Source organism: Micromonospora chaiyaphumensis (assembly GCF_900091435.1).
Classification (GTDB): domain Bacteria; phylum Actinomycetota; class Actinomycetes; order Mycobacteriales; family Micromonosporaceae; genus Micromonospora; species Micromonospora chaiyaphumensis.
The window spans coordinates 113363-226545 of sequence record NZ_FMCS01000002.1 but is presented as its reverse complement, the minus strand read 5'-3'; the positions used below and the strand labels follow the sequence as shown (position 1 = coordinate 226545).

Here is a 113183-nt window from a genome sequence, read left to right as displayed (position 1 = left end):
CCGGGCCGGAGTCAGCGGCGCGGGGCGCGGCGCGGGGTGGGCTGCAGCTTGGCCAGTTCGGCGTCGAGGTCGGCGCCCAGTGCGCGGCCCAGGCCGGCGTCCGCCGCCGCGGGGCGGACCTGTTGTGGCGCGTAGTCGCCCGCCCGGCGCTCGCCGAGCGGCGGCTCGGTCTCCTCCAGCTCGCTGACCGACTCGGCCAGCTCGGCCACCGGGTCCATCTCGCCCACGTTGTCCCACTCGTCGCGCGGAATGGCGTGCCAGGTCTCCTGGGCGTGCTTCGGCACCGGCTGGAACACGAACGTCCGGTAGGACCAGAAGCGGAACAGGGTGGCCAGCAGGACGCCGCCGGTCTTCGCCACGTTCAACGCGAGCAGGCTGTGTACGCCGAGGCCGTACTTCGCCAGCGCCAGGACGCCCAGTTCGATGACGAGACCGGCGCCGTTGAAAAGGAAGAACAGGGCGTATTCGCGCCGAAGCGCCGCCTTCGGTCGATCCCGGTACGTCCAGTGCCGGTTCATCAGATACGACGTGATCGTCGCGACGATGGTCGCGATGACGGTCGCCTTGAGCTGGCCGTCGCGGAAAACCGTGAGTGCCAGCGCATTGAACACCGCGTAATTGATGACGGTGTTGATGCCGCCGACGATGCCGAATTTGAGCGCCTCGTGGATGAACTTCTGCCAGCGCTCGGGCAGCAGACGGACAAGAGGCATGCGGAACACCTTAAGACAGTGGGCAGGGCCGGCTGGGCCCGGCAGGACGGGATGGGCGGTGGGTCACGCCCCGGACTCTCGGTCGCGGCTCGTCGCCGGAACGGGGGGAGTTCCCGCCTCGACGAAAACGAACCGTCGGTACGACCAGAACCGGAACAGCGTCCCCAGGCCGGTGCCGACGATGAAACTGGCGATGTTGTCGGCCAGCGGGGTCTGGAACACCTCGGGCCACACTGCGCCGAGCCCGTAGCGGCTGATCGCGAGACAGGCCACCGCGATGCCCAGGCCCACCCCGTTGAAGAAGAAGAACAGCGCGTACTCGCGGGCGGGGTGGGAGCGCTGGCGGTGCCGCCAGGTCCAGAACCGGTTGCCGAGGAACGCCAGGGTGGCCGCGATGACGGTGGAGATGGTCTTGGCCGCCACCGGCGGCATGTGCCGCACGCTCGCGAGGTAGTTGAAGAGAGCGAAGTCGACGAGGAAGGCGAAGCCGCCGACGGTGGCGAACTTGCTCATCTCCCGGACCAGGTGACCGAAACGGTCGATCAGGGCACCGATCAGACCTCGACGGGTCTGCGGAGCCCCCGGTTGTTCCCCGGTCATCGTCGCGGCCACCCGCCGAGAGTACCGGGTGCGCGCTGCGGGGACGGGCCGCAACGGCGAGTCGGCGGCGGCGGCCGGCCGTTTGCGGTGTCCGTGAGCGGAGCGTAACCGAGCGTGGCGGAATTGTGGAGCAGATCACGGAATCGTCGTTCGTGTTAAGCCGGACCGCTTCGGCGCATCCGGCACCCTCGCGGGGTTGCTCGCGTACCGCGCCGTCGAAGGTTCTCCGCAAGATTTGCGTGAAACTGCGCGCGAAAGCGGGTAAGAGATCGCGATGCCGCAGCGTGGCCGTACCTTGTGCAGTTCTTCACAACCAGTCCCACTGACTGGGGAGGTAGCCCGGTTTACGCTGAGCCCAATCCCAGGTTTCCACGAAGGCGACGCACCGGCTCGCCAGTACTCGTGCATCCCATACATCGGTCAGCGTCGACCACAAGGAGATGTGACATGGTTGCTCCGGCTACTGTTCGGGGTATCGATCAGGCCCCGACGTCCCACCCCAAACTGCTCGCCTGGGTACGTGAGGTCGCGGAACTGACCACCCCCGACCGGGTGGTCTGGGTGGACGGGTCCGATGAGGAGTGGCGCCGCCTCACCGACGAGCTCGTCGAAAAGGGCACCCTGATCCGGCTGAACCCCGAGAAGAAGCCCAACTCGTTCTACGCGCGGACGGACCCGACGGACGTCGCGCGGGTCGAGGAGCGCACCTTCATCTGCTCCGTCGACGAGGCGGACGCCGGCCCCACCAACAACTGGATGGCGCCGGCCGAGATGAAGCGGACGATGACGGAGCTGTACCGCGGGTGCATGCGCGGGCGCACCATGTACGTCATCCCGTTCTGCATGGGGCCGGTCGAGGCGGAGAGCCCGATGTTCGGCGTCGAGATCACCGACAGCCCGTACGTGGTCGCCTCGATGCGCATCATGACCCGGATGGGCGAGAAGATCCTCGAGGCGATGGGCGACGACGCCGACTTCGTGCACGCGCTGCACTCGATCGGCGCTCCGCTGGAGCCGGGCCAGCAGGACGTGGCCTGGCCGTGCAACGACACCAAGTACATCTCGCACTTCCCGGAGACCCGCGAGATCTGGTCCTTCGGTTCCGGCTACGGCGGCAACTCGCTGCTCGGCAAGAAGTGCTACTCGCTGCGGATCGCCAGCGTCATGGGCCGCGACGAGGGCTGGCTCGCCGAGCACATGCTGATCCTCAAGATCACCTCGCCCGAGGGCAAGGTCTACCACATCGCGGGCGCGTTCCCGTCCGCCTGCGGCAAGACCAACCTGGCCATGCTGGAGCCGACCATCCCGGGCTGGAAGGTCGAGACCATCGGCGACGACATCGCCTGGATGCGGTTCGGCCCGGACGGCCGCCTCTACGCGATCAACCCGGAGTACGGGCTCTTCGGCGTCGCGCCCGGCACCGACTGGAAGACCAACGCCAACGCCATGCGGACGCTGGACCGCGGCAACTCCGTCTTCACCAACGTGGCCCTCACCGACGACGGCGACATCTGGTGGGAGGGCATGGGTGAGCCGCCGGCGCACCTGATCGACTGGAAGGGCAACGACTGGACGCCGGAGAGCGACAGCCTCTCCTCGCACGCGAACAGCCGGTTCTGCACCCCGATCACGCAGTGCCCGATCCTGGCCGACGACTACTACGACCCCAACGGCGTGCCGATCGACGCGATCCTGTTCGGCGGCCGGCGCCGGGACACCGTCCCGCTGGTCACCGAGGCCCGCGACTGGGTGCACGGCGTTTACATGGGCGCCACGCTCTCCTCGGAGACCACGGCCGCCGCCTCCGGCGCCGTCGGCGTGGTGCGCCGCGACCCGATGGCCATGCTGCCGTTCATCGGCTACCACGCCGGCGACTACTTCCGGCACTGGATCGAGATGGGCAAGGGGGCCGACGGCGACGAGGCCAAGCTGCCGAAGATCTACTACGTCAACTGGTTCCGCAAGGACGCCGAGGGCAACTTCCTCTGGCCGGGCTTCGGCGAGAACTCCCGGGTGCTCAAGTGGGTCATCGAGCGCCTGGAGGGTCGGGCCGAGGCGGTCGAGACCCCGATCGGCATGGTCCCGGCCCAGGACGCGCTCGACGTCGAGGGCCTGGACATGACCCCGGAGGACGTCCGGATCGCCCTCAAGGTCGACCCGGAGGAGTGGCGCAACGAGCTGCCGCTGGTCACCGAGTGGTTCGAGAAGTTCGGTGACAAGCTCCCCGGCGTCCTCTGGGCCGAACTGGACGCGCTGCGCGCCCGGCTCGACGCGGAGCCGCAGAAGTAGAGGTGTGACGGAAGCCCGCGCCGGGCAACACCGGATGCCATGAGGACGGCCGCCGAACCTGTCGAGGTCCGGCGGCCGTCCGCCGTCCGGGCGCTGACCACCCTGCTCGCCGTCACGGCGGCGGCCACCATCGTGGTCGAGCTGCTCAACTACTGGTACGCCCCGGAGCAGGAGTTCGGGCTGGCCGTCCGCACCGGCTGGGCCATGCTGCGGTCGCTGGGCTTCCTGGTGCTGATCGGGCACGTCAAGCGCGGCCGGGCGGTGGCGAAGCCGTTCGGCCTGATCCTGTCGGTGACCACGGTCTTCGCGGTGGGGCGGCTCGTCGTACCCCGGGCGGGGGTGCCACCGCTGCCCGGCCTGCTCGGCTTCGCGGTGCTCACGGCGCTCTGCGTCGCGGTGGTGGTGCTGCTCTACCGCTCCGAGGCGGTCGGCGGGCACCTGGTCCGGCACCGCAAGGGCCTGGTCGTCGAGGGCGGGGTGATCTCCTGGCGGGAGGTGGTCCCGAAGCGCCCGCCGGTCACCGGCTGGCTGCTCACCGCGCGGGTCGCCGCGTTCACCTACAGCCCGCTGATGCTGGTCCCGGCCCTGGTCGCGACGGGTTCCATCCTGGACGGGCGGATCAGCGCGCTGCCGGCCGTGCTGTTCTGGTTCGCCGCCGGCATCGCGGTCAGCTACGCCGTGCTCCTCTGCACCGCCTTCCTCATGCGCGACCGTCCCTGGGCCCGCAGGTTCCTGGTCGTCATCACCCTGACCACCCTCGCGCTGGACCTCCCCCTCTGCTGGTGGCTCCTGGGCGTGGACGGCCTGATCCGAGACGGCGCCCCCCTGGTGACGGCCGCCCTCCTGACCCTGTACTCCCTCCACCGCGCCGGTCACGCGCCCACCCCGCCGCCCGCCCCGTCCTCGGCGCGTTGATCAAGAAGTTTGCGTCAAATCCCGACCGTTGCCTGACGCAAACCTCTTGATCAACCCGACGAGTCGGGCCGTGCGGCGTGCGGGACGGGCCGGGGCTCGCCTCGTCTGGGTGATCATGAGGTTGGCGGCGGTGTTGATCTCCGTTGGTGCCGCCAACCTCATGATCAACGGGACTGCGTGGGGCGCGGCGGGCTGAGGTGGGGCGCACGGCGGGTCAGGATGGGGGTGTGTGGGACGTCATCGTCGTCGGGGCGGGGCCGGCCGGGGCCGCGGCGGCGCTCGGGGCGCGGCGGGCCGGCGCCCAGCGCGTGCTGCTGCTCGACCGGTACGAGTTTCCGCGGGACAAGGCGTGCGGGGACGGCATCGCGGCGCACGCGCTGGACGTCCTCGCCGAGCTGGGGGTGACCGGGGCGGTCGACGGGTACGCGCCGCTGCCCGCGCTGCGCCTGGTCGGCCCCGGTGGCGGCACGGTGGCCCGGGCGCTGCCCCGGCCCGCGTACACGGTGCCCCGGCAGGTGTTCGACGCCCGGCTGGTGGCGGCGGCGACTGCGGCCGGGGCCGAGCTGCGCCGGCACACCGTACGCACCGTGGAGGTGCGCGAGGACCGGGTGGTGCTCGACGGGGACCTGGCCGCCCGGGCGGTGGTGGGAGCGGACGGGGCCGGCTCGGTGCTGCGCCGGGTACTCGGCCACCCGGTGAACCCGGACCGGCACCTCGCGCTCGCCATCCGGGGCTACGCGCCGGCCCGCCCCGGCCCGCCCGAACAGCTCATCGTCACGTCGTCGCCGCGCTGGCCGGCGTACGCCTGGTCCTTCCCGATCGGCGACGGCCGGGCGAACGTCGGGTACGGCGAGGTGCTGCGCGGTGAGCCACTGACCCGCGCCCACCTGCTGGAGCGGCTGGCCGCCCTACTCCCCGGCACCGATCCGGCGGCGGTGACCGACCTGCGGGCGCACCACCTGCCGCTCTCCACCCACCGGCCGGCGCCCGGGCGGGGCCGGCTGGTGCTGGCCGGCGACGCGCTTTCGTTGATCAACCCGTTCACCGGCGAGGGCATCTTCTACGCGCTGCGCTCCGGTGCCCTGGCCGGCGCCGCCGCGGCCGACGCCCCGGCCGTCGCGGCCCGCCGGTACGCCGACGCGCTGCGCCACCGGCTCGGCACCCACCTGCGGCACAGCTCGGTGGCGGCCTGGCTGGCCCGGCGCCGGTGGGTGGTGGACGCGGCGGTGCGCGCCGCCCGCCGCGACGAGCGGGTCTACCGGACCGTGGTGGAGCTGGGACTCGGTGACGGACGTCTCGACGCCCGCACCCTGGCCAGGATCGGCGCCGGCCTGGCGACGGCATCGGCGCGCCGAGCCGCGCCCTGAACGCCGTCCGATGCGCCACCGAGACACTCATCTTCCGCGCGGGTCGCTACCCTGCAAGGTGATGACTCTGCGGAAACTCCTCTACTCCGTGTACGAGCGCCGGCTCACCGCGAAGCTCGCGGGCAAGCCGGTGCCCCGGCACGTCGGCGTGATGTGCGACGGCAACCGCAGATGGGCCCGGGAGATGGGCTTCGTCGACCCGAACGACGGCCACCGGATGGGCGCCGAGCGGATCAAGGAGCTGCTGCGCTGGTGCGACGCAGCCGGTGTCGGGCACGTCACGCTCTGGCTGCTCTCCACCGACAACCTGGCCCGGCCGGCCGCCGAGCTGGACCCGCTGCTCCAGATCATCGAGGACCTCACCACCGAGCTGGCCGAGGAGGGCAACCCCTGGCGGCTGCGGATGGTCGGCGCCCTCGACGTGCTGCCGGCGCACCACGCCGCCGCGCTCAAGGCGGCCGAGGAGCGCACCCGGCAGCGCAGCGGGGGCGCTCAGGTCAACATCGCCGTCGGCTACGGCGGCCGGCGCGAGATCGCCGACGCGGTCCGCTCGCTGCTGCTGGAGCACGCCGCGACCGGCGGCACGATCGAGGAGCTGGCCAACTCGATCGATGTCGACCACATCTCCGAGCACCTCTACACCAAGGGGCTGCCCGACCCGGATCTGATCATCCGGACCAGCGGCGAGCAGCGTCTCTCCGGCTTCATGCTCTGGCAGAGCGCCCACTCGGAGTTCTACTTCTGCGAGCTCAACTGGCCCGACTTCCGCCGGGTCGACTTCCTCCGCGCCCTGCGCTCCTACGCCACCCGCCAGCGCCGCTACGGCGCCTGAGGGCGCCCCCGGCCGGCCCGCCGGCCTCAGCGCAGGTGGGGAAGCGCCTCGGTGAGGAAGTCGCCGAGGGCGGCGGGGGAGTCCAGCGTGAGGTCGGCGGCGTCGGCGACCTCGTGACCGGTCTCCGGGTTCGCCACGGCGACGCAGACGCCCAGGAACTGCGGGTCGGCGGCGGCCCGGGCGCGCAGCGCCGAGAAGGCCTTGATGTCGGAGACGTCGTCGCCGAAGTACCAGGCGCCGCTGGCGTCCCGGACCACCTCGCCGATGACCATGCCCTTGTCGCGGTCGACCGGGGGCTTCAGCTCCAGCACCATGCGCCCGGCCTGGCAGCGCAGCCCCAGCGCCTCGGCCCGGGCCCGGCCCCACTCCTGCACGAGGTCGCCGAGCTGCGGCGCGGTGCGCCAGTGCAGCGCGACGGAGAGCCGCTTGAACTCCACGAGGGCGCCGGGCGGCAGTTCGGCGCGGGCCTGCTCGGCCAGGTCGGCCATGGTGGGCACCCAGGGTAGGGCGGCCGGCTCGGTGACCGTCTCGCCGCCGGAGTGGCTGTGCTCCAGGCCGTAGAGGCCGTAGAGGTCGATGCCGGCGAGCCCGCCGAGGTGGTCGCGGAGGAATTCCACCGGGCGCGCCGAGACGATGGCGATCCGGCGTACGCGGGGGGCGAGCGCCTCCAGCGCGGCGAGCACCTTCGGCGCGGGCTGGACCGCGGTGGGGTCGTCGTCGACCGGCGCGAGGGTGCCGTCGAAGTCGAAGAAGAGCACCACGTCGCCCGCGCGGGCGGCGGTGGCACGCCACGCGTGCTCGGCGTCCAACGGGGTTTTCGGCTGCTGGTTGCCCAGATTCAACGGCGGCACGCGCGACAGCGTACCCCGGTCGCGGCGGCGTATTCGTGGCCGAGATGTGACGTCGGAACGGCGCGGAATCTCAGCGTTCGGCGGCTCCCCGTCCCCGGCGCCCGAACGGCACCACGGCCGCTTCCTGCCCGTGGCTGAGCAGGTAGCCCTCCACGAAGCCGGTGTTCCGGTCGCCGGTGTGCGTCTCGATCTCGTTGAGCCGCGCCACCAGGAACTCGGTGAGCGCGCTGACCCGGTCGTTGAGCCGGTCGTGCAGCTCGGCGACGACGGCGAGGACCACCGCGGTGCCGGCCGTGATGAGCGCGAACAGGTTGACGACCACGGGAAGCTGCCCGCCGTCCAGTACGCCGACCACCACGTTGCCGGTCACGCACGATGTCACCGACACCACCGCGACCACGACTGCCAACCATTTCAGGGTCATGGACAGACCCCTCCTTCTGTCCCGCAGGGCTGGGTTCGGCTGTGTCCCGTCCCCCCGCCGATGACGAGCCCTTAGCAGTACAAACGTGGACGCTAGCCGGTCCGATCCGGCCCCGAGGCGAAACAATCGGGTCTGACCTTCCATTCTTTCGCCATCTGAGGAACTACCCGGCTTGTTTACCTCTATTTGGGGCATCGACCGGGAGGGTTGGGCGATAAGCGAGATAACGAATGGTTTCCCGGATGTGGAACTTCTCCGCGTCGGAGACGTCCGGGTCGACCAGCCGGCGCAGCAGGGCCTCGACGTCCGGGTCCATGGGCGGCGGGGTGGGGGTGGCGCGAGGGGCGGCCGCCCGGTCCCAGCCGAGGGCGGCGAACGCCACCGCCGGGTTGATCCCCAGCCCTTCGCAGAAGGCGACCACCCGCTCGGCCTCGGGGTCGCTGGCCCAGTCACCCCGGACCCAGCGGTTGATGGTCTGCCGGGAGACGCCGGTGCGCCGGGAGACCTCGGTGCCGCTCCAGGCGCGCATGGCACGCGCGTCCTCCAGGGCGCGGCGGACGAAGGTGGCGAAGGCGATCTTCCGTGCGTTCGCGGTCTCGGTCACCCCGTGACGGTACGGCCAGTCGGTCTCCTCGCCGCCGCCCGGCACGCTGCTGTCACGCCGACGTGACGGCGGTCCACCGTTCCCGGTAAACGATCCAGAGCTGTTTCTGAGGGGTGTCACCCGGGCAGAATAGATGGACGCCAGTACGGCGGTAAACAGACGAAAAGCTGATACTGTCACGCTCATGAGACAACTTACGGTGTGTCACGTGCCTGAGACGACGAGTGCTCACATGCGTCACTCCGCGGGTGTCGAGGGGGTCTCGTGACCGAGCTCGCGACCCGTGCGCAGGCCTTCGGCCTGATCGCCGAGGGGGTGACCGCCGGCCTGAGCGCCCCCTGGCGCCTCTACCTGGCGCGGGGCTGCCGCTACCTCTCCCTCAGTGTCGGGGACCGCGACGAGTGGGACGCCTGGCGGACCCACCTCGGCTGTCCCGAGCTGAGCGTCCGGGTCTACGAGGCCGGCGGCGAGATCCGCCGGGCCTCGGTCGCCGAGGTGATCGTCGACGGCTGCCGGATCAGCGTCGAGCTGGTCGAGGAGGTCAGCACCGCCGACCTGGAGCGGCTGCTGGTCGTCGACCCGCTCCCCGGGGCGGACGAGCGATGAGCCCCTTTCTCGCCGTCGTGCTGGTCCTCGTGCTCGGCTCGACCTGCTATGCGGCGGGCCGGCTGCACGGCCAGCTCAGCTACCGGATCGGCTACCGGTTCGGCTACCGCCAGGGTTACTTCGACGGGGACCGGGGCGCCTGGCACCGGCGCCGTCGGGACGCCCAGGCCGCGATCGCCTCGGCACTGGTCGGTCCGGCCCCGGCCGCGGTGACCACCACCACGACCGGGCGCACGAGGCCGTTCGCGGGTACGGCCGTCCCCGCCGCGGTCACCGCCCGCACCGCCTCCGGCCCGGCGCTGCGGGCCACTGCCACCGCCACCGCCCAGCTCGGTGGGCTGGCCGCCCGGCAGGGCACCACGTACACCGGCTCCTCGTTCGGCGCGGCCGGCGGCGGGCCGCGGACCGGGACCCTGGTCCGGCGGCAGGGCTGAGGTCCGCCCCAGACGCGGTGTGCCGTCCGCGGCGGACGCGCACCGTCGGAGCCGCCCGTCAGACCGGTGACGGTGGCTCCGCCGGCCGGGATGCGCGCAGGGGGCATGCATCCCGGCCGGTTCCGCCGTCGTTCATCTCCCGGTCGGGTGTGATCCACTCGCACCACTAGCCGACCGGGCCTCCGGCGATTAGCGTCTAGGCATGGCACGGGGTTTTCCCGGGCCGGCCGGACAGCCCGGACCTGCGACCTCGCGCACGGGGCCCGCATCCGACCCCGTGTCCCACCGGGCACCGGAAGAGGCGGAACTCGGGTGGCCGGGTGCCCATCCGCGGAGCAGGCCTGTGACCACTCGCCGTACCCCCGCCGGTGCCGACCAGAACCCGGCCGCGACCGCCACGACCCGCCGGACCACCCGCAGCCGCCGCACGGCCGCCGCGCCCGCCGGCGCCGAGGAGCCCCGACCAGCCGGCCAGGCCTTCGTCCTGGACACCTCGGTCCTCCTCTCCGACCCGGCGGCTTTCCACCGCTTCGCAGAGCACGAGGTGGTGCTGCCGCTGGTGGTGATTTCCGAACTGGAGGGCAAGCGCCACCATCCCGAGCTGGGCTGGTTCGCCCGGCAGTCGTTGCGCATGCTGGACGAGCTGCGGGTGCGGCACGGCCGGCTCGACCGGCCGGTGCCCGCCAACGACCAGGGCGGCACCCTCCGGGTGGAGCTGAACCACACCGACGACGGGGTGCTGCCGCCCGGGTTCCGGAACGAGTCGAACGACGCCCGGATCCTCTCGGTGGCGCTCAACCTCGCCGCCGAGGGCCGCGAGGTCACGCTCGTCAGCAAGGACATGCCGCTGCGGGTGAAGGCGGCCTCGGTCGGCCTGCGGGCCGACGAGTACCGGCACGGTCAGGCCAGCGACCCGACCTGGACCGGAATGGCCGAGCTGGAGCTGGCCGAGGAGGAGATCGGCCGGCTCTACGCGGGGGAGGCGCTCGACCTCGACGTGGCCGCCGGCCTGCCCTGCCACACCGGCCTCGTGCTGCACTCGGCGCGGGGCTCGGCGCTCGGCCGGGTGCTGCCCGACAAGACCGTCCGGCTGGTGCGGGGCGACCGGGAGGCGTTCGGCGTGCACGGCCGCTCGGCGGAGCAGCGGGTGGCCCTCGACCTGCTCCTGGACGAGTCGATCGGCATCGTCTCGCTGGGCGGCCGGGCCGGCACGGGCAAGTCCGCGCTGGCCCTCTGCGCCGGCCTGGAGGCGGTGATGGAGCGCCGCCGGCACAAGAAGGTCGTCGTGTTCCGCCCGTTGTACGCGGTCGGCGGCCAGGAACTGGGCTACCTGCCCGGGTCCGAGTCGGAGAAGATGTCGCCCTGGGCGCAGGCCGTCTTCGACACCCTCGGCTCGGTGGTGCACGAGAACGTGCTGGAGGAGGTCACCTCGCGGGGCCTGCTGGAGGTCCTGCCGCTCACCCACATCCGCGGCCGGAGCCTGCACGACGCCTTCGTCATCGTCGACGAGGCGCAGTCGCTGGAGCGCGGTGTCCTGCTGACCGTGCTGTCCCGGATCGGCCAGGGGTCGCGGGTGGTGCTCACCCACGACGTGGCCCAGCGGGACAATCTGCGGGTCGGCCGGCACGACGGGGTGACCGCGGTGATCGAGGCGCTGAAGGGTCATCAGCTCTTCGCGCACGTCACTCTCAGCCGTTCGGAGCGTTCGCCCATCGCCGCGATGGTCACCGATCTGCTGGAGGACATTCCGCTCTGAGGCTGACCTTTGCCCTATTTTGCGGGCATTCTTTGTGTGGCGCAGATCACAATCGGCCTCCTTGGTTTCCCATCGGCCTCACTGTGCGCAATGGTGTCCAACGAGCGCCTCAGCACCACCAAGATCGTTGAGCATCGTTCGCCACGACCCGGCGGGAGAGCCACGAACACCGGTGCGTCGGCTGCGACCGCGAGGGTCGGGGCGCTCACGGCACCGCCACGGCCGCTCCCAGGGCCGGGCGTCGCGCCGTGTCCTTGCCCCCGACGAAGGGACACTTCGTGAGTCGGCTGTGGAGCCGGTTCGGCGCCCGTACGGCCGCTGTCGCACTGCTCTCCGTGGGCGTTGCGGGCGGCTTCTATCTGGGCGAAGACCGACAGACCCAGCAACAGGGCCTGACCGCGCAGGTCGGCCTGGAGGTCGACCGGACGGAGTACGCGTACCAGCGCGACCGCCAGGCCGACCACCGCCTGGTGTCGGCCAAGCAGCGGGCCGCCGAGTACCAGGCGAAGCTGCGCGCCGCTGCGGCGGCCAAGGAGGCCGCCGAGCGGGCCAAGGAGGCCGAGGCGGCGGCCGCGTCCCGCAAGAAGGAGCGGGAGGCCGCGGAGAAGGCGGCGGCCAAGCCGTACGACGGGCCGATCCCGGCCTCCTGCGAGGAGTTCAGCGGCAACCGCAAGATCGGTTGCGCGATCATGCTCGACGAGGGCTTCGGCATCGACCAGTTCCCCTGTCTGGACAAGCTCTGGACGAAGGAGAGCGGCTGGAACCACAAGGCCTACAACGAGGGGTCCGGCGCGTACGGGATCCCGCAGGCCCTGCCGGGCAGCAAGATGGGCTCGGTGGCCGACGACTGGAAGACCAACCCGGCCACCCAGATCAAGTGGGGCCTCGGCTACATCGAGGGCCGTTACGACGACCCGTGCGGTGCCTGGGCGCACTCGCAGAGCTCCGGCTGGTACTGATCGGACACCGACGGCGGGGCGTGCGGAGATTCGCACGCCCCGCCGTCGTCGTGTCACCGCTCGGGTGGCGGTACGCCGCGATTGCTGATAGCACTTGACGGGTGACCTGGCGAGACGGCCCGACGGGCGGCGACCCCCACCGGTTCGGCACCGAGGCGTTCTACGCCTCGCTCGGCCGGGCCTTCGTCGCCATGTGCGCGGTCGTGCCGGTGCTGTTCCTCATCGAGGCCGTCGACGTGGGCCTGCGCGCCGACCTCGACGTCACCGCGGGCATCATCCCGCACCGCATCCAGGGGCTCGACGGCGTCTTCTTCTCGCCGTTCCTGCACGCCGGCTGGAACCACCTCTACAGCAACAGCATCCCGCTGATCCTGCTCGGCACCTTCGTGCTGGCCGCCGGCACCCGCCGGTTCCTCTGGTCCACGCTGGTGATCATTCTGGTCAGCGGCCTGGGTGTCTGGTTCACCGGCTCGCCCAACTCGGTGGTGGTGGGTGCGAGTGGCGTGATCTTCGGCTACCTCGGCATCCTGCTCACCCGCGGCATCGTCGAGCGCAGCTGGTGGAACTTCGCCGTCGTGCTGCTCGTCGGCCTGCTCTACGGCTGGCAACTGCTCGGCATCCTGCCCACCGACGAGCGCATCTCCTGGCAGGGGCACCTGTTCGGGCTGCTCGGCGGGGCCGTCGCGGCGGTGCTGTTCCGCCGCCGGACGGACGTGGGGCAGCGGGACCCGCTCGGGTCACCCCCGGTCACGCTGTCCTGACGGCACGTCCATCCGCCGGCGGGACGTGCTTGCCCGCGGCCACCGCCCCGCCTACCGTCGAGATCAGCACGCGTTGATCCCCTGGCGAAGTGACGGGACGGTACGCCATGCGCGAGGTCGATGTCGCCGTGATCGGGGCCGGCCCCGCCGGGCTGTTCGCCGCCTACTACGCCGGGTTCCGCGGGCTCTCCGTGGCCGTGATCGACGCGCTGCCCGAGCCGGGTGGCCAGGTCACCGCCATGTACCCGGAGAAGCTCATCCTCGACGTCGCCGGGTTCCCCGCCATCAAGGGGCGGGAGCTGGTGGCCAACCTCGTCGCCCAGGCCGCGCCCTTCCGCCCGGAGTACCTGCTCGGGGTGCGGGCGGAGAAGCTGTCGTACCTGGACGGGCGGCCGGTGCTCGGGCTGGCCGGCGGTGACCAGCTGCGCTGCGGCGCGGTGCTGGTGACCGGCGGGCTGGGCAGCTTCACGCCCCGGCCGCTGCCGGTGGCGGACAGCTTCGTGGGCGCCGGGATCGTCTACTTCGTACCGCAGCCGACCGAGCTGACCGGCCGCGACGTGCTCATCGTGGGCGGCGGCGACTCGGCGTTCGACTGGGCCGTGACGCTGGCCCCGATCGCCCGCTCGGTGACCCTCGTGCACCGGCGCGACCGGTTCCGCGCGCACGCCTCGACCGTCGACCGGGTGCGCGCGCTGCCGGTGCGGATCGTGGTCAACGCCGAGGTGAGCCGGCTGCACGGGGAGGACCGGGTCACCGGCGCCGAGCTGACCGTGCGCGGCGGCGCGGTGGAGACCCTGCCGGTGGACACCGTGGTCGCCGCGCTCGGGTTCACCGCCGACCTGGGTCCGCTCGCCGAGTGGGGGCTGAACCTGGACCGGCGGCACATCGTGGTCGACAGCGCCATGGCCACGAACCTGCCCCGGGTCTTCGCGGCCGGCGACATCACCGACTACCCGGGCAAGGTCCGGCTGATCGCCACCGGCTTCGGCGAGGCGGCCACCGCGATCAACAACGCCGCGGTCGTCATCGACCCGAGCGCGCACCTCTTCCCGGGCCACTCCTCCGACGGCACCTGACCGGCGGCCCTGCCGGGGCTCAGGCGGGCAGGCCGATCAGGTCGGCCATCAGCCCGGTCTGGTGGTCGAAGTACTCGTCGCGATGCGGCAGCATCCGGTTGATCCGGCCGAACAGCTCGAAGCTGATCAACCCGAAGAGCTGGGTCCAGCCGGCCATGGCGCGGGCCAGCAGCGCGGGCGGCAGGTCCACCTCGATCAGGGCGGCCAGTTCGGCCACGTCCGACCGCAGCGGTTCGGGCAGTTCCTCGCCGGACGGGTGGAGCCGGCCGCCGGCCACCCCGTCGCGGAGGATGCCGACCAGGGTCATCGGGGGACGCTGGGCCGGCGCCACGGTGTCGTCGGGTGCCGCGTAGCCGGGGACGGGGCTGCCGTAGAGCAGGGCGTACTCGGCGGGATGGGCCAGCGCCCAGGCCCGGGCGGCCCGGCACACGGCGTGCCAGCGCCCGCGCAGGTCCGCCCGGTCGGCGCCGGCGTCGGCCGCCTCCACCGCGTCGCCGAGCGCCTCGTACCCCTCGAGGATCAGTGCGGTGAGCAGGTCGTCGCGGCTGGGGAAGTAGCGGTAGATCGCCGAGGAGACCATGCCCATGTCGCGGGCGACCGCCCGGAGTGAGAGGTTCGCGCCGTCGGTGGCCAGGTGGCGGCGGGCGACCGCCTTGATCTCGTCGATCATGCCGGCGCGGACCCGGGCGCGGAGCGAGGGAGCGACCATGCCCCCACTCTGCCACGGAAGAGAGCGCCAATCAAAACCGAGAGCGCTGCTCTTGACGGATCGGCCCTGCGTGGGTCATGCTCTGCTGCGAGAGCGGTGCTCTCAGATCGGATCTCTGCTTCGAAGGGTGGCCCTCATGGCCCTGCACGTGATCGTCGGCGCCGGACCCGTCGGCACCGCCACCGCCCGCCTCCTCGCCGAGCGCGGCGACCGGGTGCGGGTGGTGACCCGCCGCGGCACCGGCCCGGCGCACCCCGCCGTCGAGCGGATCGCCGCCGACGCCGCCGACGCGGACCGGCTGACCGCGCTGACGGAGGGCGCGGTGGCGCTGCACAACTGCGCCAACCCGGCGTACCACCGGTGGCCGCTGGACTGGCCGCCGCTGGCCGCCTCGCTGCTCACCGCCGCCGAGCGGACCGGCGCGGTCCTCGCCACGGTCGGCAACCTCTACGGGTACGGCCCCGTCGACGGCCCCATGACCGAGGCGACCCCGCTCGCCTCGACGGGCACGAAGGGTCGGGTCCGCAACCGGATGTGGGCCGACGCGCTGGCCGCGCACCGGGCCGGCCGGGCCCGGATCACCGAGGTGCGCGGCTCCGACTACCTCGGCGCCGACGGGACCTCGCTGGCCATGATGGTGCTGCCCCGGGTACTCGCCGGGCAGCGGGTGTTCCTGCCGGTCGACTGGGACGCCCCGCACACCTGGACGTACATTCCGGACGTCGCCCGTACCCTGGTCGCCGCCGCGACCGACGAGCGGGCCTGGGGGCGGGCCTGGCACGTGCCCAGCGCACCCGCCGTCTCGATGCGGGACCTCGCCGGACGCGCCGCGGCCCTGGTCGGCGCGCCCGCGCCGCGACTGACCCGGATGCCGTACCCGGTGCTCTGGCTCGGCGGGCTGGCCAACCCGTTCGTCCGGGAACTGCGGGAGACGGCCTACCAGTTCGACCGCCCGTACGTGCTGGACTCGACCGCCGCGACCGCCACCCTCGGCGTCGAGGCCACGCCGCTGGACCGGGCCGTCAAGGAGACGGTGGCGGCGCTGCGGGGTTGACCGGCCGCGGCGGCGGCCCGAGCGCGGCGACCAGCACCGCGACCAGGGTCAGCGCCGCACCCAGCAGGGTGGTCGGCGTGGGGTGCGAGGCGGCGGTGGGCAGCAGCAGGTCCAGCAGGACGGCGCCGACGACCTGCCCGGCGATGGTGGCCAGGCCGAGCAGCAGCACCCCGGTGAACCGGACGATGGCGGCGGCCAGCGCGATGAACACGATGCCGATGGGGCCGCCCAGGTAGAGCCACGGTTCGGCCGGGAAGCCGCCGGCCGGGCGGCCCCGGACCGTGACCTCCACCGCGAGGGTGGCGAGCAGCGCCGCCGTGCCCACGGTGAAGTTGACCAGCGTGGCGGTCAGGGCGCTGCCGGTGGCCCCCCGGACCCGGCCGTTCACCGCCTGCTGCCAGGCGATGCCCACCCCGGCCGCCAGCGGCAGCAGGGCCAGCGCCAGGGCGCCCGGGTCGCCGAGCCGGTCGCCCACCGCCAGCAGCACGGCCACCACCGTCAGCAGCGCGCCGACCAGCCGGTTCGGGGTGACCGGCTGCCGCCCGGTCGGGCCGATCCCGGCCCGGTCGACGAGCAGGCTGCTGCCGGACTGCCCGGCCACCACGGCGACGGTGAACACCGCCACGCCGAGGGTGCCGATGGTCAGGCCCTGGGTGGCGACCAGGAAGGCGCCGCAGACCCCGCCGAGGCACTGCCACGGCCGCAGCGAGCCGTCCCGCAGCGCGGCCCGCAGGGCGGCCAGGCCCCGCCGGCCGCCGGGGGAGGCGGGGACCAGCACGAGCAGCACCAGCAAGCCCAGGCCGAACGAGACCACCGCGGCGGCGATCCCGTCGGCCAGCCGTACGCCGAGCTCGCCGTTGATCCGGGACTGGACGGCCACCGCGACCCCCGAGGCGGTGGCCAGCCCGGTGCCGGCGATCCGCCGCGTGGTCGGCAGTGTCGGGGTCGCCGCCGTCCCGGTCGCGGTCACTCCTGCTCGGCCAGGGGGCGCCCGTCGAAGTCGACCGCCGAGTAGAGGGCGAGCTTCTCCAGCCGGTGGTAGGAGTCGATCACCCGGATCGTGCCGCTCTTGGAGCGCATGACGATCGACTGGGTGTAGGCCCCGCCCGCCCGGTAGCGCACCCCGCGCAGCAGGTCACCCGAGGTGACGCCGGTAGCCACGAAGAAGCAGTTGTCGCCCGTGACCAGGTCGTCGGTGAACAGCACCCGGTCCAGGTCGTGCCCGGCGGCCAGCGCCTTCTCCCGCTCCTGCTCGTCCTTGGGCCAGAGCTTGGCCTGCATCATGCCGCCCATGCACTTCAGGGCGCAGGCTGCCGTGATGCCCTCCGGGGTGCCGCCGATGCCCATGAGCACGTCGACGTCGGACTCGCCCCGGGCCGCCGCGATGGCGCCGGCGATGTCGCCGTCGGAGATGAACCGGATGCCCGCCCCGGTCCGCCGGATCTGCTTCACCAGGTCGTCGTGGCGCGACCGGTCCAGCACGCAGACCGTCACCTCGGCGGGGTCGGTGCCCTTGACCTTGGCGATCCGGCGGATGTTCTCGGCCACCCCGGCGTTGATGTCGACCACGTCGGCGTACATCGGGCCGACCGCGAGCTTCTCCATGTAGAAGACGGCGCTCGGGTCGAACATCGCGCCCCGCTCGGCGACCGCGAGCACGGCCAGCGCGTTCGGCATGCCCTTGCTCATGAGCGTGGTGCCGTCGATCGGGTCGACCGCCACGTCCACCTCGGGCCCGGTCCCGTCGCCGACCTCCTCGCCGTTGAAGAGCATCGGGGCGTTGTCCTTCTCGCCCTCGCCGATCACCACGACACCGCGCATCGGGATCGAGTTGATGAGCTTGCGCATGGCGTCGACGGCGGCTCCGTCGCCGCCCTCCTTGTCGCCCCGGCCGACCCAGCGGCCGGCGGCCATGGCCGCGGCCTCGGTCACCCGGACCAGGTCGAGGGCGAGGTTACGGTCGAGATCCTGGGGCGTCCGCGTCCTGGTGGTTGTCATGACGGCTTCCTCCTCGCGACGTTGCGGGGTGGACCGGCGGGATGCGGCCGTCGCCGCCGCCGGTTTTGTCGCTGATCCTCACACGATCTCAGGTTCGACGCCGGAGCGGGGCGGAGGAGGCCAGGATCACGTCACCCGGACGGCTGCGAGAATGGCGGGGTGGAACCCGCACAGCCTGCCGACCGCACACCGACCGACGCCACTCCGCCCGACGGCCAGCCGCCGGTGCGCCCGGCCGCCGGGGCCACCCCGCCGGCCGCGGAACCGGCCCTCGTCGAGTCGACCGGCATCACGCCGCCGGCCGACGCCGGGGAGCAGCCCGCGCCGCCCCCGCGGAAGGAGAAGGCCCGGTCCGAGCGGTCACCCAAGGACATGGCGCTGTCGTTGCTGGTCCTGCTGGTCCCGATCGCCCTGCTGCTCGCCTTCTACCGGGGCTTCCTCGGCGGTGACGAGCCGGTCACCGTCGACCCGGCGCCCGCCGTCGAGCAGGCCCGCGCGGCCAACGCCTTCCCGGTCGCCGAGCCGCAGGGGTTGGGCTCCGACTGGCGTACGGTCAGCGCCCGCTACCAGACCGACGCGGGCGTCGGGACGCTGCGCATCGGCTACGTGACCCCGGAGGGCCGGGGCGCGCAGCTGGTGGAGAGCAACGCGCCGGCGGAGAAGCTGCTGCCGGCCGAGCTGAGCGGTGGCCAGCCGCAGGGCCCGGCCGACCTGCCCGGCGGCACGAGCTGGCAGCGGTACACGGCCCGGGGCAACGAGCAGGCCCTCGTCCTGCTCGAGCCGAACCGCACCGTGATCGTGGTGGGCGACGCCGGTGAGGCGGAGCTGCGCGAGCTGGCCACCGCGCTGCGCTGACCGCTCCCGCACCGGACAGGGATTGCGGAACACCGCTTCAGGGAACAGAAGGGGGCACGAGCCCGCCGGAGCCGACCACACCGGCCGGACCGGGCTCGTGCGCCGGAGCCGGCGTCCGGGCTGCGGCGCCCCGACTCCGGCACCTCCGTGGGCCGGACGACCCACCTGGAGAGGTTGACGTGAAGATTCGACGCTTCAGCGCCACCGCGTTCGCCGCGGCGCTGCTCATCCCCGGCCTGGCCGCGTGCAACGACAACGGGACCGCCGGCGTAGGGGCCTCCGCGACCCCGGCCGCCTCGGGCAGCATCGCTCCGAGCGGCACGCCCGCCGGCGACGCCAAGCAGGCCCTTCTCGACTCCACCAACGCGATCCGCGAGGGGAACTTCCGGTTCAGCATGTCCGGCGCGGGCTCCACCGCCGAGGGGCAGGTGCACGAGCCCACCCAGAGCGCCGAGATGCGGATGACGATCGGCGACCCGTCGTCGGACCTCATGATGAAGCTGGACCTGGTCCACTACAAGCCGGACAGCTGGGTCAAGCTGGAGCTGGGCGGCAAGGCCGCCGCCAGCGTGCCCGGGCTGAAGAACCTCAACCTCGGCAAGTACCAGCACCTCGACCAGACCCGGATCCAGGGCAACCGGGCGCTCGGCTTCGACTTCGACAAGCTCGACCCGGCCGGCAGCGCGGTGCTGACCCAGGGTGTCACCGAGGTCCGGCAGACCGGCGAGGGCGCGTACGCGGGCACCGTCGACGTGTCGAAGGCGGCCGAGGCGGGCTCGCTCGACCCGGCGGTGATCACCGCGCTCGGCGCGCAGGCCCAGTCGGTGCCCTTCACCGCCAAGGTCGACCCGCAGGGCCGGCTCAGCGAACTGGTGCTCCAGATCCCGGCCGCCGGGCAGAGCGCCGCGCAGGACGTGAAGATCACCTACACGGACTACGGCAACGCTGCCGCCGCGCAGAAGCCCCCGGCCGACCAGGTCGTCGAGGCGCCCGCGGAGTTCTACAACCTGTTCAAGTGACCGGGCCGGCGGGGCGGCTCCGGCCGTCCCGCCGCTCAGTCCTCGGTGCGCTGCCGGGCGGCGTCGATGCGCTCCCGGGCGCCGTCGAGCCAGCGCTGGCAGATCCCGGCGAGCTGCTCGCCGCGCTCCCAGAGCGCCAGCGACTCCTCCAGCGAGGTGCCGCCCGCCTCCAGCCGCTCGACCACCGAGGCCAGCTCGGCGCGGGCCTGCTCGTAGCTGAGCCGCTCGTCCTTCGTCGTGTCAGTCATCGGGTCCCATTTCATCAGCCGTCCACGGTGGCGGTCAGCTCGCCCTCGGCGAGGCGGACCCGCAGCGGGTCACCCTTGGCCACCTCGGACGCGGCGCGGACCACGTGCCCGTCGCCGCGCTGGACGATGGCGTAGCCCCGGTCGAGGGTGGCCGCGGGGGAGAGGGCGCGCAGCCGCGCCAGGGTGTGCCGCAGGTCGTCGCCGGCGGCGCCGAGCCGGTGGTCCAGGCAGCGGCCGGCCCGGTCGCGCAGCGCCGCGACGTCGGTGGCCCGCTGGTCGACCATCACCTGCGGGCGGGCCAGCACCGGCCGGGACCGCAGCAGGTCGAGCCGGTGCCGCTCCCGGTCGACCAGGTTGCGCACCGCCCGCTCCAGCCGGGACCGGGCCTGGCCGATGAGGCGGACCTCCTCGGCCAGGTCGGGCACGATGCGCTTGGCCGCGTCGGTCGGCGTGGAGGCGCGTACGTCGGCGACGTAGTCGAGCAGCGGCGTGTCGGTCTCGTGGCCGATCGCGCTGACCACCGGCGTGCGGCAGGCGAAGACCGCCCGGCACAGCGCCTCGTCGGAGAAGGGCAGCAGGTCCTCGATGCCGCCGCCGCCCCGGGCGATGATGATCACATCGACCGTCGGATCGGCGTCGAGCACCTTGAGTGCGCCCACGATGTCGGGCACGGCGCTCGGCCCCTGCACCGCCACGTTGACCGTGCGGAACTCGACGGCCGGCCAGCGGCGGCGGGCGTTGGTCAGCACGTCGCGCTCGGCGGCCGAGGCCCGGCCGGTGATCAGCCCGATCCGGCCGGGCAGGAACGGCGGCCGGCGCTTGCGGGCCCGGTCGAAGAGCCCCTCGGCGGCCAGCAGCTTCTTGAGCTTCTCCAGCCGGGCCAGCAGCTCGCCGAGCCCGACCTGGCGGATCTCGTCGGCGCGCAGGCTGAGCGTGCCCCGGGCGGCGTAGAACTCGGGCTTGGCGTGCAGGACCACCCGGGCGCCCTCGGCCAGCTCCGGCGCGCCCGCGTCGAGCACGTCGCGGTTGGTGGTGACGGTCAGGCTGAGATCCGCCGACGGGTCACGCAACGTCAGGAAGACGGTGCTCGCTCCGGGCCGGCGGCTGATCTGCGCGACCTGCCCGTCGACCCACACCCACCCCAGCCGGGCGATCCAGGCCCCGATCTTCTGGCTCACCACCCGGACCGGCCACGGCTCCTCGGACGTGCTCCGTTCCCCCTCGCTCACCCGCCCACCCTAAGCCCCACCCCCGACGCCACCCGCGTCGATCATGAGGTTGACGGCGATGTCGATCTCCGTAACCGCCGCCAACCTCATGATCGACGCCTCGGGCGGGGCGGCCAGAGGGGTCGCAGCCGCAGTCGGCGGAAATCGGGGCACGTACGATGGTCGGGTGACTGACGCTGAGACGACTCCCCGGACCGGCAAGCGCGTGCTCCTGGCCAAGCCCCGCGGCTACTGCGCGGGCGTGGACCGGGCGGTGCAGACCGTCGAGGAGGCGCTCAAGCTCTACGGCGCGCCGATCTACGTCCGCAAGCAGATCGTGCACAACAAGCACGTGGTGCAGACGCTGGAGGCCAAGGGCGCGATCTTCGTGGAGGAGAACGAGGAGGTGCCGGAGGGCGCCACCGTCATCTTCTCCGCGCACGGCGTGGCGCCCGAGGTCTACGAGCAGGCCCGGACCCGCTCGCTCAAGGCCATCGACGCGACCTGCCCGCTGGTCACGAAGGTGCACCAGGAGGCCCGGCGGTTCGCCGCCGAGGACTACGACATCCTGCTGATCGGCCACGAGGGGCACGAGGAGGTCGTCGGCACCGCCGGTGAGGCACCCGCGCACATCCAGCTGGTCGACGGCCCGGACGGCGTCGACAAGGTCACCGTGCGGGACCCGAACAAGGTCGTCTGGCTCTCCCAGACCACCCTCTCGGTCGACGAGACCCTGGAGACCGTGGCCCGGCTCAAGCAGCGGCTGCCGCTGCTCCAGTCGCCGCCCAGCGACGACATCTGCTACGCCACCTCCAACCGGCAGCACGTGGTGAAGGAGATCGCCCCGGACTGCGACGTGGTGATCGTGGTGGGCTCGCGGAACTCCTCCAACTCGGTCCGCCTCGTCGAGGTGGCGCTGGACGCCGGCGCCCGGGCGGGGCACCTGGTCGACTTCGCGCACGAGATCGACGACGCCTGGTTGGAGGGCGCCCGCACCGTGGGGCTCACCTCCGGCGCCAGCGTCCCGGACGAGCTGGTCCAGCAGGTGCTCGCGCATCTCGCCGAGCGCGGCTTCGCCGACGTCGAGGAGGTCACGACCGCCAACGAGCGGCTGACCTTCTCGCTGCCGCAGGAGCTCAAGCGGGACCTGAAGGCCGCCGCGGCCCGCGGCTGACCGGCCGGAACGAAACCCGTGCCGGCCGCGTCCAACCCGTCATGAAGACTCCTCGGACGGTTCTCGTCGCCCTGCTGGCCGGCGCGGCGCTGACCGCCTGCGCCGGTCCGGGCAGCGAGCCCGCCGGCCCCAGCCCGACGGGAGCCGCCCCGGTGACCAGCCAGCCCGACCCCGCACCCAGCGTGAGCCCGAGCCACCCCGACCCCACCTGGAAGGGCGGCCCGTCGAAGCCGCCCGGCCCGGGCGCCACCACCCTGAGCGGGACGATCCGCGCCGGTGTCGAGCCGAACTGCCTGCTGCTCGACGACAACCTGCTGATCGGCGGCCCGCGCGACCTGCTCAAGCCCGGCACCCGGGTCGAGGTCACCGGCCGCTCGGAGCCGGGCATGGTGACCACCTGCCAGCAGGGCACCCCGTTCGTCGTCGAATCCGCCCGCCGCGCCTGACGCGAGCAGGGCGCCGGAACGGCAGGAGCCCCGCCCCCGGGTTGGGGGCGGGGCTCCTGAATTCAGCGGGTCAGTTGACCGCACCGACCTCCACCGAGCCGCGGCCGACGACCGCGCCCTCGACGGTGGTGACGGCGAGGTCACCGTAGAGCTCCCGCCCGGCGGCCGGGGTGGCGTTGGCGGTCACCGTGCCGGTCAGGGTGGCGGTGGCGCCGTTGGCCAGGGCCAGCGGGGTGCTGGGGGCGGAGAGCGAACCCAGCGCCGGGGCGGCGAACGAGTCGCGGTAGTCGTACGCGGTGGTCGGGTCGCTCACCGCGTAGCCGTCGATGACGACCCGGTAGGTGCCGGCGGCCGGGTTGGTCAGGGTGACCGCCTCCTCCGAGTCACCGTCGGCCGACTGGCCCACCCGGGTCGCGCCGAGGAAGACCGACAGGTCCAGGTCGGCGCTCAGGTCGGACGGGTTGCCGATCCGGGCGGTGAACGAGGTGGCGCCCGCCGGGACGTCCACCGTGTATTCCTGGCGAGCGCCCTCGGCGATGCTCGGCCGCTCGGCGTGCACGCTGGCGAGCGGGCCGCCGACGCCGGTCACCTGGACCGGGCCGAAGGCGTTGGTCAGGCTCCAGCTCACCTCGGTCGGGGTGCCGGCGGTCACCGACGGCAGCTCGACCACGGCCGGCTCGACCGTGACGCCCTGCACCCGCGCCTGGAGCTGGAACGGGTTGTCCAGCGCCGGCGAGGTGCGCCGCGCCTCCACCTCGATCTCCCAGACGCCCGGGATCGGGTTCTGGTAGTCCCGCTCCTGCGGCTTGCAGGCGGCGGCGTCGGAGAAGTTGGTGTAGCAGGCGGTGCTCGCGGTGCTCTCGACCGGCACGCCGTACGGGTTGATGGCGATGAACCGGGTCTGCGAACCGGTGGCGATGCCGGAGAGGTTGACCTGCAGCGCGCCCGCGCCCTCCGGAACCGTCACGAAGTACGAGGTGAAGCTGTTCCGCTCGACCGAGCCGCCGGTGGCGAACGAGTAGGCCGGTGCGGAGACCGCGGTCGAGGCGACCACGACGGTGGCGACCTCGAAGTCGACCACGGAGGTGGCCGGATCGTCGACGGTCATGATGGCGCCGTGCGCGCCGGCGGTCAGCGGCTTGGCCTTCACCTTGACGGTGACGGTCTTGTTGAGCGGCAGCCACACGACCGCCGGGGCCGAGAAGGTGCCGTCGTTGCCGCGGAACGCGACGGTGTGCTTGAGGCCCTTGTTCGGGCCGCTGGTGCGGGTCAGCTTGACCTCGTAGTAGCGGCTCTCCTTGACCTTCTGCCCGCCGTCGCCGGCCGCGCAGCGGTTGTAGATGCCGGTGCCCACGTTCGGGTTCGGCTCGAACTGGCCGGAGTCCTTGTTGTACTTCGTGAGGTTGCCCGACAGCTCGGTGCAGACCGGCGCCGCGGAGGTGTAGGTCCGGGTCTGCACGCCCGCGGCGAGCAGGTTCCACGCGCCCGGCACGTTGAACATGCCGTAGCCCTGCGCGTACGTCGGGACGCCCGCGATCGGCTTGGCGGAGGTGTAGATGGCCCGGCGCAGCGCGGCCGGGGTGACGCCCTTGTCGGAGGCCTTGGCCGCCGAGAGCAGCAGTGCGGCGGCGCCGGTGGCCTGCGGCGAGGCCATCGAGGTGCCGTTCAACATCTGGTAGCCCGGGGGCAGCGGGTAGCCGGCCTCGGGGACCGGGTTGCCGGGCTGCCAGGTCGGCGCCGTGGAGATGGCCGAGCCGGGGGCGGTCACGTTGGGCTTGAAGCCGCCGTCCTCACGCGGGCCGCGGGAGGAGAAGTTGAACAGCGCGTTCTCCTTGCGGACCACGGAGCCGTAGTTGGCCAGCCAGGTGTCCTTGCTGACGTTCGCGGCGACGCTGACCACGTTGCTGGCGACGGAGGGGTCGCCGACGGTGTTCAGGCCCGGGCCGGAGTTGCCGGCCGAGATGAACATCTGCACGCCGTAGGTGTCGATCAGCGTGTCGTAGAGGTTGGCGCGGGCGTTGGAGCCGTCGTTGAGCGCCGGCAGGCCACCGATCGACATGTTGACCACGTCGACCTTGCGGTTGACCACGAGGTCGACCATGCCGGTGGTGAGCGCCGCGGCGGTGCAGCCGCCGCCCCACGAGCAGGCCCGGGCGGAGACCAGCTTGGCACCGGGGGCGGCGCCGTCGAAGGCGCTGTTGCCCAGCATGTCGTTGGCGGCGGTGATGCCGGCGACGTGGGTGCCGTGGGTGGCCTCGATGATGCCGATGTTCACGTAGTCGACCAGGCCGGGGCCGCCGGCCGGGGTGGTGTCGACGTCCTCGCGGTATTCCACGACGAACGGCATCTGGTCGCGTACCGCGGTGGCCGGGTTGTCGGTGCCGAAGTGGCCGACCTGGAACTTCTCCTTGTACGGCCGCATCACCTCGTCATCGGTGAAGTCGCGGTTCTGGTTGACGTCCACCCGGATGTCGTGGTTCACGGGGTTGTAGAGGATGCCCCACGAGTCGGTGGTGTCGCCGTCCCGGTTGACGTCACCAGCCGGGTCGCTGCCGGCCGTGATCGACTCGCGGAAGGTGTTGAAGCGGTAGGTGCCGGCGGGAGCGGTCCAGGTGACGGCGGAGGCGCCGGTGCCGGTCGTGAAGGACGGGCCCGCGACCTCGGTGATCATCGAACGCCAGGTGGCGTCCTCCAGCGGGTCCGTCGCGGTGACCCAGTCGACGATCTTGCGCTCGCCGGTGGTGGTCTTCTGCAGCGCCGGCTGGTCCAGGTCGATCCCGGAGTCCATGATGCCGATGGTGACGCCGCGGCCGTCCCACGTCGGGTGCGCGGCCTTGAAGGCCTCCGCGCCGGTCTCGTTCGTGGGCATGTACGGGTTGACCGCACCGGTGTCGGCGCCCGGGCCGGCCAGGGTCGCGCCCTGCGCGGCGGCCTTCGCGCCGGAGGGGGCGGCCTCGGGGGCCGGGTCGGGAAGCTTGATGGTCTCGTCGAGGTCGACGGCGGAGACGCCGGGGAGCGTCGCGGCCTTGAGGACCTTCGCGGTGGGGACCTTGGCCAGCACGTAGCCGACCTGGTCGTAACGCTGGCTGACCGTGGCGCCCAGGCTGGCCAGCCCGTCGGCGACCTTCTTGGCGGAGCCCTTCTTGGCGGCGATGATCAGGGTGACGGTCGGGGCGTGCTTCGCCTCCGCCTCGTCCAGCAGCTTGGCGTCGTGGGCGCCCAGGGTCTCGGCGGCGGTCGGCTGCGAGGCGTCGGGGGCGGCGGAGGGGGCTGCGCTCGCGGTCGCGGCGCCACCCCCCACGGTCATGGCGCCGGCCGCCAGGACCGAGGCGAAGAGCGCGGCGGAGGTACGCCGACTCCGGTTGCGGGGTTGACTCACGTTCTCTTCCTCCAGAGAACAGGGCCCTTCAGAAGACAGGGCACGCGTGACAGCGATCCTTCGGCCTGGCCCTGTCGGTGTCACTACTCCGAAGTAGGTTGTGACCACTCCGTGACTCCGATCGGCCGACGTCGTCACGTCCGAAGTGTCAACCGTCGATGGCTGCCGGCCGTTCGGCCGATGTGGACGGCCCGTCCACCAGCTCCGGTGCCTGCGGCTGGCGCGGCGCCAGCTCGATCTGCGCCGGGGCGGCCAGCTCCTGGTCGGAGACGCCCAGCTCGGCCAGCTTGCGGGCGCTGACCAGCACCCGTGCCTCCAGCGAGCCGACCGCCCGGTTGTAGGCGGTCACCGCGCCGCTCAGCGCGCCACCGAGCTTGCCGACGTGATCGCCCAGGGTGGACAGCCGCCCGTAGAGCTCGCGGGCCAGCGAGTGCACGGTGGCCGCGTTGCGGGCCAGCGCCTCCTGCCGCCACGAGTAGGCCACCGTGCGCAGCAGCGCCACGAGGGTGGCCGGCGTGGCCAGCACCACGTTGCGGGCGAAGGCGTGCTCCAGCAGCGACGGGTCGCGCTGCAACGCCACGTCGAGGAACGGGTCGGCCGGCACGAACAGCACCACGAACTCCGGGGTCTGGTCGAACGCCGCCCAGTAGGTCTTGGCGGCCAGCCCGTCGACGTGCGCCCGCAGGTGCCGTGCGTGCGCGTCGAGGTGGGTGTCACGCCCCCGCTCGTCGCGGGCCTCCATGGCGGTCAGGTAGGCCTCGAAGGGCGCCTTGGCGTCGACCACCACGGTGCGGCCGCCGTGCAGCCGGACCACCAGGTCGGGGCGGACCCCCTGGTGGTCGGTGGCGGCGGTGACCTGCTCGTTGAAGTCGCAGTGCTCCAGCATGCCGGCCGCCTCGACGATCCGCCGGAGCTGGTGCTCGCCCCAGCGGCCGCGCACCTGCGGGGCGCGCAGCGCCGCCACGAGCTGCTTGGTCTCGGTGCGCAGCTCACCCGAGACCGCGCTCATCGACCGCACCTGTTCGCGCAGCTCGGCGTAGGCGTCGACCCGGTCGCGCTCCAGCTCCGCGACCCGCTGCTCGTAGCGGCGGAGGGTGTCGTGCAGCGGTGCCACCGCCCGGGCCACCGCCTCCTGGGACTGCGCGGTCGCCTCGTAGCTGAGCGCCCGCATGGACTGCTCCAGCCGCCCCTCGCCCTCGCGGGTGGCGGCCAGGGTCGCCTCCAGCCGGGCGATCTCGGTCGCCGAGCGGGACCGGGCGGCCAGCCACCCTACGGCGCCGCCCGCGGCGAGGCAGAGCACCACCACGGCCAGCGTCGAGAAGCTCATGCCGAAGAGCTTGCCAAACGGGTACGACGTGCGCCCGCTGGGTACGTTCGAGGTCATGGAGGTTGCCCTGTGGGTGGTCCTGATCCTGATGCTCGGAGGTGCCCTGGTGTTCTGGCGGTGGGGAAGCAGGTCCCGGCGGGCCACCGAGCTGGCCGACGCGCGCGCTGAGGCGCAGCGCTGGTACGAGCGGCTCGGCGGGCAGCTCATGAACCTGCACGGCGACGCCCCCGCGGTCCGCCAGGCGCTGGCCGACGCGGGCGAGCGCTACAACGCGGCCGGCTCCCAGCTCGAGCAGGCGGGCACCACGCACCAGTTCGCGCTGGCCCGGGAGACCGCGCTGGAGGGGCTGGCGTACATCCGGGCGGCCCGCACCGCCATGGGCATCGACCCGGGCCCGGAGCTGCCGCCGCTGGCCGCCGCGCGCGGCGCGGGGATGCTCACCAAGGAGCGCGAGGTCAACGTGCAGGGCCAGACCTACCGGGCCGGCCCCCAGCCGGGAAACGGGACGCCCTACTACTACCCGGGCGGAAACTGGCAGGGCCGCCCGGTGCCGGCCGGCTGGTACTCGACGCCGTGGTGGAAGACCGCGCTGGGCACCGGGGCCGGCGTGCTCGGCGGCATCCTGATCGCCGACGCGCTCTTCTCGCCCGCCTTCGCCGACCCGGGCTACGGCTACGAGGCCGGCTACCAGGAGGGCTTCAACGACGGCCAGGACCAGGGCGGCGACCAGGGTCAGGACTTCGGTGACCAGGGTCAGGACTTCGGTGACCAGGGTCAGGACTTCTCCGGCCAGGGTGACTACGCGGCCGGTGATTTCGGCGGCGGCGACTTCGGTGGGGGCGACTTCGGCGGCGGCGACTGGTAGCCCGCCCGGGAGGACGGAGGCCCCGGTCGGCGGGACCGGGGCCTTCCTCGTCGCCCGGGGTCAGCCGGTGTTGCGCATGCCGGCGGCGATGCCGTTGACCGTGGTCAGCAGCGCCCGCTCCAGCGCCGTACCGTCGTTGGGTGCCCGGCGCCCGCCCGGCGCGGTGGCCACCGCCCGGCCCGCGGCCCCGGAGTCCCGGTACTGCCGCAGCAGCGCCACCTGGAGGTGGTGCAGCGGCTCCAGGTAGGTGTCCCGCACCGCGAGAGTGCGCTGGAGCACGGGCGAATTCTCCAGCAGCGCCGGCGAGGCGGTGACCGCCAGCACCTCCTGCTTGGTCAGCTCGTACTCCTGCTCGATCTTCTCGAAGATCGGGTGCAGCTTCTTGGGGACCAGGGTCTCCACGTAGCGCCGGGCGATGGTCAGGTCGGTCTTGGTCAGCATCATCTCGACGTTCGACAGGAACGTCCGGAAGAAGTGCCAGTTCCGGTTCATCTCGGCGAGCACGTCCTCCAGCCCGGCCGCCCGCGCGGCGGCCAGCCCGGAGCCCACGCCGAACCAGCCGGGCACGATCTGCCGGGTCTGCGTCCAGCCGAACACCCACGGGATGGCCCGCAGGCCGGCCAGCCCGGCGCCGGTGTTCGGCCGTTTCGCCGGCCGGGAGCCGATGTTGAGCGCGCCGAGCAGCTCGGTCGGGGTGGAGGCCCAGAAGTAGGCGGGCAGGTCCGGGTCCTCGACCAGCGACCGGTAGGACCGGAAGGCCGACTCGGAGACCACGTCCATGGTGGCGTCCCAGCGTTCCAGCATCTCGGCCGGCTGCCGGGGCGCGGTGTGCAGCAGCGTCGCCTGGAGCACCGCCGCCACGGTCAGCTCCAGGTTCTCCCGGGCCAGCGCGGGCAGCGTGTACTTGTCGGAGATGACCTCGCCCTGCTCCGTCACCTTGATCGCGCCGTCGAGGGTGCCGTAGGGCTGGGCCAGGATGGCCTCGTGGGTGGGGCCGCCGCCGCGGCCGACCGTGCCGCCCCGGCCGTGGAAGAGCCGCAGGTGTACGCCGTGCCGCGCGGCCACGTCCCGCAGCGCGCGCTGGGCGCGGTGGATGGACCACTGGCTCGTGGTGATGCCCGCCTCCTTGTTCGAGTCGGAGTAGCCCAGCATCACCTCCTGCACGTCGCCGCGGGCCGCCACGAGCGCCCGGTAGGCCGGCAGGGACAGCAGCTCGTCGAGGATCTCGCCGCCGGCGTTCAGCTCGGTCGGGGTCTCCAGCAGCGGCACGATCCCGATCCGGGCCCGGCCGCTGTGCACGTCGACCAGGCCGGCCTCGCGGGCCAGCACGACCGCGGCGAGCACGTCGTCGACGCCGAGGGTCATCGAGATGATGTACGACTCGATCACCTCGGTGCCGAACCGGTCCTGCGCCTCGCGGATCGCCCCGAACACGTCGAACGTCTTCTGCGCCGACTCGGTGAGCGGGCTGTCCTGCGTGGAGAGCGGCCGGCGGCCGGCCAGCTCGTCGGCGAGCAGCTTGGTGCGCTCCAGCCGGGTCAGCGACGGGTAGTCGGACACCTCGCCGACCGCCGCGTAGAGCTGGGTGAGCACCTCGTGGTGCTTCTCGGCGTGCTCGCGCACGTCCATGGTGGCCAGGTGCAGCCCGAACGCGGACACCGTGCGGATGGTCGAGGCCAGCCGGCCCACGGCGGTGAGCTGCCCGGAGTTGCGGGCCAGCGAGGCGCGCAGCAGCTCCAGGTCGGAGATCAGCTCGGCCGAGCCGCGGTAGTCCCGCCCCGGCACGTGCGGGGTGCCGGTGCGCAGCCGCTCCCGGGTGTTGGCCAGCTTGGCCTTCACGCACCGCGCCTTGAGCCGGTAGGGCTCCTCGGCGTTGACCCGGCGGAACCGGGGCGCCACCTCGGGCAGCGCGTCCAGGTCGGCCGCGAGGCTGGCGGACAGGTCGAGGGAGACCGCGCGCAGCCGGCGGGAGACGCTGACCTCGTTGATCAGCTGGTCCATGGCCTTCTCGGTGGCCTCGATGCCGTGCTCGTGCTGGATGCGCAGCACGTCGCGGGTGACCGTCGGGGTGACGAACGGGTTGCCGTCCCGGTCGCCGCCGATCCAGGTGCCGAAGGTCAGCGGGCGGGCGGTCGGTGAGGTCTCCACGCCGAGCGTGCGCAGCGTGTCGGCGAGGTCGTCGAGCACCTGCGGGGCGGCCTCGGCGTGCAGGTCGCGCAGGTAGTAGATGGCGTTGCGGGCCTCGTCGGTCGGGTCCGGCCGGTCCAGCCGCAGCTCGTCGGTCTGCCACATGAGGTCGAGCAGCTCGGCCAGGCGCCGGTTGGCCGGCCCCTCGTCGCTGGCGCCGTAGAGGATCGCGTTGGCCGTCTCGGCGTCCAGCTCGTCGGCGACCGCGCGCAGCTTGGACAGGATGGACCGGCGGGCCGCCTCGGTGGGGTGGGCGGTGAAGACCGGGCGTACGGCGAGCCGGCGGGCCGCGGCGGCGATCTCCTCGGCCGGCACCCCGCGCTCGGCGATCATCTTGGCCGCCTGGTCCAGCCAGCCGCCGTGTGTGGCCCGCCGGCGGCGCAGGTCGCGGGCCCGGTGCACCTGCTCGGTGATGTTGGCCAGGTGGAAGTAGGTGGAGAAGGCCCGGGCCAGCTTGGTGCCGGTGGTGACGTCGAGCCCGGCGAGGCGCTGGGCGGCGGCCGGCGGGTCGGAGCGGACCTGGGCCCGGATCTCCTCGACCAGGTCGAGCAGGGGCCGGCCTTCCTGCCGGGCGAGGGTCTGCCCGAGCAGCGTGCCGAGGCGGCGGATGTCGGCCCGGAGAGCGGCGTCGGGGCCGTCGTGGTCGTGCTGGTCGGTCACGGTGCGCTCCTTACGCGAGTACGAAGGACAGCGCTGTCCGACTCCCTGGATGGTATCCGCGCGAGCCCCGGCGCACGGAGGGGGACCGCGTGACGATCTGCACTCTGGGACGGGCCGGCCGGCTCAGCCATGAGCGGTCGGCGCGTCGGGGGTGCGGGTGCGGGCCGCGCGCCGGTGCGCCCGGAAGATCGTCGCGGTGAGCAGGCCGACGACACCGAGCAGGGCCCAGAGGGTGAGCCCGGACAGCGTCCAGCCCGTCGAGCGGCGGTCGAAGTAGACCGCCGACTTGATCAGGTCGGTGGTGAGGCCGGGCAGGTTCCACCGATGCATGCCGCGCATCCAGTCCGGCAGGAACTCCGGGGCGTAGATGCCGCCCGAGCCGGGGTTGCCGAGCACGACCAGCAGCAGGATCACGAGACCCGTGCCGAGCAGCCCGAGCCACGCCTGCACGGCGCTGGCGATCATCGCGGCGGCGAAGACGGCCAGCGCCCCGGCCGCCGCGACCGCCGGGATGTCGTGGTGCCAGACGTCGAGCACCGGGCCGACGACGGTGGCGCCAACGATGCCCAGCACGACCGAGTAGACCGCCAGAGCGGCGATCCGCAGCCCCGCCCGGGGCAGGCTCACCGGGGCGGTGCCGGTGCGCAGGCCCAGCGCGGTCGAGGCCAGGTAGCCGCCGAGCACGAGGCCGACCGCCAGGTAGAAGGGGACCAGTCCGCGCGGGTCGGTCGGCTCCACGGGCACCTCGTCGGTGACCTGGATCGGCAGGTTCGCCTGCTGGGCGGCCTGGCCGAGCACCTGGGTCACCAGCTCGGTGGCGGCCGGGGCCGAGGCGCTGGCGGTGGCCAGGTGCAGGCCGTTGTCCGGACCGGAGGTGAGCACCCCGTACACCTCGCGGGTGGTCAGGCCGTCGTCGGCGGCGGCCGGGTCGTCGTACTCGATGGGTTCGATCTTGTCGGTGCGCTGGCGGACGGCGGCCAGCACGGCCTGGGCGCGCTGGTCGCCGAGGACGACCCCGACGGGCACGTCGTGGGGCCGGGGCTGGTGCAGCGCGCCGACGTAGGCGGCGATGAACGCGGTGGCCAGGGCGAGCGTGCCGAGCAGCAGCGCCGCCGTGCGGGGCAGCCAGTCGCGTACCGGGAGCGCCTCGTCCACACGCTCAGCCTATTGCCCGGATATGCCCGGCTCAGGCGGTTTTCCTCCGGCGGAAATCGCTGGCGCGCCCCGATAGCTTCGGATCATGTCGCTGCCCAGCTACCCCTCGAAGCCGAAGCCGGGCGACCGGGTCGCCGTCGTCTCGCCCTCCGCCGGCCTGCCCGGCCTCTTCCCGCACGTCTACGAGCTGGGCCTGCGCCGGCTCCGCAAGGAGTTCGGGCTGGAGCCGGTGGAGTATCCGACCACCCGGCAGATGGGGGCCGACCCACGGGACCGGGCGCGCGACCTGACCGCCGCCTTCGCCGACCCGAGCGTCACCGCGGTGCTCGCCACGGTCGGGGGCGACGACCTGGTCACGGTCACCCCGTTCCTGGACGACGCGGTGCTGCGCGCCAACCCGAAGCCCTACTACGGCTACTCGGACAACACCAACGTCCTCAATCACCTCTACCGGCTGGGGATCGTCGCCTACCACGGCGGGTCGGTGCTCGTGCACCTCGGCCGGTCCGGCGCGCCGCACCCGCTGACCTTCGACTCGCTGCGGGCGGCGCTGTTCACCTCCGGCTGGTACGAGCTGACCCCGGCGCCCGAGTGGGGCGACGAGCCCCGCGACTGGCGCGATCCGGCGACGCTCGCCGACGAGCCGGTGATGTTCCCCGGCGAGGGCTGGCGCTGGCACGGCCTGGCCCGGGTGGTGCAGGGCCGGACCTGGGGCGGCAACCTGGAGATCCTCCACTGGCTGATGGCGACCGACCGGGTCCCCTCGGCGGCCGGGCTCGCCGGCTCGGTGCTGATCGTCGAGACCTCCGAGGAACTGCCCGACGCGCAGGAGGTCTTCCGGATCGTGCGCAACATGGGCGAGCGCGGGCTGCTCGCCGCCTTCCCGGCGATCGTGGTCGGCCGGCCCAAGGCGTGGGACTTCGGCCGGCCGCACACGCTGGACGAGCGGCGGGCCTGGGGCGAGGCGCAGCGGGAGGCGATCCTGAAGGCCGTTAGGCCGTACGCCGACGATCCGGTGGTGGTCTTCGACGTCGACCTCGGCCACACCGACCCGCAGCTGATCATCCCGTACGGCGGCGAGATCCGGATCGACGCGGTGGAACGCCGGATCGCGGTCCGCTACTGAAGCGGTCTCAGTCGATCGCCGCGAAGGCGCGGACCGGGAAGGTGCCCATGCCGGCCACTCGCGGTGGGGCGGCCGTGAAGCGGAAGCCCTCCGGGGGGAGGTCGGCCAGGTTGGTCAGGTGTTCCACGATCGGGATGCCGGCGGCGAGCAGGGCGCTGTGGGCCGGGCGTTCGCCGGCCGCCGCCGGGGTCATGTCGTCGATGTTGACCGAGTCGATGCCGACCAGCGTCGCTCCCGCCTCGACCAGCCAGTCCGCGCCGTCGGCGGTCAGGTAGGGCGCGTCGGGGCCGGCGTACCGGTCGGTGCCGAAGTGCGTGTCCCAGCCGGTGTGCAGCAGCACGGCCCGGCCGGCCACCTCGTAGGGGGCCAGCATGAGCCGGTCCACCGCGCGGGTGCCGGCCGGCACCCGGACCAGCACGCCGGGCAGGTCGGCGAGGCGGTCCAGGGGTACGCCGGTCAGGTCCGGGCCGTCCGCCCAGCGGTGCGCCGGCGCGTCCACGTAGGTGCCGGTGTTGGCGATCATGTCGATCCGGGCCACGTGGAACTCGACGCCCGGCGCGTACCGCTCGCGGGACGCCTCGCGGGTCAGCCAGTCGGTGATCCGGGGCGGCTGCCAGCCGGGCAGGGTGACCATGCCGTCGGTGATCACGTGGCTGAGCTCGACCAGGCGCCGCCCGCCGGGTGCCGGTGCGGCCACCCCGCGGCCGCCCTTGTGCGGCTCCGCCACCACGGTCCGGTTGGTGATCCGCACCTCGCCGACCATCAGCAGCCCGAGGTGCCGGACGAGGAGCGCGGCCAGCTCGTCGTCGGTGATCTCCGGCCCGGGGATGTCCAGCCGGAACCCGTCGGTCCGCAGCCCGCCACCGTTCGCGAAGATCACCTCGGCGTCGAACACCGCCCGGTACTCACCCGTCATGCGCCCCACCGCACCATGCCGGGCCGGAACCCGTCAAGATCGGTCTCGCGCGCCCCGGCTGCGGCCCGGAATGTCCGTGGCGCGGGATAGTCTCGAACGGTGCCACCCCCCGTCCGTGCCGGACGCGGGGTCGTCGCCGTGCGCCGACCTCCTGGAAGTGATCACAGATGCTCACCGGACTGTTCTCCGCCGCCCTGGCCGACCCCGGGCTGGCCCGGGCGCGTGACCTGGCGCGCTCCGGTGCCGCCCAGGTCGACGGCCTCGACCTCACGGCCCCCGCCGCGCTCCGCCCGTTCGCCGTCGCCGCGGTGGCCGCCGACGAGCCGGCCGGCGGCGCGGGCCGTCCCGTGCTCGCCGTGACGGCCACCACCCGCGAGGCCGACGACCTGGCCTCCGCGCTGGGCAGCCTGCTGCCGCCGGAGCAGGTGGCGGTCTTCCCGTCGTGGGAGACGCTGCCGCACGAGCGGCTCTCGCCCCGCTCCGACACCGTCGGGCGGCGGCTGGCCGTGCTGCGCCGGCTGGCCCACCCCGGCTCGGCCGACGCGCACGGGCGCACCGGCCCGCTGCGGGTCGTCGTGGCACCGGTCCGCTCCCTGCTCCAGCCGCAGCTCAAGGGGCTCGGCGACCTGGAGCCGGTGCAGCTCGCCGCCGGCGACGAGGCGGACCTGGAGGCGGTCGCCCGCCGGCTCACCGACATGGCGTACGCCCGGGTCGACCTGGTCACCAAGCGCGGCGAGTTCGCCGTGCGCGGCGGCATCCTGGACGTCTTCCCGCCCACCGACGAGCACCCGTCCCGGGTGGAGTTCTGGGGCGACGAGGTGGAGGAGATCCGCACCTTCGCCGTCGCCGACCAGCGCACCATCGAGGGCGTACCGCAGCTCTGGGCGCCGCCCTGCCGCGAGCTGCTGCTCACCCCGTCCGTGCGGGAGCGGGCCGCCGCGCTCGCCCAGGAGCACCCCGAGCTGGCCGAAATCCTCGACAAGCTGGCCGAGGGCATCCCGGTCGAGGGCATGGAGTCCCTCGCCCCGGCGCTGATCGGCGCCGACTCGATGGAGCTGCTGGTCGACTGCATGCCGGCCGGCACCCACGTGCTGCTCTGCGACCCGGAGCGGATCCGCACCCGCGCGCACGACCTGGTGCGTACCTCCGAGGAGTTCCTCCAGGCCAGCTGGGCCGCGGCCGCCGTCGGCGGCCAGGCCCCGGTGGACCTCGGCGCCGCCGCCTTCCGGACCCTGGCCGACGTCCGCACGGCGGCCCGCGCCCTGCGCCAGCCCTGGTGGACGCTGGCCCCGTTCGGCCTCGTGGAGGCCGACGCCGCGCCCGCCCGCCAGCCCTGGGAGGACGAGCCGACCGAGGTCGACGTCACCCCCGACGACGCCATCGCGGTGACCCTGGCCGCCCAGCCCGCCCCGCTCTACCACGGCGAGACCGCCCGGGTCGTCGACGACCTCAAGCGCTGGGCCGGCGAGGGCTGGTCGATCGCCCTGGTCTTCGAGGGCCACGGCCCCGCCCAGCGGGCCGTCGAGGTGCTCCGCGACGCCGGCCTCGGCGCCCGGCTCACCGAGGAGGTGCCGGCCGCGCCCGCCCCCGGCGACCTGCTGGTCTCCTGCGGCTGCCTGACCGCCGGCTTCGTCGACGAGGCGTCCCGGTTCGTGCTGCTGACCGGCAACGACGTCACCGGCGGCCGGGGCACCTCGACGCGGGACATGCGCAAGATGCCGAGCCGGCGGCGCAACACCATCGACCCGCTGGAGCTCAAGGCCGGCGACCACGTGGTGCACGAGCAGCACGGCATCGGCCGCTACGTCGAACTGGTGCAGCGCACGGTCAACGGCGCGAGCCGGGAATACCTGGTCATCGAGTACGCGCCGAGCAAGCGCGGCCAGCCCGGCGACCGCCTCTTCGTCCCCACCGACCAGCTCGACCAGCTCTCCCGCTACGTCGGCGGGGAGCAGCCCACGCTGCACAAGATGGGCGGCTCGGACTGGCAGAAGTCCAAGGCCCGGGCCCGCAAGGCGGTCCGCGAGATCGCCGCGCAGCTCATCCAGCTCTACGCCGCCCGCAAGGCGTCGAAGGGGCACTCGTTCGGCCCGGACACCCCGTGGCAGCGCGAGCTGGAGGACGCCTTCCCCTGGCAGGAGACACCCGACCAGCTCGCCGCCATCGAGGAGGTCAAGCGGGACATGGAGCAGACCGTCCCGATGGACCGGCTGATCTGCGGCGACGTCGGCTACGGCAAGACCGAGATCGCCGTCCGGGCGGCGTTCAAGGCGGTGCAGGACGGCAAGCAGGTCGCCGTGCTGGTGCCGACCACCCTGCTGGTGCAGCAGCACTACAACACGTTCGCGGAGCGGATGAGCCAGTTCCCGATCACCATCCGGCAGCTGTCCCGGTTCCAGACGCCGAAGGAGACCGAGCGGACGCTGGAGATGGTCGCCGACGGCACCGTCGACGTCGTCATCGGCACCCACCGGCTGCTCCAGTCGGCCACCCGGTTCAAGCAGCTCGGCCTGGTCGTCATCGACGAGGAGCAGCGCTTCGGCGTCGAGCACAAGGAGCACCTGAAGACGCTGCGCGCCTCGGTCGACGTGCTGGCCATGTCGGCCACCCCGATCCCGCGCACCCTGGAGATGGCGATCACCGGCATTCGGGAGATGTCCACCATCGCCACCCCGCCGGAGGAGCGGCACCCGGTGCTGACCTTCGTGGGGGCGTACGACGACCGGCAGGTGGCCGCCTCGATCCACCGCGAGCTGCTCCGCGACGGGCAGGTCTTCTACCTGCACAACCGGGTCGAGTCGATCGACAAGGCGGCCCGCCGGATCCGCGAGCTGGTGCCCGAGGCCCGGGTCGCGGTGGCGCACGGCCAGATGGGCGAGGAGGCGCTCGAGAAGGTGATGGTCGGCTTCTGGGAGAAGGAGTTCGACGTCCTCGTCTGCACCACGATCGTCGAGTCCGGCATCGACATCCCGAACGCCAACACCCTCATCGTCGAGCGGGCCGACCTGCTCGGCCTGGCCCAGCTGCACCAGATCCGCGGCCGGGTGGGCCGGGGCCGCGAGCGGGCGTACGCGTACTTCCTCTACCCGTCGGACAAGCCGCTCACCGAGAACGCGCACGAGCGGCTGGCCACCATCGCCCAGCACACCGAGCTGGGCGCCGGCATGTACGTGGCCATGAAGGACCTGGAGATCCGGGGCGCCGGCAACCTGCTCGGCGGCGAGCAGTCCGGGCACATCGAGGGCGTGGGCTTCGACCTCTACGTCCGGATGGTCGGCGAGGCGGTCTCCGCGTTCAAGGGTGAGCACGCGGAGGAGGAGACCGAGGTCAAGATCGACCTCCCGATCGACGCGCACCTGCCGCACGACTACGTCGGCGTGGAGCGGCTGCGCCTGGAGATGTACCGCAAGCTGGCCGAGGCCCGCGACGAGGAGCGGCTGCGCGAGGTGGTCGCCGAGATGACCGACCGCTACGGCGAGCCGCCCGCGCCGGTGCAGAACCTGGTCGCGGTGGCCCGGTTCCGGCTGCTGGCCCGGCGCTACGGCCTCACCGACGTGTCGATGCAGGGCAAGCACATCCGGTTCGGCCCGCTGCCGCTGCCCGACTCGAAGCAGCTCCGGCTCAAGCGCTACCACCCGGACTCGGTCTACAAGCAGGCGCTCGACCAGGTCAGCGTGCCGCGGCCGAGCACCCGCCGGGTCGGCGGCGAGCCGCTGCGCGACCAGGCGCTGCTGGAGTGGTGCGCCCAGCTGCTCTCCGACGTGCTGGGCGAGCCGGCCGCGGCGCAGCCGGCCGGGGCGGGGGCGCGGTGAGGTGGGCGGCGTCACAGCCGGGCGCCGGCCGTGAGAGAGTGACCCGCATGCGTGCTCGCCGTCTTGTCGCCGTCGCCACCGTGGCGGTCGGCCTCGTCGCCCTCACCGGTTGCCGTACCGAGCCCGGGGTCGCCGCCTACATCGGCGATCACCGGGTCACCGAGGATCAGGTCACCTCGATCCTCGACGAGCTGCGGGACGGGCTCTCCGCCTCGCCGGCCACGGCCGGGCAGGCCGACGCCCTCCTGCCGGGCCGGGACCAGGTGGTGGCCACCCTGGTGCTGCGGGACGTCTGCCGGGAGCTCTCGGCCGACAAGGGCTACCAGCCGCAGGGCCAGGTCAGCGCGGCGCAGGTCGCCCAGCAGACGGGCATGCCGGCCGACGCCGTCTACCCGCAGCGGGTAGCCGAGTTCTCCACCTGCATGTCCGGGGTTCCGGCCGGCGAGCAGGTCGCCCCCACCCAGGCGGAGCTGGCCGCGGTGATCGCGGCGGGCCGCTCCACCGGCGACATCCCGGCCAACGTGACCGACGAGGAGGCCGCGACTCAGCTCGACGGTGACCAGCTCCGGTCCGCGCTGGCCACCCGCAAGGTGCTCGCCGACGCCATCGGCGGCTACGACGTCTCGGTGAACCCGCGTTACCGCCCGCTGCTCTTCCCGCTGCTCAGCTTCAAGGGCGGCCCGGCGGTCTCCGTGCCGCTGGGCGAGGCCGGCTCCGCGGTCACGGAGATCTCCACCCCGGAGCCCGAGTCGACCGAGCCGGGCTCGGCCGAGCCGAGCGCGTCGGTGGCGCCCTGAGCATGACCGCGCGCATCGTCCTGCTGGTCACCTCGCCCCGGCTGCCGGCCGGCCTGCTGACCGCGCCCGCCTGGGACGCCGTCCGTTCCGCGCCGGTGCTGGCCGGCGCCGAGAGCGAGCTGGCCCGGGCGGTCCGGTCGACGGGCGCCGAGGTCACGGTGCTGACCGAGGGAGCCACGCAGGCGTTGCTCGAGGCGGCGGCCGCGCACGGCAGCGCGGTGTGGCTGGCCGGCCCGGCCGGCGACGAGGCGCTGGCCCGCGAGCTGGGGCTGCGGCTGGCCCGCCAGCCCGGCCTGGCCGAGCTGGAGCTGATGTACGGCTCCTGGGACCCGCCGGGGGCCCGGCTGCTCGACGCCGTCGAGGTGATGGACCGGCTCGCCTCGCCCGGCGGTGACCCGTGGAAGCGGGCGCAGACCCACCGCAGCCTGGCCGGCTTCCTGCTCGAGGAGTGCTACGAGGCGTACGACGCGATCAGCGCCGACGACACCGACGCGCTCCGCGAGGAGCTGGGCGACGTGCTGCTCCAGGTGCTGCTGCACGCCCGGCTGGCCGAGGACCTGCCGGAGGGCAAGAGCTGGACGGTCGACGACGTGGCCGGCGGCCTGGTCGACAAGATGGTCCGCCGCAACCCGCACGTCTTCTCGGGCGAGCAGGCCGGCACCATCGAGGAGATCGAGGCGAACTGGGAGCGGATCAAGCGGGCCGAGAAGACCCGCGAGTCGGTGCTGGACGGCATCGCCCTGAGCCAGCCCGCGCTCGCCCTGGCCGCGAAGATCCTGGACCGCGCCGGCCGGGTCGGCCTGGCCGTCCCGCCCCCGCTGGCCGAGTCGCAGGTCGACCCCGAGGCACGTCTCGGCGCCGGCCTGCTGGCCACGGTCGCCGCCGCACGGCAGGCCGGCATCGACCCCGAGGCGGCCCTCCGCCGCGCCACCCTGGCGTACGCGGAGGCCGTGCGCGCCGCCGAACGCGCCGCCGAGTCGAGTTGATCAAGAAGTTGGCGTCAGCCGCGGCGGTTTTCACGACGCGAACTTCTTGATCAACGCAGGCGGCGGCCGTCGGTGGTGGTCGGTAGGGTTTCCGGCATGGAAGCGTTTGTGCCGCTTGCCGAGCGGATCGTCGAGGCCTTGCTGGAGAGCCGGCCCGGGCTGGCCACCTCGGCCGGGGACCACCGGTACGACGACCGGCTGCCCGACCTCTCCGCCGACGCCCTCGCCGCTGACCAGGCGATGCTCAAGGACGCGGCCGACGCGCTCTCCGAGATCGACCCGGACTCGCTCGACGTCGAGGAGCGGGTCGACCACGCACTGCTCAGCAGCATGGTCGACCGGGGGCTGTTCGAGGCCACCGAGATCCGCAGCCACGAGTGGGACCCGCTGCGGCACAACCCCGGCCCGCTGCTGCACGCCCTCATGGCCCGCCCGTACGCGCCGGTCGAAGAACGGCTGACCCACCTGGCCGGGCGGCTGGCGGCCGTACCCGACGCCCTGGCGACCGCGCGCGCGACGCTGCGCGACATGCCGCGGATCCACGCCGAGACGGCGGTGGGGCAGTTCACCGGCACGGCGGCGCTGATTCGCGACGAGGTGCCCGGGCTGCTCGCCGAGGCGCCCGCGCTGCACGACCGGGTCGAGCCGGCGGCCACCGCGGCGATCGCCGCGCTGGAGGAGTTCGTGGCCTGGCTGCGCATCGGCCTGGCCGCCGACGCCGGCCCGGGGCGCGACCCCCGGCTGGGCCGGCGCCGCTGGGAGGCGCGGCTCTGGCACACCCTCGACACCGAGCTGGGCGCCGCCGAGGTCCAGCGGCGCGCCTGGGCCAACCTCGACCGGGTCACCGACGAGATCCGCGCGGCGGCCGTCGAGCTGGTCGGCGGCCCGGCCGACGACGAGACCGTACGCCGGGCGCTGGACCTGCTCGCCGCCGAGCACCCGGACGACGCCACCATCGTCGAGCTCGCCTCGGTCACGCTCGACGAGGCCAGCGACTTCGTCCGGGCCCACGACCTGGTCAGCCTCGTCGACGACCCGTGCGTGATCCAGGAGATGCCGGAGTTCGCCCGTGGGGTGGCGGTGGCCTACTGCGACTCGCCCGGCCCGCTGGAGACGGCCGACGTGCCGACCTTCTACTGCATCGCGCCCACCCCGGCGGACTGGCCGGCGCAGCGGGTCGAGTCGTTCTACCGGGAATACAACGACCACATGATCCGCAACCTGACCGTGCACGAGGCGATGCCCGGCCACTTCCTCCAGCTCGCCCACGCCCGCCGGTACGCCGGTCCGACCCGGGTCCGCGCGCTCACCGAGTCCGGGGTGTTCATCGAGGGCTGGGCGGTCTACACCGAGGAGCTGATGGCCGGGCTGGGCTTCGGTGGCCTGCCGGTCCGGCTCCAGCAGCTCAAGATGCAGCTCCGGATGACCATCAACGCGCTGCTCGACCAGCTCGTGCACTGCGAGGACCTGCCCGAGTCGGAGGCCATGGCGCTGATGACCGGGCGCGGCTTCCAGGAGGAGGGCGAGGCGGCCGGCAAGTGGCGGCGGGCGCTGCTCACCTCCACCCAGCTCTCCACCTACTTCGTCGGCTACAGCGAGATGGCCGACATCGCCCGCGCCCGGCCGGCCGGGGTGTCGGTGCGCGACTGGCACGACGCCATGCTGGCGCACGACTGCCCGCCGCCGCGGCACCTGCGGACCCTGCTGGGGGTGTGACCTCAGCGCGACCCGCGGGCGGCGACCGCGTCGACCAGCCAGCGCGACAGGGAGTACGCCGGGGGCAGCTCCGCCGGCAGCGCGTCCACCGGGAACCAGCGCGCCTCGGTCAGCTCCCTCGGGTCCACCACCGGCTCGGCCGCCGGGTCGCTGACGGTGGCCGTGAAGCCGGCGAGCAGGGTGCCCGGGCCGGACATCGCCCACGGCTGGCTGTCCACGTAGGTGGGTCGCGCGATGGTGAGGCGGACCTCCTCGGCGACCTCCCGGTGGGCGGCCGCCTCCAGCGACTCGCCCGCCTCGACGAAGCCGGCGACCAGCGCCCACAGCCCGGTCGGCCCGTAGGCGTGCCGGACCAGCAGCAGCTCCTCGGGGCCGCCGGCCGGGCCGGGGCGGGTGATCGCCACCAGCACCGCGACGGACAGCGGCAGGAACACGGTCAGCCCGCAGGCGGGGCAGCGCCGCGCGGTCTCGCCCGGCACGTCGGCCAGCTCGGTGCGGCACGCCCCGCACCACCGGTGCGTCCGCCGCCAGGTGATCACGGCGAGCGCCCGCCCGGCCAGGTCCGCCGGTGCCGCGGGCAGCTCGGCGGCGAGGCCCCGCCAGCCGCGCCAGCGGCCGGGCAGCGCCTCGGGGTCGGCCGTTTCCGCCGCCCAGGCCGGCACCCCGTCCAGCGTGCCGACCGGCACCCAGTCGAGCCCGGCGGGCAGCTCGGCGATCCGGGGGAACCGCCCGTCCAGGTCGGTCAGCAGCCTGCGCCCGGCCACCGGCAGGGCCAGGTCGTCCGGGTGCGGCGGCCGGCCGTGGTCGGCGGCGGGACGGAAGCCGGCCGTTTCCGCCGGCGAGCCGATGTCGCGGGATCCCGGGCCGCCGGGGCTCACGACGTGGCCGTGCGACGGTCGACGACGCCCGCGCCGGCCGGCACGTCGAACGCCGCGGACTCGACCGTGTCGGTGTAGCGGCTCAGGGTGACCTCGGCCGGCTTGCCGTCGAGGGTGCCGGTGAAGCTGCCCAGCACGCCTTCGCTGGTCACGCAGGCGCCGAAGCGGTCGCCGGCCCGGGTGACGTTCACGCAGGTGGCGTGGTGCCCGGCCAGCGTGGTGTCGCTCTGTTCGATGGTCGCCTCGGGGTCGAGCGCCGCCTCGGTGAGCAGCCGGATCACCGCCGGCGGGGTGACCAGCCCGTGCTTGCGCGCCTCGCCGTAGACGATCACCGAGGGCCGGCCGGCGGTCAGCACCGGCGGCGACACCGTGCACGAGGTGCGCCCGGCCGCGCTGGTGCAGCGGGTCACCGCCTCCTGGGTCACCGTGATCTTGCCGTCCGGCCACGTGTACGAGGAGCGCAGCGGCTCCTCGGTCTGCGCGATCGACGCGGTCCGCCCGCCGCTGAGCTGGTAGTCAGCGGCCCAGGTCCGCTCCAGCGCCCGGTCCATCCGGGCGGTCAGGTCGTTGACCAGGTCGGCCCGGCCGAGGGCGACCCCGGTGTCGTCGAGGGCCTGGCAGCCGGTGACCGAGAGCGACGCGATGGCCGAGGCGGCGAGCACGCGGAGAGTCGTCGAGGCGGCGGGCATGCCGCCCAGCCTTGTCGATCGACGCAACCTCTCGCAAACCCGTTGTCGGTTGAGGCCGGAGAATCCGGGAATGTCCGTGTCACCCTCCGTCGCGGGCGGCATTCACGTGAGGATCCGCGTGGGACAAGTTTCCTCGCGTTCAGTCACCGGGTGCCGCCCCGACGCAGGTACGCACGGGCGGGGACCGATACGCTGCGTTCAACACCTGCCTCAGCCGCACCGTCGCGGCCCATACCGGACCGGAACACACAAACGAGGAGCGACTCAGTGGCAACCATCGAGGGAATCGTCGCCCGGGAGATCCTGGACTCGCGGGGCAACCCGACGGTCGAGGTCGAGGTCGGGCTCGACGACGGCACGGTCGCCCGCGCCGCGGTGCCGTCCGGCGCCTCCACCGGCGCCTTCGAGGCGGTCGAGCTGCGCGACGGTGACAAGGACCGCTACCAGGGCAAGGGTGTCGAGAAGGCCGTCGCCAACATCGAGGACAAGATCGTCGACCAGCTCATCGGCTACGAGGCCAGCGAGCAGCGGATCATCGACCAGAAGATGATCGACATCGACGGCTCGGACAACAAGGGCGAGCTGGGCGCCAACGCCATCCTCGGCGTCTCGCTGGCCGTCGCGAAGGCCGCCGCCGGCAGCGCCGAGCTGAGCCTCTTCCGCTACCTGGGCGGGCCGAACGCGCACCTGCTCCCGGTGCCGATGATGAACATCCTCAACGGTGGCGCGCACGCCGACTCGAACGTCGACATCCAGGAGTTCATGATCGCGCCGATCGGCGCGCCCACCTTCCGCGACGCGCTCCGCTCCGGCGCCGAGGTCTACCACGCGCTGAAGTCGGTGCTGAAGAAGAAGGACCTGTCGACCGGCCTCGGCGACGAGGGCGGCTTCGCGCCGAACCTGCCGACCAACGCCGCCGCACTCGACCTGATCGCCGAGGCCGTCGAGAAGGCCGGCTACCGGCTCGGCACCGACATCGTCTTCGCCCTCGACGTGGCCGCCACCGAGTTCTTCGACAACGGCACCTACACCTTCGAGGGCACCGCGAAGACCGCCGAGGACATGAGCAACTACTACACCAAGCTCGTCGGCGACTACCCGATCGTGTCCATCGAGGACCCGCTCTCCGAGGACGACTGGAGCGGCTGGGCCACCCTCACGGCGGCGCTCGGCGACCGGATCCAGATCGTCGGCGACGACCTGTTCGTCACCAACCCGCAGCGCATCGCCCGGGGCATCACCGAGCGGGCCGCCAACGCCGTGCTCGTGAAGGTGAACCAGATCGGCTCGCTGACCGAGACCCTGGACGCGGTCGACCTGGCCCACCGGGCCGGCTTCAAGTGCATGATGAGCCACCGCTCGGGCGAGACCGAGGACACCACCATCGCCGACCTGGCCGTCGCCACCGGCTGCGGCCAGATCAAGACCGGCGCCCCGGCCCGCTCCGACCGGGTCGCGAAGTACAACCAGCTCCTGCGGATCGAGGAGGAGCTGGCCGACGCGGCGCGGTACGCCGGTGCCGGCGCGTTCCCGCGCTACCGTTCGGCCTGAGCCGAGAGCTCCGGGGGAGGGGTGTGACGATGCAGCAGCGCCGCACACCGGGTGGCCAGCGGCCCGCCCGTCGGCCGGGTCAGGCCGGCCGGCCGGGCGGGGCCCGGGTCCGGTCGTCGGTGCGTGACGCCGGCGTCCGCGCCGAGCCGCGCGCCGCCGGCCGGTCGCCCGGCGCCACCCGCGCCACCGAGGGGGTACGCTCCGCGAGCCGCCCGGCGGCGGCCCGGCGCACCGCGGCCGGTGGCACGGTCAAGCGGCTCACCGCACCCCAACCCCGGCGCTTCACGGGGCGCGCCACCGTGCTCTTCGCGGTGCTGATCGCGCTCGCCCTGGCCTACACCTACCCGGTGCGGGTCTACCTGGACCAGCAGGCCGACATCGAGCGCATGGAAGCGTCCCAGCAGCGGCAGCGCGAGCTGATCCAGGAGCTCTCCGCCGAGGCGGAGAAGTGGCAGGACCCGGCGTACATCGAGACGCAGGCCCGGGAGCGGTTCTTCATGGGCCGCCCCGGCGAGACCCTGCTCGTGGTGCTCTCCGACCCGGAGGGGGCCGCCAAGGACGCCGGCAAGGGCGCGAAGCCGGGGCCGCCGAAGCCGCCCGACCCCTGGTACGACACGCTGTGGTCGAGCGTGCAGGCGGCCAACGCCGAGCGCCCCGACAAGTGATCGACAGACGAGAGAGGCACCGTTGAGCGTCGTACCACCGCAGGATCCGGCGGCGGAGTCCGTACCCCCGCCGGAGCGCCAACCGGCCACCGAGGCCGACCTGGCCGCGGTGGCCGCGCAGCTCGGACGCCCGCCCCGCGGCACCCGGGCGGTGGCCCACCGGTGCCCGTGCGGCCTGCCCGACGTGGTGGAGACGACGCCCCGGCTGGCCGACGGCACGCCCTTCCCGACGCTGTTCTACCTGACCTGCCCGCGAGCCACGGCGGCGTGCAGCCGGCTGGAGTCGGCCGGGCTCATGAAGGAGATGGCCGAGCGGCTCGCCGAGGACCCGGAGCTGGCCGCCCGCTATCGCGCCGCGCACGAGGACTACCTGGCCCGCCGGGAGGCGATCGGCCAGGTGCCGGAGATCGCCGGCATCTCGGCCGGTGGCATGCCCGGCCGGGTCAAGTGCCTGCACGTGCACCTCGGGCACGCGCTCGCCGCCGGGCCGGGGGTGAACCCGTTCGGCGACGAGACCCTCGCCCTGGTGGAGAAGTGGTGGGCCGCCGGCCCCTGCGTGGACGTGCCCGCGACGGAGTGAGATGACCGCCACCGACGAGATCGTGGTCCGCCGCGCCCGCACCGGCGACGTGCGCGGCATCCGGCGGCTCGTGGACACCTACACCGACGACCGGCGGCTGCTCAGCAAGGCCACCGTCACCCTCTACGAGGACGTGCAGGAGTTCCGGGTGGCCGTGACGCCCGACGGCACGGTGGTCGGCTGCGGCGCGCTGCACGTGATGTGGGAGGACCTCGCCGAGATCCGCACGGTGGCGGTCGACCCGTCCTGCCGGGGCCACAAGATCGGGCACCGCATCGTCGGCGAGCTGATCGACGCGGCCCGCGAGGTGGGCGTCGCCCGGATCTTCGTGCTCACCTTCGAGACCGGGTTCTTCGGCTCGTTCGGCTTCCGCGAGATCGACGGGGCCCCGGTGCCGCAGCCGGTCTACGAGCAGCTCCTGCGCTCCTACGACGAGGGTGTCGCGGAGTTTCTCGACCTGGAGCGGGTCAAGCCGAACACCCTCGGCAACAGTCGCATGCTGCTGCGCCTCTGACCCGCCTCACGTGCCTCGCGGGTGGGCCGCGAAGAACTCCCAGATCAGGTCGGTGGCCGTGACGCCGGCGTCCGGAGCGGCGAGCTGCCCGCCGCTGGCGCCCGGCCAGGAGTGGCCCATCTCGGGAAGGCTCCACACGGTGACGTCGCTGCCGTCGGCGCAGCGCGCGTCGGCCCGGCTCAGGCCCGCCGGTGCCGCCGGCTTCCGGCCCGCCACCGGCCGGCAGCCGAGCCGTCGCTGCCAGGTGCGCAGCCCGTCGTGGAAGGTGTCGGCGTACCGGTCCTGCCCGCCGACGAAGGTGATCACCGAGACCGGCCGCTTCGGCACGTAGCTGTCGGGCTCCGTCAGCGGGCCGCTGTAGCCGCCGCTGACCACGCCGATCGCCGCGAATACGCCGGTGGCCTCCACGGCGAGGCGGAAGCTCAGGTCACCGCCGTTGGAGATGCCGGTCAGGTAGACCCGGTCCGGGTCGGCCCGCCAGGTGTCGACCAGGTGTGCGGCGAGCGCGGTGAGGAACCCCACGTCGTCCGCCGACCCGCAGCAGATCAACGCGTTGAAGCCGCCGTGCTGCCCGTCCGGGTAGGCGACCAGGAAGTTCTCCCGGTCCGCGCGGGCGTCGAGGCCGGTCAGCTCCCGCATGTCGGCCCCGCTGCCGGGAAAGAAGTGCAGCGCGATCACCAGCGCGGCGGGGCGCGCCGGGTCGTACCCGGGCGGGGCGTGCAGCAGGTAGCTGCGCTCCACCCCGCCGTGGCGCAGGGTCAGCTCGTGGTCCCCGGCGGCCGGCCGCTCGCTGGGCGCCGGCGCGGCGGCCGACCGATCCCCGGGCTTCGGCGTGGCGGCCGGCTCGGCCTTCCCGCCGCACGCTCCACCGGTGAACGCCAGAACCAGCCCCGCCAGCACCGCGATCGTCCCCCGCACGTCCCGCCCTCCCCGTGGGTAACCGGGCTCCACCGTCGGTTCCGGGAGCCGAGCCGGTCAACCCTTTCGGTCCTCGCCGAAGCCGGGCAGGCTGCTTCCATGCTGCGGTTGCACCTCGGACCGGCGGACCTGTGCCGGGTACGGTTCGTCGACCGCCTGCACCCGGTCGGCACCGCCATGCTGGCCTGCCAGGCGCTGCACGATCCCGCCGCCGCCGCCATGGCGCCGGACCTCGTGGCGGCGGCCGGCACGGCCACCTCCGCACGCGGGGTCCGCGCCGCCGCCACGTCGCTGCGGCACCTGCTGCCGGCCCGCGGCCGGCTGCCGGACTTCCTCACCCCGTTCGACGGGTTGGACTCGGTGGCCGCCGGCCTCGCGGCGATCCGGTCCACCCCCGCCCGCCGGGTCCGGGAGGAGGTGGCCGCCTCCTACCGCGAGGTCGCCGCGACGCCGCTGCGGCGTGCGTTCGCGGCCGCCGATCCGACCGTGCTCGACCTGTTCGGCCGGGCGCTCGACACCTGGTTCGGTGCGGTGCTGGCGCCGCACTGGTCCACCCTGACCACCGTCCACCAGCGACAGCTGGCCGACGCCGCGCACCGGCTGGCCCGGCGCGGGCTGGCGGGTCTCTTCGACGGGCTGCACCCGGCGATCCGGTGGCGGCCACCCGTGCTGGAGGTACGCACCTGGTGGAGCGGGGAGGTGACCGGGACCGGGGAGGGGATGGTGCTGCTCCCGTCGCCGGTGGCCGGACCGCTGCCCCGGGTCCTGGTCGAACCGGGCCGGCCGGTCCTGCTCGTCTACCCCGCCGCCATGCCGGCGCGGGCGACCGATCCGGCGGTCGACCCGCTCGCCGGGGTGCTGGGCGCCACCCGGGCGGCGATGCTGCGCCGCCTCGCCGAGCCGGGCCCGCACACCACCACGGCGCTCGCCCGGGGTGTCGGGGTCGGTCTCTCCACTGCCTCCGAGCACGCGACCGCGCTGCGCGCCGCCGGCCTGGTCGCCACCGAGCGCGACGGGGCCGCGGTTCGCCACCGCCTGACCCCGCTCGGCGCCGACCTGATCGGCCGCCCGGCAGCCGACGACTGAGCCTTCATCGACTCCAGATCGCCGAGCTGGCGGTGTCCGGCCGCCCCTGATGCCCCCACCTCCCGCGAGGTGGAGTGGATCAGCCGGCGGGTGGTCGAGGCTGCCGTAGGGTGGCAGCCGTGACGACGCGTGTGGCCGCCATCGACTGCGGGACCAACTCGATCCGACTGCTGGTCGCCGACCTGCCCGACCCGTCCGCCGGCGCGCAGGCGCCGCTGGTCGACCTGAGCCGCCGGATGGAGATCGTCCGGCTCGGCCAGGGCGTCGACCGGACCGGCCGGCTCGCCCCCGAGGCGATCGAGCGGACCCGGGTCGCGCTCGCCGACTACGCGGCGGAGATCGAGAAGCTGGGCGCCGAGCGGGTGCGGATGTGTGCCACCTCCGCGTCCCGCGACGCGTCGAACGCCGCCGACTTCCGCACCATGGTCGAGGAGACCCTCGGTGTGGCGCCCGAGGTGGTCACCGGCGACGAGGAGGCCCGGCTCTCCTTCACCGGCGCCGTCCGTGGCCTGCCCGCCGACGCCGAGCCGCCGTACCTGGTGGTCGACATCGGCGGCGGCTCGACCGAGTTCGTGGTCGGCACCCGCGAGGGCGGCGTCCAGGCGGCGATCTCGATGGACATCGGCTGCGTCCGGATGACCGAGCGGCACCTGCACGGCGACCCGCCCGGCCTGGACGAGATCGCCGCCGCGCAGGCCGACATCGCGGTCGCGGTGGACCGGGCGCTGACGGCGGTGCCGGGCCGGGAGGCCGCCACCCTGGTCGGTCTCGCCGGGTCGGTCACCACCGTGGTCGCCATCGCCCAGGGCCTCCAGGAGTACGACCCGGAGCGCATCCACCACGCCCGGGTGTCGTACGACCAGGTCGCCGAGGTCACCGCCGACCTGCTGGGGAAGACCCGCGAGCAGCGGCTGGCCATCCCGGTGATGCACCCCGGCCGGGCCGACGTGATCGGCGCGGGCGCGCTGGTGCTCCGGGTCATCATGGAGCGCGCCGGCATGCCCTCCGTCGTCGCCTCCGAACACGACATCCTCGACGGCATCGCCTGGTCCCTGGTCTGAGACCACCCGGCCTGATCGACGTCGAGTTTCTCATGGACGGCAGGTCGGATCCGACCGTCAGCGGTTCACCTCGAACGCTGGCGCGGCCAGTCCGACGACCGCCCGGACCTGACCTCGGAGCCGCCCGACAGCAGCCCGGCCCAGTCCGAACGACCGGCCCAGTCCGACCCGCCGGCCCCGGCGGAACCGCCGGCGCGGACCAGCTCCGGCTCGGAGGTGCCGCGTGGCGTGCTCAGCCCGAGGCCGTCCACGCCCAGTGGGCGGTCCTTCGGGGCCGCGGGCGGGATGATCTCATCCGGCTGCAGCGCCGCGGGAGTGTCCTCCGCGGGCTGCGGCCACCGCTGCCAACGGCGGACGCTCACGACCCCGACGAGGAGCAGCGAGCCGACCAGCAGGGTCGTCCCGGTCCGGAGCGGGGCCGCCAGATCGACCTGGTGGCCGTTCAAGGTCAGTTCGTGGTCGAACAGTTTCGTCACGGCGGTCGGGCTGACCAGCAGGCCCAGGTAGCTGGCCGAGTAGACCAGGCCGGTGAGCGCCGCTCCCAGCGGGGAGAACCGGAGCGTGGCGATGAGCCCGAGCACGATCCCGGCGGCGGCCAGCACCAGTGCGGGTCGAACAAAATCGCCGCTGTCCAGTGCGCCGCCGTTCCCGGCGGCGGCGAACGCCCGCTCCGACCGGTCCTGGCCCAGGGCGAAGAGGATCCAGGCCAACGGACCGACGACGGCGGCGGCGAGCACGGTTCCGAGGTGTCGCATCGGGGCAACGTACCGACGTTCCGCGCGGATGAGCAGGCCCCATAAGCGAAAATTAAGATCGATCCGCCCGCCACGGGGCCGGCGGGCACCTGGAGCGGGTCGCGGACGGTGCTCCGGCCGGCGGCGGTCAGGTGCGTTCGGTGGCGAGGCGGGCGCCGAAGCCGAGCAGTGCCATTCCGGTCAGCCCGTCGAGCCAGCGCCGGACCCGCCGCCGGGACAGCAGGTCCCGGGCCCGGTTCAGCGCCGCCACCAGGACCAGCAGGTAGGCGAGGCCGAGCACGGCGTGGCTGAGCGCGAAGGCGAGCAGCACCCCGACCGGCGCGCCGCCGCCCACGAACTGTGGCAGCACCGCCAGGTAGAACGCCAGCACCTTCGGGTTGGTGACGTTGGACAGGAAGCCCTGCCGGAAGCCGGTCAGCGCCTGGCCGGGCAGGGCGGCGTCGCCGGCCGGCGGCGGGTAGTCGGCCCGCCAGGCCGACCGCCAGGCCTGCACCCCGAGGTACGCCAGGTACGCCACGCCGGCCCAGCGGATCGCCTCGAAGAGCGGCTGGGACCGGACGATGAGCGTGCCGAGCCCGGCGGCGGCGGTCACGCCCTGCACGGCGTTCGAGGCGGTCACGCCGATGGCGCTCCATCGGCCCCGGCGCCGGCCCGAGGCCAGCGTGTTCCGCGTGACCACGGCGAAGTCCGGCCCCGGAACGAGGATCAGCACGGTGGCGAAGACGAGGAAGGACGCGTAGCTGCTCCACGACACACCTCGAGCCTAGCTACCATGTTCTTGACGGTACTACGTAATCCACACTAGTGTCCGAGGCGTGGATACGACGCAGCTCCTCAAGGGCGTGCTCGACCTGGCCGTTCTCGCCGTGCTCAAGAACGAGGACGGCTACGGTTACGACATCCTCCGCCGGCTGCGCGAGGCCGGCCTGGAGGAGGTCGGCGACGCCTCGGTCTACGGCACCCTGCGCCGGCTGTTCGCCGCCGGCCTGCTGACCACCTACGTGGTGCCGAGCGAGTCCGGCCCGCACCGCAAGTACTACTCACTCAACGCCGCCGGCCGGGACCAGCTCACCCGCTCCGGCAAGACCTGGCGCTCCTTCGCCATCACCATGGACGCACTGCTCGACGATCGGGGGATGGCGGCATGACCGTCACTGGGCAGGAGATCGCGGACTACGTCGACCGGGTGCGGGCGGCCCTCGCCGACCTGCCGCCGGCGATCCGCGACGAGCTGACCGAGGACCTGCCGGAGCACCTCGCCGAGGTGGCCGCCGAGGCCGACGGCGCGCTGGTCGACCGGCTCGGCGAGCCGGAGGCGTACGCGGCCGAGCTGCGGGCCGCCGCCGGGGCCGAGGCGGGAGCCGGCTCCGGGCGGCGGGGTCGCCGGCTGGCCGCCGCCCAGGCGCGCGCCGGCACCCAGTTGCGCGCCCTCGACACCCAGCTCGGCCCGCTGCTCGGGCAGTCCTCGGTGAGCGAGTTCCTCCGCCCGCTGCGCCCGGCCTGGTGGCTGCTGCGCGGCTGGCTCGCGGCGCTGGTGATCTCCGTCGTGCTCCAGGAACCGTCCGGGTTGCTCCCCCGGCTCGACGGCAGCGTGCTGGCCGGCCTGTTCCTGCTCGCCGGCACGGTCCTCGCCTCGGTCTGGCTGGGCCGGCGCGCACCCGGCTTCCGGGGCTGGCCGCGGCGGCTGCTGCGCCTGGGCACCGCCGCGTTCCTGATCTTCTCCTTCGCGATGCTGGTCAACGTCGACCAGCACGCCAGCTCCGACCAGTTCGGCAGCTACCAGGAGGTCTCGGTCGGCGACCGGTACGACTCGATCGAGGACGTGTTCGTCTACGACCAGGAGGGGCGGCTGGTCCGCAACGCCCAGCTCTTCGACCAGAACGGCGTGCCCATCCGGCTCGGCTGGCCGACCTGCCTGGACGCGAGCGGCAACATGCCCGCGCCGCGCAACGCCTACCCGTACTGTCCCGACCGGGCGCCCTTCGGGCCGCCGGCCCCGGCCGCGCCGACCCTGAGTGCCCCGCCCGCACCGGGCGCGAGCGCCGCCCCCGGGCCGAGCGGGAGCGCCACTCCCGCGCCGACCGTGACGCCGTCCGTCGCGCCCAGCGAGAGCGCGCCGACGCCGGCGCCGACCCGCTGAGACCGAACCGCCCGAGTCGACCGGAGGGGCGCCCGCCGACCGGCGGGCGCCCCTCGGCGCGTCCACGGTGGACGACCTCGCGCGGCACGGGTGCGCACGACGCTCCGGCGGCCGGGCCCGGCGGTGTGACGGGCCGGTCCGGGAGACGAACGGGAGGTGAATGCCACTGTTCTTTCGTCTTCCCCGGGCCGGTGAGCGCGTGGCACGCTACCCGCACGTAACACCCACTGTGCGACCAGCCAACGATGACTGACCGCTAGGAGGACGGGACCATGGGCGAGATGGTGAGCTTCACCGGCAACGGAGGGACGAGCGAGGGGTATCTCGCGATACCCTCCGGCGGTGCGGCCAGCCCGGCGGTCATCGTCATCCAGGACTGGTGGGGTCTCGTACCCCACGTCCGGGCGGTGGTGGACCGCTTCGCGGAGGCCGGCTTCGTCGCTCTCGCGCCCGACTTCCGGCACGGCGGCCCGGCGAGCAAGCCGAGTGAGCCGCGGCAGATGTTGAACAGCACGCAGATGGACGAGGCCGCGACCGACATCGCGGCCGCCGCCGAATACCTCGCCAACCGGCCGGAGGTGGCCGGCAAGGTGGGCTGCGCCGGGTTCTGTGCCGGCGCCAGCCTGGCGCTCTGGTCCGGCACGTTCTCCGAGCGCATCGTCGCCACCGCCGGCTTCTACCCGCGGCTGCCCTGGGAGGGCATGCGCGCCGAGTGGGCCGACTACGCCGGCAAAGCCGCGCTCATCCACTGCTCCGAGGCGGACGGCCTCTCCGCCGCAGACGGGGTGCAGAGCGTCCGCCGGGCCATCGAGACGGCGGGCGGCACCTGCCAGACCTACGACTATCCGGGCACCGCGCACGCGTTCTTCAACGAGGACCGGCCGGAGCACTTCGACCAGCGGGCCGCGGCCACCGCCTGGGCCCGCACGCTGGAACTCTTCCGGGCCAAGCTTGGCTGAGCCGCGTACCCCCGCCGAGGTGGTCGCCCGCGCCGCGCGGGCGACCGACCTGGCCGACCTCGACGGCGCCGTGAGCAACTGCTTCGCCTGCCCCCGGCTCGTCGCCTGGCGGGAGGACGTGGCCCGGGTCAAGCGGGCGGCGTTCCGGGACCAGGACTACTGGGGCCGGCCGGTGCCGGGCTTCGGCCCGCCCGACGCGCGGATCGGCATCCTGGGCCTGGCGCCCGCCGCGCACGGCGGCAACCGCACCGGCCGGATCTTCACGGGGGACCGCTCCGGCGACGTGCTCTTCGCCGCGCTGCACCGCGCCGGGCTGGCCAACCAGGCGACCAGCGTGTCCGCCGACGACGGCCTGGCCCTGCGGCACACCCGCATCTTCGCCGCCGTGCGCTGCGCGCCGCCGGACAACAAGCCCACCCCTGAGGAGCGGGACACCTGCGCGCCGTGGCTGCACCGCGAGGTGGGGCTGATCCGGCCGACCCTGCGCGTCGTGGTCGCGCTGGGGGCGTTCGCCTGGGCCGCGTGGTGGCCCGTGCTGCGCCACGTGTACGGACAGCGCCCGCCCACACCGCGCCCGGCGTTCGGCCATGGGGCACACTGGTCCGGCACGTCCGCACCGGCGTTGCTCGGCTGCTACCACGTCAGCCAGCAGAACACCTTCACCGGGCGGCTGACACCAGCGATGTTGGACGACGTGTTCGCCCGGGCCAAGGACCTGGCCGGGGTGGACTGAGGAATGCGTGAGGCGGTGGGATGGACCTCGGCGTGCTCCGCAGGTGGTGGCCGGTCGCGGCGGTGACCCTGCTGCTCGGCGTCGCCGCGCTCGCCGCCGGGCACTCCGCCATCGGGGCGAGCCGCATCCCGCCCGCCGCCGACAACATCCCGTACGTGCCGGACTACCCCACCGCCGAGCCCGCGCCCTCGATCACGGTCGAGCCCCGGGACCTCGGCGAACCCACCTCGGGCGGCATTCCGGGCTGGCTCGCGACCGCCGCCGTCGTGCTGCTCGGCGCCGCCGTGCTGGCGGTGGTCGGGTACGTGCTCTGGACCGTGGTGAGCGGGGCGCTGCGCCGGACCACCCGCGCGGTGCCCGTCCAGCGGACCCGGCGCACGGCCGAGGGCACGGCCCGCGAGGTGGTGGCCGCGCTGGACGCCGGTCTCGTGGAGCTGGACGACCGGTCCACCGACCCGCGCACCGCGGTGATCGCCTGCTGGGTCCGGCTGGAGGAGGCCGCCGACGAGGCCGGGGTGCCCCGGCACGCCGGGGACACGCCCACCGACCTGGTCAGCCGGCTGCTGCGCGGCGACCCGGCGGCCGGTGTCCCGGCGATCGCCAGCGCCGACGTGCTGGACGGCTTCGCGCACGTCTACCGCGAGGCCCGGTACGCCACCCACACCGTCGACGAGCGGATGCGCGACCAGGCCCGGGCCGCCCTGCGCCGGCTGCGCGGCGAGCTGACCGCGGTGGCCGGCGGTGAGGCGGCGGCATGAGCACGAGCATCGACGACCTGCTCTCGTTCGACGAGGAGCCCGCCGGGGAGGCGCGGCGGCCCGGCGGCGGGCGGGCACGCTGGGTGCTGCGGACCCTCGCGGTCACCGCCGCGATCGTGGTGGTGGTCGTCGTCGGGCTGCGCGCGGTCGGCCTCCAGGTCTCGCTCTGGGTCATCGTGGCGGGCGTGCTCGCCGTGCTCGCGGTCCGCCGGGTCACCGCCGAGCTGTCGCCCCCACCGCCGTCCCGGGCCGGCGCCCGCGGCCCGGCCGGCGAGGAGCCGGGCACCTGGAACTGGTCCTCCCGGGACGCGCTGCGCGCCGCGATCAACGGGTGGGAACGCCCGCTGGACTGGTGCTCCGACAACCGCGAGCGGTTCACCGGGCGGGTGCTGCCCCGCCTCGGCGAGCTGGCCGACGAGCGGTTGCGCCAGAAGCACGGCGTCACCCGCGAGTCCGACCCCGCCCGCGCCCGCGCCCTGCTGGGTGAGCCGCTGTGGACGTTCCTCGGCACCCCCGCCCGCCGCCCCCCGTCGCCGCGCGACCTCGCGGTGATCGTCGCCGAACTGGAGAAGCTGTGATGAACGACGTGGACCGGAGCATGCCCCCCGCCGAGGTCGGCCGGCTGGCCCGCGCGGTGCTCGATGCGGTCGGCACGGTCGTGGTCGGCAAGCGGGAGGCGCTGGAGCTGGTCCTGGCCGGCATCCTGGCGGGCGGCCACGTGCTGCTGGAGGACCTGCCCGGCCTGGGCAAGACGCTCACCGCGCGCTCGTTCGCGCAGGCCCTCGGGCTGGACTTCCGCCGCCTCCAGTTCACCCCGGACCTGCTGCCCGCCGACGTCACCGGCTCCTTCCTCTACGACCAGCGCAGCGGCGACTTCTCGTTCCGGGCCGGCCCGGTCTTCACCAACCTGCTGCTCGCCGACGAGATCAACCGGACCCCGCCGAAGACCCAGTCGGCGCTGCTGGAGGCCATGCAGGAGAAGCAGGTCTCGGTGGAGGGTGTCACCTACCGGCTGGACGAGCCGTTCCACGTGCTCGCCACCGCCAACCCCATCGAGTACGAGGGCACCTACCCGCTGCCCGAGGCGCAGCTCGACCGGTTCCTGCTCCGGGTCTCGTTCGGCTACCCGAACCATGACGAGGAGTGGGAGGTGCTGCAACGGCGGATCGCGCGCCGCCGCGAGGAGGCCGAGATCAAGCCGGTGGTGGACGCGGGCACGCTGCGCGCCATGCAGGCCGCGCTGGAGGACGTGGTCGTCGAGGACTCGATCGGCCGCTACATCGTGGCGCTGACGGCGGCCACGCGGGAGCACCCGTCCGCGCTGGTCGGCGCCTCGCCGCGCGGCTCGCTGGCGCTGCTGCTGCTGTCCCGGGTCCGCGCGGTGCTCGCCAACCGCGACTACGTGGTGCCGGAGGACGTCAAGGCGGTGGCCGCGCCCGCGCTGGCCCACCGGATCACCCTGCGGCCGGAGATGTGGCTGCGCCGGGTGGATCCGTCCTTCGTGGTCGGTGAGGTGCTGGAGTCCACTCCCGCCCCGGCCAGCGGCGCGCTGCCCAGCTACGCGGCCGGACCGTCCGGGCGCTGATGGCCGACCGTCAGGAACCGGCGAGCGGCTGGGCGCCCACCCGGGCGCTCGGCCGGGCCGTGCTGCTCACCGGCCTGCTGCTGGTCGCCGCCGTGCTGCTCGGCCGGATCGACCTGGTGGTGCTGGCCACGCCGTTCGCGCTGGGCACCGCGTACGCGCTGCGCCGCCGGCCCACCGCCCTGCCCGGCCTGGAGATCGGGGTCGAGGACGCGCACCTGGTCGAGGGCGCGCCGATGGCCGCCAGGGTGGCCGTGGGCAACCCGGACACCGTCTCCTACGACGTGGCCGTGGTGCGGACGCGGATGTCGCGCTGGCTGCGGGTGGAGAAGGTCGGCTTCGGCGGGACCGGGGTGGACGTGAGCCGCTCCGGCGGCGCCGACCGGCCCTTCGTCACCTCGGTGCCGTCCGGCTCGGCCGTCGACCTGGAGCTGACCGGGACGGCGCTGCGCTGGGGGCGGCACCCGATCGGGCCGGCCGGCGCCCGGGTCGCCGCCGCGGACGGGCTGCTGGTGTCGCGGGCCGTGCTCACCGACGCGGTCCGGATGCGGGTCTACCCGATGACCGAGCCGTTCGAGGCGGTCGAGGCGATGCCCCGGGCCGCCGGGCTGGTCGGCGCGCATCACTCCCGCCGGCCGGGGGAGGGCGGTGAGCTGGCCGGGGTGCGCGTCTTCGCGCCCGGCGACCGGCTGCGCCGGATCGACTGGCGGGTCTCGCTGCGGGCCCGCCAACTGCACGTGGCGGCCACCCTCTCCGACCGGGACGCCGAGGTGGTGGTGCTGCTCGACGTGCTGGCCGAGGCGGGCCGCTCCGGCGGCGTACGCGGGCCGGCGTCCGTGCTGGACACCACCGTCCGGGCGGCCGCCGCGATCGCCGAGCACTACCTGCACCGGGGTGACCGGGTGGCGATGCTGGAATACGGGCCGGCAGCCCGCCGGCTGCGCCCGGCCACCGGCCGGCGGCAGTACCTGACCGTGCTGGAGTGGCTGCTCGACGTCAAGGCCGAGTCCTCCCCGCACGAGCCGTACGACCAGGTCTTCGGCCCGCAGCTGCTCTCCTCGGACGCGCTGGTGGTGGTGCTCACACCGCTGCTCGACGAGCGCTCGGCGCAGATGCTGGCGCGGATGGCCCGGGGCGGGCGGTTCGTGGTCGCGGTGGACACCCTGCCGGCCGAGCTGCCGGTGCCGAAGGACCGGGGCTGGGCCGAGGTGGCGTACCGGCTGTGGCGGCTGGACCGGGACACGATGATCGGTCAGCTCCGGGAGCATGGCGTGCCGGTGGTGCGCTGGGCCGGCGCGGGCAGCCTCGACCAGGTGCTGCGCGACGTGGCCCGGCTGGCGACCGCGCCTCGGGCGGGCATCCGGTGAGCGCGCGGAACGCAGCGCCGCGGAGTCCCGCAGCCGCGAACGAAGAGTGGCGCAGATGAACGATCTCGTCGACGGGCTGAACGAGCGCGTGCGTGCGCTCCGGTACGCGGTGCGGCGGATCAGCCCGACGCCGCTGCTGCTGCGGGCCGGCATCTTCCTCAGCGTGCTGGTCGGCTTCCTGGTCGCGTACCCCGGGCAGGCCCTCACCCCGCGGTCGCTGCTGGCCCTCACCGTGGTGGCGGTGCTGCCGGCGGTCGGTCCGCGCCGGGTCTGGCCGACCTTCGCGGCGCTGGTGACCATCGGTGGCTGGCTGCTCGCCACGCTCGGCTTCGACCGGCCGCCGGCGCTGTGGCGGCTGCTCGCCGTGGCCACGCTCCTCTACCTGGCGCACACGCTGTGCGCGCTGGCCGCGCTGCTGCCCTACGACGCGGTGGTCGACCCGGACCTGGTGCTGCGCTGGCTGGCCCGGGCCGGCGCGGTGGTGCTCGCCGCCGCCGTGCTCGGCATCGTGCTGGCCGCACTCGGCGAGGCCGGCGGGGACCGAGGTTCCCAGGCGGCGACAGTGGTGGGGCTGCTGGTGGCGGTGGGTCTCAGTGGCCTTCTGGCGTGGCTCCTGCGTCGCAGATAACGGGACGCCCCGAGAAGTTGCGCAGGTCACAGGGGTTGTGCTCCGTCACAAGTGGGGGTCTCGATCGGGATTAGCCGAGCCGCCCGGGGAAAGATAGATGACGTGAATCCGAAGCGGATCCTTGTCGTGGGTGCCGGGCACGTGGGCCTGTACGCCGCTCTGCGCCTGTCCAAGAAGCTGAGCTCCCGTGAGGCCGAGGTCATCGTCGTCGACCCGCAGCCGCACATGACCTACCAGCCGTTCCTCCCGGAGGCTTCGGCGGGCAACATCTCCCCGCGGCACGCTGTGGTGCCGCTGCGGCGGGAGTTGCGCAAGTGCAAGGTCGTGGCCGGCACGGTCACCCGGATCGACCACGACCGCAAGACCGCCGTGGTGCAGCCGATCAGCGGCCCGACCCGGGAGATCCAGTACGACCACGTGGTGGTCGCCCCCGGTTCGGTCTCCCGCACCCTGCCGATCCCCGGCCTGCACGAAAACGGCATCGGGTTCAAGACCATCGGTGAGGCGATCTTCCTCCGCAACCACGTGCTGGACCGGCTCGACGTGGCGGCCGCCACCACCGACCCGGAGGTGCGCAGCCGCGCGCTGACCTTCGTCTTCGTCGGCGGTGGTTACGCCGGCATCGAGGCGCTCGCCGAGATGGAGGACATGGCCCGGGACGCGCTGCGCTACTACCCGGAGCTGAAGCCGGAGGACATGCGCTGGGTTCTGGTCGAAGCCACCCAGCGGGTGCTGCCCGAGGTCGACCGGGACATGGGTGCCTACACGGTGCAGGAGCTGCTCAAGCGGAACATGGACATCCGCCTGGACACCCGGCTGGAGTCCTGCGTCGACGGGGTCGCGAAGCTCTCCGACGGGTCCGTCTTCCCGTCCGACACGATCGTCTGGACGGCGGGCGTGAAGCCGTCGCCGATGCTGGACGCGACCGACTTCCCGCGCGACGAGCGGCGCCGGGTCACCTGCCTGCCCACCCTCCAGATCGTGGACGGCGACCGGGTGGTCGAGGGCGCGTGGAGCGCCGGCGACTGCGCCGCCGTGCCGGACCTGACCAAGGAGCCGGGCAACTTCTGCTCGCCGAGCGCGCAGCACGCGGTGCGGCAGGCCGCCCGGATGGCCGACAACATCGTGAACGTGATCCGCGGGCGCGAGCCGGTCGACTACAAGCACAAGCACGCGGGCAGCGTCGCCAGCCTCGGCCTGCACAAGGGCGTGGCGCAGGTCTACGGCGTGAAGATGACCGGCTGGCCGGCCTGGTTCATGCACCGCACGTACCACATGTCGCGGATCCCGTCCTTCAACCGCAAGGTCCGGGTCGTGGTCGACTGGTCGCTGGCGTTCTTCCTCAAGCGTGAGGTGGTCGCCCTGGGCCAGCTGCACGACCCGCGCGAGGAGTTCGCCGAGGCGTCCGCCCCGCCGGTCGGCGCGCGCGTCTGAACGAACGCGCGTCTGAACCGTCGCGCGTCAGAGCAACCGGAAAGGGCCCTTCCCGCACGGGAGGGGCCCTTTCCCGTGTCCGGGGTCAGAACCGCCAGGTCCAGGCGTCGGCGATCCGGGTGCCCGGCCCGAAGAGCTGCTCCAGGGTCCGGCGCAGGGTCTCCGCGTGCGGCGCGCCGTCGGTCAGCGCCACGCAGGAGGCGCCCCAGAACTCGATGTCCCGGGCGGCCTGCCGGCGCTGCCGGTCGCCCACCGCGGGCGCCACCCCCCGCTTCGCGACGTCGGCCAGCAGGGCGGAGGTGGGACGCTGGTACGTGCCCATGGTGGCCGAGCCGTTGCGGCCGTACGGGCCGATGAAGAAGCCCTCCGGCATGCCGAAGGCGGCGTCGGCCTCGGTGGCCCAGCGCATCGGCCACGGGTCCTTCGGGGTGGCCGTCGGCACCGGCACGAGCACCCCGCCGGGGCGTACGCACTGCCGCCAGTGCCCGCCGGTCACGAACTCCGGCAGCGGCGGCCGGTCGGTGGTGGGCAGCGGCGCGGGGAAGACACTGAGCAGGGCCGCGCCGACCGCGAGGGGGACCAGCCGGCGGGCCGACCCCCGCTCGCCGAGTGCCCGGTGCACGGCCAGGGTGAGCACCGTCCCGGCGAGCGGCAGCACCACGAGGCCGAACCGCATGGGCAGCGCGCCGTCCACCACGGGCAGGCCGGCCAGCAGGGCGTACGGGCCGGGGACGCCGGTGCGCTCCCCGCCGACCACCACCTCGGGGCCGAGCGAGAGCGCCGCCATGACCAGCGCCCCGGCGAGGCAGGCGACGACCAGGGCGCGCCGGCCCAGCCAGCCCGCGCAGCCGACGGCCACCAGCAGCAGCGGCCAGCCCAGGAAGGTGTTGAACTCGGCCGGGCCGGTGGTCAGCCGGGCCGCGTCGGCGCCGCCCAGCACCGACAGCGTGGAGAGCCGGGTCCAGCTCGTCAGGTCGGCCGAGAAGTAGTCCGGGCTGAACATCCCGTCCGAGACGCCCTGTGGCCCCGCGAACTGGAGCCACAGCGGATACGCCAGCACGAGCAGGGCCAGCCCGGCGGCGCACATCAGTCCACCGGCGAAGCCGGGCAGCGCCCGGCGCAGCAGCGCCCGGTCGGCCAGCCCGTACGCGACGGCCATGACCAGCAGGGTGAGCGCGGTGAGAAAGAGCACCTCCTCGCCGACGAAGACCTGGACGGTGACGGCCGTGGCCAGGCCGAGGACCGAGCTGGCCAGCCGGCGGCGGTCCGGGCCGTCCGTCCGGCCGGCCGGGTCGGCGGCCCGGAGCAGCCGGATCACCAGCCAGACGATCACCGGGACCAGCCACTGGGCGGTCATGTGCAGGTGGGCGTTGCTCTGCGAGACCATGCCGGGACCGAAGCCGCAGAGCGCCGCCCCGAGCCCGGCGGCGAGCCGACGGGCCCGCAGCGTCCGGGTCAGGAGCAGGTACCAGGCCAGCGCCGTGCCGGCCAGGTTGGCCGCGGCCAGCAGGGCGAAGGTGACCGGCGCACCGAGGACGAGGGTGACCGGGGCGAGCAGCACGCCGAGCGCGATCACGCTGGTGTTCGTCATGAGGTTGACCCCGTCCGGCGCGTTCAGCCGGTCGGTGATCAGGCCGAAGTCGCCGAGCAGGGCGCGCGCGTCGACCGCCAGGAACCACTCGTAGAGGGTCTGGTCGGCCGGGTTCAAGGCGAGCATCCGCTGCCCGGGCGCCGGCCACAGCCCGTGGGTGAGCCAGCCGGCGAGCGCGGCGAAGAGCAGGCCGGCCAGCAGGTCCGCGCGGTGCCGGCGGCCGGCGGCCAGCAGCCGGGCCGCCCGGCCCGGGCGGACGGCCGGGTCGAGACGGAGTGCCTCGTCGGGGTCGGGCCCGGGGGCCGTGCGGGCGGCGCTGGTCACGGCCTCGACCATATCGGCCGGAACCCACGGGGTACGCCGGGCCGCGACGCAGCCGCTACGGTGAGATCTGCACCGCCGCGTGTCGACGCGCCGGTGTCACCCGCCCGGGTGGTGGAACGGCAGACACGGCCGCCTTAAAAGCGGCTGCCGCAAGGCGTGCGGGTTCGACCCCCGCCCCGGGCACCAACTCTCAGCTTTCCCACAGCTTCGCGCCGCGCACGGCGTTGCCACCCCGTTTACCCTGGAGAGGCACGTTCACGTGCATCGACCCCCTGAGGGAGGCCTGAGAAGTGAAGACCACGAACCCGGTGCTCGCCCGGCTCGGCCAGGCGGCTGAGCGGGAGCGGGCGGCCGGGTACGCCCAGCCCGGGCCGTACGGTCAGCCCGGATATCCGCAGCAGTACCCGCAGTACCCGCAGCAGCAGCCGTACCCGACGGGCCACGGCTACCCGGCGGCCCCGCCCGCCGTGACCCCGATGACCCTCGACGACGTGGTCGTCAAGACGGTGCTGATGCTCGGCATCCTGGGCGCCTCGGCCGCTGCGGCCTGGGTGCTCGTGCCCGACGCCCTGACCGGGGTGGCCTGGATCGGCGCCGCCGTGGTCGGCCTCGTCCTCGGCCTGGTCATCTCGTTCTCCCGGATGGCCAACCCGGCGCTCGTGGTGGCGTACTCGATCGTCGAGGGCGTCTTCGTCGGCATGGTCAGCAAGACGTTCGACACGTTCTACGACGGCATCGTGCTCCAGGCCGTCGTCGCCACCTTCGGCGTCTTCTTCCTGATGGCGATGATCTACAAGGCGCGGATCATCCGGGCCACCCCGAAGTTCGCCCGGATCATGGTGGCGATCATCGCGGGTCTGTTCGGCGTCATGCTGATCAACCTGGTGCTCGCGCTCTTCGGCGTCAACACCCACCTCCGTGACGGCAGCCCGCTGGCCATCGGCTTCAGCCTGGTCTGCATCGTGGTCGCCTCGCTGAGCTTCGTGCTCAACTTCGCGGAGATCGAGGACGGCGTCCGGATGGGGCTCCCGCAGCGCTACTCCTGGACGGCCGCGTTCGGCATCGTGGTCGGCCTGGTCTGGCTCTACCTGGAGATCCTCCGGCTGCTGAGCTACTTCCAGGGCGACGACTGACCGACCCCGCCCGACCTGCGACGCCCGCTGCCGCGCCCGCGGCGGCGGGCGTCGTCGTTTACCCGCCGCCGCCGGGCCGCCCGGGGCAGAGTGGGAGCCGGGGTACGTCGGCGCGAGGAGGTCGCGGTGCGCAGTGCCAACCCGGTGCTGGACCGGCTGGACGACGTGGGCCGGGCCGAGCGGCAGGTGCTCGGCGTGGGGGCCGCCGACACCATGACGGTGGCCGACGTGGTCAGCCGGACGGTCGGGCTGCTGCTGCTCACCGGCGTCACCGCGGCGCTGGCCTGGGTGCTCGTGCCGCAGGCGGCGTGGATCTCCGCGGCGCTGGCCGGCAGCGCCCTGGCCAGCCTGGCGCTCGTGCTGGTCATCTCGCTGAAGCAGATCACCAACCCGCCACTGATTGCCGGGTACGCGGTGCTTCAGGGCCTGCTGCTCGGCGTAGCCAGCCGTGCCTTCGAACTGGTCTACCCGGGCATCGTGGCGCAGGCGGTGGTCGGCACGTTCGGGGTGTTCCTCGGCATGGCGCTGCTCTACCGGGCCCGGCTTGTCCGGGCCACCCCGCGGCTGGCCCGGCTGGTCGTCGGCACGCTCATCGGCATCGTGGCGATCGGCCTGGTCAACCTGGTCACCTACCTGTTCACCGGGAAGCAGGGCGTCGAGGTCTACAGCCTCTCCGCGCGGGTGGGCTGGCTGCCGTACCTCTTCTCGGTGGTCGCGATCATCGCCGGCGCGCTCAGCTTCGTCCTCGACTTCGACCTGGTCGAACGCTCCGCCCGTCACGGCCTGCCCCGCCGGTACGCCTGGTTCTGCGCGTTCGGCCTGCTGGTCGGGCTGATCTTCCTGTACTGGCAGATCCTGCGCCTGCTCAGCTACGTCCGCCGCTGACCGTACGGCAAGGCCGGTCTGCCGCCGCGCCGCGACCTGGAGCCGTCGTAGACTCGGCCGCGATGAGCGCAGGGGAACTGGACCGGGCCGTGACGCTGCTGGTCCGGCAGGTCGGGCACTGGGAGCAGCCGCGCTGGTCGGCGGCGGCCGAGGGTGGCAACGTGTCCCGCGCCGACCTCGTGCACAAGCTGGTCCAGGAGATCGCCAACCTGGCGGCCGACGCCGAGGGGGAGCCGCGCCGCGACGTGCCCCGGCTTCCCAGCGACCTGGCCCTGCCCGACCAGCTCCGGGTGGTCGCCGCCGACCTGCTGGCGGCCGGCGCGCCGGAGCCCGTGCTGGCCGGTGCGGCCGCCGCGGTCGCCCGGACCCGGTCCGCGCTGTAGCCGGCGGTCAGCCGAGCCGGCGCCGCACCTTCCGGCGGCGGGCCCGGTCGCGCGCCTTCGCCAGCGCCGGGCCGGCCCGGTCGGCCACGGCGGCCTGTCGGGCGTGCAGCAGGCCGTAGGTGAAGGTGTTCTCGCCGTCGGCGTACGCCCGCAGCGCCTGCTCGCGCAGCACCTCGCGGGTCACCACCGAGTCCTGGTGTGCGCCGAGCACGTCCTGGAGGTCCTTGAACCGGTCGACCAGCTTCGCCGTGGGCCGGCGCACCTCGACGGCGTACCGCGCCCGCTTGCCCGCCTTGCGGGCCTCGTGCAGGGCCTCGTCGTCGTTTCCGCCGGCCAGCGCCCGGTCCAGCCGGTCGTCGAAGCGGGTCACCGCCCGGCGCACCCGCCGGTTCACCCAGCGGGGCCGTACGGCGCGCGCGGTCGGCCCTTCCACCAGCGCGTCCAGCCGGCGCAGCAGGTCGGTGTAACGGTCCGAGCCGAGCGCGGCGCGCAGCCCGTCGAGGGCGGTGGCCAGGTCGGCGGCGAACCGCTCGGCGAAGCGGGCCGGGACCGGGCCGAGCACCAGCTCGTCCGGTTCCGCGTGGACCGCGTCGGCCAGCCGGGCGGCCATCACCTGGACGTCCCGGACCGGCCCGAGCCGGGCGCCCAGCCAGCGCAGCTCCGCCCGTACCGCCTCGCTCTCCGCCCGGTCCCACAGCCCGCGGAACGTCCGCAGTGTGGAGCGGAGCCGGCGGACGGCCACCCGCATGTCGTGCACGGCGTCCTCGTCGCCGCCGAGCGCGGCGGCGTGGTGGCCGATCAGCGTGTCGCGCTGGGCGGTGAGGTAGTCGACCACGGGCGCGGCGGCCGGGTCGGCGGGCGCCGGCCGGGTGGCGGCGAGCCGGCCGCCCAGCGCGCGGTGCGACTTCGAGACCGGGACCGTCCGGGCGCCGGCCGCGCGCAGCCGGTCGTCCACCGCGTCGAGCAGCGCCTCGTCGCCCTCGACCAGCTCGACCTCCAGCTCGTGCCAGGCCTGCCGCTCGCCGCTCACCAGATCCTCGGCGTGGACGTCGTCCTCGGCCACCTCGGCGAGCGGGCGGCCCGCCGCGTCGAGCAGGCGGCGTTCCCGGCGGCGGGTGACGACCCGCGCGGCCGGGGCGACCGGCCGGCCACGGGACGCGCCGCGGAAGAGCGCGACCAGGTCGGGCGGCGGGTCGGCGTCGTCCGGCCCGGCCGCGAACTGGTGCTCGGTGCGCGCGCCGCCGACCGCGCCCACCTTGAGGTGCCAGCCCGCGTCGTGCCCGCCGGTCCGCCGCCGCAGCGCGTAGCCGCTGCGGGCCAGCCGGAGGTCGGCGGTGTCCCAGTAGACCGCGTCCAGGTCGAGCACGGTGGCGTCGGACGTCGTCGCGACGCCACCGCACCCGGTCAGGTCGGGCAGCCGGAATCCCTCGTCGCCGGAGTACTTGCGTTCGCGTTCCACGACGGTCGCCATGGCGCCTCCCGTACCCGGCCCCGGTGTCGGGGAATCGGCCTCAGTTCAGGCGTTCGAGCACCATGGCCATGCCCTGGCCGCCGCCCACGCACATGGTCTCCAGACCGATGGTCCGGTCGTGCCACTCCAGCGCGTTGAGCAGGGTGCCGGTGATCCGGGCGCCGGTCATGCCGAACGGGTGGCCGACGGCGATCGCGCCGCCCATCACGTTCAACTTCTCCTCGGGGATGCCGAGCTGCCGGTACGACGGGATCACCTGGGCGGCGAACGCCTCGTTGATCTCGACCAGGTCGACGTCGTCGATGGTCATGCCGGCGCGCTTCAGCGCCTGCTTGGACGCCTCGACCGGGCCCAGGCCCATGATCTCCGGCGAGAGCGCGGTGACGCCGGTGGAGACGATCCGGGCGAGCGGGGTGAGCCCGAGTTCGCGGGCGCGCTCGGCGCTCATGATCACCACGGCGGCCGCGCCGTCGTTGAGCGGGCAGCAGTTGCCGGCGGTGATCCGGCCGTCCGGGCGGAAGACCGGCTTAAGACCGGCCACGGCCTCCAGGGTCACGCCCGGGCGCGGGCCGTCGTCGGTGCTCACCACGGTGCCGTCCGGCGTGGTGACCGGGGTGATCTCGCGGGCCCAGAAGCCGTCCGCGATCGCCTTCTCGGCCAGGTTCTGGCTGCGCACGCCGAACGCGTCCATGTCCTCGCGGGTCACGTCGTAGACCTGGGCGAGGTTCTCCGCGGTCTGCCCCATGGTCAGGTAGATGTCGGGGAGCTGGCCGGCCTCGCGCGGGTCGGTCCACACCTCGGCGCCGCCCTGGGCCCGGGCCTTCGAGCGCTCGCGCGCCTCGGCGAAGCGCGGGTTCTCCCAGCCGCCGCCGACCAGCGCCTGCGCCTCAGGCGGGAGGGTGTCCGAGTTGCCCCGCGCGTACCGGGAGACGGTCTCCACGCCGGCCGAGATGAAGACGTCGCCCTCGCCGGCCCGGATCGCGTGCATCGCCATCCGCGTGGTCTGGAGCGAGGAGGCGCAGTAGCGGGTCAGCGTGGCACCGGGCAGGCCGTCCAGGCCCAGCAGGGTGGCGACCACCCGGGCCATGTTGAAGCCCTGCTCGCCGCCGGGCAGGCCGCAGCCCAGGTAGAGGTCGTCGATGGTGGTGGGATCGAGCGCCGGGACCTTGTCGAGGGCGGCCTGGACGATCGTGGCGGCGAGGTCGTCCGGGCGGACCTCCCGCAGGGAACCCTTGAACGCGCGGCCGATGGGGGACCGGGCGGTGGCGACGATGACGGCGTCGCGGGGCGACTCAATCGGCATGAACCAACGTTAACCCGCCGGTAACTTGTGGCGGAAGCCGCGCGGCGGGCGGGAAATGTCACCCCGCCGGGGCTCAGTGGTGGTGCCGGTAGGCGACCGCGGCGGCCGCCTCGACCGCGGGGAGCAGGGCGTGCGCCCAGACCCGGTAGCCGTCGGCGGACGGGTGGAAGCCGTCGTGGCAGAGGGTGCCGGCATCGGCCCGGAACACCGGGCCGGTCTCGGTGCCCAGGTCGACGACGCTGCCCCCGGCGTCGAGCACGGCGGTCGTCTGTGCGCGCGCCACCCGCCGCCCCGCCCAGCCGAGCACCTGCCGCAGCGGGGACGCGACGGCGCGGACCGCGCCGAGGTCGGGGCAGGTGCCCACGACCACCTCGACGTGCGCCTCGCGCAGCCGGCGCACGGCGGAGCCGAGGTAGGCCGCCGCGTCGGCCGGGCGGGCCAGCCCGGTGGCGTCGTTCGCCCCGATGAGGATCACCGCCACGTCGGGCCGCTCGCCGAGCAGCGCCCGGGCCACCTGGGTGGCCAGGTCGGTGGAGCGGGAGCCGGAGACCCCAACGCTGGACAGGTGCACGCGCCGGCCGGTCGGCGCCTCGGCCAGGAGCTGGGCGAGCTGGCCGCCGATGGTCTCCTCGAAGCGTTCGACGCCGACGCCGAGCGCCGACGAGTCGCCGAGCAGCACGAGCCGCAGCGGCGGGGCGTCCGCCCGGCCGACCGTGGCGCGCAGCGCCAGGCCCAGCTCGGGCTGGGCGTATTCCCGGCTGCGGGCGGCGATGGCCTGGCCGGCGAGGACGACCGCCCCGCCCACCGTGCCGGCGAGCAGCGAGAGCGCGGCGGCCCGACCGAGCCGGACCGCGAGCTCGTTACGCTCGGTCATGACGACACCTCCCCAGCTCCCACGACCCGTGGGTCGGACTGCTCGTGGCGAACGGCGTCGACATGAGCATGGCACACGTTGTGCCTGCTGATGATGCCCCCGCGACCGCGCTCATGCCAGCCCCTCCACCTGGGCCGGGTCGGCGGCGGCACCGGGCTGCGGCACCGCGCCGACGCCGAAGAACGCCCGCCGCCGGAGCTGCGCCCAGCGCCCACCCGGCCCGCGCTCGCGGCCCCGGACCCTGGTGGCGCTGACCTCGGTGCCCGCGTGCCGGGCCGCCTCCTGGGCGGCCTCCGGGAGCGACCGCACGCCCTCCGCGCCCGCGAGCGCGGGGCGGCGTTCCTGGCCGGCGCCCAGCGCGGAGAGCACGGTGGGCAGCAGCGCCGCCGCGGCCACCGCGTACCCCTCGGCGGACGGGTGGAACCGGTCCCAGGCGAACATCCGGGTCGGCTCGGCGGCGAACCGCGGGCCGAGCAGGTCGCCGAGGGAGACCGTCCAGCCGCCCGCCTCGACGACGGCCATCGTCTGGGCGGCGGCGAGCTGGCGGCTCCAGCGGCGGGCCAGCCAGCGCAGCGGCGGCTGGATCGGCCGGATCGCGCCCAGGTCGGGGCAGGTGCCCACGACCACCTCGCAGCCGGCGGCCCGCAGCGTGCGGACCGCGTCGACCAGGTAGCGCACGGCCACCGAGGGCGGGGTGCGGTTGGTGACGTCGTTGCCGCCGACCAGGACGACCGCGATGTCCGGTTCGACCTCCAGGGCCGACTCGACCTGCGGCTTCAGCCCGGCCGACAGGGCGCCCACCACGGCGAACCGGTGCAGCCGGACCGGCCGGTGCAGCCGGCGGGACAGCCCGGTGGCCAGCAGCGCCCCCGGCGTCTCCCGGCGGCGGTGCACGCCGTAGCCGGCGGCCGAGGAGTCGCCGAGGATCACCATGGTGACCGGCGGGCCGGGCAGCTTCGCGCCGTAGATGCCGTCGCAGCGCGGCGGGGGCGCCTCGGCCATCGGGATGGTCCGGCGGGCCTGGCGGGCCTGACCCAGCAGCACCCCGCCCGTGGCGACGGTGGCCGCCACCGTGGCGCCCGTGCCGATCGCCGTCAGGCGGGCGATCCGCCGGGCGCGCTGCCAGCCGACCGGCGCGACGGAACCAGCGTCCCCCATGTACCGACATTATCGCGCCACCACGACACCCGCTCTCCCGTGATCGTCATGGCTGGGACGCGACCGTTCCGGGTACCGGTAGGGGCAGGACCGGGCTTGCGCCGGGACCGCACCCTGGTCGAGCGGAGAGGGGCGAGGAGATGGGGAAGACGTTGAAGCGGAGCGCGGCCTTCACCGCGCTGGCCCGGGCGCTGGCGGCCGGGGCGCGGGGTGGCCCGTCGCTGGGTGCCCGGCTGGCGGCGCTGCCCCGGATGATCCGGGCCACCGCCCGGGGCGAGTACGACGGCGGGCTGCGGCTGGCCCTCATGGCCGGCGCGACGGCGTACATCGTCTCGCCGATCGACCTGCTGCCGGAGATCCCGCTGGCGATCTTCGGCCTGGCCGACGACGCGGTGATGGTCACCTGGCTGGCCGGCAGCGTGCTCGCCGAGACCGAGCGCTTCCTGGAGTGGGAGGCACGTCGCAGGTCCGTCATCCCGGGGCATGTGGTGCCCTGACGGCACGTACCCTGGGCGACGAACTGACGACTTACCGGCCGCCCCACGACGGCGGCGCGACGAAGGGCACAACGAGGTGCAGTACTACGACAACGTGGTCGAGCTGATCGGCAACACCCCGCTGGTCCGCCTGCGCAACGTCACCGAGGGCATCCAGGCGACCGTGCTGGCGAAGGTGGAGTACGTCAACCCGGGCGGTTCGGTGAAGGACCGGATCGCGCTGCGGATGGTCGAGGACGCCGAGAAGGCCGGCCTGCTCCAGCCGGGCGGCACGATCGTCGAGCCGACCAGCGGCAACACCGGCGTGGGGCTGGCCCTCGTCGCCCAGCTCAAGGGCTACAAGTGCGTCTTCGTCTGCCCGGACAAGGTCAGCCAGGACAAGCAGGACGTGCTGCGGGCGTACGGCGCCGAGGTCGTGGTCTGCCCGACCGCCGTGGCGCCGGAGGACCCGCGCTCCTACTACAACGTCTCGGACCGGCTGGCCCGGGAGATCCCCGGCGCCTGGAAGCCCAACCAGTACAGCAACCCGGCCAACCCGCGCTCGCACTACGAGACCACCGGCCCGGAGATCTGGCGGCAGACCGAGGGGCAGCTCACCCACTTCGTGGCGGGCGTCGGGACCGGCGGCACCATCTCCGGCATCGGCCGCTACCTGAAGGAGGCGTCCGAGGGGCGGGTCCGGGTGGTCGGCGCGGACCCGGAGGGCTCGGTCTACTCGGGCGGCACCGGCCGTCCCTACCTGGTCGAGGGCGTCGGCGAGGACTTCTGGCCGGAGACCTACGACCGCACCGTGGCCGACGAGATCGTCGAGGTCTCGGACAAGCAGTCCTTCGAGATGACCCGGCGGCTGGCCCGCGAGGAGGGCCTGCTGGTCGGCGGCTCCTGCGGCATGGCCGTGGTCGCGGCCCTGGAGGTGGCCCGCAAGGCCAACCCGGATGACGTGATCGTGGTGCTCCTGCCGGACAGCGGCAAGGGCTACATGTCCAAGATCTTCAACGACCAGTGGATGGCCCGGTACGGCTTCCTGGACAACTCGGGCGCCGAGCCGACCGTGGCCGACGCGCTCGGCGGCAAGCCGGGCGGCCTGCCCGAGCTGGTGCACGTGCACCCGACCGAGACGGTCCGCGACGCGATCGACTACATGCGGGAGTACGGCGTCTCCCAGCTCCCGGTGCTCAAGGCCGAGCCGCCCGTGGTGACCGGCGAGGTGGCCGGCTCGATCGCCGAGAAGGACCTGCTCGACGCGCTCTTCACCGGCCAGGCCCACCTGCACGACACGATCGAGCGGCACATGGCCGACCCGCTGCCCATGATCGGTGGCGGCCAGCCGGTCAGCGAGGCGGTCACGCTGCTCGAGAAGGCCGACGCCGCCCTGGTGCTGGTCGACGGCAAGCCCAAGGGCGTGCTGACGCGGCAGGACCTGCTCGCCCACCTCGGCGCGCGCTGACGGACCGACACGAGGGCCGCACCCCGCGCGGGGTGCGGCCCTCGTCGCGTCACCGGCCCAGCTCGGCGGGCACGGCGACGACGTCGACGAAGGCGCCGCGACGCAGCACGGTGACCGGGAGGCGGGCGCCGATCGCCGGGCCGAGCATCAGCCGCTGCAGGCCCTGACCGTCCTGCACGGGCCGGCCGCCCGCCGCCACGATCACGTCGCCGAGGTAGAGCCCGGCCACCCCGGCCGGGCTGCCCGGCACCACCTCGACCACCCGCAGCCCGCGCCGCTGCCCGGTCCGCGCGGTGATCTCCGGCGGCAGCGGCACCGGCACCCCGGCCACGCCCAGCCAGGCCCGGCGGACCCGGCCGTCGCCGGTGAGGTCGGCGATGATCTGGCGGGTGGTGGCGTTCACCGGCACGGCCAGCCCGAGGCCGTAGCCGGCGACCGCCGTGTTGACCCCGACCACGCGGCCGGCCGAGTCGGCCAGCGCGCCGCCGGAGTTGCCCGGGTTGAGCGCCGCGTCGGTCTGGATGACGTCCTCGATGAGCCGGGTGACCCGCCCGTCCCGGGCCGGCAGCGACCGGCCCAGCCCGGAGACCACCCCGGCGGTGACCGACCCGGCCAGCCCCATGGGGTTGCCGACGGCGACGACCAGCTGGCCGATCCGCAGCCGGTCGGCGTCGCCCAGCTCCACCGGCGGCACGGTCACCCGCTCCGCCCGGAGCACGGCCAGGTCGGAGAGCGGGTCCGCGCCCACCACCCGGAAGCCGGTCTCGGTGCCGTCACCGAAGGCGGCCGACCCGTCCCGGGCGCCCTGCACCACGTGGGCGCTCGTCAGCAGCAGCCCGTCCGGGCCGATCACCACGGCCGAGCCGGCGCCGGCGCCGCGCGGGGTCCGCACCGACAGGGCGGCAACGCTGGGCAGCACCCGGGCGGCCACGCCGGTCACCACCCGGGAGTACGCGTCGAGCGCGGCGTCCTCCGCCCGCTCGGTGTGTTCGGTGTCCATGCCGGTGCCAACGCGCCGGCATCGACGCCCATGCCCCGATCCGCTCAGAGCGAACGGGCGTAGCGGAGCTGGGGGACGAGGACGGTGCCGATGACGTCGTCGCGCTGCCCGCCGGTGGCGGTCCAGCCGCCCCGCTCGTAGAAGCGGCGGGCGGGCGCGTTGTCCCGGAGCACCCAGAGCACCGCCCGGGACCAGCCGCGGGCCCGCATGGCGTCGAGGGCGTCCACCATGAGCGCCCGCCCGGTGCCCCGCCCGCGCTCGGCCGGCTCCAGGTGGATGGCGTTGAGCAGGCCGGTGGCCGGGTCGCCCTCGTCGTCCGGCCCCAGGTAGCTGAAGCCGACGAGCCGGCCGTCGCGCTCGGCCACGGTCATCCGGTGGTCGGCGCCCTCCCAGGTCACCCGCTCGGTCCAGTACCGGCCCATCGCCTCCGGGGTCGGGTCCGCCAGCGCCTCCGGCGGCAGGAACGACGCGTACGCCGCGACCCGGGACCGCTGGTGCAGGGCGCCGACGGCCATGAGGTCGGCGCCGGTGGCGGGGCGCAGGGAGACCGTCACCCGGCCGAGGCTACCCGCCGGGGCGGCACCTGAACGGTCATCAGGTCCTCGGCGATCACCAGCTCCCCGGTGAAGTGCGCGCGTGCCTCGTCGGCGAAGCGGCGCGGGTCCGCGTACCGCTGGGAGAAGTGGGTGAGCACGAGCGTGCGTACCCCCGACTCGGCCGCCACGCGCGCGGCCTGGCCGGCGGTGAGGTGGCCGACCTCGGCGGCGAGGGCGGCCTCCGGCTCCAGGAAGGTCGACTCGATGACCAGCAGGTCGGCGTGCTCGGCCAGGGCCCACACGCCGTCGCAGAGCCCGGTGTCCATGACGAAGGCGAACCGCTGCCCCGGCCGGGTCACGCTCACCTCGTCCCGGGTGACGCGGCGCCCGGCCACGTCCAGGTGGCCGTCGCGGAGGAGCTGGCCGACCGCGGGGCCGGCGATGCCGTACGCCGACAGCTTCTCCGGCAGCATGCGGCAGCCGTCCGGCTCCACGAGCCGGTAGCCGTAGGTCTCGACGGGGTGCCGCAGCCGGCGGGCCTCCAGCGTGCCGATGCCCAGGCTGATCCGCTGCCCGTCGGCCTCGATCGGCTCGACCGCCAGCTCGGCGGCCTCGTAGAAGCTCGACGCGTGGTGCAGCCGGGCGAAGTATTCGGCGCCCCCGGCGGGGAAGTGCACGGCCACCGGGTGCGGGACCCGGTCCAGGGAGAGCCGCTGGATCATGCCGGGCAGGCCCAGGCAGTGGTCGCCGTGGAAGTGGGTGACGCAGATCCGGGTCAGGTCGGTGGCGGAGATCCCGGTGTGCAGCATCTGCCGCTGGCTGCCCTCGCCGGGGTCGAAGAGCAGCACCTCGTCGTCCCAGCGCAGCAGGTAGCCGTTGTGGTTGCGCTGCCGGGTGGGCGCCTGGCTGGCCGTACCGAGGATCACCAGCTCGCGCATGGACACGCGGGGCCTCCTGCCGCAGACATGAAGCGACCCCCGGGGCTTCCGCGCTCGCGCGCGGGCCGGCTGGACTGGGCCGGCACCCCGGGGGTCGGGTGGCTGTCGTGGTTTCGCCGCACCGCTGCCACACGGTCTCGACGATGGTGCCTGATGCCCGCCTCGCGGCGGACGGTGTTTCACTGTCGAGGACAGCGGCTAGCGGACAGCCACCTCACGAGTCCGATTGCTATACAAGTCTGGACCACCTCCTTTCCCGTGTACCGCCACGCTATCGACTTCCCGGTGAGCCCGGCAACGGATTTGGATCACAGGCGGAACGGGAATCCGGCGCGCCCCGGCTCAGTCCAGGCCGATCGGGCCCTCACGCGGGCCCTCCTCGGAGGCCGGCTGGACGGCCAGCGACGGGAAGTCGGCCAGGTCGCCCTCGGGCTCCGCGTCCCACTCGGGGAAGACCAGCGGCTTCTGGAGGTAGAGGCAGAGCAGCTGGGCGAGGTGCCGCAGCCCGTCCAGGTGGGTGCGCTCGTGGCCGTGGGTGGCGTCCACGCCGAAGCCGAGCAGCGCGACCCGGGCGTGCGCGCCCGCCTCGACCGCCGCCGCCACGTCCGAGCGGTAGTAGTCGAAGACGTCCCGGACCAGGTGGACGCCGTGCTCCCGGGCGATGGCGGCAAGGTGCCGGGTGAGGTGGTAGTCGAACGGGCCCACCCCGTCGCCCATGGCGAGCGTGGCGGCGTCCTCCCGGGACTGCTGGCCGGGCGCGACCACCGCGGCGTCCACCGAGACGATCTCCGCCACGTCGGGGTCGAGGCCGTGGCTCGCGCCGTGCCCGATCTCCTCGGTGACCGTGACCAGCAGGTGCGCGGTGACCGCCGGCGTGACGCCCGCGTTGACCAGCGCCTTGAACGCGGTCAGCACCGCCGCCACGCCGGCCTTGTCGTCCAGGTGCCGCGACTTCACGTACCCGCTCGGGGTGATCGTCGGGTGGGCGAGCAGCGCCACGAAGTCCCCGGCGTCGACGCCGAGCGCCCGGAGCCCGGCCTCGTCGGTGACCGGCTCGTCGACCCGGACCTCGACCACCTCCCAGCCGACGCCCTGGAGGTCGACGCCCTCGTTGTAGCGGTGCCCGCTGGCCTTCAGCGGCAGCACCTGGCCGGTGATCACCCGGTCCAGGTCGTCGGTGAAGATCCGCACGTGGGCGCCCTCGGCGAAGCGGGCGCTGTGCGTGCCGATCGGCTTCACCTCCAGCCGGCCGTTGTCCTTGAGCCGCTTCACCATGCCGCCGATGGTGTCGGTGTGCACCACGACGGCCCGGTCGGCCCCGGTCTCCCGGGGGCCGGGCAGGCTGGCGCTCAGCGCACCGCGCCGGGTCAGCGTCGAGCTGATGCCGAGCGCCGAGAGCCGCTCGCCGACGTACTGCTGCACGTGGTCGGTACGCCCCGACGGGCTGGGGATCTCCAGCAGCTCGACCAGCACCTGGCGCAGGTAGTCGAGGTCGAGCTCCAGCGGCTTCGGGCTCACGCGGCCCCTCCCGTGCCGGCCGGCGACCAGAGCCGCTGCGGCGCCCGGGTGCCGGGGAAGAGCAGGTCGACGAAGCGCTCGGCGGTCGGCTGGGGCTCGTGGTTGGCCAGGCCGGGCCGCTCGTTCGCCTCGATGAACACGTGCTCCGGCCGGTCGGCGGCGGGCACCAGCAGGTCCAGCCCGGTGACCGGGATGTCCAGCGCCCGGCTGGCCGTCACGCACGCCTCGGCGATGGCCGGGTGCAGCTCGGCGGTCACGTCGTGGATGGTGCCTCCGGTGTGCAGGTTGGCGGTCCGGCGGACGGCCAGCACCTGCCCCTCGGGGAGCACGTCGTGCATCCGGTGGCCGGCATCGGCCACCACCTCGCGGGTCATGTCGTCGATGGGGATGCGGGACTCGCCGCCGGTGGCGGCCGCGCGGCGGCGGCTCTGCCGCTCGATCAGCTCGGTGACGTCGTGCACCCCGTCCCCGGTGATCTGGGCGGGCCGGCGGACCGCCGCGGCCACCACCTCGTGGTCGATGACGACCACCCGCAGGTCCTCGCCCTCCCGCAGTTCCTCGATCAGCACGTCCGGGCAGAACCGGCGAGCGAGCTCGACCGCGGCGGTGAGCGCCTCGGGCGTGCGTACCCCGACCGTGATGCCGTTGCCCTGCTCACCCCGGGCCGGCTTGACCACCACCGGGCCGACGTCGGCCAGGAACGCCAGGTCGTCGGCGTCGCCGGTGGCCGTGCGGCCGCGCGGCACGGACAGGCCCGCCTCGGCGAGGATGCGCCGGGTGACCCGCTTGTCGTCGCAGCGGCTCATGGCCACGGCCGAGGTCAGCTCCGAGAGCGACTCGCGGGTGTGTACCGTCCGGCCGCCGATGCTCAGCCGCAGCTCACCCCAGCGCGGATCGGTCACCTCGACCCGGATGCCGCGCCGCATCGCCTCGTCCGCGACGATCTTCGCGTACGGGTTCAGCTCGTCGTACCCGGCCGGCATGGCGGGTAGGAAGAGCCGCTCGTTGATCGGGTTCTTCCGCTTCACGCAGAGTGTCCCGGTGCGGTGGAAGCCGAGCCGCTCGTAGAGGCGGATCGCCCCCGAGTTCTCGGCCAGCACCGACAGGTCCACGTACCCCCGGCCGCGCGCGTCGAGCCGGTCGGCCAGCGCGGTGAGCAGCGCCTGGCCGGTGCCGGGCGGCGCCGTGTTGAAGTCCACGGTCAGGCACCAGAGGCTGGCGCCGTTCTCCGGGTCACCGAAGACCGCGACGTGGTCCACCCCGGTGATGGTGCCCACCACCTCGCCGGTCGCGTCCTCGGCGACCAGGTGCAGGAACCGGTCGGTGGCGGCGTTGTCGACAAGCACCTCCACGGGCGCCGTGACCATGCCGTTGCGGGCGTAGATGCGGTTCACCGCGTCCGCGTCGGCGGCGTCGCGCAGCGGCCGGACGGCCAGCCCCGGGATCTCGGCGCCCTCGGTGGCGGCCGGCCGGTGCTCGCCGAGCGGCAGCCGGTAGGTCAGCGACGGGTCGATGAACAGCTCGTCGGGGAGGCGGGAGACCAGCACGTGCGGGTCGCGCAGGTAGATGCAGATGTCCCGGGCCCCGACCGCCTCGGAACGCAGCACGTCGGCGACCTCGACCTGCTCGGCGAAGGTCTGCCCGAAGACCAGCCGGCCCCAGCCGCAGTCCAGCACCACGCCGGACCCGTCGCCCGAGCGGCGGTCGGGCTCGGGGGTGCCGGGGGCCACCGGGTCGCCGCCCGGGCCGACCCGTTCCCGGCGCCGGCCCAGCACCCGTTCCCGGTCGGTCGGTGCCGTTCCGGTTGCGAGGGTGTCGGTCACGGTCAGTCGATTCCGTGGCTCTGGAGCCACATTTCCAGGAGTCCCAGCTGCCACAGCTTGTTTCCGTTCAACGGGGTCAGTTCGGCGTTCGGGTCGGCGAGCAGCGCGTCGACGTAGTCGGCGCGGAACAGGTCGCGACGGCGGGCCTCGGGGGCGGTGAGCGCGTCGCGTACCCGGTCGAGGAGCTTGTCCTCCAGGTGGGTGAGGCCCGGAACGGGGAAGTAGCCCTTCGGCCGGTCGATGACCTCGTGCGGCAGGACCCGCCGGCCGATCTCCTTGAGCACGCCCTTGCCGCCCTGGGCCAGCTTCAGCTCCGGCGGGCAGCTCGCGGCCAGCTCGACGAACTCGTGGTCGAGGAACGGCACCCGGGCCTCCAGCCCGTGCGCCATGGTCATGTTGTCGACCCGCTTGACCGGATCGTCGGTGAGCATGACCTGGGTGTCGATGCGCAGGCCGGCGTCCACCGCGGTCTGCGCCCCGGGCCGGCCGAGGTGCGCCGCCACGAACTCCCGCGCCGGGTCGCCGTCGGCAAGCCACGCGGGACTGAGCACCCGGGCGAGGCCGGCAGCGTCGCGGTCGAAGAACGCCCTCGCGTACGTCTCCAGCGCCCGCTCCCGGTCGACGCCGGCCAGGGGCGGGTACCAGTGGTAGCCGCCCAGGATCTCGTCCGCGCCCTGGCCGGACTGGACCACCTTGACGTGCCGGGCGACCTCCTGGCTGAGCAGCCAGAACGCCACGCAGTCGTGGCTCACCATGGGCTCGCTCATGGCGGCGACGGCGGCCTCCAGCGGCGGCAGCAGGTCGCCGGTGGGCACCCGGATCTGGTGGTGGTCGGTGCCGAAGGTCTTCGCGACCAGGTCGGAGTAGACGAACTCGTCGCCCTCCCGGCCGCCCACCGCGTCGAAGCCGATGGAGAAGGTGGCCAGCCCGGACTGCCCCTCGCCGGCCAGCAGCGCGACCACGAGGCTGGAGTCGAGCCCGCCGGAGAGCAGCACGCCCACCGGCACGTCGGCCACCATCCGGCGGCGGACGGCCGTGGTGAGCGACTCCAGCAGCGCGTCCTGCCAGTCCCGCTCGGACCAGCCGGCCCGCTCGGCGGCCCGGGTGAAGGCCGGGTCCCAGTAGACCCGGTCGCGGCGGGTGCCGTCCGGCTCGTACACCCGGACCGTGGCCGGGGGGAGCTTGGCGACGCCGCGCAGGATGGTCCGCGGGGGCGGCACGATACTGTGGAAGCTCAGGTAGTGCGCGAGGGCCACCGGGTCGATGCCGGTGTCGACGCCACCGCCGGCGAGCAGCGCCGGCAGGGTCGAGGCGAAGCGCACCACGCCGGGGCTCTCGGCCAGGTAGAGCGGCTTGATGCCGAGCCGGTCCCGGGCCAGCACCAGGCGGCCGGTGTCCCGCTCGCTGATCGCCACCGCGAACATGCCGACCAGGTGGTCGACGAAGTCGAGCCCCCACTCGGCGTACGCCTTGACGACGACCTCGCTGTCGCCGGAGGAGAAGAAGCGGTGCCCCCGGGCCTGCAACTCCTCGCGCAGCTCGCGGTAGTTGTAGATGCAGCCGTTGAAGACGCCGGTGAGCCCGGCGGCCGGGTCGACCAGCGGCTGGCCACTGGCCGCCGAGAGGTCGATGATCTTCAGGCGGCGGTGGCCGAGGGCGACCGGCCCCTGCGACCAGACCCCGCTGTCGTCCGGTCCCCGGTCGCTCATGGTGGCCGCCATCCGCTCCACCGCCGCGACGTCGGCCCGCGACCCGTCCCGCCGGAACTCTCCTGCCAGTCCGCACATGCCCGGCAATGCTGCCAGAGGATGTTGCAGTTCGCCTGTTGAGCTGATGTCGGGGACGTTACGTCTTTGCTAGGATGCGCGGCCACGCCGAACCGGTGGCTGGCCTCGGTGAAGATCCGATGGGCGGGCGGGCCGTGTGCCCGAATCGGGCCGGGCCCACGGTGTGACAAACACCGCAGGCCCGGAAACGGACACCGGGTCGCTCAGCCGGCGGTACGGGCCACGCCCACCGGGCAGCTCAGCCCGTTGGGGCCGTGGTTGCAGTACCCGTTCGGGTTCTTGGTCGGCGCGAGGTACTGCTGGTGGTAGTCCTCGGCGAAGTAGTAGTCGCCGAGGCGGGCGATCTCCGTGGTGATCTCACCCTTGCCGGCCCGCGCCACGATCGGCGCGAAGGCGTCCCGCGAGGCCTGCGCGGTGGCCAACTGCTCGTCGGTGGTGGCGTAGATCGCCGACCGGTACTGCGTGCCGACGTCGTTGCCCTGGCGCATGCCCTGGGTCGGGTCGTGGTTCTCCCAGAAGACCTTGAGCAGGTCCTCGTAGCTGATCCGCGACGGGTCGTAGACCACCTGGACGACCTCGGCGTGCCCGGTCATCCCCGAGCAGACCTCCTCGTACGTCGGGTTGGTGGTGTAGCCACCCGCGTAGCCGGCCGACGTGGTGAGCACGCCGGGGAGGGTCCAGAACAACCGCTCGGCACCCCAGAAACAGCCCATCCCGAAGACGGCGACCTGCGCGCCCTCGGGGAAGGGGCCCTTCAGCGAGGACGGCAGCACCTCGTGCCGGTCGGCGATCGGCATCGCGATCGAACGGCCCGGCAGGGCCTGGTCGGGAGAGATCATCTCGGCCTTCATGCGGCGAAGGAACACGGTGGGACTCCTCTCTAGGCTTTCCCAGCGTGTGCAACAGCGCCGGTTCCCGGTTCCTTACCCGACGGTCCCGTCCTCAGCCAGCGCGGCGGCGATCCGACCCGCGAAGTCCCCGGCCTCGGCGTCGTCGGCGTAGCGGGTCCGGGGCCAGAAGAAGCCGCGCAGCCCGTCGCCCTTCGTCCGCGGCACCACATGGGTGTGCAGGTGGGGGACCGACTGGGACACCTTGTTGTTCATGGCCACGAACGTCCCGCCGGCACTCAGACCGGCCTCCACGGCCACGGCGAGCCGCTGCACGAGCCGGAAGTAGCCGGGCAGCGCGTCGGCCGGCAGGTCGGCCAGGGTGACCAGGTGGGTGCGCGGCACGACGAGCACGTGCCCCTTGAACACCGGCCGGGTGTCCAGGAGGGCCACGCCGTCCGCCTCGTCGGCGACCCGGAACGCGGGCACCTCGCCCGCCACGATCCCGCAGAACACGCACCCGCTCACCCCGCCAGGCTAGGCGCTGCCCCGCGATCTTGCCGGTTCCGCGCCGATCTTGGGGAGTTGCCGTCCGCGTGGAACGGCAACTCGCCAAGATTCACGTCGAAGGACCGGCGAGCCGCGTCCGCCGAGGTCAGGGCTGATCGAGGTACGTGTCCCAGCCGTCATCGGGGATGCCGGTCGGGCCGGTCTCCCCGTTCGCCAACCGACGCCGGATGTCCGCCCCCGGGCGCACCGGCAGACTGACCCGGCCCCGGTCGGGGCCGGCCAGGAGCCCCAGCGAGGCGGGAATCCGGTCGGCCACGCCGAGGAGGCGGGACGGCAGCGCTCCGGTCGGGGTCACCGAGCCAGTATGGCCGACCGGTCGGACAACCTTCCGGTTGTGACGCCGGGCGGGTTCCACGCGGTGGGACGGGCGGGCGGACTAACGTCTCGGGAATGAGTCACGGCTTCGAGACGCTCGCCATCCACGCCGGTCAGGACCCGGAGGCCCGCACCGGCGCGGTGATCCCGCCGATCTATCAGACCAGCACCTACGCCCAGGACGCCGTCGGCGCTCCCCGTGAGGGCTACGAATACAGCCGTTCCGGCAACCCGACCCGGGACGCGCTCCAGGAGTGCCTGGCGGCGCTGGAGGGCGGGCCGGTGGGCCTCGCCTTCGCCAGCGGCCTGGCCGCCGAGGACACCCTGCTGCGGACCGTCTGCAAGCCGGGCGACCACGTGGTGATCCCGGACGACGCGTACGGCGGCACCTACCGCCTGTTCGCCAAGGTGGCCGAGCGCTGGGGGCTTGACTACACCCCGGCGAAGGTCTCCGACCCGGAGGCGGTGCGGGCCGCGATCCGTCCCGGCGCCACCCGGATCATCTGGGTGGAGACGCCGACCAACCCGCTGCTCGGCATCGCCGACATCGCCGCGCTGGCCGCGGTCGCGCACGACGCCGGCGCGCTGCTGGTGGTCGACAACACCTTCGCCTCGCCCTACCTCCAGCAGCCGATCGCGTTCGGCGCGGACGTGGTCGTCCACTCCACCACCAAGTACATCGGCGGACACTCCGACGTGGTGGGTGGCGCCCTGATCGCGGCCGACCGCGCGCTCGGCGAGGAGCTGCGCTACCACCAGAACGCGATGGGCGCCGTGAACGGCCCGTTCGACGCCTGGCTCACCCTGCGCGGCATCAAGACCCTCGGGGTACGCATGGACCGGCACTGCGACAACGCCGAGCGGATCGCCGCCTACCTGGACGGTCACGCCAAGGTCGCGCAGGTCATCTACCCGGGCCTGCCCGCGCACCCGGGTCACGAGGTGGCCGCCAAGCAGATGCGCCGGTTCGGCGGGATGATCTCCTTCCGTGCGGCGGGCGGCGAGGAGCACGCCGTGGAGATCTGCAACCGGGCGAAGCTCTTCGTGCTCGCCGAGTCGCTCGGCGGGGTCGAATCCCTGATCGAGCACCCGGGACGGATGACACACGCGAGCGCTGCCGGCTCGCCGCTTGAAGTTCCCGGCGATCTCGTGCGACTGTCTGTCGGCATCGAGACGGTCGACGACCTGCTCGCCGATCTGGAGCAGGCGCTGGGCTGACCGCTGGCTGGGGAGGATGGCCGTGCAGGACATCATGCCGACGACCTGGGTGGGGGCGACCGCCAAGCAGATCGCCCGGGGCGTACGCCGGGGTGACGTCTCCGCCACCCAGGTCGTGGCCGACCACCTCGACCACGTCGCCCGGGCCGACGCCGAGCTGGCCGCGTTCCGCACGGTCCGCGGCGGCGAGGCGATCACCGAGGCGGAGAAGGTCGACGAGCAGGAGGACCTGGCCAACCTCCCCCTGGCCGGTGTGCCGGTCGCGGTCAAGGAGAACACCCCGGTGGCCGGCCTGCCGACGTGGAACGGGTCGGCCGCCGTGCGTACCCCGGTGGCGGAGGCCGACCACGAGGTGGTCCGCCGGCTGCGCGGCGCGGGCGCGGTGATCCTCGGCGTGACCCGCATGCCGGAGCTGGGCCTCTGGGCCCTGACCGACGACGAGACCGGGGTGACCCGCAACCCCTGGGATCCGGCGCGGACCCCCGGCGGCTCCTCCGGCGGCGCGGCCGCCGCGGTGGCCGCCGGGCTGGTGCCGATCGCGCACGGCAACGACGGCCTCGGCTCGATCCGCATCCCCGCCGCCTGCTGCGGCCTGGTCGGGCTCAAGCCGGGCCGGGGCGTGGTGCCCTGCCAGCTCGGCGCGGACGACTGGTTCGGCCTCACCGAGCACGGCATGCTGACCGGCACGGTGGCCGACGCGGCGGTCGGCTTCTCCGTGCTGGCGGGTCGCCGGCCGGACAAGCTGGTCCCGCCGCCTCGGCTGCGGGTCGGCGTCTCGCTGCGCTCCCCGGTGCGGGGCGTCTCACCGGACGCGCCGAACCGCGACGCGGTCGCCGCCGCGGGCCGGCTGCTCGCCGCCGCCGGGCACGACACCGTCCCCGCCGACCCGGTCTACCCGACCCGGCTCGGCCTCCAGGGCATCGCCACCTGGTTCGCCGCGGCCGCCACGGAGGTGCAGGCCGCGGGCGTGGAGCGGCGCGGCCTCCAGCGGCGCAGCCGCCGGCACGTCGCGCTCGGCGAGTGGGCGCAGCGCCGGGGGTACGTGCGCGAGGCCGACCGGGCCGCCTGGCGCGAGCGGTCGGTGAGCTTCTTCGCCGACCACTCGGTCGACCTGCTGCTCACCCCGGCGCTCGCCGGCCCGCCACCGGAGGCCGCCGGCTGGTCCGGCCGCTCCTGGCTGGCCAACATGAAGGCCAACATCCGGTACGCCCCGTACGCCGCGCCCTGGAACATCGCCGGGCTGCCGGCGATCGTGGTGCCGGTGGGCCGCCGACCGGACGGCCTGCCGGTCGCCGTGCAGTTCGTCGGCCCGCCCGGCTCGGAACTGCTGCTGCTCGGCGTCGCGGGCCAGTTCGAGATGCAGGCGCCGTGGCAGCGGCACGCCCCCGGCTATCCCCGGGTCGGGACGGGGTCGCCGACCCTCGCATGATCGTCTAGCGTGTGCGCACCTCACGCACACCGGGACGGTCATCCATGCGCTGCCACACCTGCGGGGACGAGACATCCCCCGCCGACAACGAGTGCCAGAACTGCTACACGCCGCACGGCCAGCCCGCCCTCGCCCCGGGCGTGCCCACCTACTCGGTGCGCGGGATCGGCCTCGCCGCCTCCGTCGCGGTCGGCGCGGCCGCGCTGCTCTACGCGTTGGCGGCACTCTTCCCGCTGGCCGGCGTCGTGCTGGCCGGGCGCGCGAGGGAGAGCCAGGACCCCGACGTGCTGCTCGGCGCCGTGCTGCTCGAGGTGGTGCTCTCGCTGCCGTTCCTGGTGGCCTACCTGACGGCCGCCGTACTGGTGATCATCTGGACCTGGCGGGCCCGGAAGAACCTGGACGCCTTCCCGGGTGCGCTTCCGCACCTCGGGGCCGGCTGGGCGATCGCCGGCTGGCTGGTGCCGTTCGCCAACTTCGTGGTGCCGGCCCGGGTGGTCGCCAACGTCGCCCGGGACAGCCTCTGGAAGCGGTTCACCCCGGGGCTGGTCTGGATCTGGTGGGCGGCGTGGCTGGCTTTCAGCGTCGGGGAACGCCTGGTCAGCCGGCGCGACGACCGGGCGTACGCCCGGCTGCCCGAGGAGCCCCGGTTCGACACCGAGTTCCGGTGGTACGCCGACTTCTACCGGGAGGCGCTCGGCTGGCACCTCATCCCGCTGGTCGCCTGCCTGGCCGCCGCGGTGTCGCTGATCGTGCTGATCCGGCGGATCTCCGTGGCCCAGGAGCAGCGGATCGCTCTCGGCGCGCCGGCCTGGCCCGTTCCCGCCGGCTGGCCGGCACCCGGCATGCCGTTCGGGTACGCCCACCCGGCCCAGCCGGCCGTCGCGCCGTCACCGCGGGTGGCGGCGGAGCCGACCGTGGCGTCGCCGCAGGTTCCCCCGGGCCCGGGTGGCACGATCGGGGCATGACGGAACTGGTCGGTCTCGCCGACGTACAGGCCGCGCGGGAACTGCTCGCCGGCGTCACCCGCACCACCCCGCTGGAGCCGTCCCGGCCGCTCAGCGCCGCGCTCGGCGGGCCGGCCTGGCTGAAGTGCGAGAACGTGCAGCGCGCCGGGTCGTACAAGGTGCGCGGCGCGTACGTGCGGATCTCCCGGCTCTCCGCCGAGGAGCGGCAACGCGGGGTGGTGGCGGCCAGCGCCGGCAACCACGCCCAGGGGGTGGCGCTCGCCGCCGGCCTGGTGGGCGCGCACGCCACGGTCTTCATGCCGGTCAACGCGCCGTTGCCGAAGGTGGCCGCGACGAAGGGGTACGGCGCCCAGGTCGAGCTGGTCGGCAACACGGTGGACGAGGCGCTGGTCGCGGCGCAGACCTTCGCCGAGCGGACCGGTGCGGTGTTCATCCACCCGTTCGACCACCGGGACGTCATCGCCGGTCAGGGCACCGTCGCCCTGGAGATCCTCGAACAGTGCCCGGACGTGAAGACCATCGTGACCGGCGTTGGCGGCGGTGGCCTGATCTCCGGCATGGCGGTGGCCGCCAAGGCGCTGCGCCCCGACGTACGTGTGATCGGGGTGCAGGCGGCGAGCGCCGCCGCCTTCCCGCCCTCGCTCAAGGCCGGCGAGCCGGTCCGGCTGCCCTTCTTCTCGACGATCGCCGACGGGATCGCGGTCGGCCGTCCCGGGGACCTGACCTTCACCCACGTCCGCAAGCTGGTCGACGAGATCGTGACGGTCTCCGAGGAGGACATCTCCCGGGCGCTGCTGATGCTGCTGGAGCGCGGCAAGCAGGTGGTGGAGCCGGCCGGTGCGGTCGGCGTGGCGGCACTGCTGGCCGGGTTGGTCGAGGTGCAGGCGCCGGTGGTGGCGGTGCTCTCCGGCGGCAACATCGACCCGTTGCTGATGCTGCGGGTCATCGAGCACGGCCTGGCGGCGGCCGGCCGCTACCTGCGGGTCACCGTCCGCTGCACGGACCGGCCGGGCCAGCTCGCCTCGCTGCTCGGCGAGATCGCCGAGCACCGGGCCAACGTGGTCGACGTGGTCCACCAGCGGGCCAACCCGCACCTGCGGCTCGGCGAGGTGGAGGTGGCGCTCTCGGTGGAGACCCGCGGCGTGGAGCACTCGGACACCCTCATCAGCGCCCTGCGCGCCAGCGGCTACCAGGTGGTCTTCGCCGGCGAGGGGTGAGCTCGCCGCGGAAACGCGACCGCCCCGGCCGGACGTGCCGGTCGGGGCGGTCGGGATTGGCTCGGGGCCGAGGAGCCTGTCAGCCTCGGTCGGGTCGGACCCGAGCCGTCCGGCGCGGGTCCGGAGGCGGTCAGCCGGAGAACGGCTCGAACTTGACCACCGTCACCTTGATGTCGGCGCCGCTGGGCGCCGTGTAGGTGCAGGTCTGGCCGGCCTTGCCGCCCAGGATCGCCTTGCCGAGTGCGGACTCGGGGCTGTAGACGGTGAGGTCGGTCGTGGAGGCGATCTCGCGGGAGCCGAGCAGGAAGGTCTCCGTGTCGTCGGCGTCGTCGTCGAAGTAGATCGTCACGACCATGCCGGGCGACACGGCGTCGGCGGTCGGGGCCTCGCCGACCTTGGCCGTGCGGAGCAGCTCCTTGAGGTAGAGGATGCGACCCTCCGCCTTGCCCTGCTCCTCGCGGGCGGCGTGGTAGCCACCGTTCTCCCGCAGGTCGCCCTCCTCGCGCCGGGCGTTGATCTCGGCGGCGATGACCGGCCGGTTGGCGATGTGCTCGTCGAGCTCGGCCTTCAGACGGTCGTATGCGTCCTGGGACAGCCAGGTGGCGGGCGCCTCGTTGTCATTGGTGGACACAGGCGAACTCCTCGTTGGTGCGGACTGGCTGACAGGTGAACTACCAAGTTACCAGTGCCGGGCACGTCAGGGTGTCGCCGATCACCCCGGGTGCCGGCCGCGGGACCCGGGGTGCGTGTGGCCCGGCGGCTCGCCGGGTGCCCGGCTCAGCCGGCCGGTCGGCAGCGCAGCACCTCGCCGATGAAGGGCCGGGCGCTGGTGGGCACCTCCTGCCGGGACCGGACGTGCCGCTCGCCGGGCGGGGCGGTCACGGTGGCCTCGAGATGGCCCACGTCGGCGCCGTCGTGGGAGCGGGCCCGCAGCAGGCAGGTGGCCGAGCCGCCCTCCGGGACGGTGACCCGGAAGTCGACCGTCACGCTGGAGTCGGTGATCCCGGTGTAGGTGATCACCTCGGCGCGGTAGTCCGGATCGCCGTACTGGTTGTAGAGGCGTGCGGCGACCAGCCCGAGGAGCGCCAGCAGGACGACCGCCACCAGAACGGGCAGGATCGGGCGGCGGCGCCCCGGCTCCCGGCGGCGGCCGTAACGGCCGGGCGGGAAGACCGGTGCACCCGGTGCGACTGTGGCGTGCGTCTCGCTCACCGGCGGGTATCTCCTGGCGTTGTTGTCGGCGGCATCGGCAAGAATGGCAGAGTCCATCTTCCCAGCCCGGCGCTGAGTCAAGGATGGCAGGTCGGCCCCGCCGCCGATCGGCCAGCACGGGGGCTTTCGCGGGCACGGGGGAGATTCCGGCAGGTCAGCCGGGCGGGCCCGGGCGGGCCGGGCCCGGTGGGCACAGACGAGGAGCGCCGAAGGTGGCAGAACAGCTGCGGCTCATGGCGGTGCACGCCCATCCCGACGACGAGTCGAGCAAGGGCGCGGCCACCATGGCGAAATACGTCGCCGAGGGGGTGGATGTCCTGGTCGTCACCTGCACCGGTGGCGAGCGGGGCAGCGTGCTCAACCCCAAGATGGACCGGCCCGACGTGTGGGCCAACATCGGCGACATCCGGCGCGCCGAGATGGACGCGGCCCGGGCCATCCTCGGCATCGAGCAGGCCTGGCTCGGTTTCGTCGACTCGGGCCTGCCCGAGGGCGACCCGCTGCCGCCGCTGCCGGACGGCTGCTTCGCCCTGGAGGACGTCGAGGTCGCGGCCGCCCCGTTGGTGCGGCTCATGCGCCAGTTCCGTCCGCACGTCGTCACCACGTACGACGAGGAGGGCGGCTACCCGCACCCCGACCACATCATGACCCACAAGGTGACCGTGGCCGCCTTCGAGGCCGCCGGTGACCCGGAGCGCCACCCCGAGCTGGGCGAGCCGTGGCAGCCGCTCAAGCTCTACTACGACGTGGGCTTCTCCCGAGCCAAGATCATGGCGCTGCACGAGGCGATGCTCGCCGCCGGCCTGGAGTCGCCGTACGGGGAGTGGATGAAGCGCTGGGAGGACCGCGCCGACAAGGGCGAGCGGATCACCACCCGGGTCGACTGCGCCGAATACTTCCCGGTCCGCGACGACGCGCTGCGCGCCCACGCCACCCAGATCGACCCGGACGGCTTCTGGTTCCAGGTGCCGATGGACCTGCAGCAGCGCGCCTGGCCGACGGAGGACTTCCAGCTCGCCCGCTCGCTGGTCGACAGCCCGCTGCCCGAGTCCGACCTCTTCGCCGGGGTGCGCGAGACGTGCCGTGCCCACTGATTCCCCGGCGGGCTACGCTGGTGGTCAGCCGCACATCGGAGGAACACCATGCTGACCACCGCCCAGGTGCTCGCGGAGAACAACTTCGGTGACACCCGCACGGGTGGTCTGGCCGGCCCGATGGGCCTCTTCCTCATCGTGCTGCTGGCCATCGTCACCGTCCTGCTGATCCGCAACATGAACGCCCGGCTGCGCCGGCTGCCCGACCGGTTCCCGCAGCAGGGCGGCCCGGCCGAGCCGGGCCGGACCGATGCGACAGTCGCTGATCCGACAGACGGGACCGCCTCGCAGGATTCACCGACTAACGCCCCCAACGGCTCCCAGCAGCGCCGGAACGGCTGAACAGCACGTGAATCACGTCGAAGCCGGTCGTCAACCCCTGTTGCGACCACCGGCTTTGGCTTAGCCTTCCGCCGGGGGGACCGAACGGCCCCGAGCCGTGCGCGGAAGGGGGGCGCCGATGTCGACGGCACCAACGGCCCCTGACCGTGCCCTGGGGCCACCACCGGACGGGGTGGGTCCGTGACCTCCGGCCGGGCCGGCGATCCCCCCGATCGGCTGGGCCTGCGCGGCACGCCGGTCGGAGTCCTCCTGCTGACCTCGGCCGTCGCGATCACCGCCGTGGTGGCCGCCGTTGTCGGCCTCACCGTCCCCGCGCACCTGCCGGCGGACGACCCGCTGCCCGGTCCCGTCCGGTTCGGCGTCGCCGTCGTGGCGTTCGCCGTGGCCCAGCTCGCCCGGCTGCGCTTCCGCACCGCCTCGGGCATGGTCAGCATCACCTGGGGCGAGGCGGCCCTCGTCGTCTGCCTCTACCTGGTGCCGGCCGGCTGGCTGCCGGCCGCGGCCCTGCTCGGCACCGGCGCCGCGTGGACCGCCATGTCCCTGGTCACCGACCGCCGGCCCGCACTGGAACTGGTCCGGATCGCCGGTTCGCTCGCCGCCGCCACCGCGCTGGCCGCCGCCGTCGCCAGCGCGCTCGGCCGCCCGCTGCTCGCCGCGCTCACTCCCGAGCTGGCCTTCGCCCTGACCGCCGGCGCGGTCGTCTACCTGCTCACCAGCGCCTGGCTGGGCGGCGCCGGCCTCGCCCTGCGGCACGGCATCCCCATCGGACCGCCGCTGCTCGCCGCGCTGCGCGGCAAGCTGCTCATGTTCGTCGGCAACGTGGCGGTCGGCCTGGTCGTGGTCACCCTGCTGGAGCTCGACCCGCGCTGGCTGCTGCTCCTGCCGCCGCCGCTCTGGCTGCTCCAGCAGACCTACCGGCACCGCCTCCGGGCCGACCAGGAGCGGCGCACCTGGCGCGCCTTCGCCGAGGCCACCGCCGCGCTCAACCAGCTCGACGAGCGGGGTGTGGCGACCGCCGCCGTCACCGGCGCGCTCACCCTGTTCGGCGCCGAGCTGGTCGAGGTGGACGTGGCGCGGGGTGACGGCCGCTGGCGCCGCTACCGGGCGGACACCGGCGCGCAGGTACGCGACCGGGAGGTGGAGCCACCGTCGGCCACCGGGTCGGGCGAGCAGGAGCTGGTCCGGCGGCTCGCCGTGGGCAGCGCCGAGGTCGGCCAGCTCCGCGTCCGGTTTCCCCGGTCCGCCCCACCCACCGCCCGGGAGGAGGACGGCGTCGCGGCGTTCGGCGACGCGCTGGCCGCCGCCCTGCACGACGCCGCGACCCACCGCGAGCTGCGGCTGGTCACCGCCCGCTCGTCGTACGAGGCGGTGCACGACCAGCTCACCGGGTTGCTCAACCGGGCCGCCCTGCTGGCCAAGGGCGACCAGGCGCTGCGGCAGCGCGCCCACGACCACCCCGTGGCGCTGCTGCTGCTCGACATCAACCAGTTCAAAGAGGTCAACGACACGCTGGGGCACGCGGCCGGGGACCAGCTGCTGCGGCTGGCCGCGAGCCGGCTCAGCACCCTGGCCCGTCCGGGCGACCTGCTCGGGCGTCTCGGCGGCGACGAGTTCGCCCTGCTGCTGACCACGGTCCCGGTGGTCGACGACCGGGCCGCCCCGCTGGCGTACGCGCTGCGCCAGGCTCGGGAGATCGCCGAGCGGCTGGCCGCGCCGACCGAGGTGGCCGGGGTGCGCATGTCGGTCGAGGTGGCGGTCGGCGTGGTGGTCGCCGACGCGGGCACCGCCGACCTGACCGAGCTGCTGCGCCGGGCCGACATCGCCATGTACCAGGCGAAGGAGGGCGGCGGCAGCGTCGCCGCGTACGACAGCTCGCGCGACGCGGCGAGCACCGACCACCTGGCGCTGCTCGCGGAGCTGCGGGAGGCCCTGCAGGCCGACGACCAGCTGGTGCTGGCCTTGCAGCCCGCGGTGGACCTGGCCACCGGCGCCCCGACCGGGGTGGAGGCCCTGATCCGCTGGCGGCATCCGCGCCGGGGCTGGCTCGGCCCGGCGGACTTCATCCGCCCGGTGGAGAACAGCGAGCAGCTCGGCAGCTTCACCCGGTACGTGCTGGACAAGGCCCTCGCGGTGGCCGCCGACTGGGCGCGCGAGGGGCTGGACATCCCGATCTCGGTGAACCTGTCGGCGCGCAGCCTGCTCGACCCGCGGCTGCCCGCCGAGATCGGCGAGGCGCTGCGCCGCCACCAGGTCCCGCCGCACCGGCTGGTCCTGGAGATCACCGAGACGGTGGTGATGAGCGAGCTCGAGGTCATCGACGAGGTGCTGGCCACCCTCCGAGCCATGGGCGTGCAGCTCGCCGTCGACGACTTCGGCACCGGGTTCTCCTCGCTGACCTTCCTGACCCGGATCGCCGTGGACGAGCTGAAGGTCGACCGCTCCTTCGTGATCCGGATGGCCGACTCCCCGGAGGCCGCGGCGATCGTGCGGACCACCGTGGGGCTCGCCCACGAGCTGGGGCTGCGGGTGGTGGCCGAGGGCGTGGAGACCGCCGAGCAGCGGACCGCCCTGGCCGAGCTGGGCTGCACGGCGGCCCAGGGTTACCACTTCTTCAAGCCGATGCCGGCGGACAAGATCGGCGCGGTGCTCGGGTCGCTGCTGGACACCGCGCGCGGCAACGTCTTCCCGCTCCGCGCCGACGGCGCGTCCTGACCCCGCCCGCGCCGCCGGGGCGCTCGCCCCGACGGCGCGGACCGGCCGGTCGCCGGGCTCAGCCGCGGGGCAGCACGTCGTCGAGGACCGTGGGCAGCGCCGCCCAGTCCGCGGAGGCGATGCTGGCGTGCGCCCGGGCCAGGTCGGCCACCCGGGCCGCCGCCGCACCGGCGTCGCCCGTGCCGACCGCGGGCGGGACGTTCTGCGCGTCGGTCATCACGAGCAGGTAGTGGTTCGCGTCGTACCAGGCGGTGTCGATGCCCCCGGTGACGTACGCCGTGGCGTCGCCGTCGAAGAGCACGAACCAGGACCGCAGGCCGGGGTCGGCGTAGCGGGTGCGCGGATCGCCGGCCTGCGCCCGGTGCACGGCCGGGAACGCGCGGGCGCTGCCCAGTGTGCCGGCCGCCGCGAGGCCGGCCAGGTGGCGGGCGTACTCGACGTCGGTCCAGAGCGTGTCGGTCGGGTTGCCCTCCTCGACGGTGCCGGGGATCAGCTCGACGATCACCCGGCCGGCGAGCTGTGCCCGGCTGGGCCAGGCGTCGGCGCGCGCCGCGGCGTCCAGGCCGCTGTGGCCGCCCAGCAGGTCGGCCGGGCGGAACACCCGGTCGCCGAGCCGCGCGGCGAGCACCGCGTCGAGCTGGGCCGGCCCCTGCCCGGTGCGCCCGCTGAAGCCGGTCTTCAGCTCCAGCTTGAGGACCAGCGGGCCGGCGTCGGGGTGGGCGCCCAGCCAGAGCCGGATGTCGTCGAGGCAGTGCTCCAGGTTGCGGTTGCGGGTGCCGCTGTAGAGCTGGGCGGCGCTCGTGGCGGCCACGCAGTTGTTGTCGTTGCCGAGCGGGTTGGAGTGGCTGACCCGCCACTGCCGGGTCAGCACGTCCGGCCAGACGTCCAGCTCGACGAGCCCGGGCCGGGCGTCGAGCGCCTGCGCCAGGTAGGGGTAGGTGCCGCGCTCGTACGCGTTGTGGATCCCGACGCCGGTCGTGGCGGAGAACCGGGTCTCCGGCGGGACCGCGGCGGATGCCGCGCCGGGGGCCAGCGCGGATCCGGTGAGGGCGGCGAGGGCGAGCAGGGCGGGGAGTCTGCGCATGAACCGTCTCCTTCGGACGGCCCGGCGGCGCCGGGCATGCGCTGATTCAAATCAACAAAGATGAATATCGGAAGGACGGATCGTGTCCCTCGGTCGCGTCACCGACACCGGGACCGGACGGGGCAGCGGAATCGATGGCCGATCCCTAACCTTCCTGACGTGGCGGCGCACGACCTGCGTCGCTCTTCATGTCCAACTACGGGGGAGGACAAGCAATGACCCGTTCCTGGCGACGACCCCTGCTCGCCGCAGCCCTGTCCCTGACCGCCGGCGTCGCCGGTCTGGTCGTCTCCACGCCGGCCCAGGCGGGCCTGCCGCAGACCTGGTCGTTCAGCGTGGTGGGCGAGCCGGGCGACCCGATCACCGCCGGCAACTCCTATTCGTACAGCTCCAGCAACCCCACACCCGGCGACGAGATGAACGCCTGGGGCGACACCAACCAGCAGTTCTTCGGGATGGAGTTCTGGAGCAGCGCCGACAACTTCTGGCACCTCACGCTCCAGGCCCCGACGGGCGAGAAGCTGAAGCCGGGCGACACCTACCAGAACGTCGGCCAGCCGTACAGCGATGCGGCGGGCATGAACCTGGACAACGCCGGCTGGGGGCGGTCCTGCTCGCAGAGCATCGGCTCGTTCACCGTCGTCGACGTCGCCTGGGGGCCGTACGGCTACCTGGAGCGGTTCGACGCGACGTTCGACTACCGCTGCGAGGGCGCGACCGGAGGCTCGCACGGCGAGATCCACATCGGGAACCCGCCACCGGTGCCCGCACTCGACGCGACCGTCACGGTGAACCCGACGGCGACGGTCGACAACAAGGGCATCGCCACCGTGCGCGGCACGCTGACCTGCACCCGGGCGGAAACGCTGAGCGTCGACGGCCGCCTGAGCCAGCAGCAGAAGAAGGCGGGCCTGGTCCAGGCGTGGTACTCCACCTCGGTCCCGTGCACCCCGGGCCAGGAGGTGCCCTGGTCGGCCAGCACCTACCCGGCCGACCTCCACTTCGAGCGCGGCACGGCCCAGGCGGTCACCGAGGTGCCCATCCGGGACTTCGTCTACTGGCAGGAGTTCACCGTGACCGACACCTCGACGATCACCCTCACCCGCTGACGGGCCGGCCGGGCCGGGGAACGTCCCCGGTCCGGCCGTCCCGCTCGCGCCGCACCGTCGCCGCGCGCTCGATATGGTCGTCGGGTGAACCGACTCGCCGACGCCACCTCGCCCTACCTGCTTCAGCACGCCGACAACCCGGTCGACTGGTGGCCCTGGTGCGACGAGGCCTTCGCCGAGGCAAAACGGCGCGACGTGCCGGTGCTCATCTCGGTCGGCTACGCGGCCTGCCACTGGTGCCACGTGATGGCGCACGAGTCGTTCGAGAACGAGGGCGTCGCCCAGCTCATGAACGACGACTTCGTCTGCGTCAAGGTGGACCGGGAGGAGCGGCCCGACGTCGACGCCGTCTACATGACGGCCACCCAGGCGATGACCGGCCAGGGCGGCTGGCCCATGACCGTCTTCGCCACCCCGGACGGCACCCCGTTCTTCTGCGGCACCTACTTCCCGCGGGCGAACTTCGTCCGGCTGCTCGGCTCGGTCGCCACCGCCTGGCGCGACCAGCGGGAGGCGGTGCTCCGCCAGGGCGCCGCCGTGGTCGAGGCGATCGGCGGGGCGCAGGCCGTGGGCGGCCTGACGGCCCCGCTCACCGCCGAGCTGCTGGACGCCGCCGCCGACCAGCTCGCCGGCGAGTACGACGAGACGAACGGCGGCTTCGGCGGCGCGCCGAAGTTCCCGCCGCACATGAACCTGCTCTTCCTGCTCCGGCACCACCAGCGCACCGGCTCGGCCCGGAGCCTGGAGATCGTCCGGCACACCTGCGAGGCGATGGCCCGCGGTGGCCTGCACGACCAGCTCGCCGGCGGCTTCGCCCGCTATTCGGTGGACGGGCACTGGACGGTGCCGCACTTCGAGAAGATGCTCTACGACAACGCCCTGCTGCTGCGGGTCTACACCCAGCTCTGGCGGCTCACCGGAGACCGGCTGGCCCGGCGGGTGGCCCGCGACACGGCCCGGTTCCTCGCCGACGAGCTGCACCGGGCCGGCGAGGGCTTCGCCTCGGCGCTGGACGCCGACACCGAGGGCGTCGAGGGCCGCACCTACGTCTGGACCCCCGCCCAGCTGGTCGAGGTGCTGGGTGAGGAGGACGGCCGGTTCGCCGCCGACCTGTTCGGGGTGACCGAGCAGGGCACCTTCGAACACGGCACCAGCGTGCTGAGGCTGGCCCGGGACGTGGACGACGCCGACCCGGCGGTGCGCCGGCGCTGGCAGGAGGTGGTGGGCCGGCTGCTCGCCGCGCGCGACACCCGGCCGCAGCCGGCCCGCGACGACAAGGTGGTGGCCGCCTGGAACGGGCTGGCGATCACCGCGATCGCCGAGTTCCAGCAGGTCGCGGCGCTCTTGGCGGCCCCCGGCGACGAGGACGCCAACCTCATGGAGGGTGTCACCATCGTGGCCGACGGCGCGATGCGGGACGCCGCCGAGCACCTGGCGGCCGTGCACGTGGTGGACGGCCGGCTGCGCCGGGTCTCGCGGGACAAGGTCGTGGGGGAGCCGGCCGGCGTGCTGGAGGACTACGGCTGCGTGGCCGAGGCGTTCTGCGCGATGCACCAGTTGACCGGCGAGGGGCGCTGGCTCGTCCTGGCCGGGCAACTGCTCGACGTGGCGCTGGCCCGGTTCGCCGCGCCGGACGGCGGCTTCTACGACACCGCCGACGACGCCGAGCGCCTGGTCACCCGGCCGGCGGACCCGACCGACAACGCCACCCCGGCCGGCCGCTCGGCGATCGTCGCGGCGCTGGTCGCGTACGCGGCGTTGACGGGGGAGACCCGGTACCGCGAGGCGGCCGACAAGGCCCTGTCGACGGTCGCGCCGATCGTCGCCCGGCACGCCCGGTTCACCGGCTACGCGGCCACGGTCGGCGAGGCGCTGCTCTCCGGGCCGTACGAGATCGCCGTCGTCACCGACGACCCGGTGGGCGACCCGCTGGTGGCCGCCGCGCTCCGGCACGCCCCGCCCGGGGCCGTGGTGGTCGCGGGCAGCGCCGACCAGCCCGGTGTGCCGCTGCTGGCCGGCCGGCCGGCGCTGAACGGTCGGCCCACCGCCTACGTCTGCCGGGGGTTCGTCTGCGACCGCCCGGTGACCACGGCCGAGGACCTCGTCGCCCAGCTCACCTGACCGGCGCCTCGCCCCCGTCGGCGGGGCGCAGCGCCTCGGGCAGCGCGTCGAACCACTCCAGCACCGCCCGCTCGTACGCGAGCCCGAAGCGCAGCGTGGCCACCGCGTACGGTTCGATCTCGTCCGCCTCCGGGGGGAGTGCCGCCGCGGCGGCCTGGTAGTCGGCGAGCCGTGCGGCGTGCGCGGCCCGCTGCGCGCCCAGGTAGCCGGCGAGCCGCTCCGGCGGCAGGTGCCGCCCGAACAGCACGGTCAGCAGCAGTGGGAAGCGGATCGTCTCGTCCGCCGGGGGCCGGGCGGCCCACTCGGCGAACGCCCGGCGCCCCGCCTCGGTGATCTCGTACGGCTTCCGGTCGCGGCGGCCCCGCTCACCGGCCCGGACCAGCCCGGCCGCCGCCATGGCGGTCAGCTCCCGGTAGACCTGGCTCTGGGTGAGTGACCAGAACGCCCCGATCCGCTGCTGGGCCTCGGTGACCAGGTCCCAACCGGTCATCGGGCCGTCGTGCAGGAAGCCCAGCAGTGAGGCGGCGGTGGCGTTCAGCGGCCGGTCGGGCATCGGTTCGGTTCCCTTCGCCAATCTCCTTGACATCCCATTGTGTCAGGTCCGATGCTGGGACCATCGACCTCCCACATTGGGATGTCGCGGGAGGGGGACCCGTGCGCACCGTTCTCTTCGTCATCCACGCCGCCAGCGGCACCACCGGGCTGCTGCTGGCCCTGCCCGTGCTGCTGGCACCGAAGCGGCGCGGCCGGCACACCCTGCTCGGCCGGGTCTACGCGGGCGCCGCCGTCGGCCTCAGCCTCAGCGCCTTCGGGCTGTTCGCCTACGACCCGGCGCGCCTGTGGGGGCTGGCCGTGCTCGGCGCGCTCACCCTCGGCTGGCTGGTCGGCGGGCTCTGGTTCGCCCGGCGCCGGCCCCGCGGGTTCGGCCCCCGGGGCTGGCGGATCTGGCACCTCAACCTCATGGGCAGCACGGTGATCGCCTTCGTCACCGGGTTCGCGGTGCAGATGACCGGCGGGCACCTGGCCGCCTGGCTCGCCCCGACGGTGATCGGCTCACTGCTCATCGCCCGGACCACCGCCCGCGAGGTGGCCCGCGCGCCCCGCCGCGTCGCCGTCGCCACGACGAGCTGACCCGGGCCCGGCGCCCGCCACCGCCCCGATAGGCTGGCGGCGCTATGGATTCCCGTACCGGACTGCCTGTCGTCGGCATGGTGGGCGGTGGCCAGCTCGCCCGGATGACCCACCAGGCCGCCATCGCCCTCGGCCAGTCGCTGCGTGTGCTCGCGCTCGCCCCGGACGACGGCGCCGCCCTGGTCGCCGCCGACGTCCAGTACGGCGACCACACCGACCTCGCCGCCCTGCGCACCTTCGCCAAGGGATGCGACGTGGTCACCTTCGACCACGAGCACGTGCCCAACGCCCACATCCGCGCGCTGACCGAGGAGGGCGTGAAGCTCTTCCCGCCGGCCGAGGCGCTGGTGCACGCGCAGGACAAGCGGGTGATGCGCGAGCGCCTCGGTGAGCTGGGTGCGCCGAATCCGGCCTGGCGTCCGGTCGAGGCCCCGGCCGACCTGCTCGCGTTCGGCGCGGAGATCGGCTGGCCGGTCGTGCTCAAGGCCGCCCGCGGCGGCTACGACGGCCGGGGCGTCTGGATGGTGGACGACGCCACCCAGGCCGAGGAGCTGGCCACCACCCTGCTGGCCGGAGGCACCCCGCTGATCGTCGAGGAGCGGGTGGCGCTGCGCCGGGAGCTGGCCGTGCAGGTGGCCCGGTCGCCGTTCGGGCAGGTCGCCGCCTATCCGGTGGTGGAGACGGTGCAGCGCGACGGCATCTGCGTCGAGGTGCTCGCCCCGGCACCCGACCTGCCGGAGGAGCGGGCGGTCGCCGCACAGCAGCTCGCCATCGACCTGGCCACCGCGCTCGGCGTGGTCGGCCTGCTCGCCGTGGAGCTGTTCGAGACGCCCGGCGGGCTGGTGGTGAACGAGCTGGCCATGCGGCCGCACAACTCCGGGCACTGGACCATCGAGGGGGCCCGGACCTCCCAGTTCGAGCAGCACCTGCGGGCCGTGCTCGACTACCCGATGGGGGACACCTCGCTCACCGCGCCGGTCGTGGTGATGGCCAACGTGCTGGGCGGCGAGCCGGGCGGCATCTCGATCGACGAGCGGCTGCACCACCTCTTCGCCGCCGAACCCGGTGCCAAGGTCCACCTCTACGGCAAGCAGGTGCGTCCCGGCCGCAAGATCGGGCACGTCACCGTGCTCGGCACCGACCTGGACGACGTACGGGCCCGGGCGGCGCGCGCCGCCCGCTGGCTGCGCGAGGGTCAGTGAGCGCGAGGAGTGAGCTCGCGAGCCCCGCAGTCCGAACGAAGGAGACACAGTGAGCACCGTCGGGCTGATCATGGGCAGCGACTCGGACTGGCCGACGATGCGGGCCGCCGCGGAGGCGCTGGACGAGTTCGGCGTGCCCTACGAGGTCGGCGTGGTGTCGGCGCACCGCACCCCGGTCAAGATGATCGAGTACGGGCGGGCCGCCGCCGACCGCGGCGTCAAGGTGATCATCGCCGGGGCGGGGGGCGCCGCGCACCTGCCCGGCATGGTCGCCTCGGTCACCCCGCTGCCGGTGATCGGCGTGCCGGTACCGCTGAAGTACCTCGACGGCATGGACTCGCTGCTCTCGATCGTGCAGATGCCGGCCGGCGTCCCGGTGGCCACGGTGTCGATCGGCAACGCCCGCAACGCCGGGCTGCTCGCCGTGCGCATCCTGGGCGCGTCCGACCCGGCGCTGCGCGACCGGATGGCCGCCTACCAGGCCAGCCTGGAAGACCTGGTCGCCGAGAAGGAAGCCAACCTCCGCGCCTCCCTCACCTGAGCCACCCCGCAGGAACCTCCGCGCGGACCCGGCACCCCGCCAGAACCATCGCGCGGACCCGGCACCCGCTGCCCGCCCGCGACGGCGAGCGCCCACCCCTCCGGTTTCACCGCATGCCGCGCAGCGCCGTCTGCAGGCGTTCCTGGGCGCGGCGGCGGCGCTCGTTGCTCGCGCCGAGCACCAGCAGGAGGAAGCCGACCGGGATCAGCACCAGCCACGGGCCGAGGCTGACCAGCGCGTGCACCGCGGCGATCGCGGTCACCGTGGCGCCCACGATCACCGGCGCCTGCTGCTGGCTCATCGAGCCGAAGATCAGCACCGCGACGGCACCGAGCAGCAGCAGCACCTGGCGCAGCATGCTGGACTCGGTGGCCAGCACGATGGCCAGCGTCGGCACGAACGCCGCGACCAGCGCCGGCCCGTACGCCACCCAGCTCGACAGGTCGGGCCGGTGGCGCAGTTGCAGCACCCCGACCAGCAGGGCGAGCGCCGCGAACGGCAGCGTGTAGGCCTCGGGCAACGCCACGTCGGCCGTCCGCATGAGGATCCACCAGGCGGTGATCTCGCAGATCACCACGCCCCAGAACAGGAGGTTCCGCTCCACCGGCCGGCGGCCCGGGCGGCTGGCCGCCATGCCGAGGACGGCGCCCCAGGCGGCCAGCAGCGCGGCGATGTGCCGGGGCGAGTCGTACGCCAGGGCCAGCGCGATGAGCGCCGCGGCGTGGCCGCTCCACTCCACGGTGGCCGCCTCCCGGTAGGCCTCCGGCCGGCGCAGCCGGGGCAGGGCGGCGGCGAACACCTGGAGCGCCGCGCCGACGGCCAGCACCCCGAACGCGGACCACACCGCGGCGAGGCCGACCACCAGGCCGAGGGTGAGCACGAAGAGCTGGGCCATCAGCGAGGCGAAGAGCCAGCCGAGAATGCGGGCCCGCTGGGTGGTGCCGAAGAGCGCGGCAACCGTGCCCACCCCGACCGCGCCACCCAGCGTGAACAGGGTCAGCTCCCGGGTGGCGAGGCTGCCCGCGAGCCCGGCGTTCCCGGCGGCCAGCCCGATGGCGAACACGAGCACCCGGGCGACCCGGATCGAGCGGGCCGGCTCGGCGATCGCGGGCGGCGGGGTGAGCGCCAGCCCCAGCATCGAGACGGTGAAGACGGCCAGGCCGGCCAGCGCGGTCACCGGCCAGCCGCGGCCGAGCGCAACCGGGGTGATGAGCAGCGTGACCGCCGCCCCCGGCAGGACCACCGGCACGGCCCGGGAGCGCCGGCCGCCGCTGAACCCGACCGCGGCGAGCGCCGCCGTCGTGGTGAGCAGGAGAGCGGTCAGCACGTGTGTCGGGTCCACCGCCTCGGGTGGCGGGGTGAGCAGGCCCTCCGGGGGACCCTGCCAGACCCGGGACACCACCTGGAGCGGCTCGACCAGCGCCACCACCAGCGCCGGCGCCAGGGTGGCCAGGGCCAGGGCGGTGGGCAGCGCCGCCGCGGCGAGCGCACCGGCCGCCGGGCTCACCCGCCAGCGCCGCTCGGCCGGGTCGTCCGGTGCGCGGCGCAGCGCCCCGTTGAGCAGCACCGACCAGCGGCGGACCGGCTGGGCCGAGCCGGCCGGTGGCACGGTGGCGGCCCGGATCAGCTCCGCGAGCACGCCGAGCAGCGCCGCCGCCGCGGCGTACACCCCGGGGGAGAGGTGGGTGACCAGGGCGGCGGCCGCGCTGATCGTCGCGCCGCCCACGACGGCCACGCTCACGTACGGGAGGTACTGCGGCACCTGCCGGCGGACCGTCGCCACGGCCGCCAGGCCGATGCTGGACGCCGCCAGCGCGGCGGTCAGCACCACCTGCGGGGGGCGGTCGTACTCGGCGGCCAGGGCGGCCACCGCCCCGGGCAGCGCGAGCAGGGCGGCCCCGGCCGCCGCGCCGCCGACCTGCACGAGGTGCGCCGGCATCCCCTCGGTGCGGACGTCCTCCACCTGCGTCGGGGCGATCGCGCGGGCCAGTGCGGCGACCGTCACCCCGATCAGCGCGATGCTGCCGAGCGCCAGCGCGGTGGTCCACGGGCGGACCAGGCCGGCGCCGGCGGCGTGCAGGGCGACCACCCCGGCCACCGTGGCCCGGGACAGCGCCGCCCGCGGCTCGGCCGCGGCCGCCGCCGCCATCCCGAAGACGGTGGCGACCATGGTGCCCACGAGCACCGGCGACCACCAGGGCAGGTCGAACGCGGCCGGTGCGCCGATGGTGGCGAGCACGACGGCCGCCCCGGAGACGTCGTACTTCCAGGGCGGCGGCAGCAGGATGCCGGCGGCCACGGCCAGCAGCGCCAGCGCGACCGGCGCCTGCCAGGTGGATCCGCCGGTCGGCGCGGCCGGCCAGCCGCTCAGGTCGCCGGCCCAGATGGGGCCCGGCGTGGCCAGCACGCCGACCCCGCCGCGCAGCGCGCTCCACGCCGCGATCAGGCCGATCACCGTGCCGCCGGCCGCGATGCCGAGGACCGGCCCGCGCCGCCACTCCTCGGGCATCGCCCGGGCGGCGACGGCGACCACCGTCACCAGCGCGGCGGCCACCACGAGCTGGCCGCCGGGGGCCAGCACGGCGGCGATCCGGACCAGGGTGGCGATGAGCGCCACCGTGGTGGCGGCGAGGGCCAGGTCGGACCCGTCGACGGACAGGTCGGCGCGGCGGCCCGCGTCGATCCGGGGAGCCAGCGCCAGCAGCGCGGCGGCGACCAGCAGCAGCCCACCCACCCAGGCGTCGGCGGTGGTGGCGCCGGGCGCGCCGAACGCGGCTGCCGCGACCGCCACCGCGCCCAGCACGGTGCCGAGCGCGTGCGGCACGCTGAGGCGCCGCTGCGCGACCTGGACGAGGGCCGCGTAGCCGAGCGTGACGCAGACGCCCAGGAAGCTCGCCGCGAGGATGGGGACGGTGACCTCGCGCAGGTTCGCCTCGGTGAGGACCGGCGGGGTCGGCATGGTGGCGGCGACGAACGCGGCCACCGCGCCGGGGAGCGCGAACGCGGCACCGCCGGCCGCCCAGGCGCAGACGGTGTCCGCGGCGGCCGCGGCGATCCGGACCCGCGGCGCCAACGAGACCAGCGCGCCGGCCAGGAACAGGAGGGTCAGCGCGGCGGCCGTCAGCGCGGGCCGCGCGAGCGCGGCCCCGGCCCCGATCAGCCCCAGCCCGGCGGCGGTCACCGAGTGGGCCACCGCGGCGCGCTCGGTGCCGGCGCTGAGCCCGAGCACGCCGATGGCCACCGCCGTCAGCAGCATCGGCCAGCAGGCGGCCGCCCAGCCCAGTCCGAGCGAGGCGGGCACGGCGAGCGCCGTCAGCGCCGCGCCGACCACCGCGAACTCCCGCCGGATCTCCGCCGGCAGGGCGACCACCGCGGCGACGGTGAGCAGCAGCGCGCTGGCGGCGAGCTGCCATCCGCTCGGGCCGACCGCCGCCGCCAGCTCGGCGTGCCATCCGCTCAGGTCCGCCGACCAGGCGGGCAGCGCGGCGCGGACCGGGGCCAGCCCGGCGCGCAGGGCGCCGCCGGCCACCACCAGGCCGCTGACCGTGAGCGCCACGGCCGAGGCGAGCTGCGGGCCCCGCCGGGCCGCCTCCGGTACGCCCCGGACGGCGAACCCGGTCAGCGCGATGACCGCGGCGATGAGCAGCAGGGACCGGCCGGGGAAGGCGACCGAGGCGACCCGGCCCAGCGCGCCGATCACCGCGAGGGTGACGATGCCGGCGCCCACGTCCGGCAGCGGCGGCCGGCGCAGCACCAGCGTGCCGGCCAGCCCGACCAGCGCGGCGAGCAGCAGGACGGCTCCCGCCGCGGCGGCGGTCGGCACGGTGGCGGCGCGCAGCAGGGCGGTGACCGCGTACGCCAGGGCGACGGCGACCGCCGCCCCGTGCAGCAGCCAGGTCAGCTCGCGCAGCCAGGGCACCGGACGGGCCGGGGGGAGCGCCTCCGCGCCGGGGGGCGGCTCCCCGCCGAGCACCTCGGCCGACTCCTCCGGGTCCGACTCGGGCCGGCCGTCGGCGGCGCGCTGCCGGGGCGGTGCCGCCTCGGGCGGCGTGACCGGCAGGTCCTGCCGGACCGGGCGTTCGAGCACCACCGCCGAGCGGGCCAGCGCGAGGTCGGCCACGGCCACCACGGTGAGCACCAGCGCCCAGCCGGCCGGCCCGGTGATCCGCTCGTAGGCGAGCAGCGGCAGCACCGGCTGGGCGGCCAGCACGGTGGCGAAGCGGGGCGCCCGGAGCCCGGTCCAGTACGCGTACCCGAACGCGACAACGGTGGTGACCAGGAAGATCGTTCCAGAGAAGGCGGCGCCGGAGGTGCTGCCGCCGACCCGGTCGACGGCCCAGAGCGCGTATCCGGCCAGTGGCAGCAGCAGCAGGCCCACCGCGGCGATCGTCTCGGCGGTCGAGGTCAGCCCGCGCCGGGCCAGCACCGGCGGTGCGAGCAGCATGAGCACCGTGGCGACCAGCAGCACACCCAGCCGGGCCAGCGCGTCCATCGAGCTGGTGGCCACGGCGGCGAAGACCACCGCCGCGATCCCGAGCAGCAGCGCGCCGAGCCCCAGGGGGATGTTCTGCACCTCGCGCGAGGACGCCTCCGGCGGGTGCTCCGGATCGTCCGCGTCCAGCCACTGTGGGCGGCTGCGCGGCGGTGGCGGCGGGGGGAGGTCGTCCGGACCGGTCGGCGGGGTGCCCTGCCGGGGCACCCGCGGCGGGGCGCCGGTGGTGGCGGTCGGGGGCCGGCGGCCGGGCCGGCGGCGCAGCACGCGGCGGGGCCGGGTGGCCTGCTTGATCCGCTCCTCACCGGCGTGCGCCAGGATGTCCCGCTGGAAGAGAGCGGCCTGCATCTTGGCGGCGATCTGCCGTTGCTCACGGGCGATCTCGGCGTCGCGGGCCTTCATCTCGGCGATCGAGCGCTCGATCTCGGCCAGGTGCTCGGCCCACTGTGGCTGGTCGGCGCCACAGTGCGGGCAGACGACGGCGGGCTTGATCTCCCGCCCGCACGAGGCGCACCTGAAGGTCTGCACGACACTCTCCCGTCCGGTCGGCCCCCGCGCGGTGGACCTCCCAGTCGCAGCATGCCTTGACCGGGCCCGGATTTCGACCGTTGCCGGCGCGTTCCGGACAACAAAAAGAGCCGGCCGGCCGGGGAACGGGTCCCCGGCCGGCCGGCCGACGGTTTCAGGGGGTCAGGGGCGGCCCATGCCGCGGTACTCCCACCCGGCCTGCGTCCACAGTGTGGAGTCCAGGCAGTTGCGGCCGTCGACCACCTTGCGGCCGCTGACCAGTTCGCCGAGGGCGACCGGGTCGGCGTTGCGGAACTCGGCCCACTCGGTGAGGACGCAGACCAGGTCGGCGTCGCGGACGGCGTCGTTCATGGTCGTCTCGTAGGTCAGCTCGGGCACGGCCCGGCGGGCGTTCTCCACGCCCTGCGGGTCGAAGACGCGCACGTCGGCGCCGGCCTTGCCGAGCAGCGCGGCGACGGCGAGGGCCGGGGCGTCCCGCACGTCGTCGGTGTTCGGCTTGAAGGTGGCGCCGAGGACGGCGATCCGGGTGCCGGAGAGGTCCGGGCCGGCGGGGCCGGAGCGGCGGCCGAGCAGGTCGGCGGCGAGCTGGATCACCCGGGTCCGCCGGCGCAGGTTGATCAGGTCGACCTCGTGCAGGAAGCGCAGCGCCTCACCGGCGCCGAGCTCCTGGGCGCGGGCCTGGAAGGCCCGGATGTCCTTGGGCAGGCAGGCGCCGCCGAAGCCGAGGCCGGCCTGGAGGAAGCGGTTGCCGATCCGGGGGTCGTAGCCGATCGAGCGGGCGAGCTGGGTGATGTCGCCGCCGGCGGCCTCGCAGACCTCGGCCATGGCGTTGATGAAGGAGATCTTGGTGGCCAGGAAGGCGTTCGCGGCGACCTTGACCAGCTCCGCGGTGGCGAAGTCGGTGACCACCAGCGGCACCTCGCGGTCCTCGGTGGCGGCCAGGTCGAAGACGCCCTTGTGGGCGGCGTAGAGCATGCCGTTGGCCCACTCGCTCTTGACCCCGACCACGATCCGGTTGGGTCGCAGCACGTCGTCGACGGCGAAGCCCTCCTGGAGGAACTCGGGGCTCCAGGCCACCTCGACGCCCAGGTCGGCCGGGCTGTGCTTGCCGACGAGCTGCTCCACCCACTCGGCGGTGCCCACCGGCACGGTCGACTTGCCGACGATCAGCGCCTTGCGGGTCAGGTGCTGGGCGAGGCTGGTCACCGACGCCTCGACGTAGGACAGGTCGGCGCCCATCCCGTCGGCCCGCTGCGGGGTGCCGACGCAGATGAAGTGCACGTCGCCGAAGTCGGCGGTCTCCTGGATGTCGGTGCTGAAGCGGAGCCGGCCGGCGGCCAGGTTGCGGCGGAGCAGCTCGTCCAGGCCGGGCTCGTGGATCGGCACCTCGCCGGCGTTCAGCTTCGCGATCTTGTCCGCGTCGACGTCGAAGCCGAGCACCTCGTAGCCCAGCTCGGCGTAGCAGATGGCGTACGTCGCGCCGAGGTAGCCGGTGCCCAGGAACGTCACCCGGGGTCGGGCCGCGCCGGAGGGCGGTGTCACCGCGGCGATGGCGGGCATCGGCTGGGTGTTCGGGTACGGGATCGTCACGCCTGTCTTCTCCGCTCGCACTGGCGGCGCTTCCTTGCGTCGCATTCGGCTGGGGCGCCAGGGCCGGCACCGAGGGAACTCTCTCGTCTTGTGTGTGAGGGTAGTAGTGGCCTGTCGCCCCCGCTCCTGCGCGAGCCTACCCGCCGGTAAGGTCCGGCTGAACCCTGGTGGCTATCCTTCAGTCTGCGGCAGTCGGCGGCCTCCCGGGCGCCACAGACTGCGCATGATAGCGGTGAAAGGGGAGGGCCCACATGCCCGCAGAGCAGTCGTTCGACGTCTACCGGTTGCCCGAGGAGCACGAGGCGATCCGGGAGGCGGTCCGGGAGGTCTGTGCGGCGAAGGTCGCTCCGCACGCCGCTGAGGCGGATGAGACGGGTGAGTTCCCGAAGGCGTCGTACGACGCGCTGCGGGCCGCCGACTTCCACGCCCCGCACATCCCGGTCGAGTACGGCGGCGCCGGCGCGGACGCGCTGGCCACGGCCATCGTGATCGAGGAGGTGGCCCGCGCCTGCGCCTCGTCCTCGCTGATCCCGGCCGTGAACAAGCTGGGCACCATGCCGCTGATCCTGGCCGGCTCCGAGGAGCTGAAGCGGAAGTACCTGACCCCGGTGGCGGCGGGCGACGCCATGTTCTCCTACTGCCTCTCCGAGCCCGAGGCGGGCAGCGACGCCGCCTCGATGACCACCAAGGCGGTCCGGGACGGCGACCACTGGGTGCTCAACGGCGTGAAGCGGTGGATCACCAACGCGGGCGTCTCGGAGTACTACACGGTCTTCGCTGTGACCGATCCCACAGCCCGCTCGAAGGGCATCTCGGCCTTCGTGGTGGAGAAGTCCGACGCCGGGGTGAGCTTCGGCGCGCCGGAGAAGAAGCTCGGCATCAAGGGCTCCCCGACCCGCGAGGTCTACTTCGACAACGTCCGGATCCCGGCGGACCGCATGATCGGCGCCGAGGGCACCGGCTTCGCCACCGCGATGCGGACCCTCGACCACACCCGGGTGACCATCGCCGCGCAGGCGGTCGGCATCGCGCAGGGCGCGCTGGACTACGCCAAGGGCTACATCCAGGAGCGCAAGCAGTTCGGCAAGCCGGTCGCCGACTTCCAGGGCATCCAGTTCATGGTCGCCGACATGGGCATGAAGCTGGAGGCGGCCCGGCAGCTCACCTACACCGCCGCCGGCAAGTCCGAGCGGGGCGACGCCGACCTGACCTACTTCGGCGCGGCGGCCAAGTGCTTCGCCTCGGACGCCGCCATGGAGATCACCACCGACGCGGTGCAGCTGCTCGGCGGCTACGGCTACACCCGGGACTACCCGGTCGAGCGGATGATGCGCGACGCCAAGATCACTCAAATCTACGAGGGCACGAACCAGGTGCAGCGCATCGTCATGGCGCGCCAGCTGCTCAAGGGCTGACGCGCTCCGGCGACGATCGGGCGGGCGGGCCGGGTGACCGGCCCGCCCGCAGTCGTCAACGGATCTCGGTGGTGCCCTCCGGCCGGGTGGTCGCGCGCGGGGGCGCGGACCACGGCGACTCGCCGCCGGTGCGGCGGGGCAGGGGTTCGGTGGGGGTGTCGGGATAGGCGAGCGTGAGCGGGGCCGTGTCGCCGTCCTTCGTCAGGTCCTTCTTCGGGTCCGCCGGCGGCCAGTCCCCGAGCGCGGGGTTGTGCTCGACCGGCCCGCCGGCCGGGGTCAGCTCCGCCTCGGCCGGCCCGGCCGCCCGCTGCCGCCAGCGCTGGCCGCTGAACACGGCCATCAGCAGCAGCATGCCGATGAGGAACAGCGTGCCGTTCTCCAGCGGCTGGCGCAGCGGCAGCGGGTCCCCGAGCATCTTCCAGCTCTCGGGGATCCGGTCCCGCACGGTGAAGGGCGCGACGAACAGCCCGAGGTACGGGACCACGAGCAGCAGCCCGGCCACGGCCGGGCCGAGCGGCGAGAAGCGCAGCGTGCCGAGCAGGCCGAGCAGGATGCCGGCGACGCCCAGGTAGACGGCCGGCTCGATCAGGTTGGGCGTGCTGTACGTACCGATCTCGACCCAGCGGTGGACGGTGCGCCCAGATCCGTCCTGACCGAGCGTGACGAGCACCCAGGTGACGGGCGCCACCACCAACCCGGCGAGGAAGCTCCAGAGATGTCGCATCCGCGCACCGTACCGTTTTCGGCATGACAGATCACCCCTCCGCCCCGCCGGGCAAGCCGACCTCGTACTCGCGCGTCACGCTGAGTCGCATCATGACCGCTGTCGATGTCAATCTGTACGGGACCGTGCACGGTGGGGTACTGATGAAGTTCGTCGACGACGTGGCCGGTGCGGCGGCGGCCCGGCACAGCGGCGGCACCGCGGTGACCGCCTCGATCGACGAGATCGTCTTCTCGGAGCCGGTCCGCGTGGGCGACCTGGTGCACGCGCACGCCCAGGTCAACTGGACCGGCAACACCTCCATGGAGGTCGGGGTGAGGGTGGTCGCCGAGCGCTGGGACTCGGCCGAGGACGAGCCGGTCCGGGTCGCCACGGCGTACCTCGTGTTCGTGGGTGTGGACGTGGGCGGCGCGCCGCGGCCGGTCCGGCCGGTGCTGCCGGAGACCGCGGAGGACGAGCGGCGCTACCGGGAGGCGGAGATCCGCCGGGCCCACCGGCTGGCCCGCCGCCGCGCGATCCAGGCCCACCGGGCCGGCTGACCGGGGCCGGCCCACACACCCCGCGACCCGGGCGTGTGGGCCGGCCACGCCCCGTCACCGGCACCCGGTGCGGAGAATGGCCTCGCGAGGTAGGGCAAGATGGCGCCACGGCCCATGCACAGTGTGGTGACGGGCCTCAGGGAGGGTGGAACAGTGGGTGACGTGCTGTGGACGCCGCCGGCCGACGTGCGCGAGCGGTCCCGGATCGGCGACTACCTGCGCTGGCTGGCCGCGCACCGGGGGCTGGAGTTCGCCGACTACGACGCGCTGTGGCGGTGGTCGGTCACCGACCTGGACGCCTTCTGGCAGTCGATCTGGGACTACTTCGAGGTGGTGGCACACACCCCGCCGACCGCCACGCTCACCGACCGGACCATGCCGGGCACCCGCTGGTTCCCCGGCGCCACCCTCAACTACGCCGAGAACGTGCTGCGGATGCCCGGCCGGGGCGACGACGACCCGGTCGTGATCGCGCACGGGCAGACCCGCGCGCCGGAGACGCTGACCGCCGCGCAGTTGCGCGACCAGGTCCGCCGGGTGGCGGCCGGCCTGCGCCGGCTCGGCGTGGGGCAGGGCGACCGGGTGGCGGCGTACGCGCCGAACATCCCGGAGACCTACGTCCTGCTGCTCGCCACCGCCAGCCTCGGGGCGATCTTCTCCTCCTGCGCGCCCGAGTTCGGCACCCGCAGCGTGACCGACCGCTGGCAGCAGATCGAGCCCACGGTGCTGGTGGCGGTCGACGGCTACCGCTACGGCGACAAGCCGGTCGACCGGCGCGCCGAGGTGGCCGCCATCCGGGCCGCCCTGCCGTCGCTGCGGCACACCGTCGCCATCCCGTATCTCGACCCGGCCGGCGCGCCCCCGGAGGGCGCCCTGTCCTGGGCGGAACTGGCCGCGGAGACCGACGAGCCGCTGGCCTTCACCCCGGTGCCCTTCGACCACCCGCTCTACGTGCTCTACTCGTCCGGCACCACCGGGCTGCCCAAGCCGATCGTGCACGGCCACGGCGGCATCCTGCTGGAGCACCTGAAGATGCTGGCGCTGCACCACGACCTGGGCCCGGCCGACCGGTTCTTCTGGTTCACCACCACCGGCTGGATGATGTGGAACTTCCTGGTCTCCGGGCCGGCGGTGGGCACGGCCATCGTGCTGTTCGACGGCAACCCGGGCCACCCCGACCTGGGCGCGCTGTGGCGGCTGGCGGCGGAGACCGGCACCACCTACTTCGGCACCTCGGCGCCGTTCCTGCTGGCCTGCCGCAAGGCCGGGCTGGTCCCGCAGGAGATCGCCGACCTGTCCGCGCTGCGCGGGGTCGGGTCGACCGGCGCCCCGCTGCCCGCCGAGGGCTTCACCTGGGTCTACGAGACCGTCGGCGACCGCCTCCAGCTCCAGTCGCTCTCCGGCGGCACGGACGTCTGCACCGGCTTCGTCGGCGGCGTGCCGCTGCTGCCGGTGCACGCCGGGGAGATCACCTGCCGGGCGCTCGGCGCGAAGGTGGAGGCGCGTTCGGCCGACGGCACCCCGGTGATCGGCCAGCTCGGCGAGCTGGTGATCACCGAGCCGATGCCGAGCATGCCGGTGGGCTTCTGGAACGACACCGACGGCTCCCGCTACCGGGAGGCGTACTTCGAGGTCTACCCGGGCGTCTGGCGGCACGGCGACTGGATCACCGTCAACGAGCGCGGCGGCTGCGTGATCACCGGCCGCTCCGACGCCACCCTCAACCGGGGCGGCGTCCGGCTCGGCACGGCCGAGTTCTACTCGGTGGTCGAGGGGCTCGACGAGGTCGTCGACTCCGTCGTGGTGCACCTGGAGGACGACGAGGGCGGGGCCGGCGAGCTGCTGCTCTTCGTGGTGCTCGCCGAGGGCCTGGAGCTGAACGACGAGCTGCGGCGCAAGATCTGCCGGGAGCTGCGGACCGCGCTGTCGCCGCGGCACGTCCCCGACGAGATCCACCAGGTCCGGGCCGTCCCGCGCACCCTCTCGGCGAAGAAGCTCGAGGTGCCGGTCAAGAAGATCCTCACCGGCACCCCGGTGGACCACGCCGCGGCCAAGGGCGCCCTGGCCAACCCGGAGTCGCTGACCGCCTTCGCCGCCTTCGCCCAGCGCCGCGCCGGACCACCCGACCCCCGCCTGACCGGGGTCAGGTCAGGGCCCGGGTGACCTTCTCCGTCGCGGTGCGGGCGTCCAGTCGGGCCGGGTCCGGGTTGGCGCAGGCGACCAGGGTGGCGCCGGCCGTGAGCGGGGCCAGCAGCCAGTCGACGGGGTCGGGATGCCGGGTCACGTCGACCAGGAGCCGGTCGCCGGGCGTGAGGCACAGCTCCGCGGCCCGGGCCTCCGCGCGGTCCAGCAGCGCCGCGTCGTCCTCGCCACCCTCGGGGTACGGGGTGAAGTGGTCGCCGTGCGCGCGTACCGCCGAGACGAAGTCGGCGAAGCCGGCCGGCACCTCCCGCAGGGGCAGCGCGAACGGGTCCAGGGCCAGCGCGTAGCGCTCGCCGGCCGGCCAGTCGCCCGCCTCGTCGGCCCGGCCGGCGGCCGCGAAGAGCACGTCCACGTCGCCCGGCGCCTCGGCCACGGTCAGCTTCGCCGACCAGCAGCCGAGCAGCACGGCGGCGGTCTGCCAGTGCGGCGGCAGCAGCACCGCGGCCGTGTCGCCGGGGGCGAGGGCGGCCTCGTCGACGAGCAGGTTGGCCGTCTTGGCCACCCAGTTCGCCAGCGTCGCGCCGGAGAGTTCGGTGCGCTCGCCGGTGGCGTCGTCGTACCAGGTCAGCAGCGGGCGGGCGGGATCGGGCGCGATCGCGTCGGCGAACACCCGGGCAATGTTGTCGGCCATCGGCGCGAACGATACGCGCCCGGGACGCGTACTCGATGACAACGACAAGTCGGCGTACCGTCGGGTCGCAGTCAGCGTCGGGCACCCGGCCCGGCGTAGGCTTGCCGACAGTGTTGTTCCCCACAGACGCGCCAGCCTGAGGAGTCGCCCCGTGACCGCCGGTCGCCCGCCCCGCGTGCTCATCGACGCCACGAGTGTCCCCGCCGACCGAGGCGGCGTCGGTAGATACGTCGACGGCCTGCTCGGCGCCCTGGGCCGGGTCTGCGGCTCCGGCGTCGACCTGGCCGTGGTGAGCCTCCGCACCGACCTGGAGCGCTACACCCGCATGCTGCCCGGCGCCGAGGTGATCCCCGCCCCGGCGGCCGTCGCCCACCGCCCGGCCCGGCTCGCCTGGGAGCAGACCGGCCTGCCGCTGCTCGCTCAGCAGGTGGGCGCCGAGGTGCTGCACTCGCCCTTCTACACCTGCCCGCTGCGGGCCGGCTGCCCGGTCACGGTCACCGTGCACGACGCGACCTTCTTCACCGAGCCGGAGCACTACGACAAGTCGCGCCGCACGTTCTTCCGCAGCGCGATCAAAACCTCGCTGCGCCGCGCCGACCGGGTGATCGTGCCGAGCAAGGCCACCCGGGACGAGCTGATCCGCCTGCTGGACGCCGACCCGACCCGGATCGACGTGGCCTACCACGGGGTCGACCAGGCGGCCTTCCACGCGCCGAGCGAGGAGGAGAAGGCCCGGGTCCGGGCCCGCCTCGGGCTGGGCAGCAGCAGCTACGTCGCGTTCCTCGGGGCGAAGGAGCCGCGCAAGAACGTCCCCAACCTGATCCGCGGCTGGGCCCGCGCGGTGGCCGAGCGGGAGAACCCGCCCGCGCTGGTCATCGCCGGCGGCCAGGGGCACGACGACGACATCGACCGCGCGGTCGCCGAGGTGCCGTCGCACCTGCGGCTGCTCCGCCCGGGCTACCTGCGCTACGCCGACCTGCCCGGCTTCCTCGGCGGCGCGCTGGTCGCCGCCTACCCGTCCTATGGCGAGGGCTTCGGGCTGCCCATCCTGGAGGCGATGGCGTGCGCGGCGCCGGTGCTCACCACCCCGCGGCTCTCCCTGCCCGAGGTGGGCGGCGACGCCGTGGCCTACACCAGCGAGGACCCGGACCAGATCGCCACCGACCTGACCGCGCTGCTCGACGACGAGCAGCGCCGGCTCTCCCTGGCCAAGGCCGGTTTCGACCGGGCCAAGGAATTCACCTGGGAGTCCAGCGCCGAGGTGCACATCGCCGCCTGGAGCCGTGCGCGTTCCTGAGTGTCACCTGCGGGTACGCCCGACACGGGGCCCGTAGCACGGCGGTTCGGGCATGATGTGCTGATGTTCTACGCCGTCATCCCGGCGGGGGGCAGTGGCACGAGGTTGTGGCCACTGTCCCGTGCCGGCCACCCCAAGTTCCTCCACCCGCTGACCGGCACCCCGGCCTCGCTGCTCCAGGCGACGGTCGACCGGCTGGCACCGCTGACCACACCCGAGCGCACACTGGTGGTCACCGGGGCCGCGCACGTCGCGGCGGTGGCCCGGCAACTGGCGGGCGTGCCGGAGGAGAACATCCTCGTCGAGCCCTCCCCCCGGGACTCCTGCGCGGCCATCGCGCTGGCCGCCGCCGTGATCGCCGAGCGCGAGCCGGAGGCGGTGATGGGCTCGTTCGCCGCCGACCACCTGATCGGCGACCCGGCGCGCTGGGCCGAGGTGGTCCGGCAGGCGATCCGCGGCGCCGAGCAGGGTTCGCTGATGACCGTGGGCATCACCCCGACCCGGCCCGAGACCGGCTACGGCTACCTGGAGACCGGCGAGCCGGTGGGCGACGGCCCGCTGCGCCCGGTGATCGAGTTCAAGGAGAAGCCGGCCGCCGAGGTGGCCGAGGGCTACGTGCGTTCCGGCCGGCACCTCTGGAACGCGAGCATGTTCGTCTGGCGGGTGGACGTCTTCCTGGCCGAGCTGGCCCGGCAGCAGCCGGCCCTGCACGCGGGGATCACCGCGATCGCGGCGGCGTGGGGCACCCCGGAGCAGGACGACGTCCTCGGCACGGTCTGGCCGACCCTGCCGAAGATCTCCGTCGACTACGCGGTGATGGAGGGGGCGGCGACCGCCGGGCGGGTGGCGACCGTCCCGGGCGACTTCGGCTGGAACGACGTGGGTGACTTCCACACCCTCGGCGAGGTCCTTCCCGCCGACGCCGCCGGCAACGTGGTGCTGGGCGGCGACGCCAAGCCCGGCGTGCTGCTGCGGGACACCAGCGGCCTGGTGGTGGTGCCGCAGTCCGGCCGGCTGGTGGCCGCCATCGGCGTGCACGACCTCATCGTGGTGGACACCCCGGACGCCCTGCTGGTGTGCCCGCGCGACCGCGCGCAGGACGTGAAGAAGGTCGTCGACGAGCTCAAGGAGCGCGGCGAGGAGGGGTTGGTCTGAGCGGGCGCCGGCTCAGCCGGCCGCCCGCCGGGCCAGCGTGGCCAGCGCCGGCGCCACCAGCTGGACGGTCCCGTCGGCCAGCGGCTCGGGCAGCCGGTCGGGCGGGAACCAGCCCAGCGCCTCCGACTCGGCGCTGACCCGCTCGGTCGCCCCCGCCGGGGCCAGCACGGCGAACCGGACGTCGTAGTGCAGCGAGCCGCCCTGGCAGGCCACCGGGTGGATGTCCACGTCGATCGGCTCCGGGTCGACCACCAGGCCGGCGATACCGGACTCCTCGGTGGCCTCGCGCAGGGCGGCGGCCGCCAGGGTCCGGTCGCCCGGCTCGCAGTGCCCGCCGAGCTGCACCCACTTGCGGAACCTGCCGTGCAGGCAGAGCAGCACCCGGGCGCCGGTCGGGTCGAGCACCAGCGCGCTGGCCGTGACGTGCCCGGGCCGGTGCGCCCGGCTCAGCGCCACCGGTCCGGCCGCCAGCAGCGCCAGCGTCCGGTCCCGGTTCGCGGCGGCCGCCGCGCTGGTCGCCGTCCAGCGGCTCAGCACCGCGGTGGCGTCGGCGTGCAGGTCGGCGTACGTCTCGGTGTCCGGCACCCCGCCACTGTACGGGCGCGCCCTTCGTACCCTGGCCGGGTGACCCTGCGACTCGTCGAGTTCGTCGTGGCCGGCAACGAGGCCAGCGACCTGCTTCCCGTCCGCTCCCCGGCGCTGCTGCGCGCCCACGGCGCCCGCCGGGGCTT

Annotated in this window: 103 protein-coding genes and 1 tRNA gene (1 of these 104 cut by a window edge); 61 read left to right on the top strand and 43 right to left on the bottom strand. The window is 74.0% G+C overall.

Annotated elements, in window-relative coordinates:
- Positions 1 to 11: 11 nt before the first annotated feature.
- Both GA0070214_RS06785 and GA0070214_RS06780 read right to left on the bottom strand, forming a co-directional pair.
- A complete protein-coding gene (locus GA0070214_RS06785; protein ID WP_091260358.1) occupies positions 12 to 713 on the bottom strand; it encodes a GtrA family protein in 702 nt (233 codons plus the stop codon).
- A gap of 63 nt (positions 714 to 776) precedes the next feature.
- Positions 777 to 1313: a GtrA family protein gene (locus tag GA0070214_RS06780; protein ID WP_091261418.1), complete on the bottom strand. Its 537-nt coding sequence runs from the start codon at positions 1311 to 1313 to the stop codon at positions 777 to 779.
- Between the two features lie 447 nt (positions 1314 to 1760).
- On the opposite strand from GA0070214_RS06780, the gene GA0070214_RS06775 reads away from it, so the two are divergent.
- The 4 genes from GA0070214_RS06775 (at position 1761) to GA0070214_RS06760 (ending at position 6716) form a co-directional block, all read left to right on the top strand.
- Positions 1761 to 3602 (top strand): phosphoenolpyruvate carboxykinase (GTP), encoded by a 1842-nt coding sequence (locus tag GA0070214_RS06775; protein ID WP_091260355.1) that lies wholly within the window; start codon positions 1761 to 1763, stop codon positions 3600 to 3602.
- A gap of 39 nt (positions 3603 to 3641) precedes the next feature.
- Entirely contained in the window at positions 3642 to 4517 is an 876-nt protein-coding gene (locus tag GA0070214_RS06770) for a hypothetical protein (RefSeq protein ID WP_091260353.1), read from the top strand.
- A 197-nt stretch (positions 4518 to 4714) separates the two neighbouring features.
- Positions 4715 to 5884, top strand: a complete 1170-nt coding sequence (locus GA0070214_RS06765) for a geranylgeranyl reductase family protein (protein ID WP_377462690.1) — start codon at positions 4715 to 4717, stop codon at positions 5882 to 5884.
- Between the two features lie 61 nt (positions 5885 to 5945).
- Complete coding sequence (locus tag GA0070214_RS06760) at positions 5946 to 6716, top strand: isoprenyl transferase (RefSeq protein WP_091260350.1); 771 nt, start codon at positions 5946 to 5948, stop codon at positions 6714 to 6716.
- A gap of 26 nt (positions 6717 to 6742) precedes the next feature.
- Here the strand turns inward: GA0070214_RS06760 and otsB are convergent, their stop codons facing one another.
- The 3 genes from otsB to GA0070214_RS06745 all read right to left on the bottom strand — a co-directional run bounded on the left by otsB (position 6743) and on the right by GA0070214_RS06745 (position 8595).
- Complete coding sequence (otsB, locus tag GA0070214_RS06755; RefSeq protein ID WP_091260348.1) at positions 6743 to 7567, bottom strand: trehalose-phosphatase; 825 nt, start codon at positions 7565 to 7567, stop codon at positions 6743 to 6745.
- A gap of 70 nt (positions 7568 to 7637) precedes the next feature.
- Entirely contained in the window at positions 7638 to 7991 is a 354-nt protein-coding gene (locus GA0070214_RS06750) for a hypothetical protein (RefSeq protein ID WP_091260346.1), read from the bottom strand.
- A gap of 163 nt (positions 7992 to 8154) precedes the next feature.
- Positions 8155 to 8595, bottom strand: coding sequence for a helix-turn-helix domain-containing protein (locus GA0070214_RS06745; protein ID WP_091261416.1), 441 nt, complete (start codon positions 8593 to 8595; stop codon positions 8155 to 8157).
- Positions 8596 to 8859: 264 nt separating this feature from the next.
- Here GA0070214_RS06745 and GA0070214_RS06740 point away from each other — a divergent pair, with 264 nt between their 5' ends.
- The 6 genes from GA0070214_RS06740 to GA0070214_RS06715 all read left to right on the top strand — a co-directional run bounded on the left by GA0070214_RS06740 (position 8860) and on the right by GA0070214_RS06715 (position 14187).
- Entirely contained in the window at positions 8860 to 9201 is a 342-nt protein-coding gene (locus GA0070214_RS06740; protein WP_091260344.1) for a hypothetical protein, read from the top strand.
- Entirely contained in the window at positions 9198 to 9635 is a 438-nt protein-coding gene (locus GA0070214_RS06735) for a hypothetical protein (protein ID WP_091260341.1), read from the top strand. The genes GA0070214_RS06740 and GA0070214_RS06735 overlap by 4 nt, the downstream gene beginning before the upstream one ends.
- Positions 9636 to 9978: 343 nt before the next feature.
- The gene (locus GA0070214_RS06730; RefSeq protein ID WP_091260338.1) at positions 9979 to 11391 is read left to right on the top strand and encodes an RNA 5'-3' helicase PhoH2; all 1413 of its coding nucleotides are present in this window, start codon (positions 9979 to 9981) and stop codon (positions 11389 to 11391) included.
- Positions 11392 to 11669: 278 nt separating this feature from the next.
- Positions 11670 to 12350: an aggregation-promoting factor C-terminal-like domain-containing protein gene (locus GA0070214_RS06725; RefSeq protein WP_167364206.1), complete on the top strand. Its 681-nt coding sequence runs from the start codon at positions 11670 to 11672 to the stop codon at positions 12348 to 12350.
- Between the two features lie 101 nt (positions 12351 to 12451).
- Entirely contained in the window at positions 12452 to 13111 is a 660-nt protein-coding gene (locus tag GA0070214_RS06720) for a rhomboid family intramembrane serine protease (protein WP_091260330.1), read from the top strand.
- A gap of 107 nt (positions 13112 to 13218) precedes the next feature.
- Positions 13219 to 14187 (top strand): NAD(P)/FAD-dependent oxidoreductase, encoded by a 969-nt coding sequence (locus tag GA0070214_RS06715; RefSeq protein WP_091260328.1) that lies wholly within the window; start codon positions 13219 to 13221, stop codon positions 14185 to 14187.
- Between the two features lie 19 nt (positions 14188 to 14206).
- Here GA0070214_RS06715 and GA0070214_RS06710 read toward each other — a convergent pair whose 3' ends face one another.
- A complete protein-coding gene (locus tag GA0070214_RS06710) occupies positions 14207 to 14896 on the bottom strand; it encodes a TetR/AcrR family transcriptional regulator (RefSeq protein WP_091260325.1) in 690 nt (229 codons plus the stop codon).
- Positions 14897 to 15032: 136 nt separating this feature from the next.
- On the opposite strand from GA0070214_RS06710, the gene GA0070214_RS06705 reads away from it, so the two are divergent.
- Positions 15033 to 15950, top strand: coding sequence for an NAD-dependent epimerase/dehydratase family protein (locus tag GA0070214_RS06705; protein ID WP_091260323.1), 918 nt, complete (start codon positions 15033 to 15035; stop codon positions 15948 to 15950).
- Here the strand turns inward: GA0070214_RS06705 and GA0070214_RS06700 are convergent.
- Both GA0070214_RS06700 and glpX read right to left on the bottom strand, forming a co-directional pair.
- Entirely contained in the window at positions 15919 to 16920 is a 1002-nt protein-coding gene (locus GA0070214_RS06700; RefSeq protein WP_091260321.1) for a DMT family transporter, read from the bottom strand. The two genes, GA0070214_RS06705 and GA0070214_RS06700, sit on opposite strands and share 32 nt — an antisense overlap.
- Complete coding sequence (gene glpX / locus GA0070214_RS06695; RefSeq protein WP_091260318.1) at positions 16917 to 17948, bottom strand: class II fructose-bisphosphatase; 1032 nt, start codon at positions 17946 to 17948, stop codon at positions 16917 to 16919. The genes GA0070214_RS06700 and glpX overlap by 4 nt, the downstream gene beginning before the upstream one ends.
- A gap of 159 nt (positions 17949 to 18107) precedes the next feature.
- Between glpX and GA0070214_RS06690 the strand changes: the two genes are divergently transcribed.
- Entirely contained in the window at positions 18108 to 18803 is a 696-nt protein-coding gene (locus tag GA0070214_RS06690) for a DUF4245 domain-containing protein (protein WP_091260315.1), read from the top strand.
- A gap of 179 nt (positions 18804 to 18982) precedes the next feature.
- The gene (locus GA0070214_RS06685) at positions 18983 to 19822 is read left to right on the top strand and encodes a hypothetical protein (protein ID WP_091260313.1); all 840 of its coding nucleotides are present in this window, start codon (positions 18983 to 18985) and stop codon (positions 19820 to 19822) included.
- A gap of 35 nt (positions 19823 to 19857) precedes the next feature.
- Here GA0070214_RS06685 and GA0070214_RS06680 read toward each other — a convergent pair whose 3' ends face one another.
- Together GA0070214_RS06680 and xseA are read right to left on the bottom strand one after the other, a co-directional pair.
- Complete coding sequence (locus GA0070214_RS06680; RefSeq protein WP_091260311.1) at positions 19858 to 20070, bottom strand: exodeoxyribonuclease VII small subunit; 213 nt, start codon at positions 20068 to 20070, stop codon at positions 19858 to 19860.
- A 14-nt stretch (positions 20071 to 20084) separates the two neighbouring features.
- On the bottom strand, positions 20085 to 21299 hold the full coding sequence (xseA, locus tag GA0070214_RS06675) for an exodeoxyribonuclease VII large subunit (protein ID WP_091260310.1): 1215 nt from the start codon (positions 21297 to 21299) through the stop codon (positions 20085 to 20087).
- Positions 21300 to 21465: 166 nt separating this feature from the next.
- Here xseA and GA0070214_RS06670 point away from each other — a divergent pair, with 166 nt between their 5' ends.
- Together GA0070214_RS06670 and GA0070214_RS06665 are read left to right on the top strand one after the other, a co-directional pair.
- Complete coding sequence (locus tag GA0070214_RS06670) at positions 21466 to 22452, top strand: 4-hydroxy-3-methylbut-2-enyl diphosphate reductase (RefSeq protein WP_091260308.1); 987 nt, start codon at positions 21466 to 21468, stop codon at positions 22450 to 22452.
- Between the two features lie 41 nt (positions 22453 to 22493).
- Positions 22494 to 22898 carry a hypothetical protein gene (locus GA0070214_RS06665; RefSeq protein ID WP_091260306.1) on the top strand — a complete coding sequence of 135 codons (405 nt, stop codon included), beginning with the start codon at positions 22494 to 22496 and terminating at the stop codon, positions 22896 to 22898.
- A 70-nt stretch (positions 22899 to 22968) separates the two neighbouring features.
- On the opposite strand, the gene GA0070214_RS06660 is transcribed toward GA0070214_RS06665, so the two are convergent.
- Positions 22969 to 26277 (bottom strand): S8 family serine peptidase, encoded by a 3309-nt coding sequence (locus GA0070214_RS06660; RefSeq protein ID WP_091260303.1) that lies wholly within the window; start codon positions 26275 to 26277, stop codon positions 22969 to 22971.
- A 148-nt stretch (positions 26278 to 26425) separates the two neighbouring features.
- Entirely contained in the window at positions 26426 to 27604 is a 1179-nt protein-coding gene (gene rmuC, locus GA0070214_RS06655; protein WP_091261413.1) for a DNA recombination protein RmuC, read from the bottom strand.
- A 55-nt stretch (positions 27605 to 27659) separates the two neighbouring features.
- On the opposite strand from rmuC, the gene GA0070214_RS06650 reads away from it, so the two are divergent.
- Entirely contained in the window at positions 27660 to 28469 is an 810-nt protein-coding gene (locus tag GA0070214_RS06650; RefSeq protein ID WP_091261410.1) for a hypothetical protein, read from the top strand.
- Between the two features lie 60 nt (positions 28470 to 28529).
- Here the strand turns inward: GA0070214_RS06650 and ppc are convergent, their stop codons facing one another.
- Positions 28530 to 31316 carry a phosphoenolpyruvate carboxylase gene (ppc, locus tag GA0070214_RS06645; RefSeq protein WP_091260301.1) on the bottom strand — a complete coding sequence of 929 codons (2787 nt, stop codon included), beginning with the start codon at positions 31314 to 31316 and terminating at the stop codon, positions 28530 to 28532.
- A 123-nt stretch (positions 31317 to 31439) separates the two neighbouring features.
- Complete coding sequence (locus GA0070214_RS06640) at positions 31440 to 32471, bottom strand: hypothetical protein (RefSeq protein ID WP_091260299.1); 1032 nt, start codon at positions 32469 to 32471, stop codon at positions 31440 to 31442.
- Positions 32472 to 32556: 85 nt separating this feature from the next.
- Here GA0070214_RS06640 and GA0070214_RS06635 point away from each other — a divergent pair, with 85 nt between their 5' ends.
- Positions 32557 to 33597, top strand: a complete 1041-nt coding sequence (locus GA0070214_RS06635; RefSeq protein WP_091260296.1) for a S66 family peptidase — start codon at positions 32557 to 32559, stop codon at positions 33595 to 33597.
- Positions 33598 to 33604: 7 nt separating this feature from the next.
- Here the strand turns inward: GA0070214_RS06635 and GA0070214_RS06630 are convergent, their stop codons facing one another.
- Positions 33605 to 34513, bottom strand: a complete 909-nt coding sequence (locus GA0070214_RS06630) for a cyclase family protein (protein ID WP_091260294.1) — start codon at positions 34511 to 34513, stop codon at positions 33605 to 33607.
- Positions 34514 to 34680: 167 nt separating this feature from the next.
- On the opposite strand from GA0070214_RS06630, the gene mfd reads away from it, so the two are divergent.
- From mfd to GA0070214_RS06610, 4 genes are all read left to right on the top strand, one after another.
- On the top strand, positions 34681 to 38325 hold the full coding sequence (mfd, locus tag GA0070214_RS06625; RefSeq protein WP_091260293.1) for a transcription-repair coupling factor: 3645 nt from the start codon (positions 34681 to 34683) through the stop codon (positions 38323 to 38325).
- A gap of 47 nt (positions 38326 to 38372) precedes the next feature.
- Positions 38373 to 39122 (top strand): hypothetical protein, encoded by a 750-nt coding sequence (locus tag GA0070214_RS06620; protein WP_091261407.1) that lies wholly within the window; start codon positions 38373 to 38375, stop codon positions 39120 to 39122.
- 2 nt (positions 39123 to 39124) lie between these two features.
- A complete protein-coding gene (locus GA0070214_RS06615) occupies positions 39125 to 40108 on the top strand; it encodes a nucleoside triphosphate pyrophosphohydrolase (protein ID WP_091260290.1) in 984 nt (327 codons plus the stop codon).
- Between the two features lie 96 nt (positions 40109 to 40204).
- Entirely contained in the window at positions 40205 to 41824 is a 1620-nt protein-coding gene (locus GA0070214_RS06610; RefSeq protein WP_091260288.1) for a DUF885 domain-containing protein, read from the top strand.
- Between the two features lie 2 nt (positions 41825 to 41826).
- Here the strand turns inward: GA0070214_RS06610 and GA0070214_RS06605 are convergent, their stop codons facing one another.
- Together GA0070214_RS06605 and GA0070214_RS06600 are read right to left on the bottom strand one after the other, a co-directional pair.
- A complete protein-coding gene (locus GA0070214_RS06605; protein ID WP_244167580.1) occupies positions 41827 to 42702 on the bottom strand; it encodes an NAD(+) diphosphatase in 876 nt (291 codons plus the stop codon).
- Positions 42699 to 43391 carry a hypothetical protein gene (locus GA0070214_RS06600; protein ID WP_091260286.1) on the bottom strand — a complete coding sequence of 231 codons (693 nt, stop codon included), beginning with the start codon at positions 43389 to 43391 and terminating at the stop codon, positions 42699 to 42701. Before GA0070214_RS06600 ends, GA0070214_RS06605 begins: the two co-directional genes overlap by 4 nt.
- Before the next feature lie 267 nt (positions 43392 to 43658).
- Here GA0070214_RS06600 and eno point away from each other — a divergent pair, with 267 nt between their 5' ends.
- The 4 genes from eno to GA0070214_RS06580 are packed head-to-tail and all read left to right on the top strand — an operon-like array spanning position 43659 to position 46701.
- Positions 43659 to 44942 carry a phosphopyruvate hydratase gene (eno, locus tag GA0070214_RS06595; RefSeq protein WP_091260284.1) on the top strand — a complete coding sequence of 428 codons (1284 nt, stop codon included), beginning with the start codon at positions 43659 to 43661 and terminating at the stop codon, positions 44940 to 44942.
- A 29-nt stretch (positions 44943 to 44971) separates the two neighbouring features.
- Positions 44972 to 45607, top strand: coding sequence for an FtsB family cell division protein (locus tag GA0070214_RS06590; RefSeq protein WP_091260282.1), 636 nt, complete (start codon positions 44972 to 44974; stop codon positions 45605 to 45607).
- Between the two features lie 22 nt (positions 45608 to 45629).
- Positions 45630 to 46187: a DUF501 domain-containing protein gene (locus GA0070214_RS06585; RefSeq protein WP_091260280.1), complete on the top strand. Its 558-nt coding sequence runs from the start codon at positions 45630 to 45632 to the stop codon at positions 46185 to 46187.
- A gap of 1 nt (position 46188) precedes the next feature.
- Positions 46189 to 46701, top strand: a complete 513-nt coding sequence (locus tag GA0070214_RS06580) for an amino-acid N-acetyltransferase (protein WP_091260277.1) — start codon at positions 46189 to 46191, stop codon at positions 46699 to 46701.
- A 6-nt stretch (positions 46702 to 46707) separates the two neighbouring features.
- Here GA0070214_RS06580 and GA0070214_RS06575 read toward each other — a convergent pair whose 3' ends face one another.
- Complete coding sequence (locus tag GA0070214_RS06575) at positions 46708 to 47619, bottom strand: CE1 family esterase (protein ID WP_244167579.1); 912 nt, start codon at positions 47617 to 47619, stop codon at positions 46708 to 46710.
- Positions 47620 to 47718: 99 nt separating this feature from the next.
- Between GA0070214_RS06575 and GA0070214_RS06570 the strand changes: the two genes are divergently transcribed.
- A complete protein-coding gene (locus GA0070214_RS06570) occupies positions 47719 to 48705 on the top strand; it encodes an ArsR/SmtB family transcription factor (RefSeq protein WP_091260275.1) in 987 nt (328 codons plus the stop codon).
- 131 nt (positions 48706 to 48836) lie between these two features.
- Positions 48837 to 49766, top strand: coding sequence for a Ppx/GppA phosphatase family protein (locus GA0070214_RS06565; RefSeq protein ID WP_091260273.1), 930 nt, complete (start codon positions 48837 to 48839; stop codon positions 49764 to 49766).
- A 65-nt stretch (positions 49767 to 49831) separates the two neighbouring features.
- Here the strand turns inward: GA0070214_RS06565 and GA0070214_RS06560 are convergent, their stop codons facing one another.
- Positions 49832 to 50521: a hypothetical protein gene (locus GA0070214_RS06560; RefSeq protein ID WP_091260271.1), complete on the bottom strand. Its 690-nt coding sequence runs from the start codon at positions 50519 to 50521 to the stop codon at positions 49832 to 49834.
- A gap of 127 nt (positions 50522 to 50648) precedes the next feature.
- Positions 50649 to 51275, bottom strand: a complete 627-nt coding sequence (locus tag GA0070214_RS06555; RefSeq protein WP_091260269.1) for a LysE family translocator — start codon at positions 51273 to 51275, stop codon at positions 50649 to 50651.
- 61 nt (positions 51276 to 51336) lie between these two features.
- Between GA0070214_RS06555 and GA0070214_RS06550 the strand changes: the two genes are divergently transcribed.
- The 10 genes from GA0070214_RS06550 to GA0070214_RS06505 all read left to right on the top strand — a co-directional run bounded on the left by GA0070214_RS06550 (position 51337) and on the right by GA0070214_RS06505 (position 60122).
- On the top strand, positions 51337 to 51669 hold the full coding sequence (locus GA0070214_RS06550) for a PadR family transcriptional regulator (RefSeq protein ID WP_091260267.1): 333 nt from the start codon (positions 51337 to 51339) through the stop codon (positions 51667 to 51669).
- Complete coding sequence (locus GA0070214_RS06545; protein WP_091260264.1) at positions 51666 to 52661, top strand: HAAS signaling domain-containing protein; 996 nt, start codon at positions 51666 to 51668, stop codon at positions 52659 to 52661. Before GA0070214_RS06550 ends, GA0070214_RS06545 begins: the two co-directional genes overlap by 4 nt.
- A gap of 272 nt (positions 52662 to 52933) precedes the next feature.
- Positions 52934 to 53620, top strand: coding sequence for a dienelactone hydrolase family protein (locus tag GA0070214_RS06540; RefSeq protein ID WP_091260262.1), 687 nt, complete (start codon positions 52934 to 52936; stop codon positions 53618 to 53620).
- 19 nt (positions 53621 to 53639) lie between these two features.
- Positions 53640 to 54353, top strand: a complete 714-nt coding sequence (locus GA0070214_RS06535) for a uracil-DNA glycosylase (RefSeq protein WP_091260259.1) — start codon at positions 53640 to 53642, stop codon at positions 54351 to 54353.
- 20 nt (positions 54354 to 54373) lie between these two features.
- Positions 54374 to 55111 carry a DUF4129 domain-containing protein gene (locus GA0070214_RS06530; RefSeq protein WP_091260255.1) on the top strand — a complete coding sequence of 246 codons (738 nt, stop codon included), beginning with the start codon at positions 54374 to 54376 and terminating at the stop codon, positions 55109 to 55111.
- Positions 55108 to 55689: a hypothetical protein gene (locus GA0070214_RS06525; protein WP_091260249.1), complete on the top strand. Its 582-nt coding sequence runs from the start codon at positions 55108 to 55110 to the stop codon at positions 55687 to 55689. Before GA0070214_RS06530 ends, GA0070214_RS06525 begins: the two co-directional genes overlap by 4 nt.
- The gene (locus GA0070214_RS06520) at positions 55689 to 56696 is read left to right on the top strand and encodes an AAA family ATPase (protein WP_091260246.1); all 1008 of its coding nucleotides are present in this window, start codon (positions 55689 to 55691) and stop codon (positions 56694 to 56696) included. Before GA0070214_RS06525 ends, GA0070214_RS06520 begins: the two co-directional genes overlap by 1 nt.
- On the top strand, positions 56696 to 58060 hold the full coding sequence (locus GA0070214_RS06515) for a DUF58 domain-containing protein (RefSeq protein ID WP_091260244.1): 1365 nt from the start codon (positions 56696 to 56698) through the stop codon (positions 58058 to 58060). Before GA0070214_RS06520 ends, GA0070214_RS06515 begins: the two co-directional genes overlap by 1 nt.
- A gap of 55 nt (positions 58061 to 58115) precedes the next feature.
- Positions 58116 to 58688, top strand: a complete 573-nt coding sequence (locus GA0070214_RS06510) for a hypothetical protein (protein WP_091260239.1) — start codon at positions 58116 to 58118, stop codon at positions 58686 to 58688.
- A 102-nt stretch (positions 58689 to 58790) separates the two neighbouring features.
- Positions 58791 to 60122 (top strand): NAD(P)/FAD-dependent oxidoreductase, encoded by a 1332-nt coding sequence (locus GA0070214_RS06505; RefSeq protein WP_091260237.1) that lies wholly within the window; start codon positions 58791 to 58793, stop codon positions 60120 to 60122.
- A gap of 85 nt (positions 60123 to 60207) precedes the next feature.
- Here GA0070214_RS06505 and GA0070214_RS06500 read toward each other — a convergent pair whose 3' ends face one another.
- Entirely contained in the window at positions 60208 to 62049 is a 1842-nt protein-coding gene (locus GA0070214_RS06500; RefSeq protein WP_091260235.1) for a DUF6311 domain-containing protein, read from the bottom strand.
- A 90-nt stretch (positions 62050 to 62139) separates the two neighbouring features.
- Between GA0070214_RS06500 and GA0070214_RS06495 the strand changes: the two genes are divergently transcribed.
- The 4 genes from GA0070214_RS06495 (at position 62140) to GA0070214_RS06480 (ending at position 64438) form a co-directional block, all read left to right on the top strand.
- Positions 62140 to 62223: transfer RNA gene (locus GA0070214_RS06495), tRNA-Leu, on the top strand.
- Between the two features lie 104 nt (positions 62224 to 62327).
- Complete coding sequence (locus tag GA0070214_RS06490) at positions 62328 to 63170, top strand: Bax inhibitor-1/YccA family protein (RefSeq protein WP_091260233.1); 843 nt, start codon at positions 62328 to 62330, stop codon at positions 63168 to 63170.
- Positions 63171 to 63296: 126 nt separating this feature from the next.
- Positions 63297 to 64055, top strand: coding sequence for a Bax inhibitor-1/YccA family protein (locus GA0070214_RS06485; protein ID WP_091260231.1), 759 nt, complete (start codon positions 63297 to 63299; stop codon positions 64053 to 64055).
- Positions 64056 to 64117: 62 nt separating this feature from the next.
- The gene (locus tag GA0070214_RS06480; RefSeq protein WP_091260229.1) at positions 64118 to 64438 is read left to right on the top strand and encodes a hypothetical protein; all 321 of its coding nucleotides are present in this window, start codon (positions 64118 to 64120) and stop codon (positions 64436 to 64438) included.
- A gap of 7 nt (positions 64439 to 64445) precedes the next feature.
- Here the strand turns inward: GA0070214_RS06480 and GA0070214_RS06475 are convergent, their stop codons facing one another.
- The 4 genes from GA0070214_RS06475 to GA0070214_RS06460 form a co-directional block, all read right to left on the bottom strand.
- The gene (locus GA0070214_RS06475; RefSeq protein WP_091260227.1) at positions 64446 to 65909 is read right to left on the bottom strand and encodes a CYTH and CHAD domain-containing protein; all 1464 of its coding nucleotides are present in this window, start codon (positions 65907 to 65909) and stop codon (positions 64446 to 64448) included.
- A 40-nt stretch (positions 65910 to 65949) separates the two neighbouring features.
- Entirely contained in the window at positions 65950 to 67212 is a 1263-nt protein-coding gene (locus tag GA0070214_RS06470) for an acetyl-CoA C-acetyltransferase (protein ID WP_091260221.1), read from the bottom strand.
- Between the two features lie 73 nt (positions 67213 to 67285).
- The gene (locus tag GA0070214_RS06465; RefSeq protein WP_091260218.1) at positions 67286 to 68086 is read right to left on the bottom strand and encodes an SGNH/GDSL hydrolase family protein; all 801 of its coding nucleotides are present in this window, start codon (positions 68084 to 68086) and stop codon (positions 67286 to 67288) included.
- Positions 68087 to 68197: 111 nt separating this feature from the next.
- Positions 68198 to 69244 carry an SGNH/GDSL hydrolase family protein gene (locus tag GA0070214_RS06460; protein WP_091260216.1) on the bottom strand — a complete coding sequence of 349 codons (1047 nt, stop codon included), beginning with the start codon at positions 69242 to 69244 and terminating at the stop codon, positions 68198 to 68200.
- Between the two features lie 140 nt (positions 69245 to 69384).
- On the opposite strand from GA0070214_RS06460, the gene GA0070214_RS06455 reads away from it, so the two are divergent.
- Positions 69385 to 69741, top strand: a complete 357-nt coding sequence (locus GA0070214_RS06455; protein WP_091260214.1) for a YkvA family protein — start codon at positions 69385 to 69387, stop codon at positions 69739 to 69741.
- A gap of 76 nt (positions 69742 to 69817) precedes the next feature.
- Positions 69818 to 71188 carry a cystathionine beta-synthase gene (locus GA0070214_RS06450; protein WP_091260213.1) on the top strand — a complete coding sequence of 457 codons (1371 nt, stop codon included), beginning with the start codon at positions 69818 to 69820 and terminating at the stop codon, positions 71186 to 71188.
- Positions 71189 to 71237: 49 nt separating this feature from the next.
- On the opposite strand, the gene GA0070214_RS06445 is transcribed toward GA0070214_RS06450, so the two are convergent.
- The 9 genes from GA0070214_RS06445 to GA0070214_RS06405 all read right to left on the bottom strand — a co-directional run bounded on the left by GA0070214_RS06445 (position 71238) and on the right by GA0070214_RS06405 (position 80482).
- Positions 71238 to 72188, bottom strand: a complete 951-nt coding sequence (locus GA0070214_RS06445; RefSeq protein WP_091260211.1) for a S1C family serine protease — start codon at positions 72186 to 72188, stop codon at positions 71238 to 71240.
- Positions 72189 to 72232: 44 nt separating this feature from the next.
- Complete coding sequence (locus GA0070214_RS06440; protein ID WP_091260209.1) at positions 72233 to 72742, bottom strand: GNAT family N-acetyltransferase; 510 nt, start codon at positions 72740 to 72742, stop codon at positions 72233 to 72235.
- Positions 72739 to 73668 carry a ribonuclease Z gene (locus tag GA0070214_RS06435; RefSeq protein ID WP_091260207.1) on the bottom strand — a complete coding sequence of 310 codons (930 nt, stop codon included), beginning with the start codon at positions 73666 to 73668 and terminating at the stop codon, positions 72739 to 72741. Before GA0070214_RS06435 ends, GA0070214_RS06440 begins: the two co-directional genes overlap by 4 nt.
- A 336-nt stretch (positions 73669 to 74004) precedes the next feature.
- Positions 74005 to 75180, bottom strand: a complete 1176-nt coding sequence (locus GA0070214_RS06430) for an osmoprotectant NAGGN system M42 family peptidase (protein ID WP_091260206.1) — start codon at positions 75178 to 75180, stop codon at positions 74005 to 74007.
- Complete coding sequence (gene ngg, locus GA0070214_RS06425) at positions 75177 to 77003, bottom strand: N-acetylglutaminylglutamine synthetase (protein WP_091260204.1); 1827 nt, start codon at positions 77001 to 77003, stop codon at positions 75177 to 75179. The genes GA0070214_RS06430 and ngg overlap by 4 nt, the downstream gene beginning before the upstream one ends.
- A gap of 2 nt (positions 77004 to 77005) precedes the next feature.
- Positions 77006 to 78790 (bottom strand): N-acetylglutaminylglutamine amidotransferase, encoded by a 1785-nt coding sequence (locus tag GA0070214_RS06420; protein ID WP_091260202.1) that lies wholly within the window; start codon positions 78788 to 78790, stop codon positions 77006 to 77008.
- Positions 78791 to 78993: 203 nt separating this feature from the next.
- Positions 78994 to 79656 carry a peptide-methionine (S)-S-oxide reductase MsrA gene (msrA, locus tag GA0070214_RS06415; protein ID WP_091260199.1) on the bottom strand — a complete coding sequence of 221 codons (663 nt, stop codon included), beginning with the start codon at positions 79654 to 79656 and terminating at the stop codon, positions 78994 to 78996.
- Positions 79657 to 79713: 57 nt separating this feature from the next.
- On the bottom strand, positions 79714 to 80145 hold the full coding sequence (locus GA0070214_RS06410; RefSeq protein WP_091260197.1) for an HIT family protein: 432 nt from the start codon (positions 80143 to 80145) through the stop codon (positions 79714 to 79716).
- Between the two features lie 127 nt (positions 80146 to 80272).
- Positions 80273 to 80482 carry a hypothetical protein gene (locus tag GA0070214_RS06405; RefSeq protein ID WP_091260195.1) on the bottom strand — a complete coding sequence of 70 codons (210 nt, stop codon included), beginning with the start codon at positions 80480 to 80482 and terminating at the stop codon, positions 80273 to 80275.
- Between the two features lie 95 nt (positions 80483 to 80577).
- Between GA0070214_RS06405 and GA0070214_RS06400 the strand changes: the two genes are divergently transcribed.
- The 4 genes from GA0070214_RS06400 to ilvA are packed head-to-tail and all read left to right on the top strand — an operon-like array spanning position 80578 to position 85331.
- Positions 80578 to 81720 carry a cystathionine gamma-synthase gene (locus GA0070214_RS06400; protein WP_091260194.1) on the top strand — a complete coding sequence of 381 codons (1143 nt, stop codon included), beginning with the start codon at positions 80578 to 80580 and terminating at the stop codon, positions 81718 to 81720.
- 16 nt (positions 81721 to 81736) lie between these two features.
- Positions 81737 to 83149: an amidase gene (locus GA0070214_RS06395; protein WP_091260192.1), complete on the top strand. Its 1413-nt coding sequence runs from the start codon at positions 81737 to 81739 to the stop codon at positions 83147 to 83149.
- Between the two features lie 44 nt (positions 83150 to 83193).
- Positions 83194 to 84114 (top strand): DUF4328 domain-containing protein, encoded by a 921-nt coding sequence (locus tag GA0070214_RS06390; RefSeq protein ID WP_091260188.1) that lies wholly within the window; start codon positions 83194 to 83196, stop codon positions 84112 to 84114.
- Entirely contained in the window at positions 84111 to 85331 is a 1221-nt protein-coding gene (gene ilvA, locus GA0070214_RS06385; RefSeq protein WP_091260186.1) for a threonine ammonia-lyase, read from the top strand. The genes GA0070214_RS06390 and ilvA overlap by 4 nt, the downstream gene beginning before the upstream one ends.
- Before the next feature lie 130 nt (positions 85332 to 85461).
- Here the strand turns inward: ilvA and greA are convergent, their stop codons facing one another.
- Together greA and GA0070214_RS06375 are read right to left on the bottom strand one after the other, a co-directional pair.
- A complete protein-coding gene (gene greA, locus GA0070214_RS06380) occupies positions 85462 to 85962 on the bottom strand; it encodes a transcription elongation factor GreA (protein ID WP_091260184.1) in 501 nt (166 codons plus the stop codon).
- A gap of 146 nt (positions 85963 to 86108) precedes the next feature.
- Complete coding sequence (locus GA0070214_RS06375) at positions 86109 to 86543, bottom strand: DUF4307 domain-containing protein (protein ID WP_091260181.1); 435 nt, start codon at positions 86541 to 86543, stop codon at positions 86109 to 86111.
- Between the two features lie 212 nt (positions 86544 to 86755).
- Here GA0070214_RS06375 and mca point away from each other — a divergent pair, with 212 nt between their 5' ends.
- From mca to GA0070214_RS06360, 3 genes are all read left to right on the top strand, one after another.
- Positions 86756 to 87637 carry a mycothiol conjugate amidase Mca gene (mca, locus tag GA0070214_RS06370; RefSeq protein WP_091260180.1) on the top strand — a complete coding sequence of 294 codons (882 nt, stop codon included), beginning with the start codon at positions 86756 to 86758 and terminating at the stop codon, positions 87635 to 87637.
- A 48-nt stretch (positions 87638 to 87685) separates the two neighbouring features.
- Complete coding sequence (locus GA0070214_RS06365) at positions 87686 to 87979, top strand: hypothetical protein (RefSeq protein ID WP_091260177.1); 294 nt, start codon at positions 87686 to 87688, stop codon at positions 87977 to 87979.
- Between the two features lie 216 nt (positions 87980 to 88195).
- Positions 88196 to 90691, top strand: a complete 2496-nt coding sequence (locus GA0070214_RS06360) for a putative bifunctional diguanylate cyclase/phosphodiesterase (protein WP_091261400.1) — start codon at positions 88196 to 88198, stop codon at positions 90689 to 90691.
- A gap of 58 nt (positions 90692 to 90749) precedes the next feature.
- Here GA0070214_RS06360 and GA0070214_RS06355 read toward each other — a convergent pair whose 3' ends face one another.
- On the bottom strand, positions 90750 to 91775 hold the full coding sequence (locus GA0070214_RS06355) for a phosphatidylinositol-specific phospholipase C domain-containing protein (protein WP_091260175.1): 1026 nt from the start codon (positions 91773 to 91775) through the stop codon (positions 90750 to 90752).
- A gap of 215 nt (positions 91776 to 91990) precedes the next feature.
- On the opposite strand from GA0070214_RS06355, the gene GA0070214_RS06350 reads away from it, so the two are divergent.
- Both GA0070214_RS06350 and GA0070214_RS06345 read left to right on the top strand, forming a co-directional pair.
- On the top strand, positions 91991 to 92884 hold the full coding sequence (locus GA0070214_RS06350) for a hypothetical protein (protein ID WP_091260173.1): 894 nt from the start codon (positions 91991 to 91993) through the stop codon (positions 92882 to 92884).
- Between the two features lie 84 nt (positions 92885 to 92968).
- Positions 92969 to 95005 (top strand): thioredoxin domain-containing protein, encoded by a 2037-nt coding sequence (locus GA0070214_RS06345; RefSeq protein WP_091260171.1) that lies wholly within the window; start codon positions 92969 to 92971, stop codon positions 95003 to 95005.
- Here the strand turns inward: GA0070214_RS06345 and GA0070214_RS06340 are convergent.
- Complete coding sequence (locus GA0070214_RS06340; RefSeq protein WP_091260169.1) at positions 94998 to 95558, bottom strand: PadR family transcriptional regulator; 561 nt, start codon at positions 95556 to 95558, stop codon at positions 94998 to 95000. The genes GA0070214_RS06345 and GA0070214_RS06340 overlap by 8 nt on opposite strands.
- A gap of 101 nt (positions 95559 to 95659) precedes the next feature.
- On the opposite strand from GA0070214_RS06340, the gene GA0070214_RS06335 reads away from it, so the two are divergent.
- From GA0070214_RS06335 to purE, 3 genes are read left to right on the top strand one after another with little or no spacing between them, the layout of a single operon-like run.
- Entirely contained in the window at positions 95660 to 96136 is a 477-nt protein-coding gene (locus GA0070214_RS06335; protein ID WP_091260167.1) for a hypothetical protein, read from the top strand.
- Between the two features lie 44 nt (positions 96137 to 96180).
- A complete protein-coding gene (locus GA0070214_RS06330; protein ID WP_091260165.1) occupies positions 96181 to 97338 on the top strand; it encodes a 5-(carboxyamino)imidazole ribonucleotide synthase in 1158 nt (385 codons plus the stop codon).
- A gap of 49 nt (positions 97339 to 97387) precedes the next feature.
- Entirely contained in the window at positions 97388 to 97879 is a 492-nt protein-coding gene (gene purE, locus GA0070214_RS06325; protein ID WP_091260163.1) for a 5-(carboxyamino)imidazole ribonucleotide mutase, read from the top strand.
- A 106-nt stretch (positions 97880 to 97985) separates the two neighbouring features.
- On the opposite strand, the gene GA0070214_RS06320 is transcribed toward purE, so the two are convergent.
- Positions 97986 to 102899, bottom strand: a complete 4914-nt coding sequence (locus GA0070214_RS06320) for an SCO7613 C-terminal domain-containing membrane protein (RefSeq protein ID WP_091260161.1) — start codon at positions 102897 to 102899, stop codon at positions 97986 to 97988.
- 162 nt (positions 102900 to 103061) lie between these two features.
- Entirely contained in the window at positions 103062 to 104489 is a 1428-nt protein-coding gene (locus GA0070214_RS06315; RefSeq protein WP_091260159.1) for a UDP-glucose dehydrogenase family protein, read from the bottom strand.
- A 251-nt stretch (positions 104490 to 104740) separates the two neighbouring features.
- Between GA0070214_RS06315 and GA0070214_RS06310 the strand changes: the two genes are divergently transcribed.
- Positions 104741 to 105904, top strand: a complete 1164-nt coding sequence (locus tag GA0070214_RS06310; RefSeq protein WP_091260157.1) for an acyl-CoA dehydrogenase family protein — start codon at positions 104741 to 104743, stop codon at positions 105902 to 105904.
- A gap of 55 nt (positions 105905 to 105959) precedes the next feature.
- Here the strand turns inward: GA0070214_RS06310 and GA0070214_RS06305 are convergent, their stop codons facing one another.
- Entirely contained in the window at positions 105960 to 106628 is a 669-nt protein-coding gene (locus tag GA0070214_RS06305) for a hypothetical protein (protein ID WP_091260154.1), read from the bottom strand.
- Positions 106629 to 106651: 23 nt separating this feature from the next.
- Here GA0070214_RS06305 and GA0070214_RS06300 point away from each other — a divergent pair, with 23 nt between their 5' ends.
- Both GA0070214_RS06300 and GA0070214_RS06295 read left to right on the top strand, forming a co-directional pair.
- Complete coding sequence (locus GA0070214_RS06300) at positions 106652 to 107167, top strand: acyl-CoA thioesterase (protein ID WP_091260152.1); 516 nt, start codon at positions 106652 to 106654, stop codon at positions 107165 to 107167.
- A gap of 153 nt (positions 107168 to 107320) precedes the next feature.
- Positions 107321 to 109330, top strand: coding sequence for an acetoacetate--CoA ligase (locus GA0070214_RS06295; protein WP_091260149.1), 2010 nt, complete (start codon positions 107321 to 107323; stop codon positions 109328 to 109330).
- Here the strand turns inward: GA0070214_RS06295 and GA0070214_RS06290 are convergent.
- Positions 109311 to 110000, bottom strand: a complete 690-nt coding sequence (locus GA0070214_RS06290) for a TIGR03089 family protein (protein WP_091260146.1) — start codon at positions 109998 to 110000, stop codon at positions 109311 to 109313. The genes GA0070214_RS06295 and GA0070214_RS06290 overlap by 20 nt on opposite strands.
- A gap of 151 nt (positions 110001 to 110151) precedes the next feature.
- Here GA0070214_RS06290 and GA0070214_RS06285 point away from each other — a divergent pair, with 151 nt between their 5' ends.
- Both GA0070214_RS06285 and GA0070214_RS06280 read left to right on the top strand, forming a co-directional pair.
- On the top strand, positions 110152 to 111297 hold the full coding sequence (locus GA0070214_RS06285) for a glycosyltransferase family 4 protein (RefSeq protein ID WP_091260144.1): 1146 nt from the start codon (positions 110152 to 110154) through the stop codon (positions 111295 to 111297).
- Between the two features lie 63 nt (positions 111298 to 111360).
- A complete protein-coding gene (locus GA0070214_RS06280) occupies positions 111361 to 112452 on the top strand; it encodes a mannose-1-phosphate guanylyltransferase (protein WP_091260142.1) in 1092 nt (363 codons plus the stop codon).
- Positions 112453 to 112464: 12 nt separating this feature from the next.
- Here the strand turns inward: GA0070214_RS06280 and GA0070214_RS06275 are convergent, their stop codons facing one another.
- On the bottom strand, positions 112465 to 113037 hold the full coding sequence (locus tag GA0070214_RS06275) for an NUDIX hydrolase (protein ID WP_091260141.1): 573 nt from the start codon (positions 113035 to 113037) through the stop codon (positions 112465 to 112467).
- Between the two features lie 39 nt (positions 113038 to 113076).
- Between GA0070214_RS06275 and GA0070214_RS06270 the strand changes: the two genes are divergently transcribed.
- Positions 113077 to 113183, top strand: the beginning of a protein-coding gene (locus GA0070214_RS06270) for a hypothetical protein (protein WP_091260137.1). Its footprint extends 931 nt past the window's final position; only the first 107 of its 1038 coding nucleotides appear in the window; it begins with the start codon at positions 113077 to 113079; its stop codon lies beyond the right edge, outside the window.

Bases quoted from the DNA above. Each gene is read 5' to 3' on its own strand.
- GA0070214_RS06785 (WP_091260358.1), bottom strand. From the start codon at position 713: ATGCCTCTTGTCCGTCTGCTGCCCGAGCGCTGGCAGAAGTTCATCCAC.
- GA0070214_RS06780 (WP_091261418.1), bottom strand. From the start codon at position 1,313: ATGACCGGGGAACAACCGGGGGCTCCGCAGACCCGTCGAGGTCTGATC.
- GA0070214_RS06775 (WP_091260355.1), top strand. From the start codon at position 1,761: ATGGTTGCTCCGGCTACTGTTCGGGGTATCGATCAGGCCCCGACGTCC.
- GA0070214_RS06770 (WP_091260353.1), top strand. From the start codon at position 3,642: ATGAGGACGGCCGCCGAACCTGTCGAGGTCCGGCGGCCGTCCGCCGTC.
- GA0070214_RS06760 (WP_091260350.1), top strand. From the start codon at position 5,946: ATGACTCTGCGGAAACTCCTCTACTCCGTGTACGAGCGCCGGCTCACC.
- GA0070214_RS06750 (WP_091260346.1), bottom strand. From the start codon at position 7,991: ATGACCCTGAAATGGTTGGCAGTCGTGGTCGCGGTGGTGTCGGTGACA.
- GA0070214_RS06735 (WP_091260341.1), top strand. From the start codon at position 9,198: ATGAGCCCCTTTCTCGCCGTCGTGCTGGTCCTCGTGCTCGGCTCGACC.
- GA0070214_RS06715 (WP_091260328.1), top strand. From the start codon at position 13,219: ATGCGCGAGGTCGATGTCGCCGTGATCGGGGCCGGCCCCGCCGGGCTG.
- GA0070214_RS06710 (WP_091260325.1), bottom strand. From the start codon at position 14,896: ATGGTCGCTCCCTCGCTCCGCGCCCGGGTCCGCGCCGGCATGATCGAC.
- GA0070214_RS06705 (WP_091260323.1), top strand. From the start codon at position 15,033: ATGGCCCTGCACGTGATCGTCGGCGCCGGACCCGTCGGCACCGCCACC.
- glpX (WP_091260318.1), bottom strand. From the start codon at position 17,948: ATGACAACCACCAGGACGCGGACGCCCCAGGATCTCGACCGTAACCTC.
- GA0070214_RS06680 (WP_091260311.1), bottom strand. From the start codon at position 20,070: ATGACTGACACGACGAAGGACGAGCGGCTCAGCTACGAGCAGGCCCGC.
- GA0070214_RS06665 (WP_091260306.1), top strand. From the start codon at position 22,494: ATGAAGACTCCTCGGACGGTTCTCGTCGCCCTGCTGGCCGGCGCGGCG.
- rmuC (WP_091261413.1), bottom strand. From the start codon at position 27,604: ATGAGCTTCTCGACGCTGGCCGTGGTGGTGCTCTGCCTCGCCGCGGGC.
- GA0070214_RS06650 (WP_091261410.1), top strand. From the start codon at position 27,660: ATGGAGGTTGCCCTGTGGGTGGTCCTGATCCTGATGCTCGGAGGTGCC.
- GA0070214_RS06635 (WP_091260296.1), top strand. From the start codon at position 32,557: ATGTCGCTGCCCAGCTACCCCTCGAAGCCGAAGCCGGGCGACCGGGTC.
- GA0070214_RS06630 (WP_091260294.1), bottom strand. From the start codon at position 34,513: ATGACGGGTGAGTACCGGGCGGTGTTCGACGCCGAGGTGATCTTCGCG.
- mfd (WP_091260293.1), top strand. From the start codon at position 34,681: ATGCTCACCGGACTGTTCTCCGCCGCCCTGGCCGACCCCGGGCTGGCC.
- GA0070214_RS06620 (WP_091261407.1), top strand. From the start codon at position 38,373: ATGCGTGCTCGCCGTCTTGTCGCCGTCGCCACCGTGGCGGTCGGCCTC.
- GA0070214_RS06615 (WP_091260290.1), top strand. From the start codon at position 39,125: ATGACCGCGCGCATCGTCCTGCTGGTCACCTCGCCCCGGCTGCCGGCC.
- GA0070214_RS06610 (WP_091260288.1), top strand. From the start codon at position 40,205: ATGGAAGCGTTTGTGCCGCTTGCCGAGCGGATCGTCGAGGCCTTGCTG.
- GA0070214_RS06600 (WP_091260286.1), bottom strand. From the start codon at position 43,391: ATGCCCGCCGCCTCGACGACTCTCCGCGTGCTCGCCGCCTCGGCCATC.
- GA0070214_RS06590 (WP_091260282.1), top strand. From the start codon at position 44,972: ATGCAGCAGCGCCGCACACCGGGTGGCCAGCGGCCCGCCCGTCGGCCG.
- GA0070214_RS06580 (WP_091260277.1), top strand. From the start codon at position 46,189: ATGACCGCCACCGACGAGATCGTGGTCCGCCGCGCCCGCACCGGCGAC.
- GA0070214_RS06570 (WP_091260275.1), top strand. From the start codon at position 47,719: ATGCTGCGGTTGCACCTCGGACCGGCGGACCTGTGCCGGGTACGGTTC.
- GA0070214_RS06560 (WP_091260271.1), bottom strand. From the start codon at position 50,521: ATGCGACACCTCGGAACCGTGCTCGCCGCCGCCGTCGTCGGTCCGTTG.
- GA0070214_RS06545 (WP_091260264.1), top strand. From the start codon at position 51,666: ATGACCGTCACTGGGCAGGAGATCGCGGACTACGTCGACCGGGTGCGG.
- GA0070214_RS06540 (WP_091260262.1), top strand. From the start codon at position 52,934: ATGGGCGAGATGGTGAGCTTCACCGGCAACGGAGGGACGAGCGAGGGG.
- GA0070214_RS06530 (WP_091260255.1), top strand. From the start codon at position 54,374: ATGGACCTCGGCGTGCTCCGCAGGTGGTGGCCGGTCGCGGCGGTGACC.
- GA0070214_RS06525 (WP_091260249.1), top strand. From the start codon at position 55,108: ATGAGCACGAGCATCGACGACCTGCTCTCGTTCGACGAGGAGCCCGCC.
- GA0070214_RS06520 (WP_091260246.1), top strand. From the start codon at position 55,689: ATGAACGACGTGGACCGGAGCATGCCCCCCGCCGAGGTCGGCCGGCTG.
- GA0070214_RS06515 (WP_091260244.1), top strand. From the start codon at position 56,696: ATGGCCGACCGTCAGGAACCGGCGAGCGGCTGGGCGCCCACCCGGGCG.
- GA0070214_RS06510 (WP_091260239.1), top strand. From the start codon at position 58,116: ATGAACGATCTCGTCGACGGGCTGAACGAGCGCGTGCGTGCGCTCCGG.
- GA0070214_RS06500 (WP_091260235.1), bottom strand. From the start codon at position 62,049: ATGGTCGAGGCCGTGACCAGCGCCGCCCGCACGGCCCCCGGGCCCGAC.
- GA0070214_RS06480 (WP_091260229.1), top strand. From the start codon at position 64,118: ATGAGCGCAGGGGAACTGGACCGGGCCGTGACGCTGCTGGTCCGGCAG.
- GA0070214_RS06475 (WP_091260227.1), bottom strand. From the start codon at position 65,909: ATGGCGACCGTCGTGGAACGCGAACGCAAGTACTCCGGCGACGAGGGA.
- GA0070214_RS06470 (WP_091260221.1), bottom strand. From the start codon at position 67,212: ATGCCGATTGAGTCGCCCCGCGACGCCGTCATCGTCGCCACCGCCCGG.
- GA0070214_RS06465 (WP_091260218.1), bottom strand. From the start codon at position 68,086: ATGACCGAGCGTAACGAGCTCGCGGTCCGGCTCGGTCGGGCCGCCGCG.
- GA0070214_RS06460 (WP_091260216.1), bottom strand. From the start codon at position 69,244: ATGGGGGACGCTGGTTCCGTCGCGCCGGTCGGCTGGCAGCGCGCCCGG.
- GA0070214_RS06455 (WP_091260214.1), top strand. From the start codon at position 69,385: ATGGGGAAGACGTTGAAGCGGAGCGCGGCCTTCACCGCGCTGGCCCGG.
- GA0070214_RS06445 (WP_091260211.1), bottom strand. From the start codon at position 72,188: ATGGACACCGAACACACCGAGCGGGCGGAGGACGCCGCGCTCGACGCG.
- GA0070214_RS06420 (WP_091260202.1), bottom strand. From the start codon at position 78,790: ATGTGCGGACTGGCAGGAGAGTTCCGGCGGGACGGGTCGCGGGCCGAC.
- GA0070214_RS06400 (WP_091260194.1), top strand. From the start codon at position 80,578: ATGAGTCACGGCTTCGAGACGCTCGCCATCCACGCCGGTCAGGACCCG.
- GA0070214_RS06395 (WP_091260192.1), top strand. From the start codon at position 81,737: ATGGCCGTGCAGGACATCATGCCGACGACCTGGGTGGGGGCGACCGCC.
- GA0070214_RS06390 (WP_091260188.1), top strand. From the start codon at position 83,194: ATGCGCTGCCACACCTGCGGGGACGAGACATCCCCCGCCGACAACGAG.
- ilvA (WP_091260186.1), top strand. From the start codon at position 84,111: ATGACGGAACTGGTCGGTCTCGCCGACGTACAGGCCGCGCGGGAACTG.
- GA0070214_RS06365 (WP_091260177.1), top strand. From the start codon at position 87,686: ATGCTGACCACCGCCCAGGTGCTCGCGGAGAACAACTTCGGTGACACC.
- GA0070214_RS06355 (WP_091260175.1), bottom strand. From the start codon at position 91,775: ATGCGCAGACTCCCCGCCCTGCTCGCCCTCGCCGCCCTCACCGGATCC.
- GA0070214_RS06350 (WP_091260173.1), top strand. From the start codon at position 91,991: ATGACCCGTTCCTGGCGACGACCCCTGCTCGCCGCAGCCCTGTCCCTG.
- GA0070214_RS06340 (WP_091260169.1), bottom strand. From the start codon at position 95,558: ATGCCCGACCGGCCGCTGAACGCCACCGCCGCCTCACTGCTGGGCTTC.
- GA0070214_RS06330 (WP_091260165.1), top strand. From the start codon at position 96,181: ATGGATTCCCGTACCGGACTGCCTGTCGTCGGCATGGTGGGCGGTGGC.
- GA0070214_RS06310 (WP_091260157.1), top strand. From the start codon at position 104,741: ATGCCCGCAGAGCAGTCGTTCGACGTCTACCGGTTGCCCGAGGAGCAC.
- GA0070214_RS06305 (WP_091260154.1), bottom strand. From the start codon at position 106,628: ATGCGACATCTCTGGAGCTTCCTCGCCGGGTTGGTGGTGGCGCCCGTC.
- GA0070214_RS06300 (WP_091260152.1), top strand. From the start codon at position 106,652: ATGACAGATCACCCCTCCGCCCCGCCGGGCAAGCCGACCTCGTACTCG.
- GA0070214_RS06290 (WP_091260146.1), bottom strand. From the start codon at position 110,000: ATGGCCGACAACATTGCCCGGGTGTTCGCCGACGCGATCGCGCCCGAT.
- GA0070214_RS06280 (WP_091260142.1), top strand. From the start codon at position 111,361: ATGTTCTACGCCGTCATCCCGGCGGGGGGCAGTGGCACGAGGTTGTGG.